The organism is Pedobacter sp. V48 (assembly GCF_000523515.1).
Classification (GTDB): Bacteria; Bacteroidota; Bacteroidia; order Sphingobacteriales; family Sphingobacteriaceae; genus Pedobacter.
In genome coordinates, this window is the sequence record NZ_AWRU01000001.1 from 1 (window position 1) to 115,343 (window position 115,343).

Annotated in this window: 76 protein-coding genes, 2 tRNA genes and 10 pseudogenes; 23 read left to right on the plus strand and 65 right to left on the minus strand. The window is 39.2% G+C overall.

Annotation, left to right across the window (positions count from 1 at the left end; translation table 11 throughout):
• Positions 1 to 266: 266 nt before the first annotated feature.
• The 4 genes from N824_RS00010 to N824_RS00025 form a co-directional block, all read right to left on the minus strand.
• On the minus strand, positions 267 to 1,106 hold the full coding sequence (locus N824_RS00010; RefSeq protein ID WP_048903105.1) for an SDR family NAD(P)-dependent oxidoreductase: 840 nt from the start codon (positions 1,104 to 1,106) through the stop codon (positions 267 to 269).
• An 81-nt stretch (positions 1,107 to 1,187) separates the two neighbouring features.
• Positions 1,188 to 2,090, minus strand: coding sequence for an AraC family transcriptional regulator (locus tag N824_RS00015; RefSeq protein ID WP_048903106.1), 903 nt, complete (start codon positions 2,088 to 2,090; stop codon positions 1,188 to 1,190).
• Positions 2,091 to 2,156: 66 nt separating this feature from the next.
• Positions 2,157 to 2,591 (minus strand): VOC family protein, encoded by a 435-nt coding sequence (locus N824_RS00020; RefSeq protein WP_048903107.1) that lies wholly within the window; start codon positions 2,589 to 2,591, stop codon positions 2,157 to 2,159.
• 147 nt (positions 2,592 to 2,738) lie between these two features.
• On the minus strand, positions 2,739 to 3,716 hold the full coding sequence (locus N824_RS00025; protein WP_200869776.1) for an NmrA/HSCARG family protein: 978 nt from the start codon (positions 3,714 to 3,716) through the stop codon (positions 2,739 to 2,741).
• Positions 3,717 to 3,888: 172 nt separating this feature from the next.
• On the opposite strand from N824_RS00025, the pseudogene N824_RS00030 reads away from it, so the two are divergent.
• Positions 3,889 to 4,200, plus strand: a pseudogene (locus N824_RS00030) (winged helix-turn-helix transcriptional regulator).
• A gap of 139 nt (positions 4,201 to 4,339) precedes the next feature.
• On the opposite strand, the gene N824_RS00035 reads toward N824_RS00030, so the two are convergent.
• The 4 genes from N824_RS00035 to N824_RS00055 all read right to left on the minus strand — a co-directional run bounded on the left by N824_RS00035 (position 4,340) and on the right by N824_RS00055 (position 8,440).
• Complete coding sequence (locus N824_RS00035) at positions 4,340 to 5,704, minus strand: LruC domain-containing protein (protein ID WP_048903108.1); 1,365 nt, start codon at positions 5,702 to 5,704, stop codon at positions 4,340 to 4,342.
• A 1,068-nt stretch (positions 5,705 to 6,772) separates the two neighbouring features.
• Positions 6,773 to 6,846: transfer RNA gene (locus tag N824_RS00045), tRNA-Pro, on the minus strand.
• Positions 6,847 to 6,900: 54 nt separating this feature from the next.
• Positions 6,901 to 6,974 (minus strand) — tRNA-Pro (locus N824_RS00050).
• A gap of 557 nt (positions 6,975 to 7,531) precedes the next feature.
• Positions 7,532 to 8,440 carry an aldo/keto reductase family oxidoreductase gene (locus N824_RS00055; protein WP_048903110.1) on the minus strand — a complete coding sequence of 303 codons (909 nt, stop codon included), beginning with the start codon at positions 8,438 to 8,440 and terminating at the stop codon, positions 7,532 to 7,534.
• A 311-nt stretch (positions 8,441 to 8,751) separates the two neighbouring features.
• Here N824_RS00055 and N824_RS00060 point away from each other — a divergent pair, with 311 nt between their 5' ends.
• The gene (locus N824_RS00060; RefSeq protein WP_255327384.1) at positions 8,752 to 8,949 is read left to right on the plus strand and encodes a DUF1622 domain-containing protein; all 198 of its coding nucleotides are present in this window, start codon (positions 8,752 to 8,754) and stop codon (positions 8,947 to 8,949) included.
• A gap of 8 nt (positions 8,950 to 8,957) precedes the next feature.
• Here the strand turns inward: N824_RS00060 and N824_RS00065 are convergent, their stop codons facing one another.
• The 4 genes and pseudogenes from N824_RS00065 to N824_RS00075 form a co-directional block, all read right to left on the minus strand.
• Positions 8,958 to 9,326 (minus strand): helix-turn-helix domain-containing protein, encoded by a 369-nt coding sequence (locus N824_RS00065; RefSeq protein ID WP_048903111.1) that lies wholly within the window; start codon positions 9,324 to 9,326, stop codon positions 8,958 to 8,960.
• A 197-nt stretch (positions 9,327 to 9,523) separates the two neighbouring features.
• The gene (locus N824_RS33930) at positions 9,524 to 9,829 is read right to left on the minus strand and encodes a hypothetical protein (RefSeq protein WP_235206941.1); all 306 of its coding nucleotides are present in this window, start codon (positions 9,827 to 9,829) and stop codon (positions 9,524 to 9,526) included.
• A 23-nt stretch (positions 9,830 to 9,852) separates the two neighbouring features.
• Positions 9,853 to 10,341: pseudogene (locus N824_RS38130) on the minus strand (SPFH domain-containing protein).
• A 28-nt stretch (positions 10,342 to 10,369) separates the two neighbouring features.
• A complete protein-coding gene (locus tag N824_RS00075; RefSeq protein WP_235206942.1) occupies positions 10,370 to 11,608 on the minus strand; it encodes a nodulation protein NfeD in 1,239 nt (412 codons plus the stop codon).
• 286 nt (positions 11,609 to 11,894) lie between these two features.
• Here N824_RS00075 and N824_RS38135 point away from each other — a divergent pair.
• Both N824_RS38135 and N824_RS00085 read left to right on the plus strand, forming a co-directional pair.
• Positions 11,895 to 12,245, plus strand: a pseudogene (locus tag N824_RS38135) (histidine kinase).
• A 170-nt stretch (positions 12,246 to 12,415) separates the two neighbouring features.
• Positions 12,416 to 12,760 carry a hypothetical protein gene (locus tag N824_RS00085; RefSeq protein ID WP_048903113.1) on the plus strand — a complete coding sequence of 115 codons (345 nt, stop codon included), beginning with the start codon at positions 12,416 to 12,418 and terminating at the stop codon, positions 12,758 to 12,760.
• 7 nt (positions 12,761 to 12,767) lie between these two features.
• On the opposite strand, the gene N824_RS00090 is transcribed toward N824_RS00085, so the two are convergent.
• Together N824_RS00090 and N824_RS00095 are read right to left on the minus strand one after the other, a co-directional pair.
• Positions 12,768 to 14,312: an ADP-ribosylglycohydrolase family protein gene (locus N824_RS00090; protein WP_048903114.1), complete on the minus strand. Its 1,545-nt coding sequence runs from the start codon at positions 14,310 to 14,312 to the stop codon at positions 12,768 to 12,770.
• Positions 14,313 to 14,321: 9 nt separating this feature from the next.
• The gene (locus tag N824_RS00095; RefSeq protein ID WP_048903115.1) at positions 14,322 to 15,128 is read right to left on the minus strand and encodes a glycerophosphodiester phosphodiesterase family protein; all 807 of its coding nucleotides are present in this window, start codon (positions 15,126 to 15,128) and stop codon (positions 14,322 to 14,324) included.
• Between the two features lie 886 nt (positions 15,129 to 16,014).
• On the opposite strand from N824_RS00095, the pseudogene N824_RS00105 reads away from it, so the two are divergent.
• Positions 16,015 to 16,452, plus strand: a pseudogene (locus N824_RS00105) (RBBP9/YdeN family alpha/beta hydrolase); the annotation flags it as partial.
• Between the two features lie 240 nt (positions 16,453 to 16,692).
• On the opposite strand, the gene N824_RS00110 reads toward N824_RS00105, so the two are convergent.
• Complete coding sequence (locus N824_RS00110; RefSeq protein ID WP_048903116.1) at positions 16,693 to 17,889, minus strand: GAF domain-containing sensor histidine kinase; 1,197 nt, start codon at positions 17,887 to 17,889, stop codon at positions 16,693 to 16,695.
• Between the two features lie 100 nt (positions 17,890 to 17,989).
• Here N824_RS00110 and N824_RS00115 point away from each other — a divergent pair, with 100 nt between their 5' ends.
• Together N824_RS00115 and N824_RS00120 are read left to right on the plus strand one after the other, a co-directional pair.
• Positions 17,990 to 18,811: a metallophosphoesterase gene (locus tag N824_RS00115; RefSeq protein ID WP_048903117.1), complete on the plus strand. Its 822-nt coding sequence runs from the start codon at positions 17,990 to 17,992 to the stop codon at positions 18,809 to 18,811.
• A 26-nt stretch (positions 18,812 to 18,837) separates the two neighbouring features.
• On the plus strand, positions 18,838 to 19,557 hold the full coding sequence (locus N824_RS00120) for a DUF1028 domain-containing protein (protein ID WP_048903118.1): 720 nt from the start codon (positions 18,838 to 18,840) through the stop codon (positions 19,555 to 19,557).
• A gap of 9 nt (positions 19,558 to 19,566) precedes the next feature.
• Here the strand turns inward: N824_RS00120 and N824_RS00125 are convergent, their stop codons facing one another.
• Positions 19,567 to 20,622 carry a sterol desaturase family protein gene (locus tag N824_RS00125; RefSeq protein ID WP_200869778.1) on the minus strand — a complete coding sequence of 352 codons (1,056 nt, stop codon included), beginning with the start codon at positions 20,620 to 20,622 and terminating at the stop codon, positions 19,567 to 19,569.
• A gap of 179 nt (positions 20,623 to 20,801) precedes the next feature.
• Between N824_RS00125 and N824_RS00130 the strand changes: the two genes are divergently transcribed.
• Entirely contained in the window at positions 20,802 to 22,106 is a 1,305-nt protein-coding gene (locus N824_RS00130) for a GH36-type glycosyl hydrolase domain-containing protein (protein WP_048903119.1), read from the plus strand.
• A gap of 6 nt (positions 22,107 to 22,112) precedes the next feature.
• Here N824_RS00130 and N824_RS00135 read toward each other — a convergent pair whose 3' ends face one another.
• The 18 genes and pseudogenes from N824_RS00135 to N824_RS00225 all read right to left on the minus strand — a co-directional run bounded on the left by N824_RS00135 (position 22,113) and on the right by N824_RS00225 (position 51,753).
• Positions 22,113 to 22,400 (minus strand): hypothetical protein, encoded by a 288-nt coding sequence (locus tag N824_RS00135; protein ID WP_048903120.1) that lies wholly within the window; start codon positions 22,398 to 22,400, stop codon positions 22,113 to 22,115.
• A 57-nt stretch (positions 22,401 to 22,457) separates the two neighbouring features.
• A complete protein-coding gene (locus tag N824_RS00140) occupies positions 22,458 to 23,189 on the minus strand; it encodes a ThuA domain-containing protein (protein WP_048903121.1) in 732 nt (243 codons plus the stop codon).
• Positions 23,190 to 23,193: 4 nt separating this feature from the next.
• A complete protein-coding gene (locus N824_RS00145; protein ID WP_052334020.1) occupies positions 23,194 to 25,482 on the minus strand; it encodes a glycoside hydrolase family 95-like protein in 2,289 nt (762 codons plus the stop codon).
• A 3-nt stretch (positions 25,483 to 25,485) separates the two neighbouring features.
• A complete protein-coding gene (locus N824_RS00150) occupies positions 25,486 to 26,952 on the minus strand; it encodes a RagB/SusD family nutrient uptake outer membrane protein (protein ID WP_048903122.1) in 1,467 nt (488 codons plus the stop codon).
• Between the two features lie 11 nt (positions 26,953 to 26,963).
• Positions 26,964 to 30,467, minus strand: coding sequence for a TonB-dependent receptor (locus N824_RS00155; protein ID WP_235206943.1), 3,504 nt, complete (start codon positions 30,465 to 30,467; stop codon positions 26,964 to 26,966).
• Between the two features lie 226 nt (positions 30,468 to 30,693).
• Positions 30,694 to 31,866: a FecR family protein gene (locus N824_RS00160; RefSeq protein ID WP_048903123.1), complete on the minus strand. Its 1,173-nt coding sequence runs from the start codon at positions 31,864 to 31,866 to the stop codon at positions 30,694 to 30,696.
• 63 nt (positions 31,867 to 31,929) lie between these two features.
• The gene (locus N824_RS00165; RefSeq protein WP_048903124.1) at positions 31,930 to 32,511 is read right to left on the minus strand and encodes an RNA polymerase sigma-70 factor; all 582 of its coding nucleotides are present in this window, start codon (positions 32,509 to 32,511) and stop codon (positions 31,930 to 31,932) included.
• 165 nt (positions 32,512 to 32,676) lie between these two features.
• Positions 32,677 to 34,362: a beta-xylosidase gene (locus N824_RS00170; protein ID WP_048903125.1), complete on the minus strand. Its 1,686-nt coding sequence runs from the start codon at positions 34,360 to 34,362 to the stop codon at positions 32,677 to 32,679.
• A gap of 230 nt (positions 34,363 to 34,592) precedes the next feature.
• A complete protein-coding gene (locus N824_RS00175; RefSeq protein ID WP_048903126.1) occupies positions 34,593 to 35,585 on the minus strand; it encodes a hypothetical protein in 993 nt (330 codons plus the stop codon).
• A complete protein-coding gene (locus tag N824_RS00180) occupies positions 35,582 to 36,604 on the minus strand; it encodes a LacI family DNA-binding transcriptional regulator (protein WP_048903127.1) in 1,023 nt (340 codons plus the stop codon). Before N824_RS00180 ends, N824_RS00175 begins: the two co-directional genes overlap by 4 nt.
• Positions 36,605 to 36,665: 61 nt before the next feature.
• Positions 36,666 to 39,401: a glycoside hydrolase family 2 gene (locus N824_RS00185; protein ID WP_048903128.1), complete on the minus strand. Its 2,736-nt coding sequence runs from the start codon at positions 39,399 to 39,401 to the stop codon at positions 36,666 to 36,668.
• A gap of 43 nt (positions 39,402 to 39,444) precedes the next feature.
• Positions 39,445 to 40,629: pseudogene (locus N824_RS00190) on the minus strand (sorbosone dehydrogenase family protein).
• A 126-nt stretch (positions 40,630 to 40,755) separates the two neighbouring features.
• Positions 40,756 to 43,053 (minus strand): GH92 family glycosyl hydrolase, encoded by a 2,298-nt coding sequence (locus N824_RS00195; RefSeq protein WP_052334022.1) that lies wholly within the window; start codon positions 43,051 to 43,053, stop codon positions 40,756 to 40,758.
• Positions 43,054 to 43,107: 54 nt separating this feature from the next.
• Positions 43,108 to 44,586, minus strand: coding sequence for a glycoside hydrolase family 28 protein (locus N824_RS00200; RefSeq protein WP_048903129.1), 1,479 nt, complete (start codon positions 44,584 to 44,586; stop codon positions 43,108 to 43,110).
• A 163-nt stretch (positions 44,587 to 44,749) separates the two neighbouring features.
• Positions 44,750 to 46,348, minus strand: a complete 1,599-nt coding sequence (locus tag N824_RS00205) for a RagB/SusD family nutrient uptake outer membrane protein (protein WP_048903130.1) — start codon at positions 46,346 to 46,348, stop codon at positions 44,750 to 44,752.
• A 12-nt stretch (positions 46,349 to 46,360) separates the two neighbouring features.
• Entirely contained in the window at positions 46,361 to 49,663 is a 3,303-nt protein-coding gene (locus N824_RS00210) for a TonB-dependent receptor (protein WP_084498129.1), read from the minus strand.
• 242 nt (positions 49,664 to 49,905) lie between these two features.
• Positions 49,906 to 50,925: a FecR family protein gene (locus N824_RS00215; RefSeq protein ID WP_048903131.1), complete on the minus strand. Its 1,020-nt coding sequence runs from the start codon at positions 50,923 to 50,925 to the stop codon at positions 49,906 to 49,908.
• Between the two features lie 231 nt (positions 50,926 to 51,156).
• A complete protein-coding gene (locus N824_RS00225; protein ID WP_161662233.1) occupies positions 51,157 to 51,753 on the minus strand; it encodes an RNA polymerase sigma-70 factor in 597 nt (198 codons plus the stop codon).
• 2,038 nt (positions 51,754 to 53,791) lie between these two features.
• Here N824_RS00225 and N824_RS00235 point away from each other — a divergent pair.
• The 5 genes from N824_RS00235 to N824_RS00255 are packed head-to-tail and all read left to right on the plus strand — an operon-like array spanning position 53,792 to position 56,981.
• A complete protein-coding gene (locus tag N824_RS00235) occupies positions 53,792 to 54,115 on the plus strand; it encodes an import component protein (RefSeq protein WP_048903323.1) in 324 nt (107 codons plus the stop codon).
• A 15-nt stretch (positions 54,116 to 54,130) separates the two neighbouring features.
• Positions 54,131 to 54,601, plus strand: a complete 471-nt coding sequence (locus N824_RS00240; RefSeq protein WP_048903134.1) for a hypothetical protein — start codon at positions 54,131 to 54,133, stop codon at positions 54,599 to 54,601.
• 16 nt (positions 54,602 to 54,617) lie between these two features.
• Entirely contained in the window at positions 54,618 to 55,616 is a 999-nt protein-coding gene (locus N824_RS00245; protein WP_048903135.1) for a hypothetical protein, read from the plus strand.
• Positions 55,613 to 56,470 carry a hypothetical protein gene (locus N824_RS00250; RefSeq protein ID WP_048903136.1) on the plus strand — a complete coding sequence of 286 codons (858 nt, stop codon included), beginning with the start codon at positions 55,613 to 55,615 and terminating at the stop codon, positions 56,468 to 56,470. The genes N824_RS00245 and N824_RS00250 overlap by 4 nt, the downstream gene beginning before the upstream one ends.
• A gap of 4 nt (positions 56,471 to 56,474) precedes the next feature.
• Positions 56,475 to 56,981 (plus strand): hypothetical protein, encoded by a 507-nt coding sequence (locus tag N824_RS00255; protein ID WP_048903137.1) that lies wholly within the window; start codon positions 56,475 to 56,477, stop codon positions 56,979 to 56,981.
• Here the strand turns inward: N824_RS00255 and N824_RS00260 are convergent.
• Positions 56,959 to 57,870: a bestrophin family protein gene (locus N824_RS00260; RefSeq protein ID WP_048903138.1), complete on the minus strand. Its 912-nt coding sequence runs from the start codon at positions 57,868 to 57,870 to the stop codon at positions 56,959 to 56,961. The two genes, N824_RS00255 and N824_RS00260, sit on opposite strands and share 23 nt — an antisense overlap.
• 38 nt (positions 57,871 to 57,908) lie before the next feature.
• A complete protein-coding gene (locus tag N824_RS00265) occupies positions 57,909 to 59,675 on the minus strand; it encodes an ABC transporter ATP-binding protein (protein ID WP_048903139.1) in 1,767 nt (588 codons plus the stop codon).
• A 48-nt stretch (positions 59,676 to 59,723) separates the two neighbouring features.
• Here N824_RS00265 and N824_RS00270 point away from each other — a divergent pair, with 48 nt between their 5' ends.
• Entirely contained in the window at positions 59,724 to 60,212 is a 489-nt protein-coding gene (locus N824_RS00270; protein WP_048903140.1) for a DinB family protein, read from the plus strand.
• Positions 60,213 to 60,275: 63 nt separating this feature from the next.
• Here the strand turns inward: N824_RS00270 and N824_RS00275 are convergent, their stop codons facing one another.
• The gene (locus N824_RS00275) at positions 60,276 to 60,887 is read right to left on the minus strand and encodes a DUF1801 domain-containing protein (protein ID WP_048903141.1); all 612 of its coding nucleotides are present in this window, start codon (positions 60,885 to 60,887) and stop codon (positions 60,276 to 60,278) included.
• A 467-nt stretch (positions 60,888 to 61,354) separates the two neighbouring features.
• Between N824_RS00275 and N824_RS00280 the strand changes: the two genes are divergently transcribed.
• On the plus strand, positions 61,355 to 62,452 hold the full coding sequence (locus N824_RS00280; protein ID WP_048903142.1) for a PAS domain S-box protein: 1,098 nt from the start codon (positions 61,355 to 61,357) through the stop codon (positions 62,450 to 62,452).
• Positions 62,453 to 62,454: 2 nt separating this feature from the next.
• On the opposite strand, the gene N824_RS00285 is transcribed toward N824_RS00280, so the two are convergent.
• The 3 genes from N824_RS00285 to N824_RS00295 all read right to left on the minus strand — a co-directional run bounded on the left by N824_RS00285 (position 62,455) and on the right by N824_RS00295 (position 64,701).
• Positions 62,455 to 62,784: an AraC family transcriptional regulator gene (locus N824_RS00285; protein ID WP_084498131.1), complete on the minus strand. Its 330-nt coding sequence runs from the start codon at positions 62,782 to 62,784 to the stop codon at positions 62,455 to 62,457.
• A 541-nt stretch (positions 62,785 to 63,325) separates the two neighbouring features.
• A complete protein-coding gene (locus N824_RS00290) occupies positions 63,326 to 64,354 on the minus strand; it encodes an SDR family NAD(P)-dependent oxidoreductase (protein ID WP_048903143.1) in 1,029 nt (342 codons plus the stop codon).
• A 167-nt stretch (positions 64,355 to 64,521) separates the two neighbouring features.
• Entirely contained in the window at positions 64,522 to 64,701 is a 180-nt protein-coding gene (locus tag N824_RS00295; protein WP_048903144.1) for a hypothetical protein, read from the minus strand.
• Positions 64,702 to 65,125: 424 nt separating this feature from the next.
• Here N824_RS00295 and N824_RS00300 point away from each other — a divergent pair, with 424 nt between their 5' ends.
• A complete protein-coding gene (locus tag N824_RS00300) occupies positions 65,126 to 65,716 on the plus strand; it encodes a DUF4142 domain-containing protein (RefSeq protein WP_048903145.1) in 591 nt (196 codons plus the stop codon).
• A gap of 84 nt (positions 65,717 to 65,800) precedes the next feature.
• Here N824_RS00300 and N824_RS00305 read toward each other — a convergent pair whose 3' ends face one another.
• From N824_RS00305 to N824_RS00330, 5 genes are all read right to left on the minus strand, one after another.
• Complete coding sequence (locus N824_RS00305) at positions 65,801 to 66,175, minus strand: hypothetical protein (protein ID WP_048903146.1); 375 nt, start codon at positions 66,173 to 66,175, stop codon at positions 65,801 to 65,803.
• Positions 66,176 to 66,363: 188 nt separating this feature from the next.
• Positions 66,364 to 68,943, minus strand: coding sequence for a TonB-dependent receptor (locus tag N824_RS00310; RefSeq protein ID WP_048903325.1), 2,580 nt, complete (start codon positions 68,941 to 68,943; stop codon positions 66,364 to 66,366).
• A 363-nt stretch (positions 68,944 to 69,306) separates the two neighbouring features.
• Positions 69,307 to 71,487, minus strand: coding sequence for a TonB-dependent receptor domain-containing protein (locus N824_RS00315; protein ID WP_048903147.1), 2,181 nt, complete (start codon positions 71,485 to 71,487; stop codon positions 69,307 to 69,309).
• A 491-nt stretch (positions 71,488 to 71,978) separates the two neighbouring features.
• A complete protein-coding gene (locus N824_RS00325) occupies positions 71,979 to 73,505 on the minus strand; it encodes a RagB/SusD family nutrient uptake outer membrane protein (protein ID WP_048903149.1) in 1,527 nt (508 codons plus the stop codon).
• Between the two features lie 11 nt (positions 73,506 to 73,516).
• The gene (locus tag N824_RS00330; protein WP_235206944.1) at positions 73,517 to 76,693 is read right to left on the minus strand and encodes a TonB-dependent receptor; all 3,177 of its coding nucleotides are present in this window, start codon (positions 76,691 to 76,693) and stop codon (positions 73,517 to 73,519) included.
• Positions 76,694 to 77,092: 399 nt separating this feature from the next.
• On the opposite strand from N824_RS00330, the gene N824_RS00335 reads away from it, so the two are divergent.
• The 4 genes and pseudogenes from N824_RS00335 (at position 77,093) to N824_RS00350 (ending at position 84,224) form a co-directional block, all read left to right on the plus strand.
• On the plus strand, positions 77,093 to 78,358 hold the full coding sequence (locus tag N824_RS00335; RefSeq protein ID WP_084498132.1) for a YdcF family protein: 1,266 nt from the start codon (positions 77,093 to 77,095) through the stop codon (positions 78,356 to 78,358).
• A gap of 3 nt (positions 78,359 to 78,361) precedes the next feature.
• A complete protein-coding gene (locus N824_RS00340) occupies positions 78,362 to 79,240 on the plus strand; it encodes a hypothetical protein (protein WP_048903151.1) in 879 nt (292 codons plus the stop codon).
• Between the two features lie 364 nt (positions 79,241 to 79,604).
• Positions 79,605 to 82,559 (plus strand): annotated as a pseudogene (locus N824_RS00345) (SusC/RagA family TonB-linked outer membrane protein).
• Between the two features lie 162 nt (positions 82,560 to 82,721).
• Positions 82,722 to 84,224: pseudogene (locus N824_RS00350) on the plus strand (RagB/SusD family nutrient uptake outer membrane protein).
• Positions 84,225 to 84,308: 84 nt separating this feature from the next.
• Here N824_RS00350 and N824_RS00355 read toward each other — a convergent pair.
• The 14 genes and pseudogenes from N824_RS00355 to N824_RS00415 all read right to left on the minus strand — a co-directional run bounded on the left by N824_RS00355 (position 84,309) and on the right by N824_RS00415 (position 105,991).
• A complete protein-coding gene (locus N824_RS00355; RefSeq protein ID WP_048903328.1) occupies positions 84,309 to 85,061 on the minus strand; it encodes an SDR family oxidoreductase in 753 nt (250 codons plus the stop codon).
• Between the two features lie 16 nt (positions 85,062 to 85,077).
• Positions 85,078 to 85,818, minus strand: a complete 741-nt coding sequence (locus tag N824_RS00360) for an SDR family oxidoreductase (RefSeq protein WP_048903152.1) — start codon at positions 85,816 to 85,818, stop codon at positions 85,078 to 85,080.
• A gap of 87 nt (positions 85,819 to 85,905) precedes the next feature.
• Positions 85,906 to 86,832, minus strand: a complete 927-nt coding sequence (locus tag N824_RS00365; protein WP_048903153.1) for an AraC family transcriptional regulator — start codon at positions 86,830 to 86,832, stop codon at positions 85,906 to 85,908.
• Between the two features lie 13 nt (positions 86,833 to 86,845).
• Positions 86,846 to 87,181, minus strand: coding sequence for a hypothetical protein (locus tag N824_RS00370; protein ID WP_048903154.1), 336 nt, complete (start codon positions 87,179 to 87,181; stop codon positions 86,846 to 86,848).
• A gap of 120 nt (positions 87,182 to 87,301) precedes the next feature.
• The gene (locus N824_RS00375) at positions 87,302 to 89,134 is read right to left on the minus strand and encodes a beta-galactosidase family protein (protein WP_048903155.1); all 1,833 of its coding nucleotides are present in this window, start codon (positions 89,132 to 89,134) and stop codon (positions 87,302 to 87,304) included.
• 76 nt (positions 89,135 to 89,210) lie between these two features.
• Positions 89,211 to 90,914 carry a RagB/SusD family nutrient uptake outer membrane protein gene (locus tag N824_RS00380; RefSeq protein WP_048903156.1) on the minus strand — a complete coding sequence of 568 codons (1,704 nt, stop codon included), beginning with the start codon at positions 90,912 to 90,914 and terminating at the stop codon, positions 89,211 to 89,213.
• Between the two features lie 11 nt (positions 90,915 to 90,925).
• Positions 90,926 to 94,111, minus strand: coding sequence for a TonB-dependent receptor (locus tag N824_RS00385; protein WP_235206945.1), 3,186 nt, complete (start codon positions 94,109 to 94,111; stop codon positions 90,926 to 90,928).
• A gap of 195 nt (positions 94,112 to 94,306) precedes the next feature.
• On the minus strand, positions 94,307 to 97,867 hold the full coding sequence (locus tag N824_RS00390) for a two-component regulator propeller domain-containing protein (RefSeq protein ID WP_161662234.1): 3,561 nt from the start codon (positions 97,865 to 97,867) through the stop codon (positions 94,307 to 94,309).
• Positions 97,868 to 97,939: 72 nt separating this feature from the next.
• Positions 97,940 to 97,993 (minus strand): annotated as a pseudogene (locus N824_RS38140) (two-component regulator propeller domain-containing protein); the annotation flags it as partial.
• A pseudogene (locus N824_RS38145) lies at positions 97,974 to 98,432 on the minus strand (two-component regulator propeller domain-containing protein). The pseudogenes N824_RS38140 and N824_RS38145, both read right to left, overlap by 20 nt.
• 127 nt (positions 98,433 to 98,559) lie before the next feature.
• Positions 98,560 to 100,251, minus strand: a complete 1,692-nt coding sequence (locus N824_RS00400) for a hypothetical protein (RefSeq protein ID WP_152541953.1) — start codon at positions 100,249 to 100,251, stop codon at positions 98,560 to 98,562.
• Positions 100,252 to 100,262: 11 nt separating this feature from the next.
• Entirely contained in the window at positions 100,263 to 101,597 is a 1,335-nt protein-coding gene (locus tag N824_RS00405; RefSeq protein WP_048903161.1) for a hypothetical protein, read from the minus strand.
• A gap of 12 nt (positions 101,598 to 101,609) precedes the next feature.
• Positions 101,610 to 102,980 carry a RagB/SusD family nutrient uptake outer membrane protein gene (locus N824_RS00410; protein ID WP_048903162.1) on the minus strand — a complete coding sequence of 457 codons (1,371 nt, stop codon included), beginning with the start codon at positions 102,978 to 102,980 and terminating at the stop codon, positions 101,610 to 101,612.
• 23 nt (positions 102,981 to 103,003) lie between these two features.
• A complete protein-coding gene (locus tag N824_RS00415; protein WP_235206946.1) occupies positions 103,004 to 105,991 on the minus strand; it encodes a TonB-dependent receptor in 2,988 nt (995 codons plus the stop codon).
• A gap of 452 nt (positions 105,992 to 106,443) precedes the next feature.
• Here N824_RS00415 and N824_RS00420 point away from each other — a divergent pair, with 452 nt between their 5' ends.
• Positions 106,444 to 107,007, plus strand: a complete 564-nt coding sequence (locus N824_RS00420) for a c-type cytochrome (protein ID WP_084498133.1) — start codon at positions 106,444 to 106,446, stop codon at positions 107,005 to 107,007.
• Between the two features lie 6 nt (positions 107,008 to 107,013).
• On the plus strand, positions 107,014 to 108,258 hold the full coding sequence (gene soxC / locus N824_RS00425; protein WP_048903164.1) for a sulfite dehydrogenase: 1,245 nt from the start codon (positions 107,014 to 107,016) through the stop codon (positions 108,256 to 108,258).
• Here soxC and N824_RS00430 read toward each other — a convergent pair.
• A complete protein-coding gene (locus N824_RS00430; RefSeq protein WP_048903165.1) occupies positions 108,245 to 108,874 on the minus strand; it encodes a hypothetical protein in 630 nt (209 codons plus the stop codon). The genes soxC and N824_RS00430 overlap by 14 nt on opposite strands.
• Before the next feature lie 71 nt (positions 108,875 to 108,945).
• Complete coding sequence (locus tag N824_RS00435) at positions 108,946 to 109,905, minus strand: Dyp-type peroxidase (RefSeq protein WP_200869779.1); 960 nt, start codon at positions 109,903 to 109,905, stop codon at positions 108,946 to 108,948.
• Positions 109,906 to 110,047: 142 nt separating this feature from the next.
• Between N824_RS00435 and N824_RS00440 the strand changes: the two are divergent.
• Positions 110,048 to 110,968, plus strand: a pseudogene (locus N824_RS00440) (bestrophin family protein).
• 6 nt (positions 110,969 to 110,974) lie between these two features.
• Here N824_RS00440 and N824_RS00445 read toward each other — a convergent pair.
• The 4 genes from N824_RS00445 to N824_RS00460 all read right to left on the minus strand — a co-directional run bounded on the left by N824_RS00445 (position 110,975) and on the right by N824_RS00460 (position 115,302).
• Entirely contained in the window at positions 110,975 to 113,314 is a 2,340-nt protein-coding gene (locus N824_RS00445; RefSeq protein ID WP_048903167.1) for an FdhF/YdeP family oxidoreductase, read from the minus strand.
• A 3-nt stretch (positions 113,315 to 113,317) separates the two neighbouring features.
• A complete protein-coding gene (locus N824_RS00450) occupies positions 113,318 to 113,668 on the minus strand; it encodes a hypothetical protein (RefSeq protein WP_048903168.1) in 351 nt (116 codons plus the stop codon).
• A 53-nt stretch (positions 113,669 to 113,721) separates the two neighbouring features.
• Positions 113,722 to 114,618, minus strand: a complete 897-nt coding sequence (gene fdhD, locus N824_RS00455; protein WP_048903169.1) for a formate dehydrogenase accessory sulfurtransferase FdhD — start codon at positions 114,616 to 114,618, stop codon at positions 113,722 to 113,724.
• A gap of 102 nt (positions 114,619 to 114,720) precedes the next feature.
• A complete protein-coding gene (locus N824_RS00460; protein ID WP_048903170.1) occupies positions 114,721 to 115,302 on the minus strand; it encodes a molybdenum cofactor guanylyltransferase in 582 nt (193 codons plus the stop codon).
• Between the last annotated feature and the right edge of the window lie 41 nt (positions 115,303 to 115,343).

Sequence of the window (115,343 nt, forward strand, 5' to 3'; positions counted from 1 at the left end):
TTCAAGGTAGATATTCAACATCTTACCTTCTTTTTCTACTTGTGTTAATTCAAAATAATCCAGAATGCCTTCTGGTAATAATAAACTGATAAGKGTTTCTGCAGCTSCGCTCAAAATGAAAATTGTCGTTTGATTTACAATGGCAAAAGAAAGAAATTATTTTCTTCCCCCCAAGAATTCCGCTTGATCCAAAAAAATTCCTGTAAGCTAATAGCTCACAGGAATTCTTCTAGACAATATCAAATAGCCATATAAATACTAGCTAGTTAGCCGTTGTAGGCCATAGCTTTGGACAGCTCTTCGTTGAGTAAATAATCTTTTTTCAGTCTGTCTAATTTGGTCATGGCACGACTGTAAGCGTCATCCCCAAGCAACAGATAAAGCGGAGGGTTTTCTGAATAAGCTATCTCAATGATGGCTGCTGCTGCTTTTGCCGGATCGCCAATTTGCTTGCCGTCTTTTTGCAGAAGCATTTTCTGCGCATTGTGCATCTCAGTGTATTCAGGAATTGTATGCTGCGCGATATTGATTGAATCAGCATTTAGAAAATTAGTTCGAAATGCACCAGGCGCAACCACTGTTACTTTAACTCCAAATTCTGCAACATCCTGAGCAAGAACCTCAGACAATCCTACAACTGAAAACTTTGTAGCTGCATAAACAGACCAGCCGCTTGTGCCCGTTATACCGGCTATCGAAGATATATTAATAATATGTCCCGACATTTGACTACGCATGTAAGGCATTACCATTCGGATAACGTTCAACGTTCCAAAGACATTTATTTCAAAGCTATTGCGGGTTTCACGATCACTTAATTCTTCGATACTTCCTCCGATACCATAGCCTGCATTATTTATTACAACGTCGATCCTTTTAAAGGCTGCATTTGCCTGATGGATGGCGCAACCAACACTGTCTTCATTACTAAGTTCTACTTGCAGCGGTAGAAAGTTTGGTGCGGTAACACCAACGGCATCTACCAATGCCTTTAAATCGCGGGAAGTAGCTGCAACATTCTGACCCGCCTGAAGTAATTGTTTTACCAGGTTTAATCCAAATCCTTTGGAAGCTCCTGTAATAAACCAAGTTCTAATTTTCTCCATATTTCGTTTGTTTTTACAATACAAAGATAATAGGAAACAACAGCTGACCGTATACGCTGATCAAACCGATCATTACGAAATTCAAACAAGACGAAATGCAGAAGGAGTAGTACTGGTTTGCTTTTTGAAAAAATTATTGAAATGTGTGGGTGCTTCGAAACCAAGACAGTAGCTTATTTCGGAAACATTCCAGTTCGTATGACGCAGAAGTGCCCTGGCCTCGCTGGTCAGTCGCTCCATGATATGATCCGTAGTTGTTTTTCCAGTCGTCTGACGAACAGCGCGGTTAAGATGGTTAACATGTACCGATAGTTGATCCGCAAAATCTTTAGCAGAGCGCAGACTAAATCTCTGCGATGGGGACTCGATGGGAAACTGCCGCTCAAGAAGCTCCGTAAATATAGATGTGATACGTGAATTGGCATCTGGATGCTGATAGAGGCGATTAGAAGGCTGTATCTTCAAAGCGTAGTGAATCAACTCAGTAACATAATTGCGCAGTAGATCATATTTAAAAATGTAGTCGGAATTAAGCTCTGCCAGCATCTTATCAAATAAAGCCAATACAATTGTTTCTTGTTCAGCGTTAAGCACATAAACCGGATTTGCTCCAGGAGAAAACATCGGTAATTGGTGAATATTGCTGCGCAGCATCTCTGTAAAAAAAGACTCCTTATAAATACAAAATCTACCTGAATGCTTGTCATTTAGATTTTCAAAAGTGTAAGGAACAACCGGGTTAAAGAAAACCAACGCGGTCCCATCCATTTCTATGCTTTTATCCGCATAGTGAATAACCCCTTTACCCCTGAAAAGACTGATCTTGTAGAAATCCCGCCGACTATACTGAACAGGCTTCGCGCCGGGAATGTAACAGTCCTCGGACCTAAATACATTAAAGTGTCCGATATCCTGACTGAGATTATCAGGTAACCAATTAAATTTTTTCTTGTAGAAATCCTCAAGTGTCTCCGTATGTGCCATAGAACAAAGTTACACAATTCAAACCAGACACCAAACAATAGCAGTAATTCCAATTCGCTTTAGCGATTATTTTTTGCCTTGCCCATTGTAGCTCATCATCCAGTTCACACCGAATTTATCAGTCAGCATTCCAAAATAATCACCCCAGAAAGTATTTGCCAATGGCATCGTTATTTTTCCTTCCACCGACAAACCGTTAAAAATGCGATCCGCTTCATCTTTGCTATTCGCAGATATGGAAACTGCAAAGTTATTCCCCTGCACAAATGAAGGTGCCCATTCTCCGCCACAGTCACTCCCCATCAGGATGGAGTTACCGATAGGTAATGAAACATGCATCACCTTGCTTTTATCGGCTTGCGGTACTTTGTATTCTTCAGTCTCAGGCATTTCACCAAAGCGTCCGATGTATGTAAATTCTCCTCCAAATACGGATTTATAAAAGTTAAATGCGGCTTGACAATCTCCATTGAAATTCAAGTACGTGTTTGTTGTTGCCATGTGTTTCTTGTTTTTTGTTACCAATTAGTATTCCTAATATAAGCATTGGCTTTATCTTCATATAAAATGAGGTGGCTTTGTGTCAAGATCAGAATCTCTAAAACATCTATGTCTGGTTGCGCTACTTTAATCCTGACCCGCAAACCATTAATAGGAAAGCTTTTGACCTTGCCAACCAGTGTTAAGCAGAAATTGTTCCCAATTAAGGCTATTTTGGTTCATTTGACGGCTCCACAGCAAATCACGGTCTTTGCCAAAATAACCATATTCAACTGCGTACTCTGCCATTCCCAAAATCTCACTTACCAAAAGCTCGTTTGAGCTAAAGTTTGGAAAATGGTGAAGCAAATGCTCGCGTGTAAATGCGGAACTATACACAGCTTTCTTGCCTGTAACCCGTACAAAAGTATCTATCATTTCCTGCGGGGAAATCATATCGCCGATCACCGGTAAGGATTTACCAGCATATTGACTCGGATTCGAGAAAATCTCGAAAACCGCTGGTCCTGTGGCAGTAAGGGGATCAACAAAGGGTGCACGGAAGTCCTTTGGTAAATAAATTGGAAAAACTAATGTATCTCCTTCAGTATAAGGAGGGTAAAACTCCATAAGATTGGTATAGAAAAAAGCCATATAAATAAATGAGCTTTTGACGGAGAGTGTACGGATATATTCCTCAATTTCGGCCTTGTCTGTAAAATGAGGAGCAAATTTTTTCCCATCTGTAATTTTCTCTACATTTTCTAAACTGCTAAAAACGATGTGTTGAACACCTGCTTCAACCGCCGCATCTGCCAACTGTTTGCCCAACTCCTTTTCGTGAGTTTGCGGAGGGGCAATGCTTGGGGTCATCATAAAAACACCGTCCGATCCTCGGAATGCTGCCACGAAATCTTTCTGACATCCTAGATCGAGTGGCAAACTAATGAGCTCCACGCCTCGTTCAGTCAAATTTAGTGCCTCGGGTGAATCTACCCGTCGGGTAATGCCACGTACACGATACTGTCCACTTTGTAAAAGCGTGTTCGCAGCACTCAGCCCCTGTTTACCCAAAACTCCTGTGATTGTGATTAGTGGTTTATCTTTTTGTCTCATTGCCTCATTTGCTTTAAAATCCAATATCATAATGAATTATTTTTTGACTATAAAAATTATAGTTGCAAAAGTATCTGTAGTGCTATAGATTTGCAATAACTATCCAAAACGATAGGTTAAAAATTGGAAGATGAAAACGGAATGTATTGGTGACTACGTAAAATTAAAAGGGAAAGTTTATCCCTGCACAGTGAGCCTTGCGATGGATCTGATAGGCGGAAAATGGAAAGCGGTAATTCTATATCATTTAAAAGATGCATCAAAACGCTACAGTGAGCTTCGGAAAGAAGTGCCAGATATCACCGAAATGACACTGAGTTTACAGTTAAAATAATTGGAGAAAGATGGTTTGGTATCCAGAAAAGTATATGGCAAAAAGCCTCCTATCAAGGTGGTTTACAGTCTCACGCATTTTGGTAAAACCTTTATACCTGTCTTAGATACAATTACTACCTGGGGAAACCAGATCGTATCCGAAAAGGGCGAATTCGTCAAGAATCCTCTACTTATATAACTTTATTCATTCAGTAACGCAGGAAACGGACAATGATTTAAGAATCACTTATCCGGGAATTGTAGAATACATTATTTTCAATACAAAAAAAGCCTGTCTCATGAAAATGATGACAGGCTTTCTGAATTATTTTATTATACTAATTGCCGGCAGCAACTGAAGGAAATAGCTTGGTAGCGTCTCTAAAATCAGTACCTGTATTGCTATACCAGTCAGCATAAAGTGATCCACCACTGGTTGCCCAACCGGAAAACTTCAAATAAGATTCTAAGATGCCGATTTTCTCGTATGGGTATCGGAACGTTGCAACGGGAATTTCAATACCCCAAGGCAGTCTGCCTTTAGTACTATAATAAACTCCTTTTAATGAATTGTCGACGTTTGTACCAAACAAAGATCTATCTGCAAGTTTCGTTGGATGCTTTCCAAATAAGTGGGTTTCATAACCTCTAATTGCATCCTTTGTGCCGTTAAATATAAAGGGGTTAAATGCGCTTACACCCAAGACTGGGAAACTTGGCCCATCGGTTAAGTCAAAGCTAAAAGTAAAGGTTTTGACCGGGGAAAGCGACTGATTAGGCATAGTATTCCATAATACTTGCTGATCCCTTGCATTGTTAAATAAAATTACAACTAAGCTATCATGACCATCTTCACGACTTACCCCATCCGATGACTTGAAGTTCTTTGCCATGTCTTTTGGCAAAGGAAACTGCACCGCTGCACCGTTTTTATAACTAGCCCCACTTGCAATTAAATTCCATTTTCCCTCAATCCGTACTGCAATGTTTTTTGCGTTGGTAACAACCAAATGCTTATAGGTTAAAACAACATCATTCAAATCATAATCTCCAAGCAATGGCCAGCTATCTTCGAATGCAATCGTTGATCCTCCATTATGATAATTAACGGAAAAATTATTAAATGCCTTCGTTTTGTCGTTCGGATAATCATCTTGCTCATCAATTATACCGTCCCCGTCTGTGTCAGGCTTGAGCTCTACGGGTGCAACGCCGTTACCAAGCGTATTGCAATCATCTTTGATGATATACGCACCACAACCCTTTATTGCACCATCACTGAAGTGCTTTTTGTTATTTTGATTTACTTCCAAATCCCTGGTACCGCAATATTGTAAGGCGCCTTTGAAATAACCACTATTATTTACAACATTATCACCAACCGTGCCTGTCGTTTTAAATAAGGATACTGCCGGGCCACGGCCATAAACCACACCATTCATATTAGACATGTTAAGCGTTTGATGCATTGCACCATCAATCAGGTTGATAGTGCCGCCGCTATTTACATAAGTGTCACCTTTAACTAGAACAAGCTTATAGTTATTGAGCGAACCAGTGTTAACTGTTAGAACGTTATTCACAGTAAAACTGCAATAATTATTAAGTGTACTGCCGCTATTAAATGTAGCATTATTGAAAGTCATGCTCCCAGAATTGGTCATTAGGCCATTAATACTCGGATTCTGGCTCTGAACAACCATACTTGAACGATTTGTAAGTTCTGAACCAGAGTTTAAGTTAAAGTTGCTMCYKNNGWAAAYRKYGRMTCTCCGTTGTTAATAAAGCTTCCAGCGTTGGAGAGATTCCCTGCAAGAAGCTTACCGCTGTTGGAGAAAATTTCACCACTTTTAATGTTTAAATCTCTATTGAATCTAACTGTAGTTCCTTCGGAAATAAATACTTTTATACCTGTGTGATTAAAGTTGTCACCAAAAGTTATCGTTTTTCCAGGTGCATTTATCTTTAGGGTACCTCCGTTATTAGCTTCAACATTAATCGTAAGATCAACCGTCGAAGTAAAACAGTAGACATCTGTACTGGTGTTGAGTTTGATGTTTGAAGCGGACGTTTTAGTTCCGCATTCAGGTTCAACTTCCGTACTCAAAGACTTGCCTGCCATAAGCAAACTTAATTTATTGTATTTGTTCACGGAACTTAGGGCAGTGGACACTTTTGTTGAGTTTAAAGTTAGCTTTTCCATAACAGAGGAGCCGTCTGGTGAAGTCTTCACAACATAGGCTTCATTAACCGTCGAAGGAATAGACAGGGTTGCAGTGAACGGATTAACCAATGTTGCAGATCCTTTTGCGATTGCAATAGGGTTAGTTGCCGGGTCGGCCAGGTAAATTGCGACCACGTGAATTTTGTTTTGAAACCGGGTGTCCGTAATACTAATACTGAAATTAACATCTCTGGCGCTCTGCCAGGTGAAACCAGCAGGTATCACCAAATCAGTTATTTTTTTAATGACAGGGTCTTTTTTAGTGTTGTCTTTTGAACATGATGCCGCTAAAATGGCCAATCCTAAGGTTAGAATAAGTAGTTTTTTATTCATAAAATTTATTAAATGGTGTAGCAAGAAATTTGACTTGGAGTTACTTAAGCACAAAAATAGGTTAAAATTGTGGTTATTTATTGAAATTGATAACAAATGAGATGCCCCCCATTTTAGTGCTGTTTTTATTGATATTGTTTGATACCCGCTTGAACAAAAAAAGGCCTCAAATCATGGATTTAAGGCCTTTTTGATAGAATTTGATTTCTATTCGTCGGGGTGGCAGGATTCGAACCTACGACCTCCTGCTCCCAAAGCAGGCGCGATACCGGGCTACGCTACACCCCGAACTGGTATCTGTTTTTACTGGTCAATATTAAACTACTCATCTAAGTAGTTGTGTCGGGGTGGCAGGATTCGAACCTACGACCTCCTGCTCCCAAAGCAGGCGCGATACCGGGCTACGCTACACCCCGAACTGGTATCTTCTTTTCCCTTTTTCGAAGGGATTGCAAAGTAACAACTTTATTTTTATAAAAGCTAACTTTACTTTTTTTATTTCTAGCTTCATCAGCTAAGGCTGCAAAGATAGAAATAATTCACTTGCGTGCAAATATTTAAACACTAATTAAAACCAAAAAACATCCTTTTACGACACATTAATCGCGTTTTAACTCTATATCAACCACTTAAAAAACATAAAATATTTAAGTTTTTTAAGTTGCATAAGCATATTTGGGTTTCGGCATCAGAATTCTCCCCTTCTCCCTTGTTCAGAACTTCCTATATTTTATCTCTTTTCATTATAATTCCCGGCTATATCAAGTAAAATCTCCTTGCGCCGTGAGTACTTAAATAGAATTAGAAAGGATTTAGCCTGGCCTTTTGGTAAGAAGAATGAGTAAAAAAAGAAAGCNGGGAATAAACCAGATTGGCCACTCCCGCTTAAATTAACGCTCTCATCACAAATATACGACTGTAAACTGGATTACCTACTAATTTTAAAAAAAATAATCTAAGCCTCTATTTTGTACTACAACCCTTTGCTCAGATTACTATTTTCAACAGATACGTTATACAATTCATACCAATCCTGATGATCAAGCTCTATGGTAAAAGCATTTACTGCGTTTCTAATTCTTTGTTCATTCGTTGTGCCAATCAGAGGCAATGCCCCCAATTTAACCAGCCATGCTACTGCTAATGATTCAATATGCACATTGTATTTAGCACTTAATTCCTCTAGCTTTTCGCGCACCTTAACAGCCTGATTATCTGTTCCGGCAGCAATTCTACCTTCTGCAAGAGGCGCATAAGCCAATGGACGCATGTAACGTTGTTTGATATAATCAATCTGTCCGTTATCCAATGCCTGCATATTTAGCAGGTTTAGTTCAATATGATTGGTTACTATTGGCTTAGTTAAATAAGAAGCCAATAACTGGTGCTGAAAAACGGAGAAATTTGCTACACCAATGTTTTTAATCTTACCCGATTCTTTTAGTCGCTCAAGGGTTAATGCTGTTTCTTCAAGATTAGATATTGGATCGAGTTTGTCTAATAAAAAGATATCGATATAATCAGTTCTCAAATTCTTTAACGACTGCTCTACACTGGCAATAATATGAGCTGCTGAGGTATTATAATGTTTAACTCTAATATCAGGGCGCTGTGCATTTGGAAGCCTTAGTCCGCATTTACTAAACAAAACAACTTCTTCTCTTTTAAAAGCACCTTCTTTTAGCAACTCTCCAAACAATTGTTCACATTTCTCCGAACCGTAACTATCGCCATGCTCAAAGGTGTTAATACCCAGCTCCATGCACAAATAAAAAATCTTTTTTAAAGTAGCATCAGCATCCTTAACATCATCCCATCTGTAAAAACCATAAACTGCGGGTGACACTTTAGGCCCCGCATCTCCCATATAAATCTTTTGCATATTCTCTTTCTATAATTCAAATCTAAGCATTACTTCAATCTATATAAATTTTAGTAAAAAAATACTTACATTTTTTAAATAATTGTCTTTACACAATATTGGTGAATTTTATAATTGCATCCTAAATCGTATATTTAATTCAAACCCTATTGAGCAACAACCATGTCGCAGCTACTCCAAACTATATCCAATATCATTAGCTACGTCAGTATCGCAATCATCTGTTACGGCGCTGTAATAGGCCTATTTAAATTCATCAATAATGAATTTGCTAGATTCAACCGATCTTTTTCACTAGAAAAACCGTTCGGATCAAAATCGAGGTGGGGTATTACCTATTACTTGGTCTGGAATTTTTAATCGCCTCTGATATCATTGACACCATACTCAACCCTTCATTTGAAGATTTAGGAATATTGGCTGGTACTGTGCTTATCAGAACTGGCCTATCATTTTTCCTGAATAAGGAAATTGAGAATATCGCTAAAAACGACCCCTTAAAGGATTAACTTCCTTTCTATGCTTTTATCTTTTCTCGGTGATTAAGCCCCCATATCACTAAACTCTCTGTTACCGGTAACACACTACTACCGTATTCAGTAATTGCATATTTTACAGTAATGGGTCGGGTATCCAGCACAGTTCTGGAAACAAGCAGATTAATTTCAAGATCATGTAACTCCTTTGATAACATTTTAGCAGAAATACCTTCTATTTCACGTTGGATTTTTTTGAAAGTATTCTGGCCTTCCTTTCTATTGTTCAGGTACCGCATGATCCTCAGTTTCCATTTTCCACCAAGTATTTCAAGGCTATCACGAATTGCTGATAGTTCCTGCTCACAGGTTGCCTCCTTTATATTTCCGTTGATATTTATTGTTGCCATACTCAAATGGGTTAACTAAAGGTAACCGGTTACCTTTAGTTAACCCATAACAAAAATAAACTATTGCCTCCTAATTTTGAAATACAATTTATATACTAATCCAAAAAGTATGCAGATCAGAAAAATATTTCGCTGGATTTTTAGATTAAAAAGTCGTTACAGCAAGCTCTCTAGTTACTATCCTATCAGAAACATTATTAAGTGAGCGCATCAGCATCCGCATCTTTAGCCGGCTTATCTTCCTTTGGATGCAGTTCTACCGACGGTTGCATAAAAGGTTTCAACAAATCAATTGGTACCGGGAAAATTGTTGTTGAGTTGTTTTCTGTCGCAATTTCACGAAGGGTTTGCAAATAGCGTAAGGTAAGTGCGCTTGGCTGTTCGCTTAAGATCTTTGCGGCATCCGACAAACGTTGCGAGGCCTGGTATTCTCCTTCGGCAGAAATCACTTTTGAACGCCTTTCACGTTCTGCCTCGGCCTGTTTAGCCATTGCCCTTTGCATTTCCTGAGGAAGGTCTATTTGTTTTACTTCAACMRCMRTTWYCYYKRTACCMMWKGRTTYNNTTTTMANGATMMRKSRYCYRYYGNAGRTSYAMAYTNTWTCYYWWCRCGWYGCKMKWSCNGRTCKTMRMGTTCCGACTGTCCCAGTACACTACGCAGTGTTGTTTGCGAAAACTGAGAAGTAGCCGTTAAAAAGTTCTCTACCTCCACTACCGCTTTTTGAGGGTCTATTACCCTAAAATAGATTACGGCATTAACCTTTATAGATACATTGTCTCTAGTAATCACATCCTGAGGTGGCACGTCCATAACTATAATACGCAGCGATATTCTTACCATTTTATCTATAAAAGGAATCAAAAGAATCAACCCGGGCCCCTTTGCACCTTTGTCTAGCACCCTACCTAAACGAAAAACAACTCCACGTTCATATTCACGAAGGATACGGATCGCGCTGGAAAGTACGATGACAGCAAAAAAAATGAGCACTATAATAAACACATTGTAATACATAAAAACCTCCTTTTAGTTAAAAATAGAATTATATGGTACGCCCCAATGGCTCCACAAATAAAGTAAGCCCTTTAACCTTAATTACTTTTACCAGCTCACCCTTGTTAATTTTTCCTTTAATTGATTCTGCCGTCCACACTTCTCCATTTACCAGTAGCTGCCCCTGTGGATCAAGCTGACTCAGCGTTTCTCCAGTCTGCCCCAGTAAGTTATTGATCCCTGTAACTGTTTTGAGTCGCTGTGCCCTCAAGCCTAAAACTATTACACAGAGAAAGAAAGCGGCACTTAAAACAGTAACTGAAATAACCACTCCCGTAGATATTTTAATCATATCTAAGGAAGAACTTGATTTGAACAGCATTACCGAACCGAGAAACAACGAAACCACACCTCCAATTGCCAACACCCCATGGCTAACCACCTTAATTTCGAGCAGAAAAAGCACCAGAGAAAAAACGATCAACATTAATCCGGCGTAATTAACAGGTAAGGTATTCATGGCATAGAAGGCCAGAATCAGGCTAATCACACCAACTACCCCAGGCAGCACTGCCCCGGGATTAAACAATTCAAAATATATTCCTGCCATACCCAGCATGAGTAGAACATAAGCGACATCGGGGTTGCTGATAAAGTCCAGCAGCTTCTCCGAAGCGCTCATCTCTACATATTGAATTTTAGCTCCTTTTGTATGTAGTGTAACATTACCGGAGCTTAATTCTATATTTCGTCCGTCTATTTGATTAAGTAGTTCATTTTCATTCGCAGCGATATAATCGATTACTTTCTTACTGAGTGCCTCATTCTCGGTAATAGACAAACTGTTTCCGACTGCATCTTGGGACCATTCGAGATTGCGTTTTCGTTTTTCTGCAATACTTCTTATAAATGCGACAGCATCATTTGTGGCCTTTACATTCATCACTGAATCTGCCTTGCCTACCAGGTTCACAGGGTGAGCAGCTCCAATATTGGTCCCGGGTGCCATGGCGGCAACATGGGCTGCAAGAGTAATGAAAACTCCGGCAGAACCAGCATGTGAACCAGATGGGGAAACGTAAACTACCACTGGAACCGGTGAGGTCAGAATATCGCTCACAATCCTACGTGTAGATTGTAATAAACCTCCTGGTGTATTCAGCTGAATTACCAGGCATGCTGCCTTTTCCGTTGTTGCCTTTTCAATTCCGTTATGTATAAAAGACGCCGAAACCGGATTAATTACACCATCAATCTTTATCACCACAACCCTTTGTGCGTTTGACATCAACGGAAAACAAGTTAGAAAAATCAAGAACAAAATCTTATTTTTCATACGATTAGATTTATTACTCGTGCAACCTATAAATATACTGAAAATCAACCCCTTATTATTCTTTTTTTAGCAATATTAAAGGTAACTTTAATATGACCAACCTATTGATATATTACCGCCCAAATCTGCTACAGAAAGGAGTTCAATTATGGGAAAAGTTCGAAACATCTTACAAGAAAAAACCAGGTCTACAATTTTTGTAAGCCCAAACACCACTGTCTTTGAAGCACTGGAATTAATGTTTAAAAAAAACATCGGATCGCTTCTGATTATGGATCATGAAAAATTCATTGGAATTTTCACGGAAAGAGATTACGCCAGAAAAGTAATCCTAAAGGGCAAATCTTCAAAAGAAATGAAGATCAGCGAAATCATGACGGAGAATCCCCTTACAGTATCTTCCGATGATACAATTKAARAGWRNATGWRGMTNARYGAMAWNATRAYKKWNNATCMNNCMWWTASMSRYGATRSNAYKWAGSTWASCTWMNNGKCNATCRYSKSTAWWKGKKWKRTRRWRWWATTTATCATTGAAGAGCAAAAGTTTATCATTGGAAATCTGGATCATTACATTACCAGCACCAGATAGCACGATCATTCAGGTAACAAAAAGAGCTATATGTTAATAATATTTCTTTACCAGAAGATCGGTGCGATAAGCACATACCTTTGGTCATTTTTTGAAAAAGGATTTACAAAAATGGAAGAAAGACAGATAACTTTTTTTATTTTCGGCCCACATCTGCTTTTTAGAAATACATGAAACCTCCTTTTACCTGCCTATATTACCTGGAAAATGATTCCGATTGCTTATTGGAAGTGAAACGTAATGACCTGCCTGCAAATGCAGACATTGCTGACATATTCAGATGGCTGTATATAAACAAACAGACATTTGAAATTTCACCCCTTGTCTTCCGTTCAATGGATTCATCAGGTGAGGTACAGGAACGTTTCTTTGACCAGGGTTATTTAAAATTTAATGACCAAACGGGAACTTATATTGAGAAATTTAATTCTGCACAGCATCAGCTTGAAAATAAAACAGGATTACCCCTTTCTGATGAAATACACCATACGATAGCAAGCTATCTTAATCTGTAAGCTGATCCTAGTTATGAGCCATCATCCCCTCAATGGCTTTATCACTATAGATTATGTAATCCCACGCCCTTAAATAGTACCCCTTTTTAGGATTCAAAACCTCAACTTTTATATGATGCTTGCCATTGGGTAACTGATAGCGCCAGCAAATTTCGTGTCTCCTGGTTCTGTAAGCGGTCGGTAAATAAGCAGTTTCGATGATCTGACCGTCAACATGTACTTTGGCTTTAAGTTCATAATCATCCAAATTCTGATCATTTTTTCCGGCATTGCCACGCAAAACAAATCCCGTTCCTTCAAAGTCAAACTCATAAGCACCATCAATATTGCGGTTAAGTGGCTCTTTTGCTACAGGATAAATTCCCTCAAAACCTTTCTCTAAACTTACTACCGCTGGTTTTTGCACCTTAATAATTACCTCCGCATCACCTACTTTACCGTTGTTGGCAACAATTGCTTTCAGTGCATGCTGATAACTTGTTTCATACACTTTATTTAAAGACATATTTGTGTATTTAAAGTTCAGATCCTCACTACCATTCAATCCTTTTTTCCAGTAATCAGGAATTTTACTGTAACCTAGTATTGTTCCCAAAATCCCTCCAACGGTAGATGGATTACAGTCAGAATCCTGTCCGGAACGCGTAGCTATTTCTAAAGTCCTTGTATAGTCTCCTTTTCCGTAAAGCAGCCCCATTACCACATAGGCAGAATTAACTTTTGCATCAATGTCAAACGGACTGAATATACCCTCAGGACATCCTGATTCTTCTGACCATTTCTTCTGAACCTCATACCAGGTCTGCTTCCAGTCATTTGGGTATTTTTTATGCCATTTGATTACATCGGCAATACACTTATAAAAATCACTTTCTTTTGGTATGGTCTTCAGGGCTTCATTCACTACGTAGTTCACATCATCAGATAAAAAGGCTAAACTGTACATTGCACCGACATAAACCCCGCCATACCATCCATCACCATAATTCATAATATGGCCAACTTTATCACTTAAATTGCTTGCAGAATTTGGCATTCCCGGATGCATTAATCCCGCAAAATCTGCCTCTATCTGATAGTCAATATCGTCAGCATGTGGGTTATTTAGCCAATGTCCGCTTTGTGGTGCTTTTATTCCATTAAGAATATTATAACGGGCGGCCTGGTTTGCATGCCATAAATTATATGAAGCATTGGCAAAGGCATTTGCAAATGAATCAACAGGAGCATCAAAACCCGCTCTTTCCAATACTTCTACAAAAGTAAGGTCCATATAAATATCATCATATAAATCCGGCCATTCCAACATCAGTTTTTTAACATATCCTTCTCCCCATGGGATTACCTGATAATCTTGTATAAAAGTACCATTGTGTCTGAACTCTGTATAACTTCCAAAGCTCACCCCAATAGTTTGGCCTGCCCAGCCCCCTTTTATTTTATCACGTAATTTCTCTTTTGTGAATGTTACTGTTTCTTTTCTGTCCTGCTTAATCGTATATGCAGACACCAAGAGGGCCATTATAAGTCCAGGAATTAGTAATTTTTTCATCTTATTTTTTTAAAAGCTAAATAAATGATCGAATACGGAATCAATTTGAAAATAGAGCAGCCCTGTTGATTTTAATTTATCAGCCTGTTCTTTGGCCTTGCCCATAACGTCAGACGATTTTAGCGCCCAGGAGTTAATTACACCTACGGCTAAAACATTGTGCTTACCAGCCCATTCAACATCTGATTTTGAAATACTATCAGAGAAAAGAAAATAGTTAGATGAAAGGTAATTGGCTTTAAGCATGTTTTCTTCAAGCTGTTTTCGGGTACAGCTGAGCTTTATCTTTCCAGTAAAAAAATCAGTGGATTCATCTGTACCAATCATTAAAACATTCTCATATAAATGGTGCTTTTTAAGCATATCTATCACTTTTGCAAATAGTACGGTATCGTTTCCATCTATCTTATTATCAATCATAACCTGCAGTTTATCTTCGCAGTAATTAAGCACCTCCTCAAATTTTAATATTTTGTTGCCTTTGGTATCCCTAAGTTTACTGATCTGTTCCCAGGTCATGGACGAAACATCCGCATCTACACCAAAAGATCGTTTTAAATTCTTATCGTGATTTGTGATTAATACTCCATCCCTGGTTAACCTTAAGTCTACTTCTACCATCCAGTAACCTCTCTTTACTGCCTTTTCTAACGCTAAAAGACTATTCTCTGCAGAAAGGCTATCCACTACACCACCACGATGGGCTATCAGTTTATAATTGGCGGCGAATGAATGCTGTTTAGAATTCTGGCATATGCCCACAGATTGGATCAAAGACAGTAATGAACAGATTACTATTCCTATGGTAAATTTCATATTCTTTTTATACTATAAATGAAGGAAGGAATCCGGCTCTAAAAGCCTTGACCACAGACTTTGGAGTTAATACAGACAACTTTTCTTTCGACAACAACTTTGCTGCCCCATACCCTTCTACCGACCATAGATACATCATTCCATTCCATATTAAATAAGGTTCATCTTTAAAGATAATAAWTGTGNNCCKTMKKGWAKNTGSAWYSGRATRWTSYAKMWAWGKWMSSTWKWWGKNTATSKKGMWSAATMYKWTCYNTSGYKWWKAWTRNTGWTYTAKCGYTWWWAYYRNTRTTYWRGMKTTMMWNNACCMWAWWCNNGWTTTSMWWKYAMYSRMMWCNGYTYTSMWANCAMTSRMMKCAKCTCTCCTACACTCAAAGCATGGTCTGTGACCAGCAGCAAATGAGGTGGCTTCATCCAGAAAAAACAATTCAGTATATTGGCCCGGAGCCATCACCGGCCGCTTTCTACCTTTAAATTCCAGTACGCAGGTTATCCACGCTGTGAGTTTAAAAGAACGTCGAATTTCCTGCTTTTCATTGTGCAGTAATCCTCTATTTCCCATTAATATACCCCTTGCAGGAGATTTAATAATGTTGCCAAATGGATCAACTCTGTTTTGTAACATGCCCGACAATTATTAATACCCTTGTAATTTAGCAAATATCATTTTTAAAATGACTGAATAAAGTTCATTACAGTTTATTAAATTGTGCGCAATATTAGGCGCTAAAATCTATTGCGATGCCCTACTAGAATAAAACAATTGCATTTAGAAAAATGGAAGCAAAAATTGTGATTATACCTGGACTAGGCGGWWCMKKAKWRRAYCWYYKGCAARGSNTNTNTTRRTSGRRRAKMSWKGAYNAMKGCNAYAAKGMWWNAGCAGGAAAACTGGGATGAACCTGAATTAGACAAATGGTTAGAAAAACTAAATGAGGCTGTAGAAAAATTAGATTATCCGGTTATTTTAGTTGCCCACAGTCTTGCAGTTTCACTAGTGCTTCATTGGGCGGCCAGATATGATAATTCTAGGATTAAAGGAGCATTGCTTGTAGCTCCTGCTGATGTTGATTCTCCCGAACACACGCCCGATGTTGTAAGAGGTTTTGCACCAATGCCAACAACAAACCTCGCATTTCCATCAATAGTAGTGGCAAGCCTTAATGATCCTTACCTAAGTTTAAACAGAGCCCAATATTTTGCAGAAAAGTGGGGCAGTGAATTCATAAACATCGGTGAGAAAGGCCATATTAATTCCGACTCGAAGCTAGGATTTTGGGAGGAAGGCCAATTGATTTTACAGAAATTGCTAAACGCGAAATAACAGTCGCGCGATCGTCGACAGCTATGTGGCCGTTATCTCGAAAGAAGAGAGAGATCTCTTGCCCCATGCTATTCAAGTGATCTCTTCCAGAGGACGACCGTTTTGGTTATTAAATTTTACAGATTGATTAAAGTTTTTACATGAAAAAACCTTCTGTTTTTTCACTCATACATAATTTGGATGTTTAAGCGTAAATATCACAATAACCCATAAACGCCAATTAAGACAGGAATGATTGGATCACTTAGGCAAGTAAAGGAAAAAGGTAGACCCTACACCCATTGTAGATTCTACCTCAATACTTCCATGTAATCTTTCTACCTGCGATTTCACCGTACCAAGCCCAATACCATTTCCGATATTACTGAAGCGATCGAAAACGCCGGAACAATAGCCGTGTTCAAAAATATTGTTAAGAACCTCTGCCGACATACCAATGCCATTGTCGCGTACTACGAAATTATATCCTTCTGCAGTTTGTTCAAACTGTATTTTAATCTCAGGAAGAATTTTATCGTTATATCTTATGGCATTACTTAATAGATTCAGCAATATCTGCTCCAACGCAATCCTGGAAGAACAAATTTCGGCGTCCAACGGAAGTTGGAGTTTACAATTTTCCGGTATAGTAAGCATACTGGTTACTTCTTCCAGTAAATGGGTAAGGGAAAAAACTTTCTTCACTTCTCCTACCCCTGTAGAATTTTTTGTGTCCCTGAGCAATTCATTAACATAGTCCACTAATTTCTTTGCTGAATTTAGCGAGATGTCAATAAAACGATAATAACCATCATGCCCCGCCTTCTCTGCTTTACTTCTTAAAGCTTGCGCCGTAAGCATGATATTACCCAATGGATTTTTGATATCATGGGCTACGCGCTCAGCAAATTTTCGAACCAAACGATTGGACTCCTCCAGCGCTTTATTCACTTCTTCATATTCGTATACTTTCTTACGCAGCTCGATCAATTGAAGCGCCTGTCGCCCCAGAATTTTTAATGCCCTTATCTGGCTGTCATTGAGCTGTTTCTTTTCATTACCGATAACACAGATACTCCCAAGTGCATACCCATCAGGATTTACCAGAGGAACACCTGCGTAGAAAACCACTTTATGCTGGGTTACCATCGGGTTATCAAAAAAACGAGAATCTTCAGTAGCATCGCTGACGATCATGATTTCCTGATCATCTATTATTGCATGACTACAAAAAGTATAATCGCGGTGATTTTCTGTTAATTCAGTACCATATCTGGATTTAAACCATTGACGCTGCGCTCCAATTAAGGTAATCAAAGCAACCGGTGTCTGACAAATCTCTGCGGCCAGCATAGCAAGGTCATCGTATTCCTGCTCCTGTTCACTATCCATAAGCTGGTAGGAAGCAAGGGCCGATAGCCTGGCAGATTCATTTTCAGGTAGTGAAGCGACTTTCATGAATACATATACGTTGATGATAAAGATAGTATAATCCCATCGTGTAAAAGCCGAAAAAATCTTTTCTTTGAATACAGGCCCTTTATACTTAAAATTGACAATGAAACTAACCAGACGAAAATTTATAAGGGCAGGCCTCCTAACTACATTCGGAGCCGTTCTGGCAGATATGTTTTGGATCGAGAAGTTTTTTATTGAAACTAATGAATTTTACATTGGTAATGCAACTAAAGAAACAACCAATATCAAAGTTGTTCAAATCTCAGATTTACACCTTCAATCTGTAAATTATCAGTTAAAGTATCTGGCAAATGAGCTTAACAAGTTACAACCTGAGCTGATCTTAATTACTGGCGATGCGATCGATAAATCGAAAAACACTCCTCTACTCAATGAGTTTTTAAAACTAATTGACAAGCAAATAAAAAAGGTTGCCATTTTAGGTAATTGGGAATATTGGGGTAATATTGATTTAGATGAATTAAATAGAATTTACGCAGACAATAATTGCATCCTGCTAATTAATCAAACAATACAGTATTCATTCAAGAATAAGTCCATTTCAATAACAGGTGTAGATGACTTTATTGGAGGCAAGGCTGATTATAACACTGCAATAAAAGACTATAAAAAAAGCGACCACCATATTGTTCTGAATCATTGCCCTCAGTACAGCGACTATATTTCAACTCAAACGGATAAAGACAGGAATATTGATTTTATCCTTTCCGGGCATACCCATGGAGGACAGATAAATTTATTTGGTTATGCTCCATTTTTGCCCCCTGGGAGCGGAAAATATGTTAAAGGATGGTATAATCATAATGTTCCTAAAATGTATGTTTCCAAAGGCATTGGAACAAGTATTTTATCAGCAAGATTTGGAGCAAGGGCTGAAATTGCTATTTTTAATTTAATATAAACTCATTTAATTCCAAAACAGCTTCAATGAAAAAACTACCGCAGTTCCTGCTAACACTCGCTCTAATGGTTATATTAACCAGTAGTGCTAAAGCAACCTGGTCAATAATCGTAATAGACCCAAAAACAAAAGAAGTAGGTATTGCAGGCGCCTCCTGTACTTACAGTGTATATGGGATTGGCGGAATTATCCCCGGCAAAGGTGCGGTAGTAGTTCAGGCAATGAGCAATAAAGCCGCCCGCGATAAAGGACTTCAGATGGTTCTGGCAGATGCATCACCCGAAGAGATCCTCAAGGCGATTAAAGATCCCGAATTCGATCCTGAAAATCAGCAATACGCAGTTGTGTGCTTAAGTAACTTAGAAAAGCCTCAAACTTATACCGGATTGGAAACAACACCCGACAAAGGAACTTTAACTTCAAAAGGAGTATCTATACAAGGGAACACATTAGCCAATAAAGAGATGCTGAACAAAATATTACGAGCTGTGATCAATGCTCAGAAAAAATCGCTCAACATCCAGGATGTCCTAATGCTTGCTCTCGAAGCAGGTGCAGAATATGGAGGTGATAAGCGCTGTGGAGACAGAAAAGCATTGAGCGCATTTCTAACCGTAGCTAAACCAGATAAAGATCTTAAGCACCCATATATTAATCTTATTGTAAATCAGTCAGACGATACAACAAATGCAGTAAAGGCCCTGAGAAAAAGATTCGACAACTGGAAAAACAAACAAAAGAGCTAAGCTATTTTCTTATTCCTGAATCACTATTTGCCTTGAATCCGTGCTAAAGTCAGACGCTAATTCATCCTGTATAGGTTGGCGCTGGATTTCTTTAAACTCATTTCTGGCTTTACTTGCCGTCTTATGATCGCCTGTATGGCTCCATCCCGGGGGCATAAAAATGTATAGGAATTTATTTTTAATGCCTGGCGCCCTGTAAACATCCTTTATCAAACAGGCGAACTCCCCAAAATAGCTATCCAAAAAACTATTAGGCTTCATCTCTCTGGTGATCCCATATTCGATTGAAAGATTCTTTTCCTCAGGCTGATAAGTACCAAAAACACGATCCCAGATATTCAGCAGGTTACAAAAATTTGTATCCATATATAGGGGATTTTTAGCATGGTGCACCCTATGGTGCGAAGGAGTCAAAATGTACTTATACAAAAAGCCTAGTTTACCATCCTTCATCAGTTGTTCACCTATATGTATAAAACCACCGTAAAACCCATCAATAAACATAATTACGAACAGCATCGGCGGGTTAACGCCCAACAAAATACATACTGTGGTTCTGATCACGTCCGCATAGGGACCTTCCAGGAAAAAGTGTGCATAGGATACAGAAAGATTCATAGCCTGTGGTGCATGATGAGTAGAATGCAGGCACCAGAACAAGCGAACTTTATGGCCAAAATAATGATAAATAAAATGCCCGAATTCCCAGACTATATAGCCATAAATAAACCAATACCAGGTAAAACTTGTTTTAAAGATGGCGTACTTCTCAAAAAGACCTATACAAAAAACAATTGCAGCTATGGAAATAAATCGACCCACAAAAGCATTAAAAACGTATGAGAAGAAAGATATCTTATAATCAATGGCTTTGAACTTCCTTAATATTAAAGCAGTTAATATCTCTATTACCAAAACTATCGGAAAAAGAGGACCTATAATAGAGGTAAACCCGTCATAAGTCAAAAAAGAGCTGTAATCGCCAGAATTAACGATCTTGATAAAATTTCCGATACCAAAGAAACCGATAACCCAATCATAAATTGCTTGAAAAAAATCCATCATAATACTTTACACTATTTGGTTTAAGGTCATTTATATTGTATATACATATATACAGATATTTTTCAAAACCTTCACGTAAAAATACAAAAAAACTATTGAAACTCAAATAATCGACCGAATCAAATGAATCATTACTTTTTTACTATCTTCGTATGTACATACATTAAAACCACAAACTCATGAAGATTTATTCGGCATATCTATTGGTCCTTGCCTTTCTTATTTGCTCCTGCTCATCCACTAAGCAAAGCGAAGAGCATCAACTTGCAAAAGCTATCCTGGCAGATACTTCCATGCAATTAGTAGACAGCATGGCCAGAACTGCCATAAAAGAAGGATTTAACGCAGGCAGCGGTTACTCGCAGATCTGGGCACGCGATATGAATACCTTTATTGAAACGGCTCTGGAAGAGACATCCAAAGAAGAGGTTAAAGGAGCCATTCTAGTCTTCTTTGCGCTTCAGCAAAAAAATGACGAGATGGTAGATGGTTATGTTTTGAAAAAAGATTTCACCTGGAATGATGACACTCCTTACTATTCTGATAATGATCCTAAGCATGTGGGCTTCAAAAACACCGTCGAAACAGATCAGGAAACCTCATTGATTCAGCTTGTAGGCAAATACGTTAAGAAAACCGGAGACACCAGTATTTTAAGCGAACAAATAGCCGGCGTAACCGTATTAACCAGAATGGAACGCATGATCAAGTATTTACTTAAGGAAAAATACAACAAGAGCTATGGCTTGCTTTATGGAGCAATGACCGCTGATTGGGGCGATGTACAGCCTAACGATGATTTTGGCTGCGACTGGAACAATCTATCTAATGAAGCAATAGATGTGTACGACAATGCAATGCTAATTATTGCCCTCAACTATCTTCAGGAAATGACCACTGATAAAAACCAGATCGCCCAATGGAAAAATTTACAGAAATCAGTTAAAGCAAACGTGATAAAATACCTGTGGGATGAAAAAAGGAAGAAATTCATTCCTCATGTTTATCCTGGAAAATCTCCTATCCCTGCTGGTTTTGACGAAAATGATATTCACTATCACGGAGGAACTGCTGTTGCTATTGAGGCAGGGTTGCTATCAAAAGATGAAATTGCAATCGTTAATAAACAAATGGTTGAAAACGTAAAGCTTTCGGGTATGCCAAGTATTGGCCTCACCATATACCCTACTTATCCCGACGGCCTGTTCCGTGGAGGCATGTCAAGACCATACATTTATCAAAATGGAGGAGACTGGACCTGGTTTGGAGGAAGAATGATCCAGCAACTGATTGCTAACGGATTTGTAAAAGAAGCTTATGAAGAAGTTCGCCCTATGATTGACCTTGTTATCAAAAACCATGGTTTCTATGAGTGGTATGGCAAAGGTGGCGTACCCAGCGGTTCTGGTAAATTTAAAGGCTCCGCTGGCGTACTGAGCAAATCAATTACTCAATTTAAAGATTGGGCAAATGAACAGAAATAACGGTTGTTAACTGAGCCCCTCAATATCGCTGATCTGCTGGCCAATATCTTGCACTACCTGTTCGTCAAGCAGCAGATCAGCATGCCCGGATGTTTCATCGTATTCATAAATGGGGTAGCCACCGAAATCCAGATCGTCGGCCGAAACAGCCTCCCAGCTCCCCGATTTACCCATAAATATTTCTCCTACCAGTCCGCCATGGCAAACCACCTTATAACTGCCTGCTTCCTGGGGGTGTATGTTTAAATCAACCTTTTCCCCATGGCTGGTGATAATAATATTAAACGGGTCCATAATTTGCTATCCTCTAATGTAATTTATAAACCATTAATAGGCTAAATAGTTTTCACTTCAGGATTTTTTTCTATGCCGCAATACCGACCATTCAATACCTTGCAGTAACAACTTTCTGTAATTGGGATTTCCGAAGGCTTCTGGCCCATGTCCTAACTGGATGAACAATACATCTGTTCGCCCATAGGTATTAGTCCATGCGATGTAATGAGAACTCCCGGGGTGGGTAGTACTAAGCAATGGTCTGATGCTTGGCTGAGTACCAAAATTTCCATATACTTCATCGTAAATCTCAAAATCTTTAAGTCCTCTGGTAACAGGATGCTTATGGTCTTCAATTTTCACCGGGATAATAACATCATGCTGATAGCTTGATGTTATGGTATTCCCTTTTACAACTGCTGCCTGTTCATAATATTTACCTCCAATGATCTTCTGAAACTCATCCCAATCCTGGTAAGACACCAAAGAATGATGCAAAAATATCATTGCCTTTCCCTTCTTCAACAATTGGATATAAGCCTGTTTCTGTACTGGAGTAATGGAATTGTACATATCGTAAAAAACGAGGGCATCATACTTATCAACAGCCGGCGAGGAGATCAGCTCATTGGCTGCAGGTTGTTCCAGTTTATCATAACTAATATTACCTAATGAATCAAACATATGATAAAACGGTCCTTGCTTAAAACCATGTCCTCCGGTAATGACCAAGATTTGTATCTTCTTCTGCGCAAAACAAGCTATACTAATGATACATAGTAGGATGGCCATTCTTATTGATTTCATGATTTCATATTATTGTTAGCTCTAGTTGCTCGCCTCTTTTTGTATCAAACGTAAATGTTTTACCAGCTAGCACTTCTGCCTTCTGCCCGTTCCTGGTTAACTGCACCTTTTTTCCTGACCACGGGTTATCTATCGTGCATGGTCTGCCTGCTTCGCTTAGTAGTTTAACATATTCAATTTTGCCATTTTTCAAGTGGCTGCTGACTAAGAAAGCACCATAGGCCCGCAATTGCTCAAAACTTGCATCTTTAGCCTTGTTCCAGCTTGGAAATATTCTGATCACCTGTTCATAGCTCTGCATCATCATTTCATTTATGGTCAGCGGAACTGCGGCAAGGGTTTCTGTTCCTCCACCTTCGGCGGTAATCCACAGATTTGGAAGCGACTGCCGTGCTATCCGGTCTTTCAGTTGTTTAATGATTTCATCAGAATCATATCCAACCCTTACCGCAGCAGGAAAGCAGGTTTCAATTCCATTGCCCAATGTGTTTGCCCATTCTCCGGGAGCTTGCATTCTTTCCTTCCAGCGGCCTACATCACTAAGCAGGATCTGGTTAAAAGCGGAATCTGTTTTAGGTCCGCATACTCCACCTGGCAGTATAAGCCCATGTATAGAAACCCTTGCCAAACCAGTAATACGACTATGCCTGATCGAAGGGCTCTTTTCAACTTCTTTTAAACTTAGCTTACCATTTACCTCACCCACAGTAAAATCACTTATATTTTTTACAATGTGCTGCCATTTGCCCACCCTTTTGGTGTCAACTTTTAAAAAACGACTCACATCAATTATTCCTTTAAATAACATTTTCACGAGGCCAACAGAAAGTGTCGAATTAAAATCGCCCAATTGATCGCGCCATTTCCCTTTATTTTTAAGATTTGGCATCACCTCTCCATAATGATCCATATAAATCACATAGCGCCCATTCTCAAACTTCAAATAATCTTCCCAAAAATTAGCACACTCCAGCATGTAAGGATAGATTTTCCGGGCATAAGCCGTATCATAAGTGCTGTAAAAACGCATCAGCATATTACCTACACTAAAAACAGCATTGATCTTTTGGCCTAAAAACTTATATCCCCCATCAATAGTATTCTCCCTTGTCGCATATCTTTTTTCCATTTCATCCGGAGTAAGCGGCCAGCGGGTAGTAACCAATCCCTTAGGGCCTATTCCTACTGGATAATAAATTCCTTTAATGTGGAGTAATTCTTTGGCATGTTGTTTTCCCTTCTCCATATAATCCAATAAGGGCTGATCAAAATTAGCAGTCTGATCAATGTAATTGGACGAATATGCAGCCCAATAAGGGGCCTGGTAGTTATAATTTAAATGATAATCTCCTCCCCATGATGATGAATCCCTGGTTATAAATGGCCCCCAGATACCAGGAGCGAACTTATCGCCTCTCGAAGTAGACGCGAACAGATATTGCGAAGCATAATAATACTTCTCAATTATAGAGTCGCCAATTTGAACGTTTGAGCGGTTCCAAAAGTCCTTCCACCAACCCTCATGCTCCTTTTTCATTTCGGCCACAGTATTTGGTGTTGCAGACCGTGCCTCTTTGACGGTCCTTTCCTTCCAACCGTCTTTCTCATCATGATTGGTATACATTGTAACAGATAGAGTTAGTTTCTGATTAGGTTTCAAGTTAAGCGTCCCATCTTTCTCAACTTTTCCGCCTAGTACTTTTAGCGCGATAGCGACCTGCGAAGGCCATTCCAATAATGGGGTGCTTTCGAAAGAACGGGTTACCCAAATCACATCTCCATCAATACCTTTTGTGTTTACTGATGTATTTCCTTCAGTGGCTTTTAAGGCAAGGTTCATTGTACAGGCTTTATTTGCTGTAAATTCCACAATCACCGTGTTGGTTGTAGCCGATACCAAGGAATTAAGTATGACTGTAAGACTATCTTTTGTAAACTTACCCACTATTAAGGCCTTGTCCTGTATTTGTTCTGCATAATAATTAGCGCCCTTAAGGGCGCTAATATGAACTTCTAACCATCCTGGCAAAGCAATACCTCCTCCGGGATAAACCGGATATGCCCGCCAGAAATCATTTTTACCTAAGTAGAACAACAATTTATCAGGGCTGCCACCGATGGTAAGCCCAATATCTCCATTTCCTGCCAAAGGACCATCTGGGGTTTTTGACGTTGGCACCTTTTTAGGCGCGGTTGTAAAAACAGCTTTATACTGTCCTGCATATATTTCCTGTGCCTTACTTTTTTGAGTAAAACAGAACAGGATCAGAAATATGGCCCACAACTTACGCACAACCTAAAAGTTGGGATTCTGTGTCCACACACCTTTCATAATATCCATTTGACCCAAAGGGATAGGGAAAAGATAAGATTTAAACTTTCTTTTTGTTCCTTTAGCATCATAAGCCACCAGAGGGATAACCTGGTCTGCTATTTTCCATCTGATCAGGTCATTGTATCGTAAACCCTCAAAAGCAAGTTCTACTCTTCTCTCATTTCTAATGATCTCCCTTGTCAGTACAAGCTTTGCCGGCATATTAACTCCAGGTCTTGCCCTTACATCATTCAATGCCTTTAAAGCACGTGGGTCAGCACCTTGTCCATTTTCAAACATGGCTTCAGCATACATCAGCAACAGATCGGCATAGCGGATTTTAACCATATGCTGATCACTCAATGTAGCACCAGATGCATTATTGATAGCAGGATTTACCCATTTTTTAAAGGCCATGGTAGTATAAGGAATTTGTCCTTCGGCCGTACTCCCGGCTTGTTTAAAACCTCCCGGATTGTATGCCCAAGGATCACCGGCTTCAAAAATCGTCATCTTTCTGCGCGGATCATTTGGCTCATAAGCATTCTTCAGTTCTACAGTTGGAAATACCGACATACGCCCGCCAATAACCTGATCCAAAGAGTGATAGTCATCCGGGGCTTTAAATTGCACAGAGAACATGATCTCTTTATTATTGATTTGATTACCAAAAAATATGCCGGCATAATTATCAGAAAGCCGAAATGGATTACCAGCGTCGCCAATTAATGTCCAGGCTGCATCAGCTGCTTCACCATATCGTTCATTGTTTAACAGTACCCTGGTTTTAAGGGCTATTGCAGAACCTTTCACCGCACGGCCATCACCAAATGCGGTAGCTGGCAAGTAAGAAATGGCCAAATCAAGATCTTTGAGAATCTGCGCAACTATTTCTGCTTTAGGAGATCTCGGCGTTTTCATAAAATTACCATCCAATGTAGCTGGTTTCAAAATAAGTGGCAAATCTCCATAAAGCTGGGTAAGATCATTATAGTAAAAAGCCCTTAGAAACAAAGCCTCCCCTTTCATCTTGTTACGTACAGCATCTGTAATTACAGCAACACGATCTATATTGTCCAGAAAATAATTACAATAAGCAATTCCCTGGAAACCAAAAGTAAAGGATTTACTCACAATACCAGTTGTAGCAGAGTTATGCTCCCCCCTCATTACGATATCAAATGCTTCATAATTAGAGGTGTTGGAAGCATTGTCAGACAGCGCTTCCCAATAAAGGGAATTACCGCTTTGCCCTGCGCCATTGGAAATAATTGGTTCTTTAAGCTTATAATAGCAAGCTATAAGGGCCTTATTGGCCTCTCCTTCGGTTTTCCAAAAATTTTCAGAATTAGGATTAGAAAGCGGGTCTGTATCTAAAGTCTTCTTACATGAAAACACCATTGTGCTCAACATTATCAGAAGCATTGTTTTTATATATATAGTCTTCATAACATCAACGATTATAGTGTTACTTTCACACCGAATGAATAAATTTTAGCCTGAGGATAAATTGCTGCCCGGCCACTAGCCGCTGCCCGCTCAGGATCGCTCCCTTTAAAAAAGTCGCTAAATGTTAGCAGGTTGTCTCCAGACACATATAATCTTAGTGCCTGAATTTTAGCTCTGTTAATCAGCTTAGCCGGGAAGCTATAACCCAGCTGAAAATTCTTTAGCCTCAAATAAGAAGCATCCTGCAACCACCAGTCCGAAACCTGGGTATTAGGCGTATAATTTTCATTAAAAATATGAGGGATGGTATTTGATGTACCTTCTCCATCCCAGGCATTTCTCCAGAACGTAGGTGGCGGGCCCGCTTGTCTGAATGGCGCAATTCCCCATTCTTTAACATAAATCTTACGGCCCTGAACTCCCTGGAAGAAGAAACTAAGATCAAAGTTTTTATAGTCGGCATTAAAGCTTAACCCGTAATTAAATTTAGGAAAAGCACCTCCAACCACCATTCGGTCATCTGTAGTAATTTTGCCATCAGGAACACCATTTGGCCCACTTACATCTTTGTATTTCATGTCACCTGGTTTAGGTTTAACAAGTGGAGTGGGTCCATTGTCAATTTCAGCCTGATTTTGATAGATACCATCAAATACATACATAAAATATGAATTATAAGGTAGCCCTTCCTGATTGATCGTTCCATTGCCACCATTAATCTCACGCGCACCATATTTCACTACCTTATTTTTGTAGGTCTCAAAGTTTCCCTGCACTTTGTAATGAAAGTCGTTGATCTTGTTTTCATATCCCAGCGAGACCTCGAAACCAGTGTTATTCATTTCGCCAAGATTTACTGTTGGACCAGCAACGCCTATAAAATCAGGAACCTGAAGCGGCCTCAAAATATCCGTTGTATTTTTAGAATACCAGTCTACACTTCCAAATAAAGATGATTTAAACAAACTGAAATCAAGACCTACGTCGGTTACCGTAGTTGTTTCCCAGGTGATATTTTTATTAATCAGATCCGTTCGGGTTACACCTTGCTGTAAAGACCCACCTATGTTGTACAAAACAGGGTTTAGCACATCCTGATACGGATAAGGCATTGATTCGCCTCCGAGATTACGGTTAACATTTTGGTTCCCAACCTGTCCCCATGATACCCGGGCTTTAAGGTTATCTACCCAATCAATAGATTTCATGAAGTCTTCCTGCGAAATTCTCCATCCGGCAGAAGCAGATGGGAAAAACCCCCATTTGTTTCCTTTCGGAAAACGTGAAGAACCATCATAACGGAAGTTTCCTTCCAGCAAATACTTCTCCTTGTAATTGTAATTGACCCTTCCAAATAGTGATTGTAGTGCCCATTGGTATGCATAACCATCGGCCAGTTGTCCTCCCGGAGAATAAGACCCAAGTTCGATCAAATCATCAGAAGGGGCATTTCTTTTAAAGCCCTGTAAACGATCGTAGCGAAAAGTTTCCTGACTTCCTCCCAATAACGCAGAGAAGTTATGTACTTCATTAAAAGTTTTGGTATAATTTAATGTTCCGAATACAGTATACTGAACATCCTTTTCATTACGAACAGTCAGATTATTTTCACCTACGGTTCCGTTCCATTGCGTATTATACAGGTATTGTCCGCTTGCATCCGGCAGGAACATGTATCCTGGTATACCAACAACATGTACCTTAGTTTGCCTGTCATTATATTTTACTGCACCTTTAATCTCTCCTTTTAATCCAGGAAGAATATCTACATCAAGAAATGCAGATGCCAGTGTATAATAGTTCTTTATATACCTTCCTCCATTTTCTGCTGTAGCCACCGGATTCTTATTTCCACCTTCCTGAATAAAGGCTTTAGCAGCATATCTTCCACTTCCATCCGGAAGTTTTGGTGTAAATGTAGGGTGAGCAGCTAAAGCACTTAAAATCTGGTCTTCTGTCGAATTTCCATCAAAGTTATTATTCAGTGCTGTCTCGTTCCTGTCCCCTTTAGAAAAGGCAATGTTGGTTCCAAAAGTAACCTTGTTGTTCAGACTTGTTTTAAAGTTAAACTGGGCGTCATATCTTTTATAACCGGTTGCAATAAGGATACCATCCTGATCAAGATAGCCAGCCCCAAAGTTATATGTTGTTCCTTCTTTACCACCGTTAACACTCACATAATGCTGTTGCATTGGAGCTGTACGGAAAATCGCATCCATCCAGTCGTAACTTGGGTATTGTGCAGGATTTGTAATGGCACCCTGGCGATATTGTTCAATCTGGTCGGGCGTATAGATTTGGTTGGCACTGGTACCTGTATGTGCAATTGCCTTATTGAGTAACTCCATAAACTCAACAGAATTGGTAATCCTATCATAGATAGAAGTGGCGCGCTGACTGCCATAATTATAGCTATAGTCAACATTTAATCTTCCAGCTTTACCAGCTTTAGTAGTTACTAGAACCACCCCATTTGCCGCTCTGGAACCATAAATTGCTGCCGAAGCGGCATCTTTTAACACAGAGATACTTTCTATCTGATTTGGGTTTACATTATTTAAATTACCCTCTACGCCATCTATCAGGATAAGCGGATCGTTTCCGGCACCACTAAAAGTACCCTGACCACGGATTTGTATAGTTGCACTTTCTGCTCCCGGTTGGCCAGAATTCTGTGTTACCTGCACACCCGGCATTCTACCCTGTAATAAAGAGGTAGTGTTTGGCGCTTGCCTAGTGGTTAACTCGGTTCCCGTAACGTTACTTACGGCTCCGGTCAGGTTCACTTTCTTTTGTGTACCATAACCTACTACCACGATCTCAGAAAGCGCACTGCTTTCTTCTTTTAACACCACATTAACAGAGGTCCGGTTATTTACAGGAATTTCCTGTTGTGCAAAGCCAATAAAGCTAAACACAAGTGTTCCTGTTCCATCAGGTAAGGTCAGCGCATAATTACCATCACTATCCGTTATGGTACCAGTATTGCTTCCTTTAAGTTTTACATTAACACCAGGTAATGGCCCGCCCTTTTCGTCAGTAACCTTTCCTTTAAGTTCTAATTTTTGAACCGAAGTACTTTTGGAGGGTGTAACATTGGCCACATTATCTTTAATGATCACCGTTTTGTCCTTAAACATATAAGTAAAAGGCTGCCCCTCAAAACAGCGTTTCAATACTTCTTCAAGCGTTTCATTGTTAACTGAAATATCTACCCTTTTTGCTTTCTTTATATCTTCCAGATTGTAAAAGAAATCGTATCCGCTCTGTTTACGGATTTCCTTAAACAACTGTTGCAGACTCGCATTCTTTTTTGAAAAGGTAATACGTTGGGCCTTACTTGCCTGGGCAATCTGCAAAAAGAGGGTAACTAGTAAAATTGCAGTAATCTTAACTCTCATAATTAGTTTACTATGATCTGTCTCTTTAAATCTGCGCAATGCAGAATTCATAATCAGCAGAAATTTAGGTACAAAGCTCCGCGGCTTACATACAGATTGTTTGTAAAAGTTCATACATTTGTTTAGTTGGGGTTTAACGAAAAAATAACTATTGGAGGGTAATCCCAGCCTTTTTTGACCGGGAGTGGTTCGAAGCACTTCCGGTTTTTACGGCTCAGCCTGGTTGTTTCAGAATAATACTGGTTCCAGGCTTTATTACCTCAAATTAGGGTATAAGTTGTGTGGTCATTCTTCTTCTCATGCTGTTTATTTTTTTGGTTAGTTATAAATATTTGCTTGTTTATTCTTTATCACGCAATACAGTAATCCGATTGCCATCAATTACAAAATGTATTTTGCCAGTCGACTCCATAATCCCTAATACTGACGATATATTTTTTGAGCGCGAAATCAAGCCACCAAATTTCACATCCTCAAACTCGCCTTTATACATCACTTCTACATCGTACCATCTGGCTACTTTTCTCATAATGCTTTTCAGATCATCGCCATCGAATACAAAGTCTCCGTCTTTCCAGGCCAGAATACTTTCCGTATTTACTTCTTTTACATTTATCTTCTGATTACTTAGCTCGCTCTGCTCACCTGGTTTTAACAATACATTGTTATCAGCCGCCTTAATATTAGATCTTGAGCGAATTACACGAACACTACCTTCTATAAGGGTAGTTTTTATCGGGCCTTCGTCTTTATAGCTGTTGATGTTAAAATGTGTTCCCAGAACCTCTACTTCTTGTCCTTCGCTTTTAACAATAAATGGAATTTTACCGGGTAGTTTGGCAACTTCAAAATAGCCCTCTCCAGTTAATTCCACAACTCTTGTACTTCCAATAAATTTAGTTGGATAACGTAATAATGAAGCGGCATTTAACCAAACTCTGGTACCATCAGGCAGATTAATTTGATACTTTCCTCCATTAGGGGTTTCTATAGTATTGAATAACTGAGCTCCATTTTTGCCCTTGTTGTCAGAATCTGCTACTGTGTAAACCAGCTGACCATCTGCAGTTTTATTAATTACCAAACCCTGCTGTTTAACCAACTCACCATTAGCTGCATCGGTTAAAGAAATCCTTTTACCATCAGCAAGTGTTAAAAATGCTTTGTTTCCTCCCGGAGAGATATCTTGTTTTTTTGAGATCGTAGCGATTGAAGACCTTTTCTTCTGCTTATTTAAATAAACAAATCCTATGAAACCGATGATACTGATTATAGCTGCCCAACTGGCGACTTTACGTAAGAGCACTCTTATTTTAACAGGTTGAGATTCCTTATCCTTCTGGGCCGACAATGCCGCCCATACCTGGTCTTTAGTATTGCTAATCATTCGATGCGAAGGAGCCTCCTTTCCAGAATGTAATTCCAGATACCAGCTTTCAACAATTGCTCTTTCTTCTTCAGAACAATTACCTGCCTTGTATTTTTCTAACAGTTCTCCGGGATCCTTATGCATACAATATATTTGGTATTTATACTTTATGCTATTATGACAGGAAAGGTGGGGGGTATGGGGTACTTATTTTAATAAAAAAATAAAAAAAAGATAAGCAAACAAATCAAACTTGGGTCTAAGTATCCGCAAGGCTTTTTTTACATGCATGCGCACGGTCTGTTCAGATATCTGAAGTCTAACAGCAATCTGTTTATAAGAAAGGTAATCTCTCCTGCTCAATTCAAACACTTCTCTCATTTTAGATGGTAAGGCCGAAATTTCCCGTTCAATCATCTTTCTCATTTCAATTTCCCTAATTCTATGATCTGCAAAGTAAGTATCACGATCTATAAAGCCACGCAATGAACTGATGTATTTATTTTCTACTTCATTATGTGAAATACGGTTTAAAATACGGTTCCTGATGGCCGAGTATAAATAAGATGACAGACTATGATTAAATGAAATGGTTTCGCGACGCGTCCATAATATTTCAAACAGTTCCTGAACCACGTCCTTTGCTTCATCATGGTCATTTAGAAGCTTACAGGCATGCACAAATAATAAACCATAAAAACGGTCAAAGATGACAGTATATGCCAGGTGATCCCCTTTCTTCAAGAGATCAGCCAACTCCTCATCGTTTAATTGGTTATATAATAACATTGGTTAAAGTGCAATTGGACATTACGCCCATACCCGACACAATTTATTGAAACTAGAAAATTATATTTGATTAGTATCCAGATCAAATATAGTACATTCCTGCCCCTCTGCTTACGCTCATATTGGCATTTTATTCAACTATTTTACCATAAAAATTTGGTTTAATTACTTAAAAGACAAATACAGCAGGGAAACAGCTTGTCTTGGCAGCAGGATTTCTAAATTAGCAGTTCCATTTTTAGTTTTAAGTATCGAAGGTTTATCGAGCATTGATAGTTGACCCGCTTTTTCAAGTTGCTTGATTTGAACCGCTGTCGGACTTACAGGAGAGCCCATTTTTTTCCAGACTTCGTAAGAATTGCTATGCTGATCATCAATGCGATAATGTTTAAGTTCAATTATTTTAGAAGGTAATCCATTAAGCTGAATGATAACTTTTTCAGCGTTCCCCTTTTCGTCAGCATCGTGATAGTTCCAAACCATGACTGCAGCAAATTTGGCATTTTTTGATGCCAATGCGCCAATATCTGTGTGGGCACCACGAATACCTGAGGCTAAAATACTGTCTAAAGCATACATCCTGTTTGCATCAACCTTTACCAAATCCCCTCCCATCATTCCAAACATCCTGAACACATTCAATACCGGTTTATCCACTCCGTTAGTTGCCAGGTCTCTGAAACCATAGAACCACGGTTGGTTTTCAAATTCGAAAGCCCAGGTAACTGCTCCAATCAGGTTAGATTTTAGCAGATGAGCCAATTCATATTTACGGGCAAAAGATGCAGCAGTATAACTGGAATACATGGTTCCGTTACGATACGCATTTTGAGGATCTGTAGCCATACCACAAGCCGCACATCCTTCCGGATCCGACTCCCCAATCACTATTGGAAGATCTTTTAACTGCGGATACGCCGCAATAACCTTTAGATTATCTTTAATATTACGAAGCTGACTGCGGATTCCCATAACCACTCTTCCATTTTCCAATTTTGGCGATCCTTTGGCATGGAATAAGAGAATATCAAGTGGCGACCCTGTTTTTCCAGTTGCGTAATTGGTTTCGAACAAACAATGCTTTATAAAAGCATCCTGAAATTTCATCGCTCCCCCGGTAATATCAGTCCCTCCAATTCTTGCCGTTGGCAAAGCTCTTTTAACTGCATCGGCAGAATAATCATATAATTTAAAAAACTCCTGCTGTGTTCCTCTCCAATATTGCGAATCTGGTTCGTTCCAAAGTTCCCAATACCAGCTTTGCACTTCCTCTTTTCCGTAGCGCTCAACACTATGTTTTACCCATTGATAAATAAGCTCTGTCCATTTTTTGTAATCCTTAGGAGGATATGCCCAGCCCGTAAAAATATCACTGTATTTATCACCTGGTTTCCAGTTATGTTGATAAGGAACAGGGTTGCTCGATAGCGCCTCAGGCATAAAGCCAATCTGTGCCAAGGGTTTCATACCTCTTTTTATATAGGTATCAAAAATGCTGTCGATGATAGACCAGTTATAAACCGGATTTCCACTAGCATCTTCGGTATAGGCATTGGTTGAGCCCCATTTTAAAGCCGCAACACCATCACCGGTTACCAATAAACTATGCGCCCTAACGAACACCGGTACCGGACTTGCTGCCGCAATTTCGGTCAGTAATTTCTTACCATCCTTCATATAGGTATAATTTGGTTCATCATATCCAAACCAGGCCCACAATGGCTTCATTGGTTCTATTGATGCTGAAAAATCAACAGCAACTACTGGTTCATTTTTATTCGTTTGGGCATAGGCAAGGCTGCCTATACCTAGCGCTACGATAAAGAGTTTAATACATTTTTTTAATAGCATGTGCTTTTGTTTATGCGATATTATCTTTAAACAATTAATGGGACCGCCCAAATTAAATATAAAGCTTTTTTTTCTTTTTAGTACAATCTGTTAAGCCGTTTGAAAAATAAAGTACCCCCAAAATTACCTTGTAATACTAGGAACATTATAATTTGATTTCATCAATATTATAAACAGGAAGACAAAAGCCGCCAGTCATGCGAATGGGGGCATTTTCATTTTAAACATCTTTATCTTATTTCACCAAAATGAAACTTTTCTAGTGAACCGATATCGTTAAGTAACTGAATGGTAGTTGATGGACCCAGATTTACAGGTGCTGTCCATGAGCGGAGTGCCCACACAATTTTTTTAGCTGGCGTGACTTCGATAGCCTGGACTGGCGCATTTTCAGGGTCTAGCTTACTATCCCATTGGTTAAACCAGTTATTTATAAGTGTATTGCCATTTGGCAAACGTGTTGCAAGTTGCGGTGATGAAACCTTATAATCGGGTATTTCATCTAAAATGTATTCCCAGATGATCTTCCCACTACGTGTGATTTCCCGAACAAACCGATTATTACTGGTTACCAGTATATTACCGTTTTTTAACTGTACGGCCGACCAAACACTTGGAACCTCGAGTGATAAAAGTTCCTTACCATTGCTGTCATACTCGCAAACCTTACCCAAGTCCATATGAGCAACTAGAATGGTTCCTTCTTTCGTTAATCTGGCATGTCTGATTTGACCGTGAGTGCCACTTTTAAAAGGTAACTTAAACTCTTTTTCAATCTTGTTACTGCTGATATTCATCACCAAAACTTTAGCCGGATTACCATTTTGAACAAATACAACATGTGTTTTGCCAATTAGCTGAGCTGTATGCGTTTCGAACCCTTCTGGCGTATCATATTTCCAAAGCACTTTTTTATTATAGTTGATTAAAGTAATGCCATATTGGTGGGCAAACAATACATTCCCATTTTTCATTAATACTGCATCGCTAATTTCGCCTCTTCCCAGTGTATCTATATAAGACCATGTTATTTTACCACCACGCACAATATACATATTGCGGGATTTGGCTTCACCGGCATAAAAAAAATCGAATTGCTTAAGTCCCTTTCCCGGTAAAACTTTAGGTGCTAAAATATTGCTGGTTTGAGCCCTCGTCTGTTTGCCAATGCCAATCATCAATGCCAATATTAGCATGAACTTTAACTGAAGTTTGTTTTTCATACACTTAGATGCTCTACCCAGAATATATCAGCATCAATGACTTTGGTATCAAAGTCATTGATGGGATATTTAGCCTCAATTATTTTTAAAAGCATAGTCATAGATATTTGCCCCATTTCAAAAGCTCGTTGTCTGATATGAGAAATTGGGGTTTCAAGTAAATCTATGATATCTACATTCGAAAAACCTATAATTGACAGTTCATCGCTTTTTATGTCCAAATTTTTCACAGCCCTTAGGCAAGCCATGCTCAGCCTGTCTCCGGCCACAAATATTGCATCGGGGCGCTCATCTAATGCCATCAATTGTTTTATTGCCAATTCAACTTCCTCATAGTCGCTGCCTCCAGAAGGACAGAACTTGATCATCTCAGCATGACATGAAATAATTTGATCTGTCATTGCGGCTTTATATCCACCTATCCGCTCCTTAGTGATTGACAATTGTGGTGCATTAGCTAGAAAAGCAATATTTTTTTTACCATTTTCTATTAATTGCATGGTAGCCTTATAGCAGCTTTCAAAATTATTGCAGACTACCTTATAAGTATTTATTTCATCTACAATTCTGTCGAAGAAAACAATAGGCAAACCGCTTTTATGCATTTGCTGTAGATGTGTATATTCAGTTGTTTCGGAAGACATGGTGATGATCAGGCCATCAACATAGCGGTTAGCCATATGGTTAATCACTTCGATTTCCTTATGATATGAATCTTTTGTTTGCGAGATTATAGTATGATAACCTTCCTTTTCAGCTATTGATTCAATTCCTGATATTGCCTGTGAAAAGAAACTATTTGCTAAATCAGGAACAACTATGCCAATAGATTTACTTTTTTTACTCCTTAGTCCAGCGGCCATTGGGTTGGATTGATAATTTACAAGCGTAGCATAGTCATTTACCAGTTTTTTGGTCTTTTTACTAATGTCGTAGGTATCCCTTAGCGCCCTTGAAACCGTTGAAGGTGAAAGGTCCAGTGCTATTGCGATATCTTTTAAAGTTATAGGTTTATACATAAAGCACGTAAGCTAAAACATGATGAATGTACTAAAAAACTCCTACACTTACCTAAACGACCTAATTGAAGTCGAACCAAAGCTTTCCTGATGCCTTTGAACCCACCGCTATGTTTTTTTGACTTTGAGGTCCCATTGAATCTGCCTGCTTAAATTTATTCCCAATAGGAGCTATTGCATTTAAAAATCCAAGGTTTCCTTCTGGAAACGGAGGGTTTACATGTGGTATAAACGAAGTACGTTGCTTGTCCGGTTTCAGCATCTGCAAAAACAAATCTGATTTATCTGTATATACCTTAAATGAAGAATTCCCTGCTTGTATTTCTGCCCAATACAGATTAGCATGATAGCCCTTAAATTCCGGGTAAATAAAAGTCTCACCGGTTATGGTATTATTGTAACTCTTTTCCCAAACGCTTGTACTCACTCCTTTTAATCTGTTTTTCCAGGTTCTGTAAGGTCCGTCACCCAACCATCGCATCCCTTTTATTTTAGATTCGTCGATGTTAAAAGTGATTCCATAAAAGTTTGCGGTTCCTGTTTGTGTATAATCGTACTCCAGACTTACAGGCTTTCCTGCAGCAAATAACCATTTGGCATTCATGGTTGATTCGCCGACATAAGAACTTTCTACTATGATTCCACCATCTGCCGTTTTTGTATGTTTAAAGCTCTGAAGTGTCTGATTTACACCTGCCAATATAGGACCATTACCAAGGGAAACTGCTCCTTTACTATTTTCGACAGTTTTTAAATATCCCGTCTTCGTATCAAAAGTATAAGTTACACCATTTTGTACCACGACATATGCATTCTCTTTTTCTGATTCGGTAATTTTACTTTTTTGTTTAACTATAGAAATCAAATTCTTGTTTGCAATTTGAGCAGTAGTTTTAATAGGCCAGATCCAGGTATAAATTTCTCGTCCCTGACTATTTGTAGCGGTAAACCGCAATGCATCTGCATCCTTCCAATTAGAAGAAAGGTTTAGTTTGAAACTATCTGTTTTACCTGGTGCCAATGCAACTGGTAATTTGCCCGAAGAAATTTGGGTAAATCCACTTTTTTTATCTGTTGCCAAAGGATATTTAATCAATTGCCAGCTAAACTTACAATCAGAAAGATTGGTATACAAGTAATTATTTTCTAGCTCAATAGCTATGTTTTGTGAAGTGAAATCCGGTTTTTTTGGCTGTACCGGACTCCAAACCTCTTTGATGGTATAAAAACTCCCCTCTTTTTCTCGGTGAGGACCAACAATGCCATCCGCCCCATGGTTTCCATCGGTATCCAGGCTGTCTTTTTTATCTTTTCTAACCACACCTTCATCGGTTAATGCCCACAGAAAGCCTCCTGCATGCCTCGGATTTTGGCGAATGAGCTTCCAGTTATCATCCAGACTTGCTCCATGTCCTCCGTCATAAAGACCATGGATCATTTCAGTATGAAGCAGTATATCTTGTTTTTTAGCGGCATTTTCGATGTAACTGTATTCAGGGTAGTGTTTAGTGTCTATGTTGTTAAAATTACTCCAGGGATGAATAACCACCCGTTTTTGAGGATCATAAAATGCATAGTCGTTATCCAATTCGAAATTAAATCCTCCTTCATTTCCATTGGCCCAAAACACAACACTTGGGTGGTTCACATCACGAACAATCAATTCTTTAACCAACTTTCGCCCAACCTGAGTACCATAATGTTGTTGCCAACCGGTTAGTTCATCAATAACAAATAACCCTATAGAATCACAAAGGTCTAAGAATTCTGCATCAGGCGGATAATGGGACATACGAACACCGTTCATATTCATATCTTTCATGAGCATGATGTCCTGAAGATGAATCTTTCTACTTAGTGTTCTGCCACTTTCCGGCCAGAAACTGTGACGATCTACCCCTTTTATTAAAATCTTAGTTCCGTTTACATAAATACCGTCCGACTTTCTCACCTCTACTGTTCTGAATCCAAAGCGTTGATTTAGTACATGAACAATGGCCCCATTTCTTACTATGCTCACATCAGCAGTATAAAGATTTGGGAATTCAGGGTTCCAGAGGCTAGGATTGCTAAACTTACCGGTAAGCCTTATAGAGTCAGCAGGATTAGATATGCTATATGTTAAGGGAGTTCCGAATGAAGCTCCTTTTAATGTTTTCAATTGTACTGATACTTTATCGCCTGACTTTATATTGCCAGTAAAAACGTCTATTCCAAAATTTCCATCAGCCTTTGCATCAATTGCAACACGGTTAATAAATGATTTAGGCATTACCTTAAGGTAAACAGGGCGAAAAATACCTCCAAATACCCAAAAATCGCCTTCTCTTTCCGCATCATTTACTGTAGGATCAGTACTTTGTTTACTTACGGTTACTTCCAGCACATTATCAGCATCAAATTTTAGCAGGTTATTTACATGGTAATTAAAACGGTAAAAACTACCCTGGTGTATGGCTCCTGCCAGTTGGCCATTAATTTTAACTTCAGCATCAGTCATCACTCCTTCAAAAACCAGCTGAATCTCTTTATCAGCCCAGGATTTGTCTGCTTTAAAATGATAGCGATACAGCCCCTGCTCATCCGATTTTTTCTTGTCATGGCCATAATTATAACCACCAAATCCCTGTAGTTCCCATTGAGATGGAACAGGTATTTCAGTCCATTTACCGCTATTCATTCCCTTGGTACAAAAGAATTCCCATTTAACAGTATGGTCTTTATCAGTTCCTGATAAATAAACAAGCTTGGTTTGCTGTGCAAAAGCTCCAACAGAGAATAAGCCAACAAGGCACAAGGCAAAGAAAAWTMKKMKKWKCAKGRKNTGWCAAATTGAAAGATTATGGAACCATTTTATACAACACACCCTTTTCGCTTTCCAGTAAAACGGTAAGCATATAGATATCACCTTTAAGGTCTTCGCCAAAACTGTAGATATGCCAGTATCCGGGATCTCTGGAAATTGACATCTTTGTTCTTACCCATTTGTTGTTTGAACCTTTGGAAAGGTTCCAAACCGGCCCCATGAAATCGCCAAAAACATATTTACCATTTAAAGATGGAATTGCCTTACCACGGTAAACATATCCACCTGTAATACTTATGCCTTCAGTATGAGGATATTCAGCAATTGGCAAAATATGTTCTTTAGGCTGTGGATCTGCTGGTCTGTAGGAATGAACACCTTCAAAAGCACGCCACCCGTAGTTTCCCCCTTTTGTAACCAGATCTACTTCCTCATATTTATCCTGACCTACCTCACCAGCAAAAAGCTCATTAGTTTTACGATCAAAGCTGAAACGCCATGGGTTTCTAAATCCATAAGCATAAATTTCAGGGCGTACATTAGCAGTATTTACAAATGGATTATCGGCAGGAATCCCGTATGGGATCTTATTTACACCAATCCGGCTAATTTTCCCAAGCAGGTTGGTTAAATTCTGTGCATTCCCATACTCACCATGCATGTCATTCTGGCCACCGCCGTCACCAAGAGAGATATAAAGAAATCCATCTGCTCCAAACTGCAAACACCCACCATTATGATTGGATTCTGGCTGATCAACAACCAGTACCTTACGCATTTTCGTCTTATCGGCAATCTTGTTATTATTTTTAGATACCGTATATTCTCTTATCTCAGACTGGTGATCTGTTCCTTTGCCTTTTTCTGAAGGAGCACTGCAGTATATATAGAATTTACCATTGATGGCATAATCAGGATGAAATGCCAGGCCAAGTAATCCACGTTCATCGTAGCCTTCATTTTTTATTACTTCCTTTGAGATGTCAAGAAAAGGGGTTTGAATTAGCTTTCCATTCTCTATAATACGTATACGCCCCTCCTGTTCACAAACAAAAAGCAAATTCGGTTCTTTTTTAGTAACAGCCATTGCTGTTGGATGTGAAAGCCCGTCTGTAATTAGTTTTAATTTGACATGATCAGTTTTAACAACTTTCTGCCCAAATGAAGCKWCAKNGRWWRSTWRAASAAWNNARGMMTTRKYRAARKKAYYTTRWYTRATRWWMYTWWYAWWRAGTGTACTTGGTTAAAAGGGCGTATTTCAATACGATATTAAGAAGTTTAATGCCCTTTTACCTAATGTAAGCAATAAAAATTTATGCAATCGTTGCCGAAATCATGCAATTATTTATTTCTTTACCAAGGGTTGATCAGTCAAACCTGTAGCCCACTTTTTATTAGGTTTATCTGTTAAAGTAACTTCAATAAGGCCTCCATTTTTCAACCTTTCATGACTGAGGTAATTTTTGGTATAAGCTTTCTTATCCCACCTTACGGCTGAAATATAAGCTGAGTTTTTAGATTGCTTGTGTGTTACAATGGTCAGTTTTTTTGCATCAGGGAGACTTATCGTAATGCGGTCAAATAAAGGAGTGGTAAGCAAATAATTGTTCGAAACGGGATCTACAGGGTAAAATCCCAGAGCAGCAAACACATACCAGGCAGACATTTGTCCGGCATCGTCGTTACCACTCAAACCTCCAGGTCCATCACTATACTCATTGGCCAGAATTTCTTTTACCCTGAGCTGCGTTTTCCATGGCGAACCAGTGTAATTATATAAAAAAGGAATCTGGTGCCCTGGTTCATTTCCATGCCAATACTCTCCGCCATTAAAAAGTGTATCTAATGATTGCTCCAGCTTGGCTCTGCCTCCCATCAATCCGGCCAGCCCCCGTACATCATGTGGTACATAAAAAGTATACTGTTGTGGCGTACCTTCTGTAATGTAAGGCTCTTTAGCATTTCCTTTAAAAGGCTCATACCAGCTTTTATTAATATACCTGCCACGCATCATGTTCACGTTTACATCAAAAACATTTCGATAATTTTTACTCCTGCTCATCAATGTGGTATAATCAGCAGTTTTATTTAAGCCCTTTGCCACCATGGCCAAAGCATAATCGTCATAGGCATATTCCAAAGTTCTGCTAACCTGTTCCTTTTTATGAAAAGCCTCAGGCACACTGTCTTCCATTGGAATGTAGCCATATTTCAAATAAGTATCCAATGCTCGTCTTCCTTTGCCGTTTATGTAGTCTGGTCGCGATGGACTGTCAAACGCATTTTGTCGCATCAATCGATAGGCCTCATTCACATCGTAGTTACGGATTCCCTTTGTGTAAGCAGAGGCAATAAAAGCTGTTCCGTGATCACCAATCATTGCTGCAGTATAACTGTTCCAGCATGGAAAAATAGGCAACCACCCCCCCTGACTCCCTTTCAGGATCATAGACTGAACCGCGTCATTGATCAAATCTGGCTTCAATAACTCAAATAAAGGTAATTGTGCCCGGTAAATGTCCCACATGGAAAAATCATCATAATAATTACCTTTTTTTAGTTTTTCTAACTGATAGTTACCTGAAAACATGGGATAAGTACCATCCACATCATTAAATAAGCGCGGGTGCTGCATACTGTGATAAAATGCAGTATAAAATATACGCTTGTCTTTAACCACTGATGTTTCTACTTCCACCTGGTTCAGGGCCTGTTGCCAAACTTGTTTGTTTTTTGTGGTTAGGGCTGAAAAGTCCCAATTGGGAACCTCTTGCTCCAGGTTTTTCCGTGCTCCTTCCAGGCTACTAAAAGAAGTGCCTACCCGAACCCTTAGTACCTCTCCTTTATTTACTTTAAATCCCAGATAGCCACCAATATCTTTTTGCTTACTAATAGAATCTATAGCAAATACACCTTTAGAACTAAACGTTCCATGGCTGGCTATTGCCTTTTCCACTTTCAGATAGAAGAAACCGTTGAACCCCGAAGGTTCGCCCCAACCCTGGTAAATGCGATGAACAGGATTATAACCCCACACCACTCCATTTTCTTTATCGATCTTAACAAATCCTTTTCCCTGATCGCTGTTAGGCATGATCAGCAAATATAGGCTATCTGCACGATGTGCTGTAAACTGCATCATCGACGAACGAAGCGTTGCTGTAAGCTCTACATCCAATTGATATTCAGGTAAGCTTACTTTATAGTAATTTGGACTGGTGATTTCCTGCTCATGAGAAAATGCTGCACCATATCGTTCTGGTTTGGTTTTTAAACTCCCCATCATCGGCATAATAGTAAAGCTTCCGTAATCCTGTGTACAGGAACCGCTAAGCCAATGTGTAGCCCTAATACCGGTAAGTACACTGTCTTTATAAAGATACGGGGGAAGACATTTGGTTTCTGACTTACGCGTTTCGGGACTGAACTGGGTCATCCCAAAAGGGAGGCCCACGGCTGGGATGGTATTGGCATTTAATTCGGTTCCGCTACCGTGCTTTAACGCTGCGCTGGTTGTGCTGGCAGCTGTACCAGCAAGAGGCTGCACATATTGTACCACATCTTGCGCTTTTAAGGATAAACCACGGCTAAACAGCAACAAACCACCCAAACCAAAAAGAAAAATAAAGGGGACACTTCTCATAATTAAACTACGTATTGTTTTTAAAGCTAATAAAAAACGATCTGATTATACTTTTCATTGTTTCTTGATTGCTTCAATTTTAGCAGGGAACGCAGACTCCCCTTCCAGATTAATCGTTTTTAATTCGACAACCCCGTTACTTTCTAATACATGCGCAAAATAGTCAGGCCTGTTTTTACCCCAGGTTACCGCGCAATTCCTTAAGGTAATCTGACTTGCCTTATCAAGGTAAAAAGCTGATGTTCTGGCTTTCAAAAGTCCCTCAATATTGCTCGGCCGACGATCGTAAACCCCTCCTGGTAATGTGGTGGTTTTATTGATGAATACATCAACCCCATCAAAAATAACTCCGGATACTTTATCAGGCGATTCAGCGCCCACATAAATGCCATTCTCGCTGACACACTTAATATTATTAAAATAGATGGCCGTTACCGCCCCCACTTTCCCTTCAGTCTGTCCCTTTGGGAAACGCCAGCCTGCATCTTTGTTATTGCCTTTTGCCCGTGGATAAGCAGTTACGTAGATTGGTTCGGCCTTGCCCCACCATACATCAGAAAACAAATGAGAATCAATAATTATATTTGAAAATATCACATTGGAAACTGTTCCTTCATCCCGGTTTTGAATACCAATTCCTCTATTGCTTTTGCTAATAACACAATTATTAATCACTACATTATTGATCTTATCCATGTTTTCAGAGCCTATTTTAATGGCACACGAACGGGAGCTCATGGTGCAATTGGTAACAGTGATATTTTCGCAAGCACCGAATTCTTCATACTCCCGCCGGTTTTTTAAACAGATACAATCATCACCAGATTCTATGTAACAATTACTGATCCTTACATTTTTACTGTGATCAAGATCTATCCCATCACTATTCCTTACTTTTAAACTGTTCAACAGTGTGATATTATCTATCACAACGTCGTCACAGCCAATTAAATGAACCGTCCAATACGCTGAATTTTGAATAGTAAGGTCACTTATCCTGATGTTCTTGCCTCCAATAATGGTAAGGATATGTGGCCTGGGATCAACAATATTAAAGGGTTTTAACACATAAGAATCTTCCAATTCAGCGCCCATAAAAGAGATACCATTGCCATCAATAGTACCAGCTCCATGGATGGTAACATTAACCAGTTTCTCGTCACCAATCCATATGGTTCCTTCGCCTTTATTTTCACGAAATGCACTTTCGGTATATACTTTCTCATCAGGATTTGCCAATATTTTAGCATTGGTTTCTATATAAAAATCTACAAAAGACTTAAGCTTAAATGGCCCCGACAAATAGGTTTTTCCTGATGGTATAACTACCCTACCGCCACCTGCAGCGGAACAGGCATCAATAGCCTTTTGAATAGCCAAAGCATCATCGGTGTGGCCATCTCCTTTTGCACCGTAGGAAACAATATTATATTCTTTAACTATACCTTTTAAGTTTTTGCCCTTAGAAATCAAGGGCAAAAAGCAGGTTAAAAGGATGTTTAAAACAAGTGTATATTTTTTTAGTTCATTCATAGTTTGTCGTCATCTTTAAAACTATCGTCATCTCGACGCTAGGAGAGATCTCTTGAACTGGCATAACCAAGAGATCTCTCCTAGCGTCGAGATGACGAAGCTTCTTTGTATTTTTAATGCTTAGGTCTCAGTATAACCAAGTAGTGATTGTATAAAAACCGCTTTAATTGTATCCCGGATTTTGTACAAGTTTGGGATTGAGTACCCTGGCACTAGCGGGTATAGGCATCAAACGTCTTCGTACATCATTGTTTGTTTTAAAACCCCATGTCCCTTCATACTTTCCAAAACGGATCATATCATTACGGTGCCAGCACTCCCAGGCAAATTCCCTGCAACGCTCTTTATAGAGGTCTTCAAGAGTAACGGAGCCCCAGGCTGCCGAGGTCGTACGTACTGCTCGCACCTGATTCACCAGTGATAAAGCCGTTTGGCCCTGTGTAGGAGTTGCTCCACGCAATATGGCTTCTGCTTTCATCAATAAAATATCGGAATACCTAAACATTGGAAAATCATTATTTTGATTCCTGTTGGACGAAGTACTGTCGCAATAGAATTTATTATTGCGATAGCCCATGTTCCAGGCGATTTCATCATTACCCGCATCGAAAGGTCTAGAAGCATCACGTAAAGTAACGTTTGGAGTAATGTCTACCTGATAAGTGATCGGAGTAGCACCATCAGATCCGGTATAGAACTGATCGTATCCTTTCTTTGTGGTGGATACATTAACAGGCGCTCCCGAGAACAAGGATTGCAATCCTTTTATCCATTGCGTATTTCGCTTATCATTAGGATCATCGAAATTTGCATAGTATTCAGGTAGCGTACTCATAGGTGCACTTGGCGTATGCTTCAAGCTAAACTTTGCTTGTAACGAGCGAGGTAAGGAATATCTTGCGAAGAAGAGATAACCATTTGAGAACCCTGGATCAAAGGGTAAAGCGAAAATAAACTCTTTAATTTGAGGTCCATTATCTATAAAGAACATCTTTTTATAGTCTGATTCTAAAGCGAATGGATTTCCAGTTGCGGTAATAATGGCATCACACTGAGCTACGGCATCGTTATAGCGCTGTGTTCCGGTATATACCTCTGCATTCAAGTACATCTTAGCCAATATTGCATTAGCGGTGTATTTGGTAGGACGGCCATAAGTAGCAGCTCCTACAACTGAACTCAGGTTTGGTAAAACTTCTTTGAGCTCAGTCTCGATGAAGTTAAAAACCTCTGTTCTGGATTTTGTCTCAGGAGATGTAGTCTCACCAAAGGTTGTAACGATAGGGATGTTGCCCCATAGATCCATCATCATGAAAAAGGCCAATGCACGTGTGGCTCTAACTTCCGCTAAAGCTGTAGTTTTAGCGGCAGATTCCGGTGCATCCTTAAGTAAGAACAAGCTTTGATTGGCCTTGCTGATTACACTTGACAGCCACCCCCAGCCACTGCTCACATGTCCATTGTCAGGATCCCAGGTATGTTTATGATGTTGTTCATACCTGCCACCATCATACCAGTTACCTCCTCTTGCAGGCATTATGGATTCATCAGTACTTAGCGATTGCATGAAAAAATAATCGGTGGTGATGCCCTGACGCAACTGGACGTATACCTGTCCGGTTAATTGTATAAAATGTTGATCTGTTTGGGGGAAGGTTTCAGGAGTTAACTGGGTTTTTACCTCCAGATCCAGTTTATGGCAGGACGTAAGTATTGTTAGTGATAAAATTACTCCGGTTGCTATGTTTATAAGATTTTTCATCTTCTTAAGATTTTAATTAAATGATACATTTAAACCAAAAAGAAAGGTTCTGGTCTTTGGATAAAAGTTATTGGTATCTACACCTGGTGCCAAACCGCCCTGATTGATCTCGGGGTCGATACCTTTATATCCGGTAATCACAAATAGATTGTTGGCAGTAGTGTAAAGACGCAACGAACCAACCCCGGGAATAATGTTTTTCTTAAAGGTGTAGCCCAAAGTTGCATTGTCCAATCTCAGATAGCTGCCATTCTCCAGAAAGCGCGAAGAATACCTGTAAGAGTTAAAATCTGCTGTAGACTCATTTTCTACTTCAACAGGTATGTTGGTAAATTGAGCAGTGTTAGGACGGAATAGATCAGCTCTGGTTACATTCATGATCTTATTGCCCAATACTGCCCTTACGAAAACACTCAGATCAAAGTTCTTATACCTTACATTGTTGGTCCAACCAATCAAAGCCTTAGGTTGTGCATTACCAATTACGTAATAATCAGTTTTATTCAGTAAGCCCTGTGTTTTGATATTTCCTGCTGCATCGTAATATTGAGAAACTCCATTGGCATCTTTACCTGCATATTTGAAGGTAAAGAACGTTCCTATTGGCTGTCCGGGAGATAGAATCTGTAATGTTGCCCCGCTTTGTCCTCCACCGTCAGGTTGAAAGATAAGCCTATCGTCGATTTTAAATTGGCTATCAGAAAGTGTAAGTACTTTGTTGACGTTGTGAGCAAGGTTGATTCCTGTAGTCCAACTGAAATTGTCATTACTTACCGGTGTACCATTCAGAACAATCTCAACCCCTTTATTGCTTAATTTACCTACGTTGGCTGTTAGCTGACCTGATGGGTAGAGGTTCTGATCTACATCAAAACCAATGATCAGGTCCGTAGTCCTTTTATCATAAAAATCTACCGAACCGCCTAATCTTCCTTTAAAGATGCTGAAGTCCATACCAATATTTGCAGTAGCTGTTTTTTCCCAACGCAGATTTGGATTCTCATTTTGAATAGCACCATAGGCCCCTTCTCTAGGAGATCCGTTGTAATAAAACTGTCCCACCGCACCATAGATCAATTTTGTAGTCAGTGGGGCAAAACCTAGCGAATTACCAGCAATACCATAACTTCCACGTAATTTCAATGTGCTGATCAGACTTTGATTTTTTAAGAAATTTTCCTGATCGATGTTCCAACCGGCACCTACAGAAGGAAAGTAACCCCATTTTTCGTTTTTGCCAAATACGTTCGATCCATCCCTACGAATAGATCCTTGCAGTAAATACTTATTTTTGTAATTGTAGTTTACTCTCGCAAAGTCAGAAATTAATAGAATTTCCTGATAAAGGTATTCCGGGCCATAATTAACACGGAAATCTGTGATTGCATAAGGGTTACCCAAGCTCAGATTGTAATAGCTAACCTGATTAATCGGAAAATTTGTTGAGGAAGTCTGTAAACCATCGTTGTTCAATGATTGCTGATAAGAATAGCCCACTACTGCATTGATGTCATGATCACCAAACTTTTTGTTCCAGGTCAGGTAAGTTTCAACGATCTTATTGGTATTCTGATAAGCGTTTCTCAAGGCTAAACCATCTTTACCTACCAGTGAAACAAAGGAAGGATTTGCCGGAGGGTCGGGCGTGTTCCTTACGTTATTGTATCTCGACGTGTAAATACTGTTGTAAAAAGCACCATATACAGTTTGGGTATTCTGATAAGAAGCCGCAACATCATAGGTGAAACCAAAAGGCAATTTGAGATTTACAGTAAAGGTCCCTAATATATTTTTAGTTTTCAGGTTCTCAGTTGCATTCTCCAGCATGGAAACCGGATTGTAATAACTGGTTTGGATCAGGTTATCGAAATAAGTGCCATCAGGATTTTTAACCGGTGAGGTAGGTAAATAGGTAAGCATCTGAGAAAGAACTGTATTACGATAAGGAACCAGGTCGGCGTCGCTAATTGAATTACTCAGATTTAGCCCGATCTTTAATTTATCATTCAGGGCTTTTTGTTCAAGACCTATACGGCCAATGAAACGGCCCAGATCACTTGTCCTTACAATACCTTGTTGTTTGAAATAGTTAATGCTGGCATTGTATGTAGTTTTTTCTGTTCCACCACTTAAAGAAAGGTTATGATTATAAGAAATCGCATCCTTGCGTTGTACTTCATTTTGCCAGCTGGTGTTGGCACCCTGATCATTGGCAGGTGTTAGCGCAGAATTATTTCTGGCCAGGAAAGCCTTCAATTGCTCAGCATCCATCATCTCGTACTGGTTAGATACATTCTCAACACCAAAATAAGTGCTGTAGGCCAATTGGGTTTGACCTGCGGTGCCCCGCTTTGTAGTTACCATAATCACCCCGTTTGCAGCCCTGTTACCATAAATGGCAGCAGCGGCAGCATCTTTCAAAACGTCGATCGAGGCAATGTCATCCGGTGCAAGTAATGAAATATCCGCACCTGGTACACCATCTATCACAAATAGTGGCGATTGCGCACCCTCACGCAACGTAGAAGCTCCACGCATAACAATAGCTGCATTGCGGTTTGGATCGCCACTGCGGCTAATGTTCAGTCCCGGTACCTTACCTTGCAGCATCTGGCCCACATCACTGATGGCTCCTTTATTCAGTTCATCACCTTTAACGGAAGATATTGAGCTGATCAGTGCTTTTCTGGAGCTCTTACCATAACCCACTACAACGACTTCACTTAATGATTTATCTTCCGGTTTTAGCTGAATAGTTATAGGCTGTGTTCCATTAACAGGAGTTTCGTAAGTAATGTATCCAATATATTTAAAAACTAAAATATCATTTGCATTATCAGCCGAGATCTTAAACTTTCCGTCTATATCTGTAATTGTTCCAATTTTTGTTCCTTTAATGGTAACACTAACACCAATCAATGGTAAATTGGTCTCGTCAACAACTTTACCGGTAACAGTAATGGCTTTGCTGCCTTGAACTTTGGTATCCAACCGCTCACCATCAATCAGAATGATCTTGTTTTTATATACCTGATAGTGTATAGAATACTTGCTCAGCAAGTTATCAAGTACAGTTTTGAGTTCAATGTTATCAAACTTCAGTGATATTTTATTACTGGAATGAATAACATCCTGGTTATAAATAAACTGAACTTTATTAGCTGCAGCCAGGGTCTTCAAAACTTCTGTCAGCGTTTTATCCACCACGGTTAAACTTATTTTTTTATTCAAAGCCTCCTGTGCCAGAGTAGACTTAGAATAGGTGATGCTGGTAAACAGTATCAATACCAATATTTGACTTAGTGTTATTCTCATGATTTTGCACCAGAAAAGCTTATGATGTAAATAAAATTTCATAATTTTAGTAAGTTGTATTTGAAAAAATATAATTAATTGAGGTCCCTTCACCAATTTTATTGATGTCACAAAAGGGGCTTTAAAAGCCAGGTACAGGAGTGTTCGAGCACTCTTGTACTTACTAAAGAAGCTTATGGAATTATGTTTGTAAAATCTGTTTCATATGGTTTGGTTTGAAGGTTTATTTATTGGTTATTTGGTTAATTCTTTTTTGTAACAACAATTGTATCATTGTCAATATGGTATTCCAGATTTAATGAAGCTTTAAGTACTTCCAATACATCTGGCAAATTCAGGTCGGTTAAATCTGCATTCATCACTACTTTATTAAGCTCTTCATCCTGAACTTTTATAGTAGTATTAAATTCCTTGCTAAGTACCTGTACTATTTCCGAGAGGTTTTTATCATTAAATGACAAATCAACGTGGTTCCAGATTGTTAGAGACGACATATCTGTCTGTTTGTTTTTATAAAGAACATCCTTTTTGTTCCCTTTAAAAACAATACTTTCCTTAGGTAATAAAAACACCTCATCAGCTGATTTAGCATCAGTGATGCCAGTGCTTTTTTTACTTACAGAAACTTTACCGGTTACTACTATTACACTAGCCGATGCACTATTTTTATGATCAGAAACCCTAAAACTGGTGCCCCATACCTTAGTGACAATATGGTCGCTATTGATTATAAAAGGCTGATCCGGGTTTTTAGTGATCTCAAAGAAGCAATCTCCTTCCATAACCACATCTCTGGAGTTCTTTTTAAATGCTAAAGGATAAGTTAAACTGGCCCCCGGACTTAAATAAACAACACTTTGATCAGGTAATATTCTTTTGATAATAAAGTCGGTTTTGTTTACAAGGTGAACTTGCTGACTGGCTGCCTGATTTTCTTTATTTCCCAATTTCTGGTTATTCAAGATAAGGAGTGTAACAGAAAGTACCAGAATTATTGCCGCGGCATATTTTAACCATCGCATACCAATTTTTGGCGTTGATTTTAGTGGTACAATTGTGCTATCTGTTTCATCAGCAGATGCTATAATGTTTAAAAAAATCTTGTTTTTTAACAGCCTTTGGTTTTCTTCTGATAAATCCTGAACAAAATTAGGACTATCCTGATATTGATCATACCAATGATTTACCATTGAAACCTCTTCGGGCGTGCAATTGCCATTGATATAATTTTCCAATAATTTGGAAAGCTGTAAATTGTCCATACTTCGTTAAACTCTATTGGTTATTTAATAGCATGTCGTATAAGAACAGCATAACCCTTGCAGGAAATCTAAATTTATTTTCTCCGTTATTTTCTTCGCCCATCATTCTCTTCCATGCCGTCATCTCGACAATAGGAGAGATCTCTTGGTTCTGTGAATTTGCATCGTGGCTACTTCATGGTCAAGAGATCTCTCCTATTGTCGAGATGACGAATGTATTAAAGGAGATGACTAAAGATAAAATTTGAATAGCTGAGATAATCCAACCAGTAAAACCGGCATAAGTTCTGTAATTGTAACCCGTAAACTCTGGAGTGCTTTTGTGAGATGCCCCTCAACCGTCTTTTCTGAAATATTAAGCTCAGATGCGATTTCTTTATTCGTTTTAAACTCAATTCTACTTAGCTGATATACGGAGCGGCATTTAACAGGCAGTCTGGCAATCATTGTATCGATATGTTTTTTCAGGTCATTAAGAAAAACATACTCTTCAGTAGAGTTGTCAAGTTTTACATAAGCTTGTTCCGAACTAATAAAACTTTCTCTTACAGCATGTTTCCGGTAATGATCTATCACATTGTATCTAACTGCAGTAAACAGGTAATTACCAATACCGGCTGTAAATACCAACGAGCTTCTGTTTGCCCAAAGTTTTGTAAAAACATCCTGAACAATTTCTTCGCAAATTTCGGTATTTCTAACTCTTTTATGAGCTGCGTTAAGGAGCCTATCCCAGTACCTGTCATAAATCTCTTTAAAAATCTCGGGGCCGGCTTGTTTCAACAACAAAGCCAGTTCTTCATCAGTATGTTTTGAATAATTCCCCATTATTAAAGTCAGCTTCCAGGGCATTAAATATCTGGCACAGCCGCTAAAAGTAACTAAAAAAATACAATTATTTTGAAGGAAAATTATCCTAGTTTCTGTAAAAAAACATTGAGGTCATCGTCTTTTCCCAGCCCTAGTTTTTGCTTAATCCGATAGCGGCTCATGCGCACACTCTTAGGTTCTATATGCATGATACTGGCAATTTTTTTTGTGTCCATCTGCAAATGAAGGTAAGCGCAAAGCTTCAGATCCAATGACGTAAGTTTTTGCTGCGCTTTTTCGTTCAGCAGATTAAAAAAATCTGGATGCACCTGTTGAATATGGAGCTTTGCTTCATTAAAATCATTGTCCAACAACAACTCTTCATTCCATATTCTGTTAATATTCAGTTCATGGTTATCACTTAACTTTTCTTTGATCTGCGAAAACACTTCTCTTTTATGCTCCAATTGCAGCACATTGGCCATCATTTCTTTTTGTAGTTGCTGCTGCTGGGTTTCCAGCAATTGCTGTTCTGCCTTTAACCGCAACTGTTCCTCCTTATCCAACTTTGTTTGCAGTTCTGCCTCCTGTTTTTCCAAATGCAATTGCCTTTCGCGTTGCAAAGAATAACGCAAGCGGAAGTGATAAGAACGAAACATAAAAATGAGGCCCAGTAAAGAAGCAGCGATAATACCCATATATAGATATCGTTGCATGTCATTGTACCTTTCTTTTTGCCTTAGCAAGATCACTTCATTGTTTTTTTTTTCNGCTTCGTACTGTATTTCCAGCTTTTGCGCGTTTAGCGCCTGTTTTTGGTCAAAGAGTTTACCGTTGTATTCTGTTACTTTCTTTTGAAATTTTAATGCAATAGCATCATTACCCATCTGTTCATATAATAATGAAAGTGATCGTACAACATTTACCAGGGTATAATAATAGGGGATTTCCTGGGCTTGCATCATGCTGTAAGCCTGCATCAGATAAGTCTCGGCCATCGGATAGTTTTTCTCACGTCTGGCAAACTCACTCAGGATTCCCAGTCCACTTGCTATAATTTCTTCGCCATTGGGTGCATCTTTCATTACCTCCTGAGCTTTATTTGCATATTGAATAGCACTTGCTTTTGCCTCATTATCAGCTTCTGAAAAATTCTTCAAATAATAATCGGCAATATTAATACAGGCAATACCATAGGTTTTTGGAGCTATTTCTTTTGGATGCTGCTGGTATAATTCCTCAACCCTTTTTAAAAAATAGAGGATACTATCCTGTTGTGCGGTACTTTTTGAAGCATTGTAATTGTAATCTGCAGATATGGATAAAGCAGTATAACAGTTCCCAAGGAGGTTATAATCTTTAGTGAGCAGGGCATTTTCTGTAGCCAGCCTGGCATAACGATTTATATTGGGCACATTGTCCCAACGGGTATTTAAAGCATATAACAGGTAATATATTTTGGCCTTAATATAGTGGTCGGTAGTTTTTCCCAATTCCTTAAGGGCCATCTGTCCATATTTCATAGACAATTCAGCATTGTCAATAGTCTTGTATAAAAAGGCCTGAGCATAATAACCATAGGCCTTTGCTATAGGGTTACGAACCTGTTGTGCGGTAAGCATGGCCGAATCACTTGCTTTTTTTAGCAATGAAAACTCCTGCATATTGGCGTAAATATTGGCAAGTACAACATAGGCTTTTGTTGCCTCAGTAAAATCCTTAAGCTTTAAGGCAGCACTTACGGCATGCCTCCCCTCAGCAATCCCCGCCTGATAATTTTCATTGATTCGATGAGATTCTGCCAAACGTGTAAATAGCGCAGGCTGGGCCTTGGTAGTATAGGAGAACGAACATGCAAATGCAAAAAACAATACTTGCCTTAAATAATTCATAAAGTAAAATTAATATAAATCAATTATGTATTTTTTTATGTAGACATATTGTAGACGTTCATCCCAGTTGAGTGTAGGCGTTTTGTAGTATAGCAGAATTTGGATAAAGCATGGTTAAGGCTGCAATTTTACATCTAACAATTTTACACCAAAATTCTATCAAGATGAACAATAAAACACTATCTATTGTATCCTACATCACCATTATTGGTTGGCTTGWAGCCTATCTAAAGGGAAAAGACAATGCAGATTCTATGCTTAAATATCATTTACGACAAGCATTAGGCCTGGCCCTTGTGAACATTATTTTTAGCCTCGCTTTAAACATAGTAGCCATGGTAATACCTGCATTATCTTTTATAGGTGTATTTGGCTTTGTTTTTTTGGTATTGTGGATTATTGGGATTATCAATGCGGCTAATGGTGCCCTAAAGCCTTTGCCTCTGATTGGTAAATTATTTGAAAACAAATTTGCCTTTGTTGGTTGATATTAAATCTAAAAAATGATGATGCAAACATTTAAATATTTCGAAAAAGAAGGCAGCACTTATCATCTAAAAGTGCAAAAAGGCTTTTTTTATGCCATGGCAGCTATAATTTTTGCCATAATGATACTTAACCTCATATACGCTACCACCAAAGGTGCTGCAGTATTCGCTGTGTTTCTGGCTGTTATTGGGATATTGGGCATATTGCGAAGCACTGCCGAAATAAGCTTTGATATGGTAGACCGTAAGATTTATCATAAAGCATTCTTCTTTAGCGCCCCTACCACCTACAGTTTCGATGATTTCGACCATTTTTTGGTCTCCAAACTTAAAAGTCTTTTTATCACTGTGGGCGTATCGGGCATTTTGGTTATGCAAAAAAACAGGAAAACAAAAAACATTTTTCTGCGCCAGTGTTTTTTCTCGGCAAAACCATTACAAAAATTAAATGATGAACTGTATATCATAATGGGTTTACCTGATTAATAAAACTGAAAGTATTATGGGCAAGGGCTTCTTTATATTTTGGAAACTGTTTGCATTATTTTATGCGATACCTTTTCCCATGATTCTATACTACAACATCAAAAGCGACAGTTATCCACCAGACTTAGCAGCAAGAAATCCCTGGGTAGCTATAGGCCTGGTAGTTTTATCCATTATTATCTGGATTATTGTTTTGGCGGGTTATTACCACAAGTGGGTATTGCAAACCCTCTTTATAAAACGAAAAATAGAGCAGCTTAAAAATAATGGCGTAAAGCGAGAGGCCAAAATCCTTACAAGTGTCGACAAATCAAATCCAAAGGTCAGCTACAGCACTTATGAGCTCAACCTATCTTTTAAAAATCTGGTTGGCGCTCAAATAGAAGAAAAACTAACGGTAAATGACCTCAGATCTTATGAACGCAGGTTTCAGGAAGGGAAAAGCGTTGAATTAGTGATAGATCAAAACCCTAGTGATTATCCGTACATCGTTCTCTCTAGTTTCGAGGTAAGCATTAAAATGAAGTTATTTATAATGCTTCATATTGCCTGGATTATTGTTGCAGCATTGATAACAGGTTATTATTGTTTTACTTATCAAACAGAAAGTGAGGGCATGGGCTGGCGGTTTATGGCTTTTTATCATCCACTGTTGGTTTGCGCCCTACTGCTTTTGTTTGGCAATATCAGTATCCTTGGACGATTGATGTCCAAATTTGCCAATCAAAATCCTAAAAAGGACTTTTTAATAAAATACAAAGGGCTGCCTGCAACAGCAAGATTACTCAAAGCCACCCAAACAGGAACGTACATAAATGAGCAGCCCATGGTTGAGTTTGTCCTTGAATTTACAGACCATCAAAATCAACGTCATGGCGTTAGCATAAAAAAAATAGTAGACCTGTTAGATCTGGATAGCACCAGGCAAAAGGAAGTGGCTATTTTTTATCTTAAAGAAGATCCAAAACAGGTTGCCTTTGCTAGTGATATAAATGAATTAAGTATAGCGATATGAAAACCTTAAATGTCATTCTGCGTTTATTAGTTCTCGGTATGTTGCTGCAAACAGGCTGTAAACAAATTACTAAAAGTGTAAGCGATACTTTTAAACCCAGTGATACCGCCTTAAAACGCCAGGCACAGAAACACCCGACAGCCGGCACTACTACTAGCACTCAGCATATCCAAAAATCTGAAGTAATTGTAAATGGCGATACTTTGAATACTGAGGATGTGCATGAAAAAACCAAAACGTTATTTAAGGATCTGGAAAAACTGCAAAAAAACAAAACAGGAAACAACAGTAAGGAGATTCAGGAAAAAGTGAATGAGTTTTTGAAAAGCATTAACATGCCGCAAAAGGTCAATACTTACCCTATACCCCAACCTAAAACAAAAAGCAAGAAAGCTTTTTTTACTGAAGCAGAACTGGAAGAGGCAGAAAGGGAACTTGTAAACCTACCTCAGTATTCCGGCAAAGAAATACAGATCTATCAGTCTGTTCACTTTGATGGCAATGGACGAATCAGGTTAATGTTGCTACATCCCGAAAATCCAAAATATGTAGATGCTTATGAATACGAAAATGGTAAATGGTCGGCCCCAAAGCCTATACAAACAACTTCCAGCAATATAGAACGTCGGTTGGTGCCAATAAACCAAATCAACTTTTCCTCTGCCCTAACAGTATTGCAAACGTACAATCAAAAGGTATCACAGGTAGAAGGAGCTAAACCAACAACATATATATACCTGTCTGTATGGGATGGGCGCATACGCTGGTTCCCCGGAACAATAAATGGAACCCGAGAACGCTATTCGATTGATTTCGAACCTAATGGAACATTAAAAAACCTTAAACAAGATTAAACATATGTCAGATTATAACCTAAAAACAGAAGGTGGTCGATTAAGTTTTCAACCCAAACGAGATTATAAATGGAAAGTTATCCTTTTTACCGTTGTTGCTTTGATAATATTTATTGTAATACCCACACTTAATTTGAATTATGAAACCAAATGGGGAATATTTGCAATAGGCTTGTTATGTGGATTTACTGCATTGTACGATTTTTTATTTCACTTTAACTTGACCTACATATTTGATCAGACTACAAGAAATATCTACTGCAAAATCCCTGGCTTGTATACGCGCCAGATCATAACTTTTGATGAGGCTTTCATACTACGTGTAGAAGAAGATTGCTTGTTGCATTATGCGCTATCAAAAAAACAGAATAAATATGGCAATAGCTACACCATAAGCCAATCATTTGGTAGTAACAAGAAAAGCAGAAGAAGACAAGAAACATTTGAAACAGAAGTCCTGTCGGCTATAGAAAGTTTTATTCAGCATCTTAAAGTACATACTCATTATTAATCGGCTTTACAGGTTCAGGTATATTTGTTTCTCCAAGCATTTCCAGTAGATTGATCTCTATAGTACGTGTAATTTGATTTAATGGAACAGCTGCAGAATTGTTATCAAAAGGATTCATCAGGCTCATTCCATTGATCTGAGTAGATACATAAACAAAACCCACCAACCATCCTAAAAATATAGACCATACTCCTGCAAAAGGACTTATAACCAAGGTAAGCGACACCACAAAAAGCCATATAAATGCTTTGGTGAAATAAATATAAGCCGTAGGATATATGGTATTCTTAATGCGTTCACTCATACCCATCTCGTCAGAAAATTTGACCAGCAACTGGTTCATCTCAATAAAACGGAAGCCATTTATCATACCGTCTTTTTCCAATTCTTGTAATGCTCTGGATTGCTGCATCAGAATAGCATTGGCAACATTACTATGCAACTTTACTTCCTCCATATCATGCGGCTCAAGGTACTGCTTATAGGTCTCATCTACAGCATCTCTAAGCTTGGCTTTCAACGCATATAAAAATGCAATTTGCCTGTATACCAATTTCTTTTTTAGTGCCGCATATTGTTGATCGTCGACTTTACCCTGTGAAATATAGCAAATTATACTTCTTGCCCATGACCGGGAATCGTTTACCAAACCTCCCCATATTTTTCGGGCTTCCCACCATCTGTCATATGCCTGATTGTTATTAAAACCCACAAAAAAAGCAATTGCTGTACCTAAAACAGCAGGAATGATAGAGGGAATTTCAAAATGATGTCTGATTAAAACTGTCCTCACCAGGTAGGCTGCTGTGCAGGAGATAATCATAATAATGTCTACCTGCCATGTATTTCTAAGAATCCGGCTTAACCGTATATTTGGTTCAATCAGCATTTTTATCTTCTTTTAATTTTCTGTGATACTTTTAATTATTATACGTTTGCTGAGCTCGGATTTTCCCGTCGCTCACCAACTTGTTGCCGCCACATGGAATAATAAAGTCCTCTTTGCTCTAATAGTTCGTCATGAGTACCGGCTTCCGAAATAATTCCCTTTTCAAGTACATATATAACGTCTGCGTGCATGATGGTAGAAAGACGGTGCGCAATCAATATGGTCATTTGCTGTCTGCTATCTGATATTTCCCTAATCGTGGTCGTGATTTCTTCCTCAGTCAGCGAATCTAATGCTGAAGTGGCTTCATCAAAAATCAGTAATTGAGGTTGGCGCAACAAGGCCCTGGCAATCGATAGTCTTTGCTTTTCACCACCTGATAGCTTCATACCACTTTCTCCGAGGATCGTATTTAACCCATGAGAAGCTCTGGCAACCAACCCAGATGCAGAGGCTTTTTCCAATGCATCATTAATATCTGCATCCGTAGCTGTAGGATTAACAAATAGCAGGTTATCTTTAATAGAACCTGCATACAGCTGTGTATCCTGTGTTACAAAGCCTATTTGCCTTCTAAGCGGATTATATTGTACCTGGGTTGATGGTACATCATTAAAACAAATGCTCCCGGCAACAGGAACATACAATCCAACAAGTAACTTAACCAGGGTCGACTTACCTGACCCCGATGGGCCCACAAAGGCTATGGTCTCCCCCCTTTTAATCTTAAAAGAGATGCCGTCGATGGCATTATAGCCCGCTGTTTTATGGCGGAATACAACATTATCAAACTGCAGATTTTCGAGTTTACCAATCTCAATTGAATTTTCTGGCCGTTGCTCTACGGGTTTATTCATCAGCCTGTCGAAACTCTTTAAAGATGCATCTGCCTCTCTATAAAGCACAATCATATTGCCCAGATCCTGCAATGGCGTAAATATAGCTGTAGAAATAAATTGCATGGCAATAAGCTCTCCAGTGGTCAGTACTTTCCTAAAGATAAGCCACAAAAGGATGAAGAGAATAGATTGCTTTAATAGGTTTAACATATTCCCCTGCAAAAAAGACAAGAAACTTACCTTGCGGGCTTTTTGCATTTCCAGCTCAAATATTTTTAATGTTTGTTCATTAAGACGCCTGATCTCAGGAAATGTTAGCCCAAGACTTTTAACCAGTTCAATATTGCGCAAACTTTCGGTTATAACTCCTGCCTGACTATCTGTTTGCCTGTTTATGGATCTTTGAATTCCTTTTATCCGTTTAGATACTAACCCTGTAAGCGAGCCAAGCAACACAATTCCTACAAAGAAAACCGGAACCAAAAGCCAGTTCTTGTTGATGCTATACCATATTAAAAAGCCAACCCCTACAAGTGATGAAAACAAAACATTGATAAATGAGTTGATAAAACGCTCTGCATCAGTTTTCACCTTTTGCAGAACAGAGAGTGTAGTTCCGCTTCTACTCTCTTCAAATTCCTGAAATGAGAGACGTAAGGTTTGCTTTAGCCCATCATTGAATATATTCATGCCAAAGCGTGCCACAGCTTTACGCGTGATGTAATCCTGCGCAGCTTTGCATAGTTTAGCCACCACAGCAATGCCAAGTGCTATTAATAACCAATATAAAATGCCATTTATCAGTTCATTTTCGGGTAAGTGGTTCTTATTGGTAGCGTACTCATCTATGATCTTTCCAAATATCACTGGATCAACCAAGCTCAGTAGCTGAGCTACAGCAGCTAGTACTAAAGAAAGAAAAACAAGCGTACGATGCGGCTTAAGGTATTTCCAAAGTATCTTCATATATGCCCGAAAGTATCTAAATTACTAAAAAATCGTAATTTTATTTCCATGACATCAATTTTGGCTAAAGAATTACTAAAACAACAATATGTCCTGGTAAAAAGTTCCAGGGCGGTTGTACTTGATTTTTTAGAAACCCAACTAAAGGAGGAAGTATTTAGCCCATTGAACCAATTTAATGGCTTCTCTCCAGACAAAATGTTACTGCATATTGCAGGAGTATATTACCATTGGATCGGTAATTTCTCCCTAAAACTTAACATTGACACTTATCAAGATCAACCCAATTCTTCAATACAGGTTCTCAGAACCCTATTTGAAAAAGTGGACCAACTCATTTCAACTTATATTGAGGAATTTGGCGATGACCCAAACCAATTGATCATCGGAATAATTTCAGGCAAAAAGATTGAGGCTACTTCTCTGCAGATCTTTACCCATGTATTAACGCATGAGTTTCATCACAAAGGGCAAATTATGACGATGTGCCGCTTACTCGGACATATGCCTCCGGATACAGATATCATTAGATTTTAGATTAATTTACATATTATGGACTAAGGCAAAAAAGGTAGAACCAGACAATACATAGGACTTGGATTATTTATTATATTTCCAAAACCTGCCTTTGCCTTCAGCTATCCATTCTAAGGCTTGTTCTATTCTGGTTTGACGAGTTGCGTCTGTTTTTGCATCGATTATCCAAACTAAATAGTCTTTCCGAAATGAAGGAGATTTGCTTTCAAAAATTGCTTTAACCAATGGTGCTCCTTCTAGGATTTCACTAAAATAATCTGGTACTTGAATTACTTTGGGCTTCTCAGCTTTCGGTTTTACTATTTTTATTCCGTTTTCATTTAAAGCCATCGCCTCTGTTACATAAGCTATCAATGTTTCTTTGTCCGGCAAATCTGACAGGGATTTGATTTTATCCATATTTCCCATTGTTTGCTCAGGCTTGATGTTTTCTTTCAGTTTTGGGTTAGTTATTAATGCTGCTTTCCAAATGCTGAATGAGCAGTGATTTTTGTAGGCAGCAAAGATGCACATCATATCGCCATGGTAATCGAAATGTGGAATGCCCCATTTAATTATTTCCTCAACATCCGGGCATGTTTCATGGATTATTTGGCGTAAATATTCCATAATAGGCTTTGCAAAATCTGCTGATTTTGCATTATACTCATCGAATTTTGGATTGAACTGTGACATTTTTAAAGTAAGGTGTAAGTAGTTTGCTAAATAAAGATGATGAAATTACCCCTAAAGTCAAATTTTATATACTTCTAAATTATAATCTAACTTTTGTTTCAATCAGACTAAGCAAGGAGTGACTTCGTTCATAGATTGATAAGACCAACTTTAACACTGGTTCAACACTGGTTCGAGACTACCTCGGAAAAAGATACCTGTTTTCCGAAGAAAATCCGAATTAAACTTGATTCTGCTTTAATTCTGCCCAACATGAGATTTCAAGGAGCAGATACTTAACCCAAATAAATTATTTTTTGTCACCCACTTTAGCAGAATCTGATAATTATCAGACAAATAACCATATCCCCGTATACGGAGCAAAAAAAAGAAAATTTATTACTGAATAAAATGAACAAACAGCTAAACTTTAGTAGATTTAGTATAACTAACAGCTACTAACCTCAGAAAAAGCGACCCTTGGCCATATGATACCTAAAGCAAATAACGAGCGCCGACTTTCTGTAGACAGTTTTGATAGCGAACCTTTTTTTGAAGTTTCTCAGGATTTAATGTGTATCGCCGGATTTGATGGCTACTTTAAAAGAATCAATCCTGCGGTGTCTAAACTACTAGGATATACTGATGAAGAACTATTTTCAAGACCCATTAATGATTTTGTTTGCGAGGAAGACCAGAATATTACAGAAGAACTTAGAAACAACCTCAGGAAAAATATTCCACTCTTAAATTTCGAAAACCGCTATATCACCAAAAAAGGCGAAATTGTGTGGTTATCATGGACTTCAATTCCCGTTCCTGAGTCTAAACTGGTTTATGCGGTTGCTAAAAATGTAACACACAAAAAGAAACTTGAAGAGGAGCGGAATAAGCTTTTGATCAGCCTATCAAAGATTAATGAAGAGCTGCAACATTTAACTCATATGGCCTCGCATGATCTGAGGGCACCTGTAAATAATTTACTTGCGATATTTAGTCTTTTGGATACTTCGACAATTCAGGATAAGGAGACTGAAAGCCTGATTAATATATTGCAATCAACAACCGAGGAATTAAAGGTTACCTTAAATTATTATTTGGATGCCGCCAGTCAGAAAAAAAGCGTGCATGTGCCAACAGAGAATTTGAATCTTCATCAGTCTCTGAATGGGGTGTTTCATTCTATAAATTCATTGATACTAGGCTCCAGAGCCATTATTAGAATTGATTTTTCTGAATTTGATACAATCAATTTTAACAAAGTTTATATGGATAGTATATTTCTTAACCTAATCACTAATTCCATTAAGTATGCAAAACCAGATTCACACCCTGATATTTATATTGCCACCAGAAAAACAAATGGCGTTCGGCAATTGATTTTTTCGGATAAAGGTTTGGGCTTTGATATGGAAAAATGTAAAAACAAGATATTTGGGCTATACCAAACATTCCACAATCATACAGACAGCAAAGGTATTGGTCTTTATTTGGTATATAACCATATTAATAGTTTAGGAGGCCATATTGATGTAGAAAGCAAGGTAAACGAAGGAGTTAGATTTGTGTTAACGTTCAGGGATTAGCCCTATTCCCTAAATCCTTCGGTAGGTGCATAGCCGAAAAGCTTCTTAAATGCATAACCGAAATGGGAAAGATTTTCAAAACCCGTTTCCAGATAGACTTCTGAAGGCCTCCTGTTTTTCTCTCTGATTTGATAATGTGCCAGCTCCAGTCGTTTTTGAGTAAGCCATTTTTGTGGTGTGGTTTGAAAAGTTTTTTTGAAATCTCGCTTAAATGTTGTGAGGCTACGTCCGGTCAGGTAACCGAATTTTTCCATCGGCATATTGAACATATAATTTTTCTCCATGAAGTTCCCGATATCAATCTTTCCGGGTTCTGCAAAGTTGGCTAGCATATGATCAATACCGGGCTCTATAGCCCTTAGAATATGGATAGCCTCGTCTATTTTCAGCGAAGCGATGGCTTMMKSMARWWYKMCTKNGAGCTSRMASWWTRKSANNTYAGWGAGRANARACAGSWKKYYNATAWKNGATGYWGWWMGNAAGGTRNNCGAARNASTTRGRTKYGWRWTMAMNTYCWGSKNTKAGCMMKWNNTTCMTTTTTATGATAATAGTCTTTGAGCCGTTCTAGTTTAAGGTGCATAGCTACCGATTTGTGAGGCAAAYCWTRYKKRSKSTAATNGANAWCYNGTARCNCAAYAWMYSMCKRKGSAACMKCMARNTAKCTSMNTGNYAYCKAWNAAWTMSKNTCYSNTCTGCCTGTACGATCCTGGTCTCTCCCGAGATGATCCATACCAGCAAATGGTCTTCAAACAGCACATCGGCTTTGAAGAACTGGTCTTCAAAGCACGAACGCTTAATATCATCGTGTATATATTCTATCTGGTGTGCCATTGTTTACAATCTAAAATTAGGGAATTAATTGCAGAGCAATGTTCAATCTGCTGTAAATATCACTTTGGTCAGTTCTTCACTTAATTGCCAAAGCCGCTTTGCGTTTTCTGGGTCTACCGAATAGGGTTTTACCCCACAAAGTGTTAAAGGATCGTCGTACTGGTGATTAATGTTTCCGGAATCAAGCTGTGCAATGTCTCCATTTTCACAATACACGCCGCCTTTACCTTCTAGACTGCTGCTGGTTGCGCACCACAATGTAGTTGCAGCACCTTGTGGTATTGTTTTGAGTTTTTTAGCTACCTCTGGGTAAATCTCACCATTTTCATCGTGTGTTCCTATCTGCCGGAACAGCGCCGTTGGAGCTACCCTTCCCAGATCTGTGCCATTTACGGAACCGGGATGCAGTGAGAAGGCACGTACATCAAAGTGTTTGCCTCTATGATCCAGCTCTACTGTAAACAGGTTATTGGCCGTTTTGGATTGACCATAGCCTTGCAGTGTTTCATACTGGCGATGTTCAAAGTTGGGATCTTCAAAATCAAACGGAGCCATTTGATGTCCAAAGGAAGACACATTGATTACTCTGGCGCCATTTGCTTGTTTTAATGCAGGCCATAGCTTAGCGGTAAGTTGAAAGTGCCCTAAATGGTTGGTGGACAGCTGCGACTCGTAGCCACGCAAATCGCGCTGAAGCGGTACCCACATAATGCCCGCATTGTTAATTAAAAGATGCAGCGGGTTATTGGTTTCGAGAAAATTCTTAGCAAAGGCATCAATGGATTCGGGATTCATCAGATCCAGATGTTCAACAACAATGTTTTTTACTCCATCAAGATTTTTTTTGGCTTTAGCTACATCACGGGCGGGTACAATTACTTTAGCCCCTGCTGTAGTCAATGACTTAACTGTTTCTAAACCAATACCTGCATAGCCACCTGTTACAATGGCAATTTTCCCGGTGAGGTCAATCCCTTTAATTACATCATTACTTGTTGATGTGGAGTTAAACCCTGAACCAATGGGTTGTTGTAAAGTTCTATTGTACTTGTTTGTTTCTTTTTGTTCCATCTTATTTGTTATTTAATAAGAACAAAATTAGATGGATATGGGCGGGCACGTTTTGTTTAAAAGGCCTAAATCTTTTGTTTTAAAGACCAATTGATCTGGATAGCGCAGAACACTTTCCTGATCAATTGGATTGGAATGTAAATTGTATAATTTAAGGTTGCAACAATTTATTTCCCTTGATTTTTCTTTTCAGTAATCTCTGTTCTGATCTCCTGGGCAAGCCCTTTAATCTCTTGTAAAGCTTTACGCACCCTGGTGCCGGCAGCACTGTTTCCAGCGTTATAAAATTTTTCTACGTCTGTCTCTGCCGAGGCTACAACCTCTTTTAATTTTGCGAACTTGCTCATAATGTTTTTAAGTTAATTATTAATATTTATTAGTTTTCTGGTGTTGGATAGCTACCATTACCCTTCCAACAATGTAAACATAGAAGAATAAAAATAAAGTCACAAATAAATACTACTAAATTAGTATACTTTTTTTATATTTGTTTATCAACAGCATTAATCGTTAAGATTATTCATGTTTTTACTTAAGGTTGAACCGTATGCTCAGTACGGTAAAAAGCAGGTTGTTTACTCATTGCAACCTGCTTTTTAAAGTTCCATGCTGTGAAGCACGAACGTTAATACTCGTTTTAATTTATATTTGGTTTTTAAAGGCTATCTGGAAAGATAGCCTTTACTTCAATTAACTAGTAAACAGACACTTTCTTAAACTTTTCAGAAAATTGGTTGTTGTTAAATATACATCTACATTTATCCAACAGCTATGAAGAATCCGATTAAACTAGCAATATTAATAGCTTCATGTTATGCAATTTTTATTGTGCCCAGTTCAGCATCCGCACAGCAAAACGATTCCATTACTGCTGATCAATTTTTGCAACAAGCTACCATCAGTGGTACTAATGAAGTTTCCATGGGAAATCTGGGATTAAAAAGAGCGCAAGACTCCAAAATTAAAGATTACGCTCAAATCATTTTGAACGACCATATGGTTATTAATGCTGAGATAAAGGCTCTGGCAAAAAGAAAAAATATAAAACTACCAGATTCGATGAGCGTACCAATTAATAGCATGCAAACCAGGATCGACACCGCCCTGAGTAGTCCATCCGTAAAACAGGCAGACACGTCTAAAAATAAAGCTATAGCGGCAGACTCAGTTGAGGCGAATTTTGATTCCGGTTATATGCAAATGATGATTAAAGATCATCAGAAAGCCATTGATTTGTTTACGAAAGGAAGTCAAAACAAGGATCCTGACATACAAACATTCTGCTTAAAATATTTACCTGTTTTGAAAAGGCATCTGGATGACGCGGCGAGTATTTCTAAAGAAATGCCGCTTAAGAAATAATATATAACACATCGTCAAAAAAAAKCCCGCCACTAATGGCYAMKAWYGGCGGGCTTTCTAATAAGCTTAATTTATTGTTGTTTATTACCTGGTGCAATCAGCTGTCCAGGTAGCTCCATTATTAGAAACTAACACTTTTAAGGTACTGGCATTAATTGAAATACCAGTTACTCCACTTCCAACACTGACATAGTTATTGTCGCCAGATTTTTCAAACTTCACTCCTTTTATATCAGGAATATTATTGCCAAAGAAAAAATTGTAAGTCTCTCCGACTTTACTCACTGTAACCTTCCCCTCTGAACTGGTTATTGTGTTGTCATCTTTTTGGTAAGAAATAGATCCTCTATAAGTCCCCACAAAGAAGTCTTTATCTGCTGGATCTGTGTCTTTCTTACAGGCGATCATAACCGTCGTAGCAATTAAAAGTAGACTGAAAATTCTCATTGTCTTTTTCATAATATGTTGTTTTGATGTAACAGACGTATTACAAAGGCCATGCCAACAGTGGCTTTATAGCTTAAGAAACAGGTGAAGAACAATCAGAAAATGACAAAAATTTAAATAAAAAATAAGGGTTTTATGCAAAGAAAAAGGGCTATTCCAATGAGAATAGCCCTTTTTCTTTTGCGTTTTAAATCACACTCTTAAAATGCGTAGCGCACAGTAGCCCCATAAGTTCTGGGATCACCAAGTACACCTGCATATAGGCCAGAATTACCAGCTGCAGCCTGCAATTGTTCGAAGTAATTGGTATTTCCAATATTCCTTACCCATCCAAAAATGGAGATTTTATCTGATTTGAATCCAATTCTTCCGTTCACTAATGTATAGCCATCAACATTTAACACTTTTGAGGGTGTTGGGTTTGAAGAGTATTCTGAACGATAACTTAGATCACCAGCGATAAAGAACCGACCATCTCTGGTGCCTACTTTACCAGGAGCACTAAATTCAGCACCACCGGAAGCATTCCATTTAGAGATACCTGGCAACCTTCCGCCTGAAGCATCTTTAAACGCTACCTGAGTTGCAGTGCCATTAACAAGTTCTGTATGACCTGTTTCTTCTAAGGGAAGTGGCGCATTTGTGAACTTTTTATATTTACCATCAAGGTAAGCAACAGCAGCATTTATAGATAAGAAACGCTCTAACTGATAACTACCATCTATTTCGAGACCTTTTACATTCACTTTTTCAGCATTTGCAAGATATCCCCTGTTTACACCCAGTTGTGGAGATTGCACGTTTGTTTGGTAATCTTTAATATCTGTATTAAAAGCTGTTACGTTTACAATAGCCCCTTTAAGAGGTTTTGTTTTTAAACCAAACTCATAGTGCTGAACATATTCCGGTTTTACTACAGCAAGTGACAAGTCTGCTTCGCCAGTGCTTGTAGTTGGCAAGCCTCCTACGTTCACACCAACTGGTTTATAAGCGGTAGAGTAAGTTCCATAAACGTTCAACTTAGTTGTTGGGCGGTATGACAAGGTGATGTTACCAGACAGATTATTGTTATCTGTGTTGATATTGAATTTTTGATTGGCATAAACAGCAGCTTTAAGCGCAAGCAAAGCCGGATCGGTAGTTTGAAGACCTCCATAAGTTGTTCTGTCATAATCAACATCTTTCTTGTCGTAAGTAAACCTTAAACCAGGTAAAACGTGCAAGTGTTCTACAAATTCCCAGTCGGCCTGTGCAAAAATAGCAGCGCTTAAAGATTTAATGGTTGAATTGGTTTTGATACCAAAGCCATCTAACAAACCAGGTGTTGTATATCCAGCCTGAGCACCAGTTGCGGATGTTTGTACGAATCTCCATTGATCTTTACCCACCTCTTCAGTCTGCGACAGACCTTTCAAATTCTGTGCAAGTGCAAATACACCGATCACTCCACTTACTTTCTCTGTGATATTACCAGCATATCTAACCTCTTGCGAATATTGGTCATGACGAGAGTTTCCTTGAGATTTGGTCAAGGCAGACAATTCAGAGAAATCTCTGTCATTTGTAGGATCCCAGTTCCAGAACCTCCAGGCAGTAGTGGATGTAAGTGTTCCATTTCCTATTTTATAATCTACGTTTAAAGATATACCACCAATTGATTGGTCTTGTTTCCAAGGCGTATTGGTATTGATCTTCCTTGAAAAAGGATCTATTTTAGGTTGCTCATATCCTAAATCAGAAACAATTTTTGCATACTGACGGTAAGCACTTCTTTCTGTAGCAGTTACACCAGCAATTACCAATGGGTAACCTGCCGGATGCTGAATGCTTACATCACTGCTTAACAAAATTTGTAATTTATCTGAAGGGGTATAGTATAACTGACCTTTAAAACCAAGGTTATTTTGGCCACTGTATCTGCGTTCTTCGCTGGTATTAAAAATTGTACCATCTCTTTGAGTACCTGATATGGCCAACTTTGCTGCCAGATTTTTTGCTACTGCACCTGAAACCGATGTCTTAGCTTGAATAAAATTGTAGTTCCCCACATTCAATTCAACTTTTGCAGTTGGAACAAGTGTTGGTTTCGTAGTTGTAATGTTGAAAGCACCTGCAGTTGTATTTTTACCAAACAAGGTACCCTGAGGACCCCTAAGAATTTCTATCTGCTCAATATCAAGAAAATCTGTAGAAGTAGCTGCCGGACGAGCCTGATAAACTCCATCAACATAAAACCCTACTCCAGGATCAATACCGTCGTTGGTTAAACCAAATGTTGACCCCAATCCTCTGATGTTAAGTGTAGTGTTTCTTGCATTTGAAGCATACAGCTGTACGGAAGGAACCAGCTCTTTTAAGCGGTTAACATTAAAAGCTCCTGCGTTTTCGGCTGCCTGACCACCAATAACAGTAATTGCGATAGGCACATCCTGTAAAACCTCCGAACGTCTTCTTGAAGTTACAACGATTTCGTCTAGCTGTGCATTTTCAACCAAGGTTAACTCTAAAGGAGTATCCTGAAATTTCAGGATTTGAAAATCCTGGGCTTTATAGCCGACTGAACTAATTTGAAGATAGAATGGAGGCTCTTGCTTTGTACTGATGCTGAATTCTCCATTTTCATTAGCAGATGAAGTTATTTTTGTACCTCTGATGAGCACAGTTGCATTTGGTACCGGAACGCCATTGGCACCCTTTATAACACCCGTTATTGTGCTTTGGGCAAAAGTAATGCTTGCCGTGAGTATAAGTGAAAAGAGAATAAGTAAACTTTTTTTCATGATTTTAAGATTGATTGTTTGGTTATACGCTTTGATTTTGTTTTGTTTAAAATGGTATTGCTCAGGATAAAATTGCAAAGCAAAGCCCTGTGGATGTTTTTCGACATCCCTTATATTATATTAATGGAATTTGTGGGTGTTAGTTTACGCTGAGATTACAGCGCGCTGAATCAACAACAACAACATTCTAAAAGGAAATGCATTCCTTTTTTAGATGTTTTTCTTTTCATTTTTATAAAATGTAAATCTGTTTTCATTTGATTACAGCTTGTAAACAGTTATTTAATTATGCAAATATAATACTTTTTTTAAACCAAGCAATAAAATCTATAGAAATAGTAGTTTATTATTTAAGGGTCTACATTAAAGCCTTAGTTTAATCCCTCCATTAATTACAAAACCATCAACAGGAGCGTAAATATCCCTAAAAACGGGATCAGTAATTGTACCGGTATAAATGGTATCAAACTTTGTTTGGCGGGTATTGGTGAAATTCTCAAAATTCACAAAAATGGAAAAGCGATCCCATAATTTTTCGGCCATCAAACCGGCTGTCCAATAGCTTTTACCTGTAGTCCCATCATTTAATCTTTGTTTGCTGAAGTAATAAGCTTCGGCACCAATTTTCCATTCATCTTCTATCTCGTACATGAGTACATTGTTGAGCCTGTGTTTTGAAACCAGAGGATAAACCGTATTGACACTCCCGGTATGCTGATTCACATCGGCATAGGTGTAGCCAATAAATAATTTGAAATCACTATAGGTGATCTTGGCATTGGTCTCCATCCCTTTAGTATCCAGATTTCCTTTAGGCTGCACATATGCAAGATTACCTCCCGTCACTGCTGTAAGTAAAATCGGATTGTTGATACGGGTGTAAAAGAACATTTGGTTAATGCTGAATCCAACTTTATCTTCAAACAATGTGGTCTTATAGTTAACATCATAATTGGCCCCATAAGAACGTTCTGCCTTAGTAGCAGCCACATCAATTGGCAATACATTGCGGAACTGAATTCTTTCTGCATCTTCTGTAAACACCGTTGACGCTTTGTAACCTAGTCCCCCACCTAAGCGGGTTGAGAAATGTTCATTGATTTTCCATAGCCCTGAAATTCTGGGTAAAAAGAAAAATCCATATTCGTTATGATAATCACCACGAATGCCAGATTCAACACTAAAACGTTCTGACAAGTTCCAGGTATTTTGTACAAATGCACCAATGGTGTTGTAGTTGTAACCCCTTAGTGCGGTACTGCTATTCTGGTCTTCTTTGAAGTGATCAGTCAGAAAGTTTACACCCACTACCCAGTCTGCCTTTTCCCTGCTGCGGCTATAATTCGCTTCACTGTAAGTAGAGATCTGTATGCCCGAAAACAAGTAGTTCGGCAGGCCAATGCTCCGGTCATAATAGCTCACGGAGTTACGGACAACAAATTTTTCCTGATTATTAAGTTTATGATCCAATTCAAGCTGCGAACTGTAACGTCCGGTTTTGTTCTCTTCAAAATAAGAATGCGTAACACTGCCATTTCCTTTTACATATTCCAGGTCACCTCCTATCCTTTTCTCAGTAGTAGCATTGATCCCTGCAGAAAGTGTAGTTGCGTCATTAAAATAAAAGAACAGTTTCGGATTTAAAGTAAAGCGGTCGAACTTAGGAATAGCGGTTAAACCTACATCCGAAGGATCATAAGCAGTTCCTTTGTTATAGGCTGCATAAACAGTAACACCGATTTTTTCAAACTTTTGTGCATAAAAACCACTCGCATCCAATCCCAATGCAGATGTTCCGTTCAACAGAAAATTCAACTGGCGCTCTTCGGTTGGTTTTTTCGACACCAAATTAACCAACCCGGCAATGGCGCCACCACCATATAAGGTAGATGACGAGCCTTTAATCACCTCTACTTGCTGTAAGTCAAGTGGTGCAATTTGCAGTAAGCCGAGCCCAGCTGAAAAACCCGAATACAGCGGAAAGCCATCTCTAATGATCTGGGTGTATTTTCCATCCAATCCTTGTATACGGATGCTGGAACTACCACTGGTAGCAGAAGTCTGCTGAGTTTGGATCCCGGTACTTTCTGCAAGCATCATGCGAATATCCCCGGGTTTCATATTTCCTTTCTCATCAAGTTCTTCGCCAGCAATTACCTCTACCCGCGTTGGGATGTTGTCTATTGTACGGCTGCTCCGGGTAGCAGAAATCATTACTTCGTCAAGTTCCTCCTCTTCGGCTGCCACTTCAAGTAAAACCACTATGTCAACAGGTTGGACAAGCGGAAAAGTGAGGGTATCTGTCTTTGTTTTAAAACCTATGTAACTGAACTGGATGATCTGCGGGCCTGATGGGACATTGCTTAAAACCACCTGTCCATTAGTGTCAGATACTGAACCAATAGCTGATCCTAGCAATTTCACACTTGCTCCAACTAACGGTTTATTTGTTTTTGCGTTTTTAACAATCGCTTTATATGTATTTTGAGCATAGGCTGAAACTGTAAACAGCAATACAGCCAAAAGCACAATCAATTTTTTCATGATGTAATTTGTAAATAAGATAATCAATAATACTGGTCTGAAAGACCTCGGACAAGAAACTAGCTTAATTTAGGCGGTTGCCAGATCGGAGTAGATATGAGCGGAAGTTCAACAGGAAGATAAAACATATTGTGCTGCACTGCTTTAAACGGCACCACAAAAGCAAAGGCAGAAAAACCAGTAAATGTAAACCCGATACATGTACCACAAACATAGAAGGGTGAACAGTCTTTACAGCAGTTATCATCCTTTTCCGCACATTGATGATCAACTTCTTTTTGAACAGTTTGATGTGCATGTAACTCATTTTCCTCCAACGCACAACACGGCACTAAAGTAAGTGTTAGCACTATGATCGATAAAAACAAGGCAATAAGCTTCACGCGATAAAAGTAGAAAATTTCGAGTGATATTGATCATATGGGTTACAAAAAATGGCGACTGAAATTCAGCCGCCATAATAATAAACAGAAATAAAAAGATTTTAAATATTAATAACCCGGGTTTTGGTACATTTTAACCGGATCTAATTTCACTTCATCAAAAGGAATCGGATAGTAACGATCTTTTGTAGTTACGTTAGCTAGTTTCGCTATTCCATAAGATGATTGTGGTTTAGCCTTTAAATAAGTCACCAACTCTGCAGCTGTGAAATTTCTGATTAAATCAAACCATCTCTGGTGTTCAAAAGCAAGCTCCACACGCCTTTCGTGTAAGATGGCCAACTTCATAGTTGGGAATTTTGCAGCATAAACAGGATCTGTTTTAGCAATAGCATAAAGTGGTCTGCCAGCTCTTGTTCTTACCATATCTAAATATTGTATCGCTAAGGCATCATTTCCCTGAAGGTTTGCCACTTCCGCCAGCATCAAAATTACATCAGCGTAACGCATCATTATACAGTCGTTACCACCATAACCATTAACAGATGCCGCAGCACTAGCATCACGGAATTTAGTGATAAACCAATCTTTTACGTTTGCATCGTTAGCATACTTCACTGAAAAATCCTTACGCAGATCTCCAGTTTCGTATTCGTCAATTAAATCTAGTTTAACGTTGCCCCCAATACCGGTAGAAACTTTTAAAGAGTTAATTGTTTCTCCCCTTGCCTGATTGTTGGCCGCGATACTTGAACTGTAATTAAGATCTCCTTGTTTATACGAAATCTGGAAAATTAATTCTTTACAGGTTGTTTTTTTAGCCACATCGAAAACATCTGCATAAGGGATTTCCGATAAGTTTCCAAAACCACGCATATTGTACGCAGCCATTAGATAAGTATTTGCACTGACTAAATTCTCTGTTTTATTTGCAGGAAGTGTTGCTGCCATAGTTAAATAAACCTTACCCAAGTATGCATTTATAGCCGCTTTCGAAGTACGACCAATACCGGAAACAGGTTGAAAGTTTGGTAAGTCGCTATTTAAAGCATCTTTTAAATCGGCAACAATTTGCGCATAAACATCAGCCTCAGGCACACGAAATGTGCTTGCTGCAATTTCATCAGTAGTTAAAAGGTGTTTGGTTACCAACGGAACCGGCCCCCATTTTCTAACTAACTCAAAATACATAATTGCCCTGATGAATTTAGCTTCGCCACTGTAAATATTTTTGTTTGCGGCAGTAATGAATGTAACTTTATCTATATTAGACAGGATAACATTACTTCTGGTTATCGATTGATACAGTGCCAGCCAATGTGCCTTTAAATATGAGTTACTTGGTAACAAAGAGAAATCATTAAACTGGAATGGCTCACCTGCATTACTCTGGTTATCGTTACGACCTGCATCATCAGAACGTTCATCAGTAAATAATCCGCTATTTTCTCCCATCGTATTACTGCTTCTTAATGACTGATAAGCACCATTTACTGCAAGCAATACATCGTTTTCTGTTTTAAAATAATTTTCGACCGTAATTGCATTCGGATTGTTTTGTTGCAAAAATTCTTTTTTACATGAGCTTAGAGCAATAACGAAGCTTAAAGCAGGAATTAAAATATGTTTTTTCATTTTTGTAAGTTCTAGAAGGTAAGTTTAACACCAAGATTATATGCTCTTGCCAAAGGATAGTTTCCGTAATCAACACCTGGTGTTAAATTAGAACCTCCGCTATAGTCCACCTCTGGATTATAACCTTTATAATCAGTAATGGTAAAAGCGTTATCCACACTCGCATAAACACGAACGTTACTTACCTTAAGCGTATTAGCCAATGATTTAGGGAAAGTATAACCTAAGGTAATGTTGGTACACCTGAAATAAGAGCCATCCTGGATATAGAATGATGATAAACGTGTACTGTTACTTTGTGTACCTGCACGAGATGCACGATAGTTTAAGCCACTTCCCGGATTCGCTTCATTTCTATAGCGATTTGCAACTTCTGCATATTGGTTACCTGAACCTTCGAAGTTATACAGATAATAATCCTGACCATCTAAAACCTGATTACCATATGAGCCGTTGAATGAAGCTCTTAAATCAATTGTTTTATAAGAGGTATTTAAAGCAAAACCGTAAGTGAATTTAGGATATGGCGTACCAATAACTGTTTTATCGGCATCGTTAACAATTCCGTTTCCATCAGTATCCTGAAAATACAAGTCGCCGATTTTTGCGGGATTGGTTGCAGATGCAGAAGGCGCAACCTTACCAACATTTTCTGCTGTTAAACGGCCTAAAACTTTGAATCCGTAGAACATACCTACAGGTTGTCCTTCTTGAGTAATGTGTGTTAAATATGAACGTTCTGCACCGTTTGTTAAAATGGTACTTGCACCTCCCATATTTAATACTTTATTACGATTTATGGCGATATTACCACTTAAACCGAATGTAAAGTCTTCTTTCTGAATGATTCTTCCATCAACCTGAATATCAAAACCTTTATTGCGGATTTTACTGTCGGCAAGGTTCGTTAAAATTGAGGACGTACCTGAGATTGCAGAAATTGATTGGTTAAACAATAGATTATATGAATAACTCAAATAATAGTTGGCGATAACAGATAGGCGGTTTCTGAATAAACTGATATCAGTACCAAAGTTATATTGAGAGGTAGATTCCCAACCTAGGTGGCCATCCTGAATAGAGCTAGGCCAGATTGCTGTTGAGATTGTGTTTCCAAAAACTACTCCTCCAGGCGAATTCATTTCCTGTTGAGTTCTGTAGTTAGGAATATTGTTGTTACCACTTAAGCCCCAGCTCGCTCTGATCTTAACGGTTGATTGCTCACCAAGAAAGTTATTGTAAAAATCCTCTTCCGACAAGCTCCATCCTGCTGCAACAGAAGGGAAATTACCATATTTATTTAATGGACCGAACCTTGAAGAACCATCACGACGGAACGAACCTGTCAGGAAATATTTTCCTGCATAGTTATAGTTGAAACGACCAAAATAAGAAAGTAAGGTATTGGTGGATTTGGCTGCATTATCTAAAGCAAAGAAACTTGCATCTGCACCTTTATCTGTAATCTCACCAATATTATCATTCTGGAATCCTTTTGCAGAAACACGAATCAGATCGCTCGTTGTTTTTTGAGCAGAATAACCTGCTAAAACATCAATTTTATGCTTACCAAAAGTTTTGTTGTAGTTTAAAGTAAACTCAGCCAATTGGTCAATTTGCTTTAAATTTTGTGCAATTGCTGTTGCTGCCGCCAATGATGCCGTCGAATAAGGCGGGTTATTTCCATTACTTAAACTTGTAGGCAAATAAAAATCATATTTCTCACTATAAGTCTGCATACCCAAATTGGCTTTAAAGCTTAGGCCTTCGATTATTTTATAGGAAGCATTTGCATTGTAAGTGCTTCTATCACCATTTCTTGCAACTTTAACTTGTTTAACGGTTGCTAAAGGGTTTTCGGGATTTTGGATACCATACACAGAGGATAGTGAAGCCATACCAAACTGTATAGGGTTACCGTTGTCGTCTTTTGCCGGAAGAAAAGGCAAATACAATAAAGCCGACATCATTGGGCTTAAATCATAACGACCTTCGCGAACCTCACGGTTTTTGTTTTGCGTGTAAGACATATTTGCACCAACATGCAAACGTTCACTTACGTTCCCATCTATATTTGCTCTGAAATTGATTACCTTCTGATTGGTGTTGGTTACAATACCATCATTATCCTGATAACCACCACTCATAAAATATTTGATGTCTTTATTACCGCCTGAAAAGGAAAGGTTATGACGTTGAAAAGCAGCATTTCTGTACAATTCGTCTTGCCAGTCGGTATTGTATTTTGCAGGAATTGGCTGTTGGGTTGAGAAATTATATAAGTCAGTCGGAATACTTACACTACTTCCGTTGCCAACATTTGCAATACGGGTTGCATTATTATCACCAAACATAGCATCGTTCCAGGTTTTACCTGCATTTACCCATAAATCTTTGTAAGCATTATTTCTGCCATCAATAAGGAGTTGAATAAACTGATTGGCATCTAATAAATCAATCTTTTTTGCCAGTTGAGAAATACCGCCCTGAACATCGTATTCAAAACGTCCTTTTCCATCCTGTCCTCTTTTGGTTGTAATTAAAACCACACCGCCTGACGCTCTAGAACCATAAATAGCTGCAGATGCTGCATCTTTTAAGATATCTATGCTTTCGATATCCTCAGGATTTATGGAAACGTTATTCCCGGCAGGGTAACCATCAATTACATATAAAGGATCTGAACTGGCGTTAATGGAACCAATACCCCTTACTCTTATTTTTGTGCCAGCATAAGGTGCACCACTTGTTTGGGATACCTGTACACCGGCAACTTTACCTACAAGGGACTGCCCAACAGTTGGCGAAGTTAAGTTAAGTTCGCTTGCCTTAACACTGCTAATAGCACCTGTTACATCAGATTTTCTGATCTTTTGGTAACCAATGGCCACTACCTCATCCAGTGTATTAGTACTTTCCTTTAATGAAATATTTAAAGTTCTTGCTGCAGTTACTGGCACTTCCTGTGATTCGTAACCGATGAATGAAAAAACTAAAGTTGATCCTTCCTCAAGCGAAATTGAATATTTACCATTAACATCTGTTGAAGTAGATTTTTTGGTCTTTTTATCATAAACACCTACACCCGGAAGTGGTAACTGGTTATTATCAGTTACAATACCGCTTATGGTGAAAGCTGCTTTATTTTTGAGAACAGATGTATCAATACTATATCTGTTTGAAGCCATTACCGGCGAATTGAAAATTGCGAATAGTCCTACCGGAAAAAGCAATTTTCTGCAAGTGTTTTTAATACCTGCANTAAAAAAAAATGATGTCATCTTTAGTTTAGTAATAATTTTGAATAATTCCTAGTTTTAATGTTTAAAGAGCATGTAGAATTGAATTCACATAGGCAAATAACTTTAGTTGAAAAACAAACTTATTTGAGTGCTTTAATTCAGCCAAAAGTATGTGTGTATTTTTAACACTATGTATCCCCAGTATTAAGTCTATGAGAAGGTTTTCAGGTAAAAAACCTTAAAAATTATCATTAGAAATAGATTACACTGAAATCAGCCCAACAGAATTAATACAGCCATAATGTTATATTAACGGCATTTATTTAGCTTGCAAAAATTTATTTCATGAGAATACTCGTTACCTTTTTGCTACTTTGGTTATTTATATTTCAGACGAAAGCACAGCAAAATTCTGCGGATCAATCCTATCAGCTGGTTGTTGGAAAAAGCCAATCATATAACCCTTACATTCAATACAAAAGTTATTACTTGCTTACACTTATGCAAGAACTTCCTGATTTGAGAAAAGCAATAACTGAAGATCAGGTACTTCAAAAATTACTAAAAGACAAAAGCGACAATGCGGCGGCCGCATTAAAAACCTGCGGACAGGGCGTTAGCTGTTATGCCAATGCAATGAAGTTTAGCGAAGCAGAAATTTTATTGGTTAATGAAAGACTTAATACCTTGTATAAAAAGGAGAATGCATTTGGTGAGGTTGTTAAAAACCATCTGTTGCCATCAGGCTGCTATGGTTTGTTTCAGGACTTAACCGCACAACAATTACTCGTAAAAGCATGGGGACAGGATGTCAAAGCCATTAATTATGCTATTGAGGTGTATGTTGAAGGTAAAAAGCCCAATTATCCGAAAATAGATTCCATTGCTTTCAGTTCAAAGGACAAGGAATTTCCAACTTTTATATCTTCAATAATTGCGCTCAATGCGGGGTCTGATAAAAAACTATTTTTTGAACCCTCAATGAATTTTGCATTAGGTGCACTTGAATTAAACAACCGTTCAGAAGCAGCCGATTATGAGCCAATGAACACAGGTGTTAACCAATCTGCAATCGCAAAAATAAAAAAAACGAATTTCAAAAATTATAAATACAGCGTGATCTTAGTGCCCGGCGCCGGACCAGAAGATAGAGAAACTGAGTTAAGTGCTGGTGGTATGATACGCTGTAGAATTGCAGCAATTCAGTACCATAAAGGTGCTGCGCCCTTTATAGTAGTATCAGGCGGAAGGGTTCATCCTTATAAAACCAAATATAGCGAGGCTTATGAGATGAAGAAGTTTATGGTCAATACCTTACATATTCCTGAGAATTCAATCATTATGGAGCCTCATGCCCGACATACCACAACAAATCTTCGTAATTGTGTACGTTTGATGTTTCGTTATGGGATGCCGATGGAAAAATTGGGATTGATTAGTACAATCAAATCAACGATCCCTTATATTGCGGGAATACTTTCAGAACGCTGTAAAAAAGAATTGGGTTATTTTCCATATAAAATCGGACAAACGCTGAGCGATACGGAAGTTGAATTTTCTCCGAACAGCATGTCTTTACAAATTGATTTCGACGAACCCCTAGACCCTTAGCAAATGAAACTTTTTAGTGCGACATTGATTACCGGACTGGTTATCTCTGCATTTAGTTACAAACCACTTTCGGGCACCATTACAAAATCTTTTTCACTGGATTCCCTAGGTGCCTGCCAGGGAATATCTAAACAGGACGGAAAGTATTTTCTGTACGGCGACCGTGAGGTTGGTGTAATGAGCCAATACTATTTAAAAAACGATTCACTGATTTACCAGCCTGATGAGTATCGTTTTACCATTAAAGGCGAGAATATAATTAAACACCCTACGGGTATTGCCTATAGAAAAGGTATGCCCACTTTTATTGGGAACTCGGTGCGTCAAAATGCGGAAGGAACTGTTTGGAAGGCAATGATATATTCAATTGACTGGCAAGGATTTCTAAAAAGCAAAACATTAGATGGTAATTTATTAAAAACCGTAGAGGATGATGCCTGTATACAAGGTACCAGACCAGAATATGTGAAACATAAAGGAAAATGGTTCATGGCAACCGCTGATTACGGCAATAAAGCAAATGAAGTTCGCCTTTATGATGCCGGTAAGCTTTCTAAAGCTGACAAAACAAGTGAAAAAGGATTACTATATCGGAAATTCATATGTTCTCCCTGGGTACAAAATCTTCATTTCATAGAAAATAAAGACATACTGGTTCTTATTCAAAATCAAATTGAGGGTCGTAAATGGAGGTTAACTTTTGTAGACTTAAATAAATCCATCTCGAGCGGTCATGAGGAAGTTATTAAAGTCATTGATACAGATAAAACTGATGAACTTGAGGGATTCACATTGACCGACGATCAAAACAAAGGAATTGCAGTTAGTTCTTCAAGGAAAAATAACGTTAGCCTAATTGATATTAATTGGAGCAAAAGTTAAAGACACACAAGTAATTAAGAATTCAATAATCTGATTTTTCCGATTATAAAAAAGTTGGTGAAAGGCTAAAAAGTGCCCTCACTTCTCTGATTTTACATTTTCCTGACCAACAAATAAAAAGACTACCAAATTAGTCGTATTTTTATTTATCTTTGCAGCCAATTAATTTATTATTCAACCCAATTGATGAAAGACATGCAAATATTTGTACGCTACCCACATTCCATTCCTATTTAAACTGTCAAGCTGATCCTGTAAATACAGTTTGGCCGACACATCTAATTCAATTTAAATTTTAACCATTCATAAGATAGGCCATAAATGGCTATGGAAATCTTATGTCCAAAAACTCCCATTTATTCAAATGAAAACAAAATTAACTATTCTATGTTTTTTGTTCTTCTTTCAATTCGTAAACGCACAGCAGGACTATAAAGTGACCGGCCGCGTTGTTGAAAAAGGAACCAACCTTCCCTTACCCGGAGTAAACGTGCTCATCAAAGGCTCTAAGGCAGGAACAAGTACCGATCAGTCAGGAAATTTCAGCATTACGCTAAACAAAGAACAGGAAGTACTAAGTTTCTCTTTTCTTGGCTTTACCAGTCAGGAAGTTGTTGCAAAGGCTGGAAGTACTATTAACATCGTTTTAAGTGATGTCACAAATAGCCTCGACGAGGTAGTTGTAGTGGCCTATGGTACTTCTAAAAAAAGAGATATCACCGGAGCTGTTTCACAGATCAATGCCGATCAGCTTCAAAACAGGCAGGTATCTAACATCACCAAAGCACTTCAGGGTCTTGCTCCAGGAATACAGGCAGTATCATCGAGTGGGCAGCCAGGTACTTCTGCAACCCTGCGTATCCGTGGTGTTGGATCGATCAATGCATCAGCTGCTCCACTATATGTGGTAGATGGCAACCCATTTTCGGGCGACCTCAGCTCAATCAATTCCAGCGATATTGAATCGGTAAGTATCCTTAAGGATGCTGCTTCAAGCGCATTATATGGTTCAAGAGGTGCAAACGGAGTGATCATCATTACCACTAAATCCGGAAAGCGCAACGACCAGACAGAGATCACAGCTAATTTTAGTCAGGGTGTTTCAAAGCGTGCCGTAAAAGATTATGAACAGGTAACTACTGATGAATATTTCCAAAACTACTGGCTTGCGGTTAAAAACAAACAAAAAGCCTCTAATCCAACTTATACGGATTTGCAGGCTGGTCAGGCTGCAAGCGAGCAGATCATCACTGATCTTGGCATCAACCCTTATGGTTCAAAATATCCTCTTCCGGTAGGACCAGATGGAAAGCTTGTTGCAGGAGCAACTCCATTATGGGACGATAACTGGGGTGATGCAATGGAACAAACTGCAATACGTACCCAGGCCGACCTTAGCTTTAGCGGTGGCAACGAAAAAAGTCAGTATTTCATTTCTGGAGGATACCTTAATGATAAGGGTATTGCATTAGGTTCAGGATACAAAAGATATAGCGCAAGGGTTAATTTAACCACCAAAGCTAAAAAATGGCTAACTGCCGGGCTGAATATTTCAGCAGCAAATACCCTTCAGGATTACCCTATCTCTGAAGATAGCAACACTGGAAATGTAGTGAACTATTCGCGCCTGGTACCGAGTTTTTATCCAGTTTACGAACGCAATGCTGACGGCTCTTACAAAACTGATGCTAATGGCAACAGGGTTTACGACTTTGGTGCTTATCGCCCAAGTTCAGCCATTCCAAGAAGTAACCTCGCCGCAACTGTTGATCTGGACAAGTCTGAGATTTTAAAAGATAACGTTTCGGCACGTACCTTCCTTGAGGCTACCATAATCCCCGAATTGAAATTCAAAACCACTTACAGTGCTGATTTTGCTAACATCAACAACCATAATTATACGAATCCGGTACTTGGCGATGGCGCTGAGACTAAAGGTTCGGTAAGTAAAAGCAATAGCAGAACTTATTCATGGACTTGGAACAATATCTTAACCTACGAAAAAACCTTTAATGAAGACCATCATTTAAATCTGCTTGCTGGTCAGGAGATTTATAAATACAATTACAGGATCATTTCTGGTAGCAGGGAACGTTTTGTACTCCCTGGCTTATATGAACCGGATGCTGCTTCACAATTGAACGATTTCGGCGGTTCGGCATTGGATTACACCCTACTAAGTTTTCTTGGACGTGCAGAGTATGATTATAAAAAGAAATACCTGCTTTCTGCATCATTAAGAACAGATGGATCTTCAAGATTCTCTCCGGCAACACGCTGGGGAACATTCTGGTCGTTAGGTGCTTCATGGAAACTCTCAGAAGAAAATTTCCTGAAAGACAATTCATGGTTAAGTACCTTAACACTTAGAACCAGTTATGGTGCTCAGGGAAATGATAACATTGGTACCTACTATGCTTACGAAGGTCTGTATGTTATCCAGAATAACCTTGGCGAAAATGGTTTGGTGACTTCGAGACTTCCAACACCGGATCTTAAATGGGAAACCAACTTAAACTTTAACCTGGGGCTTGATTTCGGAATCCTGAACGATAGGATCAGTGGTACGGTAGAGTTTTTCGACAGAAGATCGAGAGATTTGTTATTTAGCAGACCAAAAGCCCCATCAACTGGTTTTGGCTCTATTGACGCCAACATCGGTGCTTTAAAAAACACGGGTATAGAGGTTCAGATCAATGCAACTCCGGTTCGTACTGCAGATTTCAGATGGAACATCAGCCTGAATGCTACGCATTACAAAAACGAAATTACTGCCCTGCCACAAGCAGAGATTAAAACAACCACCAAGATCATGCGCGAAGGTGGTTCTGTATACGATTTTTACCTGAAGGAATGGGCCGGCGTTGATCCGGAGACCGGAAATCCGTTGTGGTATAAGCAAGATGCTAATGGAAATAAAGTGACAACCAATATTTATGCAGATGCAATACAATATGTTCAGGATAGTGCTCTTCCTGATCTTACAGGTGGTGTAAGCAATACATTCAGTTATAAGGAATTTGAATTATCGGCATTGTTTGCATATAGCATCGGTGGTAAGATCCTTGACAATGATTATATATCGCTAATGCACAATGGCAGCAGCACCGGACGTACCTGGTCAAAAGAAATATTAAACCACTGGACTCCTGAAAACAAATATACTGATGTACCGAGATTAACTACCGATAATCTTGGATGGACTCAGGCTTCAACCCGTTTTCTTTACAGCGCAACTTATGCCCGTTTAAAGAATTTAACTCTAGGGTACAGTCTACCTAAAACTTTAGCTAGTAAATGGGGTNKYWAASAWCSKTAAACTAACCTTAACCGGCGAGAATCTGCTTACTTTTTACGGACATGATGGTATGGACCCTGAACAAACTGTTGATGGCACTACTTATTACCGTTACCCGGCTATGCGTACTTTTTCTGCCGGACTTAGCCTTACTTTCTAATGCATCTACTAAAAATTACAAAAATGAAAATTAAACAGATCACCTATATAATTGGGATATCCGCTTTGCCCTTTCTTGGATGCAAAAAGGAACTTACCACTACACCAACTACTTCCGTTCCCGAATCATTGATTTATGGGACAGCAGATAACATTGAAACCGTGCTGAATGGAACCTGGTCGTACATGAACGACACTTATTTTACCTATGCAAATCCTGGTTACTCCTCTATCTTAAGAACCAGCGATGTAATGGGTGACGATATTGCCATTATCACCAACAAATACGGATACCGTGATGCGTATGAATATACATTGGCTAATAACCAAACCAGACTGGGTGCTTTTYRSACSANNCKYTMTYSYGWKMTWAATAACACCAATAACATCATCAGTAAAATTGACGCTTCCACTGGAACGGCAGAGAAAAAAGCGCAGATTAAAGGCCAGGCTTATGCATTAAGGGCTAATAGTTATTTGAACCTGGTTACATATTACCAGTTCAATTACCAGGTAAATCCTCAGGCCAAAGCTGTTCCTGTTTATACAGAACCAACAGGCCCTACAACTGAAGGAAAATCAAGGTCAACTGTTGAGCAGGTTTATCAGCTGATCATCTCAGACCTTACTGAGGCAGAAAAACTACTTCCAGCTTACCAGCGCCCAGGTACTACCAAATACAAGATCAACATTGATGTAGTAAATGGCTTGCTGGCAAGAACTTACCTGAACATGGGTAAGTGGGATTTGGCGGCACAGTATGCACTTGAAGCAAAAAAGAGCTATCCTTATATGTCAGAAGCTGATTACAGCAATGGCTTTAACGACCTTAAGAACAGCGAATGGATCTGGGGACATGGCCAGCAGCCTGATCAAAGTACAGCGAGTTATAGCTTTCATTTTCTGGATACCAGCAGTCCTTCGGCTTATTACTATAGTTTTATGGCAGATCCTAACTTTCAAAAGTTATTTGATAGTCATGACATCAGAACAAAACTATTCCTATGGGATGGTTTGCCAAGCAGAGAAGGTTACTTGCGCTATCAGAAGTTTAAGTTCAGGGCTGATCAGACAGGTGATATCGTATTCATGCGTGCATCAGAAATGACTTTGATTGCAGCAGAGGGCTATGCCAGAAATTCTGACTTACCAAAAGCAGTTGAGCAGCTGAACTCGCTTCGTGCTGCCAGAAAAGCAGATCTGTTTGTACTGGGATCTCAAACCAAAGATCAGGTGATTGCTGAAATTCTTATAGAAAGAAGAAAGGAATTATGGGGTGAAGGTTTTGCGATCTCTGACATTTTAAGAACCCAGACCGCTGTAGTGAGAAACCCAGCACTTGGTACAGATGGTAAACCACTGCAAGTTACAGTGATTACTCCTGACGGAAGCAGCAAGGTGGTTTCTGCAAAGCAGCACACGACTTTAAAATTCCCTGATGGTTCAGCCTTTAAGCCAAACAGTAGTTACTACCTGTTCTCTGTACCGCAAACTGAACTAAACAACAACCCCAACATCAACAAATAATAGTTTTTGACTAATAAACAAAAACAGTATCTATAATAAAACCGGGTCTGAAAATGACCCGGTTTTATACTTTAAATGATTTCATTAGTTGGTAGCTCCCCCGTTTACCAACAAATGCTGGCCATTAACAAATGACGAAAGGTCGCTGGCGAAGAATTCGGCTGCATTAGCCACATCTTCCACCTCGGCAAGTCTTCCCATTGGGCAGCTGTCCAGTAATTGCTTCCTTAATTCAGGATAGCTATCTGGCTCGGCAAAAATGCCCGAATGATCTACCGCAAAGGGAATGATTGTATTTACAGTTACGCCTCTATGGCCAATCTCTTTAGACAAAATATCAACCATATACCTTGGTGTAATTTTACTCCCGCCATATACAGCCATACCCTGAACCGGAAAGGCAGTAGTACTGGAAGCGATGTAAATGATACGTCCTTTGTCTTCTACATTTCTTGCTGCCTGTTGCATTGTAAAATATGCTCCTTTAGTGTTGATGGCAAATAACCTGTCAAACTGCTCCTCAGTAAAATCTACCACCGGTGTTTCTACCAGTTCGATTCCGGCGTTGGCTACTACGATATCAATTTTCCCAAATTCCTTTTTTGCAGTATCAAACAGGCGCTCCAGATCAGCAACTTTGCTTACATCTGCCTGCACCGCAATTACCCTTACCCCCATTGCCTTAATATTACTAAGTACTTCATCAGCCGATGCTTTATCTCTTGAATAATTGATTACCACGTCTGCGCCTAAGGCTGCGTAACGTTCAGCAATAGCTTTACCTAAACCTCTTGCTGATCCTGTGATTAATGCCACTTTATTTTTTAAACTGTTCATGATATTTTTGATTAAATTAAGCCATACCTCCATTAACACCGATGTTTTGTGCGGTGATCCATTTTGCTTCATCTCCTGCCAGGAATGCCACCACCTGAGCAATGTCCTCAGGCTCACCAATTCGGTTAAAAGCAGAAAGAGATGCCAAACGATCTATAACTTCCTGAGGTTTACCTTTAGTAAATAATTCAGTATTGGTTGGTCCAGGCGAAATCGAGTTCACATTGATACCTCTGCAACCGACTTCTTTAGAAAATACGCGGGTTAATTGTTCTACGGCTGCTTTTGTAGCCACATAAGTACTATAAGTAGGCAACATGATACGGTTCACAGAAGTAGAAAAATTGATGATGCTTCCGTTGTCAGATAATCGGGTAGCTGCTTCACGCATTGTATTGAAAGTTCCTTTAACGTTGATGTCAAATTGAAGCGCAAAATCTTCGTCAGTAGTATCTTTAAGTAATTTATTGATCATGATACCTGCGTTATTCACCAAAACATCAATCCGACCATAATGATTAATGGCAATATCAAACATAGTTTTAACAGCAGCCGTATTACTTACGTCTGCCTGAATGGCAATAGCATCGCCACCTTGTTTTATAATGTCACTTACGGTTTGTTCTGCAGCAGCTTTACCACCTGCATAGTTTACAATTACTTTTGCACCCGCTGATGCTAATTTATGAGCGATACTTGCTCCTATGCCTCTTGAGGCACCAGTAACCAGAATTACTTTTTCTTTTAGAGTTTTCATATTTTCTTTATCTTATTTTGATAACTCAAAGGTCAGATAAAGAACACATGTGAAAAGGACAGATATTAAAGGATTAAGGATAAAAATCTAAGATTGGCTTTGCAGCTTTCTGTAAGCTACCGGAGTAAGCTCTGTATATTTCTTAAAGTAATTGCTAAAATGGGTAGCCTCTGAAAACCCTAGTGTAAAAGAAATTTCCTTAATTGAAGCTTCTGAGTTATGCAATAGGGACTTTGCCTTCGCAACTGTTTTCTCTGCAATCCACATGCTAACAGGCTTACCTGTTTTTGTTCTGATTACACTACTTAGGTAATTCGGATGTAAATGCTGTAAATCTGCATAGTCCTGAACCCTGTATAAGATATTTTCCTGACCAAAAACGACAGCCCGGTAGTGATCTTCAAGATTCTTTTTAAACACTTTAACAATGAAGGAGCTCCTATTTCCCTCATATATAGGATTATAATTTTGCCAGAAGTATTCTTTTATTTTTAATAGCAGAACCACAAATAAGCTCCCAATGATTCTATTCTTATAGATTGAATTGCCCAGATGCTCTTTGTGAATCTGGTGATAAAGCTTTTCTATTTCATCAAACTGTTCAGGTGGCATCAACCTTGGCTGAACTGTTTCTGTAAGCAAAAAAGAAAAGTCCTGATAAACATCATGATGAACATGTTCTTTCAGGTAAGATTCATTAAATGTGATCAGATAGGCCTCTGTAATTTCAGACCATTCAAAACTCCTGTAATTTCCAGGATTAGTGAAATAGATTGTGCCCGGGGTAATATCAAATGTCATCTCATCTATGATATACTTTCCAAATGCATTTTTAACGAAAACAAAGCTGAAATAATCTGGCCGGTAAGCAATGGATTTAAAAGGAAGATTCTTAAATGTTTCTCTTAAGGAATGTACAGTAAACCCCGACTCTGCACTTACCAGGTCTACAGGCAAGCCCATCATCTCGTACAGATCAGCCAGGTTTTTTGATACTGATTCCTTCTGGTTCATGAGAAGTCCTTTTTTAATGTTTTTTGTATTTATCAATATCTTGCTTAGTTGCAGGATAGATTTCCGCTACCTCACTTCTATTGTCCTGAAATACTTTCACTTTTACCGGAACATCAGATTTATTAGCCTGGCGGATCATTTTCAGTTTTTGTTCACTTCCCTTAAGTCCAAGATCGATAATAAAAAAAGTGGCATAAGGATAAAGGGCCAGTTTTGCTGTATCATTTTTGATTTCCCTGATTTCTGGAAAAACAGTTCCAAGTTCGCTCGTTGGGGCATCTTTGATCTTTTTGTTATGATCTGGATTATTCTGTTTCGTACAAGCAGATGGAATAAGCATAGTTGCCATACAAAAAGAATAAACAATGGAGGAGATTTTGAAGATTGAAAGCATATAATCAATTAGTGGTCAATCAAATTTAGCTATTCTATAGTTCAATAGAATAGCTAAATTTGATTTAATTGATTATTACCTGGTAATAACCTGATCCAGAATTGGCTTATTAAGAGTAGGAAGAAACTGCTGATCAGTTTTAAGCAAATCAAGTACAACCACCTGGTTTTTACCTTTTTTCAGCCATTCAGCAGGCAGATAAATTGTTTGCTGGGGGCCAATACTCCAGTACTTTCCAAGATTATGACCATTTACCCAAACCACGCCCTTACCCCATTTCCGCATATCCAGATAGGTATCCTGTACGTTTTTCAATTCAAATTCTGCATACTTTAACATTGGTACATCCTGCTTAATTGCATTGCCAACCTCTTTTTTAAGTGGTTGCTTATCAAAAGGTAATGAAAACATATCCCAGGATTCTAAGATCGCACCAGCTAAGGTGACTTTGCCGGTAATCCCTTTTTTGTTTTGAAGTAAAAATGGTCCGAAATTAATCCTTCCCATATTTTCTACTAATATATCAAGGGTGACCTTACCCGATGGCAGATCTATCATAAGGCTATCCTGATTTAGTCTCCTATCCAAGATACCCTGTCGTTTACCGTTAACATAGACCAAACCGAAATCCTTCAATCCATCTATTTTTAGCATACCCTGCTTTCCTCCATTAATAATTGTGCGGTAAAGCACATATCCGTAAGCCTGGTTCAGGTCTTCGAAAGTCAGTGGCTGAATGCTATGCTTTGATTTTTCAAGGTAATCGTAAATACTAACTTCGGACGAAAAAGGAATAGCATCAAGAGCCACTGCTGGCTTTGGAGCAGGAACAGCCGGCAACTTGGCGCCAGCAGATAAATGCTTTTCGATAACCGCCCTGAATTTCATAAACTTTTCAGTTGGGTTACCTGCTTCATCAAGTGGCGCATCGTAATCATAACTGCTGATCTGAGGTTCGTAGGGTATAGTATCACGGTAATTAGCCCCGTTCATGAAAGCACGGGTACTACCACCGTGGAACATGTACATATTGATGGAAATACCTGCCGCAAGCACAGAATCAAGTTTTCCGGTATACTGTTCAGCCGGAACTTTATGATGTGGTGTACCCCACCAATCAAACCACGCCGGATACCATTCGGCTATAAAAAAAGGGCCTTTGCCACCATTTAATTCCCGGATTTCTTTTTTTACGATTTCCGGATTGTCTTGCCCATTAATTGCAGGAAGTGTTCCGGGAAGGAATCCTTTTTTGATATCTTTTTGAGGATCACATGTGTATAGTAATCCATCGAACCCGGCATCAATAAACATCTCGCGATTAATACGTAAATATTCCTTATCACAGCCATAAGAACCATATTCATTTTCAATCTGCACCATGAGCACATTCCCTCCATGATTGACCTGCAACGGAGCAAGTTGTTTACCCACTTCGTGAATGTATTTCCGGTACTCTTCCAGGTATTGTTTTTCCCGGCTTCTTACTTTCAGACCTTGTTCATTTTGAAGCCAATATGGATAACCTCCAAACTCCCATTCTGCACAGACATAAGGACTAGGTCGTAATATTACCCATAGCCCTTCTTGTTGTGCTATCTTTACAAATTCAGCAATATCATTGTTACCAGAGAAATCAAACACATCCTTTTCGGGTTCATGGGCATTCCAGAATACATATGTTCCAATAGTATTGAGTCCCATAGCCTTTGCCATTTTCATCCGGTCTCTCCATGCTTCTCTTGGTACGCGTGGATAATGTATTTCACCGGATACAATCTGGAAAGGTTTTCCGTCGAGCAGAAAATCATTATCCCCAAGTTCAAAAGTATGTTCTGCATTATTTTTACTGCATCCGCACAGTAGCAACAATACTGCTGACAAGCAAATTAAATTGAATATTTTCATTTAGGATGTTTTATAAATTGGAAAATTTACAAAATGCCGGAAAAACGTTTTGTTTCCCGGCATTCTATAAATTCTATTAGTAGTTCGGATTTTGCTGTAATTGGTTTCCTGAGGCAAGAATTTCAGTTCTTGGAATTGGTAACCAATAATGTTTGGTCTCGAACTTACGTCCATCAAGTGCTATCTTAGAGGTAAAAGTGAAAGTTCCATCATTGTTTTTGGTGATGACCACGCCCCTTGAGGGAAGATTTTCAGTTACATCTGCTATTTTCCATCTTCTAACATCATAGAAACGATGTTCTTCAAACGCAAGCTCTATCTGGCGTTCGTGTCTGATGGCAGTACGCATATCAGTCTGTGCCATTCCAGCTGCAAGATCCGGCATATTTACGCTGGCCCTTGACCTGATCATATTGATGGCCTGGCGGGCTGAAAAACTTGATCCGGCAGGTACCGCATCAGGACCATAGGCTTCATTTGCTGCTTCTGCAAAATTGAGCAGAACTTCAGCATACCTGATATAAATCCAGGGCTGGAAGCCGGCATTACCCCATGGATTTTGCAAAGGATAAGCATCATTCATGAATTTTTTAAGATAATAACCGGTTTTTGTAGTATTCCAGTTGTCATTTCCGTCTCTGCTATCTTTTCCACCAGGAATAAACGTTTCTATATTGCGTTCGCGATAAGCTGCACCATTATACAAAATGGTTGCTTTAAAACGCGGATCACGATTTTCATAAGGTTTAGCCGGATTATACAGTGGGTTACTGGTGTTTGCCGGAAGGCCATTGGTTAGGTCATAAACATCTACCAGGTTCTGTGTAGGCGTATTTCCGGCCCAGCCACCATAACCATTTGGTCCGTTTGCAATTTCCAGGTGAGTGTGATTCGCGTTCTTGGTATACACACGTTCAAATATGGCTTCATTACTTTCGTTTATCAGGAACATATTACCATAACCTCCCTGATAAATTCCATACTTGTTCAGGCTAATCACCTGCTGTGCCGCAGTTACGGCAGCTTGCCAGGTACCCGCTGCTTCATATAAAGGACTGGCAGCGTATAGTAATAACCTGGATTTTAGTGCCAATGCCGCACCTTTGGTAGCCCTACCCAATAGCCAATTATTGTCATTGTTCAATGGTAATTTAGCGGCAGCATCATCCAGCTGTGCTGCTACATAATCAATACCCTCTTTAATGGTTGAGCGTTTAAATAGCGCAGGATCCTGAAGGTTATCTGTTAAACCAAGTACCTGATCTCCCATAAGCACTACTTTTCCGTAGTTACGGATCAGATCCTGATAACGGAAGGCCCTTATGAACTTTAACTCGCCTTCTAGCCTTGTTTTACGGGCTGCACTCATTTGTATGGTAGTTAGAACCTTAAGGGCATAATTACACTCGCGAATGCCGCGGTAGCTTCTGCCCCACAATACACCAAGTGCTCCAAGGTTTTCCGGGGCCAATTGTCCTCGTTGTACCAGCCACGTATTATCATCATTATTGTAGATGGACTCATCAGTCAATGAGCTCCACATGCTATATTCGAAACCACGTCCAAATCCTGGATTGGTTCCATCTGCTTCTTTATCCTGCAGCCTTGTTCCAATGTAACTATTGGTTACAAAAGCCTCAAATACGGCAGTATCTGTTTCCAACGTATTCGTTGGGATCCGGTCTGTTGCTGTAACATCCAGAAAATCCTTTTTACATGAACTCAGTGCCAGTACACCGCTTAATAAAATAAAAACTGGTATGCTATATTTGTACTTCATTTTTACAAGATTTAAAATTTAACGTTTGCACCTAAATTGATGATCCTTTGTTGCGGATAAAACTGTCCGCTTTCACTGCTACCTTCAGGATCATAATCTTTTACTTTAGTGATCGTGAATAAGTTAAAAGCACTTGCAAATATCCTTACTCCGGAAACCTTGATCTTTGATAGAAAATCTCCTTTCAGATTGTAGGCAAGCTCTACGTTCTTAAGACGCAGGAATGAAGAATTATTCAGCCAGAAATTGTTTTTATAAGCACCTCCACTAATGGCGTTACCTGCACGTTCGGTCACTTTTGGAAAAGATCCGTTCGGATTAGAAGGACTGAACCTATTATCAGCCCAACTGCTATAAAAATTCCCTATACTACCTGATTCTGGTAATACATATTGGCTTACCCTTGCTTGTCCTGCGAACAATACTGACACATCGAAGTTTTTATAAGAGGCATTGAAGTTGAAGCCATAGGTAATCTGAGGAATGTTACCATACTTTGCCATGCTCATATCATCTGCATTAAGCACACCGTCACGATTATAATCTTCATAGATCAGGTCGCCGATTTTTGCTCCTGAAACATGAGGATTATTATCCAGATCAGCCTGCGTACGGAAGATACCTATGGCATTGTACAACAAGTAGCTGTTCAATGGCCTGCCAGTCTTTTTTTGGTAATCTAGCGTACCAGAGGCTTCATCGATGAAGATAACTTCACTTTTAGCATAGGTCATGTTACCAGACACACCCCAGTTGAACTCATTCCCGCGGTGCGTATAACCCAGTGTACCCTCAAAACCTTCACTGTTGACCTTACCAATATTTTCTGAAGGAACCAGTGGATTGTAATTTGAACTACCATCATTATAAGGATTCACAATACCAGAAGATCCAGGAAGAGAGGCATTACGTGTTGCAAGGATATCGGACCTTTTTTGTTTGAAATAGATCGCCTCGAACGTGAAGTTTTTCAGGAATGTAGCGTTAATCCCTATGTCCAGTTTTTTTGATACTTCCCAGGTAATATTCGGGTTAGCAAGTTTTGATAAGCCTACTCCTGGTTGAATGGTTGCTGCACCGCCTGGTGCTTGCGCCACAAAACCATTACCTACCAAAATGTAATTATCATAGTATTGAAATGCATTAACATTGTCATTACCCAACGAACCGTAAGAAGCTCTTAACTTCAGTTCGTCGAAGAACTTCACATTATCACCGAACCATTTTTCTTTATTGATGCGCCATCCCGCAGAAACCGAAGGGAAAGTACCCCATTGTTTGCCAGGGGCAAAGATGGATGAACCATCGCGACGCAGCTGACCTTCAAATAGATATTTATCGTCGTATGCATACGCCAGTCTGCTAATTATACTCTTACGGGTATAGTTTGAACTGTAACCAGAATTAAGAAAATCTGTTGCTGCTGTTCCTCCCTGAGAAAGCTCAGGCAATTGGTTTGACAGGTAATTGAAACGGTCGGCATCAAAGAACTCAAGGTTATTTTTGCTTTGCTCATACCCCACAAAGGCGTTTATATTATGTACGCCAAACTTGCGCTCAAAATTCAATTTAATGTTTGAAGTAAGTAATGATTCTCGTTTTTGAGATTCTTTAAGAGTGGCTTTATTATTATTTCCTCCATAAACGCCGGAAGTGTACGTATCGGTTGATGCTTGATACTCATACAATAGATAAGGCTTATTAAAGGTTTTGACAAATACATTAGACTTGTCTACAGAGAAAAATCCATCTGCCGACAGACCTTCGATACCCGGTATTTGATAACTGCCTTTCAAAATGGCGTTAAGCACCTGAGTAGGGTTATTGCTAGTACCCCCCAAATCCGTTACAAGTACTGCAGGGTTTGAGCCTTCTATCCCTCTTGTTGGCAATCCATTTGGATAAAATGCAGCTACAATAGGTTTAGAGCGGTAAAGTGATCTAAAAAGATCATTGGCGCCAGTTATTGGAAATTTACGGTTCTCTTCACGGCCGGCAAGTGATAATCCCACTTTCAGACGCTTGCTCACATTTGCATCAATATTTGAACGGAAATTGTATTGTTTATAGCTGGTGACCCCATTTTTATAGATTCCGTCCTGATCGATCATACCAAGCGACATGTAATACTTCACATCATCAGTCCCTCCGTTTACAGACAAGCTGTGCTGATTCTGTAGTGCTGATTTCTTGAGCACTGTCTCAGCCCAGTCTGTATTCGGGAACAAGATCGGATCAGAACCATCCTTGAATTTCTGAATTTGTTCTTCGGAATAAGATTGGTTCAAACCTCCGGATTCACTTGCGTAATAGTTTATCTCGTTCATGATCTGTGCATACGTTGCTGCATCCGCAAGTTTTGGCAAACGGGTAGGTGAACTAAAACCCTGGTTAAAGCTATAGCTTATGGTAGGTTTACCTGTGTTACCTTTTTTAGTAGTTACAAGGATTACTCCATTGGCCGCGCGGTTACCATAAATGGCTGCCGAAGCATCCTTCAGTACCGATACGCTTTCAATATCGTTCGGATCGAGGCGTTCCAAACCTCCGATTTGTCCGGGTACGCCATCTACCACTACAAGCACAGCATTGCTACCGGTTGTAGCTTGCCCGCGGATCGTGATGCTCGAACCATCGTATCCCGGTTCTCCTCCTCTATTATTGATTACCACACCCGAAAATCTTCCTGCCAATGCATTGGATAGGTTGGGTTGCGGACTTTTAACAAGCTCAGTTCCTTTTACCTGCGAGATAGATCCGGTTACCGTTTCTTTCTTTTGGGTACCGTATCCAACAACAATCAGTTCATTTAATGAAGTCTGATCGGGAGTCAGCTGGATATTTAATAAAGTCTTTCCACCAACAGGCAATTCTATTTTGGTATAGCCAATATAAGTGAAGACGAGGATGGCATTATCAGGAGCATTTATACTGTATTTACCTTGTGCATCAGTAATCGATCCGGTTGTTGTACCTTTCACAATTACACTTACACCTGGTAAAGGTTTACCTGTTTCATCGCTAACTGTACCTGTGATCACAGCTTGCCGAGCATTAAATGTTGAGGGTTTTATTATCAGCTCTGATGCTTGCGTCGACTGCACCGAAAGCAGTACCGCGTTTATTACCGTTGCAACAAACACCTTCTTTGTCATCGGCCAAAGCGGAGAATATACTTTTCGTATAGTTTTTCTCATATCGATTTATATTTGGTTTTGAAATTATCCTGTCAACTGCTCCCGTTCAAGCGGAGGATTTATATTGTGCGCACAACATAAATCACCGATCTTCGATTGAGTCGACAGGGCTAAATTCGATGGATTTACAGAGAATTAAAGGGGGTAAACAACCAATATTAGAGGGGTAAAATTTAGATTCCACCTCAAAAACGGCTATTTTTTTACCACATCCTTGTTTAGGGTAATATTTTTTGAAAAGTTCTTACGGTATTTCTTGATGTAGTCTGACGGATTCATCTCGAACAATTTATTAAACTGCTCTCTGAAATATTTAATGTCATTCATGCCCACTATAAACATGGTCTCTGAAATGGTGTTTTCTGTATTGATAAATATTTCAGCAGCTTTCCGTAAACGGATAAAGCGAATAAAACTGTTAGACGAGCGTCCGGAAATAGATTTGATTTTGTTAAACAGGTTAGAGCGTGACATACCAATCTCATCGGCCAGGATCTGAATGTTAAAATTTGGATCAGTAATGTGCTTTTCTACAATCCTGATGCAGTCCTGAAGGAAATCTCTGTATTCTGCCGAGATTCTAAAATTATTGGGGTTCAAAGTAACCTCATTATAGAAATATTGCTGAAGGCTGCTCTTGCTTTTCAAAATACCCGCAACTCTTGCTACTAACAAATCCTTATCAAAAGGTTTACTTATGTAATCATCAGCACCGATCTCTATCCCTTTCAATTTAATTTCAGGCGATGAACTGGCAGTTAACAACACTATTGGAATATGGGATAAAGAGGCATCCTCCTTGACCAGGCTACAAATCTCTATTCCGCTAATGCCTTGCATCATGACGTCACTGATGATGAAATCTGGCAGAAATTCTCTGATCATTTTCATCCCCTCCTCTCCACTTGCAGCAACATACAAGTTGTACTGGGCCTTAAAAACCTCAACCAGATAATCCCGGATCGATTTATTGTCATCTATAATAATGAGTGATTTTTTTTCCGAAGCAAAATCCCCGTCATATTGCTCAACAGTAGTACTTTCTTTCTGGTTAAGCGGACTTACCTCGTCCTCTGCCAATTCCATTAACAGTAAAGAACTCGTTTCGGAAACAGGGAGAATCTGGTCTATGTTAAGGTGCTCTCTACCTTTCAACAAGGTGATAAAAAAGGTAGTCCCCTGATTCTGGATACTTTTATAACTGATTGTACCGCCATGACTCTCAATGAAATTTTTAACCAAATATAATCCGATGCCAAAGCCGGTTCTTAAAGAATTATTGTGATCGGGTTCCTGATAAAACCTGCTGTAAATTTTCTGTCCCGCATTTTCAGGGATGCCAGATCCGCTATCCTTAACCTCAATCTTTACCGTATCAGATGTTTCAGATACCTCAAGGGAAACGCGTCCTTCATCTGGTGTAAACTTTATTGCATTTGAAAGCAGATTAAATATAGCAATCTCTAATTTTTCGCGGTCTGCATAAATCTGTATATGATCTTGTGAGGAGATAAATTCATAGCTTATCTTTCTTGAGCGGGCCTGATGAGAAAAACACAGGTATACTTCTTTACACAAATTGACGATATCCAGATCTGCAGCTTTCAACTTGTCTGCCTGGGTATCAGCCTTCCTAAAAAGCAGTAGTTGATCAACCAGGCTCAGTAGCCTTTTTGCATTCCGATAAACGATATTAAGGTTACTGGTATCTACATTTTTATCATCATGATAAAGCAATTCCTTAATTGGATTGATGATTAAGGTAAGAGGGGTTCTGAATTCATGAGAAATATTGGTAAAAAAAGAAAGTTTTTTCTCGTTCAGTTCCTTWKCTWWKWYACTTTCGATATTGGCTACCTTTATTTTGTACTTCAGGTCTTCCTGTTTATTTCTGTACAGGATATATGCGTAAATGGCCAAACAAACTGCTGCCGCATATAACAGATACGCCCACCAGGTCCAGTACCAAGGTGGACTGATATGGATAACCAGGATCCTTCCCTTATTGTTCCATACGCCATCATTATTAGATGCCCTTATCCAAAGTTTATACGTTCCCGGATTTAAGTTTGTATAAGTTGCCTTACGCTGTGAACCAACATAATTCCATTTCTTATCAAAGCCTATTAATATGTACGCGTATTTATTTTTTTCTGGATACCTATAATTTAGACCTACAAATTCAAAGGAGAAAACACTTTGCTCATAGTCAAGAGTCAGCTCCTTTACGATATTCAAATTTTCTTTTAAAGGCCCATTGGAAGTTGGGAGAACAGATTTATTGAACAATTGAAAATCAGTAAAGTACACTGGTGGAATGGTTTTATTCGAATGGATAGCTAAGGGATCAAATTTGATGATCCCCCTACTTCCGGCAAGATATATATATTCTCCATCGTTGAGCATAACAGAATTCACGTAAACCCCATCAGCTTCATCGAAATTCCTGACGGATATATGCTTAGGATCAAACGTTGATATTCCACTTTCCGTAGTTACCCACATATTTCCTTTAGCATCCTCAGTAATGCCTCTGAATACATTATTGGAAAAACCATCCTTTTTCGAATATGTAACAAAACGCTGCTCTTTAGCTACATATTTATTCAATCCATCGGGTGTAGAGATCCAGATGTTATCCTTTGAATCCTGATAAAGGTTTCTGATAATGTTACTGCTGATTCCAGTACCTGAGCGTTCTGATGACCTGATCACCTGAAAGCGTTCTGAGTTTCTGTCAAAACGGTTTAGTCCGCCTCCATATGTTCCAATCCAAATATCACCTCTTTTATCCTTTAATAAGGAATAAAGGTGGTTATTGCTTAAAGAATACTTGTCGTCCTTTTTATTGTAATAATGCTTGAAAGTATTGTTATTGCTATTGTAAACTTTAAGTCCCGCATCGGTTGCCAGGTAATAGATGCCCGGATCAACCTCAAGGATATCCCGAAAAACATCTTCGTTAAAAAGACTGCCCAAAGCGGAGTGATGATTGTGGTGAACAAATAGGTTGCGTTCCTGATCGTAACTATCAAACCCATTTTCGGTCAAAATCCATAAAACTCCCTTGCTGTCAAAATAAAGCTTACTAATGTCATTGCTCTTTAAGCTATTTGTTTGGGCATTTTTTTTAAAGCCAGACATCTTTCCAGATTTATAGTCCAGCGTAAACAGCCCCTTGCTGGTACCAATCCAGAGCATAGTACCTTTACTTGCCAGGCTATTCACTTCACAATTCTCCAGCTTAAGATCAGTCAAATCAAACTTATATTGCTGACGATCAATCTTCAAAATACCATTCTTTCCATTAATCCAAATGATGCCATTACGATCCATATAGGAATCGCCGAAAGCATAATTTACCACATTTTTAATAGGTTCCCATTTGTAATTCTGAGTATTCAACCAATAGAAACCATTATTCCCTCCAACAATGAGCATGTTTTTTTGGACGGGCAAGATGCTGTAGACACCGGTACTGGTCTTGTCTGGCAACTGAACTGACTTGAAATTGCTTTTTTCCGGATCGAACTTAAATAGACCACTCCAATAAGTGCCAATCCAAATTGTTCCGTTCTCATCATATGCAAGTGACCAGATATCGTTTGGGTTCTTAAGTCCAGGTAACTGTGTCTGCTGAAAATTTGTGAAACGCTTTATACGCTTATCAAACTTATTAAGTCCACCGCTCCAGTTTCCAAGCCATAGGCTTCCCTGTTTGTCTTCAACAATAGCGTTAACCGATTTCCCAACCATAGCACCTGGTGTACCCTGATTGGGCTGATAGGTGGTAAAGGACTTGGTTTGTTCATGAAATCTATTAAACCCATCATCTGTTCCAATCCATATAGTTCCCTCACGATCACAAAGTATAGACCATAKYKWMWCAWTNCYRWTKKMWGWASCTANCCWTWKSWTCATSATGMRWNNAYYYTRWWWYTTTWYWGTWWKWRKATSSAKKRAAKTTMAGYYWNTSCMNTGTCCCCACCCATAACCGACCTTGATGATCCTCCACTATTGTACTAACATAATTATTGCTGATAGTAGTATGATCTCCTTCTGCATGGTAAAATACTTTAAATGTATAGCCATCAAAGCGACACAATCCATTTTCAGTACCTATCCAAATAAAACCTCTTCGGTCCTTAAGAGTAGCTGTCGTATTTTTAGAAGGCAGCCCATCTGCAATAGTGTATGTTTTAAATGCATAGCTTCCATACAAAGATTGTTCATTGCTTCCTTCTGAACTTAGCTGTGCGTGAACAGGCAGAAACTGAACTTCCATCCATATTAAAACAATAAAAAAATAAAATAAACGCATGATGAACCTATGGATAGTAGGGTATAGTTGAGACGGAAATTATCCCCGAAGATAACATTTAGCCATCAATTTTAACAACCATCATGAATTTTTCGCTCATATGACCCATATGAGCGAAAAATTTTATTTAGTATTTTCCTGCGTTAAGTTTACTTTCAGGCAAAACGTATTTCCTGTTAACTTTATCCAATACGACATAAAGAGAATCATTATTCTCATTTAACCCTTCCAAGATAACTTTGTTTCCATCAGTGGTATGGTAATTCAATGTCAACCTGGCTCGATTTGAACTCCGCTCAGGACGAGCAAATTCACGGTCTCTTCTGGTAGACCAGGCACGTTTATCGATCATCCGGTTTTCATCACCTATATTCTTCCATGCCGCTTTACTGATCCAGTTATCTTTTTTTCCGCTTTCCTTCTCATCTGAGCCACTCCTTCTGCCTCTGCCACTTCTTGAAGCAAGGGCATTTTTATCCTGTAGATAAAGTACATGTTCTACTGTATCAGCGTAGTAATGAAAAGCACGCTGCCCGCCTGCGGTACCAGCAATTTCGAATGTACGTTGTATATCGCGCATCGGACTGCCACCGCCATTGGATGGATCTACTACTACTGGTTTATTAATCCTGAATGTCAGCGTAGTCCATTTTTCAAAGGTAGCTTCCTTCCAGCGTACACTATCTAATGGAGAATATGGAATCTCCTGTCCGTTTATTTTAAACACCGTAACATTATAATTGCCTCTTAATGTTTTCACCCCTGCTGTTGATGGCTGTTTATAAGGATCATACTTAAAATTGATCACTTCGGTATAAGTCAGAATTACAAAGAAGATAAGGATGGTAAGTCCCTTTAACGCAATCCTGGTATATTTGTATATAGGCTTACTGTAATCAGGATAGTAATATTGTGGTACGGTATAGCGTTCAAGAATCAGCAGGTTGTATAATCTTGGCAGGTCTGCAGCAATGACTAAAGTACCAAGCAAAACAAAATAGAAGGCATATACATGCACTCCACCATCATAAGCATAGTTCACAAAAGTGATATCGCCTAATGCGCCAATGAGCAATATAGCACCATAGGTAGCTGTCTTTCTGAAGAGCAATAAGGCTCCGGCAGCAAGTTCTACTATACCACCAAATACCTGATACCAGGGTACTATACCAACGGAAAGCCAGTAGATTTTTTGTGCGGTAAAGTCGCCAAAGTCTGTATTCAGGAGTCCCAGTGAAGGAAAGGGCATTTGAGTTGGAAATAATTTTGTAAAACCAAAACCAATAATCCCTATAGCTGCCCTAAAACGTACAACTACAGTTAGCCAGTAATATAATACATTATAAGATGGCCTTTTTCGGTCGAGCAAACTCCAGACCAGCCCTACCACTACTGCTATAGCCAATGCATTTCCCCATGAACTGTAGTCGCTAAGCCAGCTCCTTTTTCTCTGAACATTGCTTTCATTGTGCTGCGATCTCTCTTTATCTGAATCAATCTTTGATGATTGAGCTCCTTTTGCCCGCTTTAAAGAGTCTCTGCGACGCTGTTTTTGAGGACTGGCAGCTTCTTGTCCTTCGCCATCAGCAATGTTTGGGCGTCCCGAACTACCAAATAGCACCGGGGGTGCATTTGTACCAAAGCGTGCAATATCATAGATATCGCGATAATGCGGATTTAGCCAGTCGATGGCAATTAAATTTTTATACCACCCACTGCTTAGCGGAATGGATACCAGCAAGAAGAACACAAATGTAATGCGAAAAGCTATTTTCTTACCTATTGACCATTGAGTTGGTGTATTTTCTAAATTATTCATTTTCATGAGTATTAAAGTTTCAAACGATTACGACGGCCAAGTTTAATCGGATACTTCTTGTCGATTTTGTTCAGCAAAACGTAAACGGAATCTTTTGAATTGTTAACGCCCGAAAGGATTATTGTTGCGCTATCTGGCCTAATATACCTCAGTATCAGTTTATCGTTCTTGTAATTGCTGTTTTTGTTTTGCAGCAACAACAGATGGTTTACTGTATCTGCTTTATAGCTGTAATAATGTCTTCCACCGGAACCGGCCAACTCATAGTTTCTGTCTTTATCTTTATAGCTGATCTGTTCATAGTTGCTAGATTCAAGTATAACCGGCCTGTTTGAGCGGATACTGATTGTGGCCCATTTCTCAAATACTACATCCTTCCATCTTGTTGAATCTGTAGCAGAATAAGGGAATACCTTACCATTAAGTTTAAACTCACTAACATTATAGATCCCACTGGCCCCCTTTAACCCTTTTGCTTTTGGAAACTGATAAGGATCGTTCTTATAACCCTTATAGGTTTTAAACCCATAAACAAATACAAAAAAGAAGATCACTGCAGTTTTCAAAACAATCCTGCCATTTTTTAACCATCCGCTAAATATGGGCTTAAATAAATTCGGCACAGTTGGTTTGCCGAGTGAAATCAGGTTATAGATTCGCCTTGCATCGTAGGCTAATACAAATATAGCCAGCGAAATCAGGTAAAAGCTGTAAACATATTCACCGCCTTCGTACGCAAGGTTTGAGATGAATACATTACCTGTAAACACCAGTATAATAAACGCGCCTATTGAGGCTGTTCTTCTGAAGAATAAGAGGATGCCTGCAAGCAGTTCTACTCCGCCAAGAAAAGACTCGTAACCAGGCACTACGCCAAGGCTCAGAGAGAATATCTTCCAGTCGGTAAAGTAGCCATAACCGGTATTCAGATTGCTGATGGATGGAAAGGGTGCCTGTAGCGGAAAAAACTTAATAAACCCGTAACCGATAATCCCTATAGCTAGTCTGTACCTTAGTATAGTTCTTAACCAGTAGTACAAAATGCTATAATCTGTATCTGGTTTCTCTTTTTTAGCCCATATTACAGCTCCTATTGCTGCTATGATGGCAATAATGATCCAGTCGATAAAACTTCCCGTGGCTGAACCAAAGCTGGGGAAATACCTGGTAATGAAAAAAATATCTCCGTACTTGAGATTAAACCAGTTAATGGCAAAGATCCCTTTATAGTATTTCCAGTCAAGCGGAATGGTTTGAAGAATGAAATAAATGAAAAAGAAGCGCAAGGCAATCTTTTCATAACCTTTCCATTCAGGAGAAGATTGGTCTGATTTAATAGTCGTCATAATCTATAAATTTTAATATCCTGGATTATTTGGCCCTAGTGCCGGATCTATCAGCAGCTGATCATTGGGAATAGGCATCAGGTACTTCCTGACGTCAGTAATGTTCAGCACAGCAGATGCCCTTCCTGTTCTTACCAGATCAAACCAGCGGTGAGGCTCAAAAGCAAATTCAACTCTTCTTTCGTTTTCGATGGCCAGCAGTACCCCAGCTTTGGTAACTGCAGGCGTCCCCGCCAGTCCGGATCTGTCGCGCACAGCATTCAGGTCGGCAACACCACCGGCTAACTTATCATTGACAACAGTTGCACCTTCTGGAGCCTGGTTGCTTCGCGCTTCGGCACGGATCAAATAAAGTTCAGCTATGCGAATCAGATAAGAAGGATCTGTTGCAGGGCTCCTGTAATATAAATTGCCATACCATCGGTTCTGGTTGTCTTTTGCCACAAGAACACTTCTTGTACCCCCAATCAGGGGATCATTTACCAATGCTACAAATGCATCATTGGGTGCCCATTGGCGAGTTCCTCCATTTTGTTGAGGCTGCCATTGTCCACGATGTCCATTGGTTTCAGCAGCGCTGTAAAAGAGTTCGAAAACCGACTCCTGAGTGGCTCTGGCATCATTTTGAAAGAAACTTCCAAAAGGTTTCAACAATTTGTAATTCGCATTATCAACAATCAGCTTTGTTGCATACAATTCTGCATTTGCCCAGTCGCCTCTGTATAAATAATACCGCGACTTTAATGCCCATACTGTTTTTCGGGTAGCTCTATGCCTGTCTGTAGTTTCAGTCAACAAAGGTTCTGCCTTATCCAAATCGCTCAGTACTTGTGCATATACTTCATTTTGCGGACTGCGTGGAATTCCGCTATTATCAGTTGCCGTTTCAGTAGGCTTGGTGATTAACGGTACGCTACCCCAGGTCCGGGCCAGATCAAAATAGGCTAATGCACGAATAAAATAAGCCTGACCAACGATCTGGTCTTTTGTACTTTGGTTAAGGAGTGGATCTGTCACCCCGGGAACCTTTTGAATAACCTGGTTAGCCCGGCTTATGGTTAGGTAAATGGCAGACCAAGCACTGCTGATGGTAGAATTGTCCGCACTAACATTATGATTTATGAATTCCTGAACTTGCGATTGTGAACCTGTCCATTGTATGTTATCCCCATTGAGATATCCTATTGACTGAAATGTGGTCCCATAATAAGATCCGGATGCTAGTGCAGCATAAACCCCGGTTAGTGCAGTTTGCGATGATGCATTGTCGTAGATTGTCTGCTTATCTGACACTGATGCGCGAGGTTCTACATCCAGGTATTTCTCGCAAGAGGTAAAGGACAGAACGCTAAATAAGGACAAGATATGTATTGCTTTTTTCATGATTTCTAATTTCTTATCCCTGATTATAGGGAGACATTTATACCAAATTGAAAACTCCGTGGCTGTGGTGGTGTACCCAGATCAATCCCCTGCGCATTTTGTGAACTGCTGGCAGAAGACTCAGGATCAAGGCCTGTATAATTGGTGATCAGGAACAGGTTGTTAGCCGTCACTGACAATCTCACCCTATCCAGCTTAAACCGTTCTGTAATAGATTTAGGAAGTGTATAGCCAAGTACCAAAGAGCGCAAACGCAGGAAAGAAGCATCTTCCAGCCAGCGGCTGCCATCATCTTTATAGTTGTTGTTGTTAATTCCATCGGGCCTTGGTGTGTTTGTTACATCACCAGGTTTCTGCCACCTATCTACGTTACTCGCAAAAATGATACGATTCGCATCACGTGCTCCACCTGCTTCACCAAAAAACCTGTTGTGATTATACACCTTGTTTCCATAAGAGAAGGAAAAGAACACACCTAGGTCTAATCCTTTATAGGAAAAATTATTGCCCATACCCCCAAAGAACTTAGGCCATACGCTGCCATAGATCTGCCTATCTGCAGCAGTGATCTTACCATCCTTATTGTAATCATCATATACCACGTTACCCGTTTGTGGGTCTACATAAAGCTCCTTATATAGGTAGAAAGAATACAAAGGGTTTCCCTCTATATTCCAGATCAAATCCCTGCTTCCAAACTTTACAGGGGCAGACAATTTTTCTATTTTATTCTTATTTCCGGATATATTGAAACTGGTTGTCCAGTTAAAGTCCTTTCCTTTAATATTGGTAGAGCTAATTCCCAGCTCATAGCCCCTGTTACTGATCTCTATTTGATTTTTAGTATAACTGCTAAAGCCTGTTGTAGCTGCCAACGGGCTGGAAATTATGCCATCACTGGTGTATTTCCTGTAGTAGTCAAATGAAAATGCCAGTCTGCCCTCAAATAAAGAGAGATCAAATCCTGTGTTGAACTGGGTAGTTTGCTCCCAGCCAAGATCAGGATTGGCAATTTGCTGAGGCGCTGTACCAGGGTTTCCAAGGTATGATGACCCACCAGACCAAAGGCCAAGTGAAGAAAAATCATCGGCACCATTCTGGCTTCCTGTAATACCATAACTGGTTCTGATCTTCAGATCAGTGATGAAATCCACATTTTTCAAAAAGTTTTCTTCTTTAACCTGCCATGCTGCACCTACTCCAGGAAAATACCCCCATTGCTTGTCCTTTCCGAATGCAGATGATCCATCCGCACGCAAACTAAAATCAAGCAGGTATTTGCCATCGAAATTATAATCCAGCTTAGTAAAGAAGGCAGCCAGATTTCTTCTTGACCACCTTTCTGAGCCAGTAGTTACCGCAGCCGAGGAAATAAGCTTGTAAGAATTGTTGGCAAAGCCCCTGCCGGTAGCTGAAGTGGTACTGCTTACATCGCTTTGCAGTGTATTACCCACTAAAATGCCGAATGTATGTTTATCATTGACCTTAAAACTATAGGAAAGTGTTTGCTCATTAAGCAGCGAGGTACGCTGGCCGACAGATGAAGTAGCCAGACCATTCGGACTTCCCGAGATCAGGAAAGTATTCCAATATTCAGATTCAGGGTAATTGGTATAGTCCAAACCAAAACTGGAACGGAATTTCAGTCCCGGCAAAATTTCTGCCTCGCCATACAGGTTACCAATGTACCGCAAACTGGTAGAGTTGATGTCGTAATTTTCAAGCAAAAGCTGTACATTATCAAAGCCAGCCCGACCTACCAAAACTCCCTGTGCATTATAAGGTGACAGATATGTAGGCGTATGTAGTGCCGCCTGAAGTAAACCACCAGCTGGCCCATCTCCTGCACGGCCTTCATTGCGGTGAGTCCTACCCAGGGTATTGCTTATGCCGACTGTTATTTTATTGGTGATTTTCTGATCAAAATTTGCCTTGAAGCTGGCACGATCGAAAGATATAGGCGCCAGGATGGACTCCTGTTTATTGTATCCCGCCGAAATGTAATATTTGGTTCCGTTGTTTCCTCCGGCCAAAGAAACATCGTAATTCTGCAGCGCAGCAGTACGAAAAACCTGACTCAAGCGGTCGTAAGTTTGCTGCTCTTCAGGTAAACCTCTGCCTCCTTCGGAAACAGGGCGGAACGGACGGGTAGCAAAAGTTCCACCAGTATTGATGTAATTCTCATTAATCAACTCAGCGTGTTGCGGGCCGGTAGCCAGATCCCACAGTTTGATGGCTTTTGCAAAACCATTATTTACAGTCAGATCAAGCTTTGGCTTCTGGTTAAAATTGCCACGTTTGGTGGTAATGATAACCACTCCATTGGCTCCCCTAACCCCGTAAAGTACAGTTGCTTCAGCATCTTTCAACACAGAAATACTCGCAATATCGTTCGGATTAATATCAGCAATAGGCGATGTGGATTTACCACCTGTATCATAAGTCTGCAAGCTGGTATTACTTATAAATACCCCGTCTATCACATACAAAGGATTGTTGTTGCCATTAATACTATTAGCCCCGCGCAGTCGAATATTTACAGTCTCGCCCGGCACACCTGTATTATTGGTGATCTGTACACCGGCTACTTTTCCCTGAAGCTGCGATTCAAAGCTGCCGCCCGGAATGTTCTTTACATCATCAAGATTGGTTTTTACAACAGATCCGATTACGTTTCTACGTTCCTGCGAACCGTAGGCCACTACTACCACATCATTTAATTGATTGGTAACCTCCTTTAATTCTATTTCAATAGATTCAGTTCTGGCTATGACTTCCCTTTTCTCATACCCAATAAAGGTGATAACCAATGTGTAGGGCAGTTTCTGACCAGTTACAAAGTTGAACTTGCCATCTTTGTCGGTCTGTACAGAGTGCGTGGTACCGGTAATACTTACACTGGCACCTGGGATTCCTTTTCTGGTTACCTGATCTATGACCTGTCCTTTTAAAGTAGAATTGACAATTGTATGGGTCTGTGATTTGGAAATCAAAGGGATAAATAAAAACATTACTAGACTGCTAAATAGCAATAATGTCTTTTTAACAAAGGAGCTGGCGCTAAATAAAGGCCTCTCCCTTTTAAAATTTTGCATAACTTTAAAAAGTTTTAATTAATTAATTGTTGGTTGAAACTAGTGGCATTTCAGTAGGTGATTGGCGTTGCATACTGATGGCCAACGTAAAGGCAGGATTTTATCCTGTYWWKATKTTKKWRMKRRGRTMGSAARARYGYYRTKKMKSGAAACAGCAACAACAGTAAGCTGAGAATTTCAACTWYAGRTGTANMGWYYWGRTGKMWWMKKWYTTSYKGMGNRGYYRWWTWTMCWWRWRTCTAKTWAATCNAYAGNAATTRATTYKTTTTTSWMAAAWRTRMCGKYAYWTTTTACAAAAACAAATTAATTCTATCGATTTACTAGATTTTATTATATTTGGCAGTCATAAGGTCAATTGTCAATTAGAAATGAAAATAAAAATTGTTGTTGGAACGGCCCTGCTAGGTCTGATTTTATTTCATCAGGTATCTGCCCAGCAGACAAGTTATCCATCAAGATTCGGCTTTGGGAGGTTGGCAACAACAACAGAAATTGCCTTATGGGATATAGATGTACGTCCAGATGGAAAAGGACTTCCTGCGGGCCAAGGTGATGTATTAAAAGGTAAAGTAATATATACATCAAAATGCATGGCTTGCCATGGTAATAACGATACAGATCTTTCAAAAATCAAACTCCCTGCTCCCCTTCTGGTTAGCGATACTTTAGCGAAAAGCAGGCCTAAGGCCATCGGAAATTACTGGCCGTATGCAACTACCCTGTTTGACTATATCCGTAGAACAATGCCTTACAACCAACCCGGGTCATTGACTGATAATGAGGTATACAGCATTACTGCCTATCTGCTTTATGCCAATAAAATTATTAAACAAAATCAGTTCCTGAATGCAAAAACATTACCAGGTATCGTTATGCCTGCAAAAAAACTGTTCATTATGGATGATCGTAAAGGAGGGCCTGAAGTCAGGTAAGGAGCAATGAAAGTGCAAAAAAAAGACAAACAAGTTATAAAATCCAACAAAATAAGTCGCCGGACCTTGCTTGCCGGTATGGTTGCTGCCGCTGTTTTACCAGTGAATCCGATATTTGCAAAACATGTACAAACGGGACCGCATACTGTCCCTGAACCACCAGAAGACCCCACAAAAACAATAGGCCCCGGCCCAAGCGCACAAGGCAAGCGGTCAACTTTTGAACACCCTATACGTAAGTTTTCGGAGACCTCTTCACGTAGCCCCTTGCAAGATTTTCACAGCACCATCACTCCTTCTGATCTTCATTACGAAAGACATCATGCCGGCGTACCTATCATTGACCCACAAAAATATGAGTTGCTGATCCATGGAATGGTTGAACGTCCAATGAAATTTACACTTGCAGAGCTGAAGCGTTTTCCCGCTGTGAGCCGAATCTGTTTCCTGGAATGTGCAGGTAATTTTCGCGGAGGAAAGGAAGAATTAACTCCACAGGAAATACTAGGGCTAACCAGTCAGAGCGAATGGACCGGAGTTATGCTGTCAACTCTTTTTCGTGAAGTAGGTGCTGATCCAAAGGCTTTATGGTTCCTGGCAGAGGGCTCAGATGCTGCTGTCATGACCCGCAGCGTTCCTGTAAAAAAGGCCTGGGACGATGCCATGATCGTTTATGCACAAAATGGAGAGGCCATCAGACCAGAACAAGGATATCCGGTACGCCTGTTGCTCCCAGGATGGGAAGGCAACATGAATATCAAATGGCTAAGAAGAATAGAATTATCTGATGAGCCTTATATGACCAGAGAAGAAACATCAAAATATACATACCCGGTAAAAGACCGTATACGAATGTTCAGCTTTGAAATGGATGCCAGGTCAATCATAACCTTCCCTTCTTATCCTCAAAAGATAATGCCTGGCTGGGTTGAGATCAGGGGAATTGCATGGAGTGGAAGAGGAAAAATTGAAAAAGTTGAAGTGAGTACTGATGCGGGGAAAACGTGGCAAGATGCCAGATTGCAAGATCCGGTGCTGAGTAAGGCACATACTTATTTCAGGCATCTCTGGCAATGGAATGGTAATCCAACGGAAATACTAAGTCGCGCCGTTGATGAAACTGGATATGTACAGCCAACCCTTCAGCAATTGGCTGAAGCACGTGGCACGGCTATGGGCGGTTACCATATGAATCCTATTACCTCATGGCAGATCAAAACAGACGGCAGTACATTGTTTAAGCCCGAATAGTTAGCAACCCTTTTACAAGAGCTTTCCATTGAGGATAAGACAGCCCGATTTTAGCACCCCAGCCTACAAATACATTGCGGATATTATCAAGGGCCTTATCGGTACCGGTATTAGGCATCTCGTTCCTACCGTGTTCCTCCGCACTAACAATATTGCCAATACGCTTGACTTGAAAGGTAGAGGTCGCTTCCTCTGTGAGAAAGTGCGCTGTACCCTCTTTGTCGTTTAAAGGGTTAGCTGAAGGTCGTACCGTGATGCTCAATACTTCAGCATCATCCAATTCCTCGGTGATAATCTGTTCAATCCGAACCCAATCATAGCCCTTACCTGTAGTCGTTCCCGGACCAGGAATATCAATTTTGATATGATCGCCGTTTATTGCGGACCTGCTTACCTGATGACCACTGGAATCCGTAAGGTAAAAATTTGACATTTTAGTACCTGCTATCTTTGTCCATTGGTTTACGTCCAGTAATCTTTCCTTCACAATCTTAAAAAAATCTATCGCTTCGGCTATCGAGGCTAGTTCAACCTTTTCTACGGCATTCATTTCCGTTCCGTTCTGCTGCTCAGGGACATGACTTGCTCCCGGATCATTGTTATGATTTGTTTCCATGATATCATTAGCAACTGATACAATCCTAAAAAGTTTTGATTTTAAATAAAATTATAGCAGTCTTCTCTTAGTCAGGAAACACCATCGGCTGTATATTGCTTCAACATATTCACCGATGGGGCAAAAAACAAGCTGCCGGTGCATGCAGTGCTAAAATCAAGTATCCTGTCGTAATTTCCCGTCGGAAATCCAATAAACATTCTTTCCAGCATTTTATGAGTAGTGCTAAACGTACTTGCGTATGCAATAAAGTATGTGCCAACCTCATTTTTAGACGGGGATCCGAAGGGCATGTTGTCTCGCACAATCTTCAGCTCATTGCCATCTTCATCTTCTATAGCTGCCAAGGCACTGTGCGAGTTCTCAGGCTTTATGTCATCAGGCATCTCAATATCACTCATTTTATACCGTCCTATTACTTTTTCTTGTTCTTCGACCGGGAGTTTTGTCCAGCCTCGCATATCATGCAGGTACTTTTGCACAAAAAGGTAACTTCCTCCCGCATAAACCGGATCCTCGTCACCAACCGTAGCAAAGAACTCGCGCTGATCGCCTACCGGATTTTCTGTACCATCCACAAAACCGAGGATGGATCGGCCGTCCCAATACCTAAAACCATGTATTTCTTCCAAACAATCTGCAACTGGGTCTAATACTTCCGTTATAGCAGTGAGCATATCAAAACAAACGGACATATCGGTACCACGTAAATGAAAATGCAAATCCCCTGGAGTTGCTACAGCGGTATGTTTTAAACCGGTAACAGGTTCAAAATTCTTCAGCTCTTTGGGTAGTGGTGWGGGTAATGAAAGTTGAAGCCAGGCATCATGACCAATACCCAATACACAACTTACCCGCCCGCCCGGAACCCGTATAATATAAGAATGGTTAAGGTTAGCTATCAGACCGCAAAGTTTTTCGAATGCAGGTTTGATTTCTATATTGTGTTTAAACTTCCAAACAGTGAATATGGTATTATTATTCGGGTAGTCCGTTATATTTTGTGACTCCTGCGTTATGGGTCTTTTCATATCATTCTAATTTAAGATTTAAAATTAAAAACTTGAGATAAGATTCCAGCAGAAAAAAGATTCAACGGCTTTTTTTGTAATTTTGTTATGCTTTTGATGTATGAAATAAAATCTCCACTATAAGTAAATACTTAAATAAAAGATGATCACAAGACAGCGTACCAATTGGCTGAAAATGTTATTTATATGGAAAGGATCCGTAATAAATAAAATTATTGTCCAACTTATAGTTATTGCAGTATTATCATTGATCACCCTATACTTTAAGGGGAAAATATATGACTATAAGGTACACCTTAACCCCACCATTTTTACCTTAATTGGTCTGGCTTTAGCCATTTTTATGGGTTTTTGCAATACGGCGAGTTATGATCGATATTGGGAAGGAAGAAAACTTTGGGGCGCACTAGTTATAGAATCCAGGTCTTTGACAAGGCAGGTGCAGACGTTTATAAATGATCCTTCTCCTGAAGGGAAAAAAAGCAAAGAAGATTTCATAAAAATGATAGCAGCATTCTGCTGGTCTCTTAATTATCAGTTGAGAAATAAATCTGGAACAGAACATCTTTCCCGACTACTTTCTGCAGAGCAAGTGGAGTATTTAAGAGATAAAAGACATATTCCAGTTATCATTTTAGATTTCATAGGAGAGTGGGTCAGCAAACAAAACAAGAAAAATCATATTGACACCATTGTTTTAGCTTCTATAGATAACAGGCTTAATCAGTTTTCTCAAATCGTAGGAAGTTGTGAGCGAATTTCCAATACGCCTTTACCATTTGCATATAGTGTTTTGTTACATCGTACGGTTTATTTTTACTGTTTTTGGTTACCCTTTGGTTTGGTAGATAGCTTAGGGTGGATGATGCCTCTGATCGTGTTACTTATTAGCTATACTTTTATTGCTTTAGATGCGATCATACAGGAAATTGGCGAGCCGTTTGGAGAAGAAGAAAACGACCTAGCTCTTAATACCATTTGCAGGACTATTGAATATTCGATTTTTGAGCAGGCACAAATTCCAYAKGAAKNANWWAKAWAYCYASNAAWKCSKRWTTTGTAGATTAACTTATAATTGGTCTATCAATTCGTATATTTTAGTGTTATGTTTTTTGATCTTAATTTTAACAAATTTTGAGGCTGGCATATTACTTCCCCGAACAACATTATTAATGGAAACCAACACGTTGGTTTCAGGAAAATAAGTCATGGTGTTCCCTTCTGGTATCTGGTACGAAACGATAATAAACAAAGGTGCGATCCTTTCGATACCATTATCATAATTAAACAAATCTACCTTTTCGCCATCTACAAATCCCGCTTTCTGGATATCTTTTTGATTCATAAATATAACCCGACGCTCATTCTTAATCCCGCGGTACCGATCGTCAAGCCCATATATTGTGGTATTAAATTGGTCATGCGTACGCGTTGTCGCCATCATGTATTCATCCGGGGCAAGTACATTTTCAGGTATGGAGGTTAGGGTAAATGGAGCCCGATCGCCAAATTTCTTAGTAATAAAGTTCCCTTCTCGTGCAGCATTAGGCAAATAAAATCCTTCTTTATGCCGCACCCTTACGTTATAATTCTCAAAACCTGGGATGCACTTTTCAATGTCCTCCCTTACCGCATCGTAGCTATCGGCATAGCGTTGCCAGTCGATAACCGATCTGCTCCCTAAAGTTGCAATCGCCATCCGGCATACAATCTGTGTTTCGTTCACGAGCTTATCCGATATTGGCTTTAGCATGCCCTTAGATGATTGTACTACGCCCATTGAATTTTCCGTACTCACAAACTGTGGTTCACCATTAACCATGTCGATATCACTACGTGAAAAGGTTGGAAGAATTAATGCTTCCTGCCCATGCACGAGGTGGCTTCGGTTAAGTTTGGTAGAAACCGAAACACTTAAATTAAGCTTCCTTAATGCTTTAGCAGTAAAAGTAGTGTCGGGTGTTGCCGATAAAAAATTGCCCCCCATGCTGAAAAAGACTTTTACTTTACCCTCGTGTATCGCTTTAATTACCCCTACCACATCGTATCCGTGTTCGCGGGGAGGATCAAAGCCAAAGACTTTTTGAATGCGATCCAACTGTTCGTTGCTGGGTTTTTCGTTAATCATCATGGTACGATTACCCTGAACATTGCTATGTCCCCGAACCGGACAGACACCAGCACCAGGCTTACCAATACTTCCTTTAAGCAACAGTAAGTTTACGATCTCCTGAATCATCTCTACTCCGTTAGGTTGCTGTGTAAGCCCCATTCCCCAACAAAAAATAATCCGCTTTTTGAATGCAAGCATTTGAGCAGCCTCATAAATCGCAGCTAGTGATACCCCAGAGGCAGCTGCAAGATCTTCTAGTTTGTAATGGTCAAACTGTTTGATAAAGGCATCGTACCCAATAGTTTTATCTGCAATAAATTTTTGGTCAAATACCTCGCCCGGAGATTTTTTTTCAAAGTCAATCAGCAGGAGCCCGATAGCCTTTAAAAGCTCCATATCACCGTTTATTTTTACAGGCAGATAAAGATCCGCAAGCTTAGCACCACTTCCAATAATACCATTTATTTGCTGAGGGTTATGAAATCCCATCAATCCGGCTTCTGGTAAAGGATTAATCGCAATGATCTTTGCTCCGTTTTTTTTACCTTTTTCCAGGGCACTCATCATTCTGGGCGCATTGGTCCCAGGATTTTGCCCAATAATCACAATCACATCTGTATCGTAAAAATCATTTAGTTTTACAGTTCCCTTTCCAATACCAATGGTTGGAAACAAAGCAGTGCCTGATGTTTCATGACACATATTAGAGCAATCTGGCATATTGTTGGTGCCAAATTCTTTTGCGAAGAGCTGATATAAAAATGAAGCTTCGTTACTCGTTCTGCCAGAAGTATAAAAAGCAGCTTCATCTGGTGTTTCTAGTGCATTCAGGTGTTCCGCTATTTTTTTAAAAGCATCGTCCCAGCTGATAGGCTGATAATGAGTACCACCTTTTGGCAAATAAACAGGTTCGGCCAATCTCCCTTTACGGCCTATTTCAAAATCCGTTAATTTGGCCAGATCGAAGACGGAGTTTTTTTTAAAGAAATCTGCAGTGACTTTTTTGGTAGTTGCTTCCTCTGCCAGGGCCTTCGCGCCATTTTCACAATATTCGCCCAAAGGAGATCGATCATCATCTGGATCAGGCCAGGCACAGCTCGGACAATCAAATCCCCCAATTTGATTCATCCTAAATAAAGCTCTTGTACCACGAATGGGTACCCCCTCCTCAAAAAGATCACCAAATGCCGCCATCACTGCAGGCACTCCTGCTGCCCATTTTTCAACCTTTGTTAATTTCAGGTCTAATAATTTGTATGGATTTTCTGCAGCCGGTTCTTTTTTCTCTTTTTCCATGGCTCATTTGTTTAGAGATGGATTGGGAAAATTATCACTCTGATCTTCTTCAACATTATCAAGGCAAGTAAAGTCTTTTTCAATGAGTAAACTAACAGGACCGTTCAAGTCATTAAAACCAACTCTCTCTGTATTGTTGAGTTCATCAACCATTGTTTTTGGTATACTTAGGACTATCCGGTCGCCAATGTAATCAGCTGACAGGACATCACCATTTATAGTTTCAATGGCATACACCAGTGTTTTACCCACAAAACCAGAACGTTCCTCCAGAAAGCCTTCAGATCCCAGTTTTGCTACGTCAGATTTGGTAAGTCTATATCTCAGCGAGTTGCCTTTAATTCTAATTTTCATCTGTATATTATTTGTTTTTCAATTGTGATGAAGCTATCAGATTTTTCATACTACTATGTGGTTTGAGAAATCATGATGGTTTCATACGATGTTGGTATTAATATTCTACTACTTAAATTGTAAATATTGAACCTGTCCTCTTTCAGGAAACCAAAAAGTGTAATATCAAATTCTGCAGCAAGTTCCACCGCAAGACTCGATGGCGCGCCAATGGCTGCAACGATTGCAATGCCGGCCATGGCGGCTTTCTGAATTAATTCAAAACTTGCCCTTCCACTCAGCAATAAAATATGCCGATCCAATGGCAGGGTATCTTTCAGTAATGCCTTGCCAATTAACTTGTCAAGCGCATTGTGTCGCCCAACGTCTTCCCGCAACAGAACTAAATCACCCTTGACAGTAAAAAGGCCTGATGCATGAATACCTCCGGTAGCTGCAAATCCGCTTTGGGCTGCACTTAACTTTCCTGGCAATTCATATAAAATATCTGTTGATAAATTCAACTGAGGTTTATCCTGATTACTAAAGGGGCTAACTGTCCTAATAGATTCAATAGAGCCTTTTCCGCATACGCCGCAACTGGAGGTGGTATAAAAATTCCGGTCCGATTGCTGCAACTGAGGCATGAAATTTTCAGCGAGTTCCACCTGCACAATATTCTGCTTTTGTGATGAACATTTCATATCTACGTGGTAGACATCAGTCACATCCTGATAAGAAGAAATAATTCCTTCTGTAAACAAAAAGCCGATCGCAAGTTCCAGGTCATTACCTGGCGTGCGCATGGTTACAGATATATTCTTTTGTATCCGCTCTGACTTGGGACCATAAGCTATTCTTATTTCAAGGGGCTCTTCTACGGAAAGCAGATCCGATAACGGCACACTTGTTAAACCTTTAACCTTTCTGACAAGTATCTGCTTAATGGAAACTAATTCTAAATCCTCCATTTCCGTGCGGTTTTAATAAAATAATCATTCTTAAAATTAAGAAAAAATCAGTCTAAAAAGAATTGTATGAGAGATATTCAACCAAAGAATAATAGATTAGCCTTAGAGATTATTTAAATCACTTAGTGTGTTATAGTTATCGAAATAAGCCTTCCATTTTTCGGAAACAGGAAGATGACTGACCTCTAGTTGATCAAGCGCATATTTCATACTATGCTTACGTAACTCTTGATTCATATACAAGGCATATATCTTGTCCAATGCCTTTGCTGAATATATGCCGCATAGTGGTTCATATTGCTTTTCATTCATAAAGACCAACGCATCAGCTGGATTATCCTCATACTGTTGAACAAGGAAGCCTAAAAGATCAACTTCCATATTTATCATGTCACAGGCAAGTACAAGTAAATCTTCCTTCGGATAAATAAGGTGTACGGATAAGATGCCTCTAAGTGGGCCACCGATAGACAAGGCAGGATCGTCTATGATTAATGAAGAGGTAGAAAAGACAGTTTGGTATATTGGTAATTGTAGTGTATTTACGGATATGGTAACAGGATTTTGTAATGATGACAACTTAGCAAATGCTTGTTGTGCCCATGTTTGTTGCCCATTTTGCAACATACCTTTATCCTTTCCCATTCTTAGACTTTGACCACCTGAAAGAACTACTCCAATCATTTTTATTAGTTTATTGAAACAAATTTAGACATTCTATAAGT

Bases quoted from the DNA above. Each gene is read 5' to 3' on its own strand.
- N824_RS00010 (WP_048903105.1), bottom strand. From the start codon at position 1,106: ATGGAGAAAATTAGAACTTGGTTTATTACAGGAGCTTCCAAAGGATTT.
- N824_RS00015 (WP_048903106.1), bottom strand. From the start codon at position 2,090: ATGGCACATACGGAGACACTTGAGGATTTCTACAAGAAAAAATTTAAT.
- N824_RS00020 (WP_048903107.1), bottom strand. From the start codon at position 2,591: ATGGCAACAACAAACACGTACTTGAATTTCAATGGAGATTGTCAAGCC.
- N824_RS00025 (WP_200869776.1), bottom strand. From the start codon at position 3,716: ATGATATTGGATTTTAAAGCAAATGAGGCAATGAGACAAAAAGATAAA.
- N824_RS00035 (WP_048903108.1), bottom strand. From the start codon at position 5,704: ATGGTTGTTCAGAGCCAGAATCCGAGTATTAATGGCCTAATGACCAAT.
- N824_RS00055 (WP_048903110.1), bottom strand. From the start codon at position 8,440: ATGCAAAAGATTTATATGGGAGATGCGGGGCCTAAAGTGTCACCCGCA.
- N824_RS00065 (WP_048903111.1), bottom strand. From the start codon at position 9,326: ATGGCAACAATAAATATCAACGGAAATATAAAGGAGGCAACCTGTGAG.
- N824_RS33930 (WP_235206941.1), bottom strand. From the start codon at position 9,829: ATGCAAAGGGCAATGGCTAAACAGGCCGAGGCAGAACGTGAAAGGCGT.
- N824_RS00075 (WP_235206942.1), bottom strand. From the start codon at position 11,608: ATGTCAAACGCACAAAGGGTTGTGGTGATAAAGATTGATGGTGTAATT.
- N824_RS00085 (WP_048903113.1), top strand. From the start codon at position 12,416: ATGAAACCTCCTTTTACCTGCCTATATTACCTGGAAAATGATTCCGAT.
- N824_RS00090 (WP_048903114.1), bottom strand. From the start codon at position 14,312: ATGAAAAAATTACTAATTCCTGGACTTATAATGGCCCTCTTGGTGTCT.
- N824_RS00095 (WP_048903115.1), bottom strand. From the start codon at position 15,128: ATGAAATTTACCATAGGAATAGTAATCTGTTCATTACTGTCTTTGATC.
- N824_RS00110 (WP_048903116.1), bottom strand. From the start codon at position 17,889: ATGAAAGTCGCTTCACTACCTGAAAATGAATCTGCCAGGCTATCGGCC.
- N824_RS00115 (WP_048903117.1), top strand. From the start codon at position 17,990: ATGAAACTAACCAGACGAAAATTTATAAGGGCAGGCCTCCTAACTACA.
- N824_RS00120 (WP_048903118.1), top strand. From the start codon at position 18,838: ATGAAAAAACTACCGCAGTTCCTGCTAACACTCGCTCTAATGGTTATA.
- N824_RS00125 (WP_200869778.1), bottom strand. From the start codon at position 20,622: ATGATGGATTTTTTTCAAGCAATTTATGATTGGGTTATCGGTTTCTTT.
- N824_RS00130 (WP_048903119.1), top strand. From the start codon at position 20,802: ATGAAGATTTATTCGGCATATCTATTGGTCCTTGCCTTTCTTATTTGC.
- N824_RS00135 (WP_048903120.1), bottom strand. From the start codon at position 22,400: ATGGACCCGTTTAATATTATTATCACCAGCCATGGGGAAAAGGTTGAT.
- N824_RS00140 (WP_048903121.1), bottom strand. From the start codon at position 23,189: ATGAAATCAATAAGAATGGCCATCCTACTATGTATCATTAGTATAGCT.
- N824_RS00150 (WP_048903122.1), bottom strand. From the start codon at position 26,952: ATGAAGACTATATATATAAAAACAATGCTTCTGATAATGTTGAGCACA.
- N824_RS00155 (WP_235206943.1), bottom strand. From the start codon at position 30,467: ATGAACTTTTACAAACAATCTGTATGTAAGCCGCGGAGCTTTGTACCT.
- N824_RS00160 (WP_048903123.1), bottom strand. From the start codon at position 31,866: ATGCATAAGGATCCCGGAGAACTGTTAGAAAAATACAAGGCAGGTAAT.
- N824_RS00165 (WP_048903124.1), bottom strand. From the start codon at position 32,511: ATGTTATTATATAACCAATTAAACGATGAGGAGTTGGCTGATCTCTTG.
- N824_RS00170 (WP_048903125.1), bottom strand. From the start codon at position 34,362: ATGCTATTAAAAAAATGTATTAAACTCTTTATCGTAGCGCTAGGTATA.
- N824_RS00175 (WP_048903126.1), bottom strand. From the start codon at position 35,585: ATGAAAAACAAACTTCAGTTAAAGTTCATGCTAATATTGGCATTGATG.
- N824_RS00180 (WP_048903127.1), bottom strand. From the start codon at position 36,604: ATGTATAAACCTATAACTTTAAAAGATATCGCAATAGCACTGGACCTT.
- N824_RS00195 (WP_052334022.1), bottom strand. From the start codon at position 43,053: ATGAGAAGTGTCCCCTTTATTTTTCTTTTTGGTTTGGGTGGTTTGTTG.
- N824_RS00200 (WP_048903129.1), bottom strand. From the start codon at position 44,586: ATGAATGAACTAAAAAAATATACACTTGTTTTAAACATCCTTTTAACC.
- N824_RS00205 (WP_048903130.1), bottom strand. From the start codon at position 46,348: ATGAAAAATCTTATAAACATAGCAACCGGAGTAATTTTATCACTAACA.
- N824_RS00210 (WP_084498129.1), bottom strand. From the start codon at position 49,663: ATGAGAATAACACTAAGTCAAATATTGGTATTGATACTGTTTACCAGC.
- N824_RS00215 (WP_048903131.1), bottom strand. From the start codon at position 50,925: ATGGACAATTTACAGCTTTCCAAATTATTGGAAAATTATATCAATGGC.
- N824_RS00225 (WP_161662233.1), bottom strand. From the start codon at position 51,753: ATGGGGAATTATTCAAAACATACTGATGAAGAACTGGCTTTGTTGTTG.
- N824_RS00240 (WP_048903134.1), top strand. From the start codon at position 54,131: ATGATGATGCAAACATTTAAATATTTCGAAAAAGAAGGCAGCACTTAT.
- N824_RS00245 (WP_048903135.1), top strand. From the start codon at position 54,618: ATGGGCAAGGGCTTCTTTATATTTTGGAAACTGTTTGCATTATTTTAT.
- N824_RS00250 (WP_048903136.1), top strand. From the start codon at position 55,613: ATGAAAACCTTAAATGTCATTCTGCGTTTATTAGTTCTCGGTATGTTG.
- N824_RS00255 (WP_048903137.1), top strand. From the start codon at position 56,475: ATGTCAGATTATAACCTAAAAACAGAAGGTGGTCGATTAAGTTTTCAA.
- N824_RS00260 (WP_048903138.1), bottom strand. From the start codon at position 57,870: ATGCTGATTGAACCAAATATACGGTTAAGCCGGATTCTTAGAAATACA.
- N824_RS00265 (WP_048903139.1), bottom strand. From the start codon at position 59,675: ATGAAGATACTTTGGAAATACCTTAAGCCGCATCGTACGCTTGTTTTT.
- N824_RS00270 (WP_048903140.1), top strand. From the start codon at position 59,724: ATGACATCAATTTTGGCTAAAGAATTACTAAAACAACAATATGTCCTG.
- N824_RS00275 (WP_048903141.1), bottom strand. From the start codon at position 60,887: ATGTCACAGTTCAATCCAAAATTCGATGAGTATAATGCAAAATCAGCA.
- N824_RS00280 (WP_048903142.1), top strand. From the start codon at position 61,355: ATGATACCTAAAGCAAATAACGAGCGCCGACTTTCTGTAGACAGTTTT.
- N824_RS00285 (WP_084498131.1), bottom strand. From the start codon at position 62,784: ATGCTAGCCAACTTTGCAGAACCCGGAAAGATTGATATCGGGAACTTC.
- N824_RS00290 (WP_048903143.1), bottom strand. From the start codon at position 64,354: ATGGAACAAAAAGAAACAAACAAGTACAATAGAACTTTACAACAACCC.
- N824_RS00295 (WP_048903144.1), bottom strand. From the start codon at position 64,701: ATGAGCAAGTTCGCAAAATTAAAAGAGGTTGTAGCCTCGGCAGAGACA.
- N824_RS00300 (WP_048903145.1), top strand. From the start codon at position 65,126: ATGAAGAATCCGATTAAACTAGCAATATTAATAGCTTCATGTTATGCA.
- N824_RS00305 (WP_048903146.1), bottom strand. From the start codon at position 66,175: ATGAAAAAGACAATGAGAATTTTCAGTCTACTTTTAATTGCTACGACG.
- N824_RS00310 (WP_048903325.1), bottom strand. From the start codon at position 68,943: ATGAAAAAAAGTTTACTTATTCTCTTTTCACTTATACTCACGGCAAGC.
- N824_RS00315 (WP_048903147.1), bottom strand. From the start codon at position 71,487: ATGAAAAAATTGATTGTGCTTTTGGCTGTATTGCTGTTTACAGTTTCA.
- N824_RS00325 (WP_048903149.1), bottom strand. From the start codon at position 73,505: ATGAAAAAACATATTTTAATTCCTGCTTTAAGCTTCGTTATTGCTCTA.
- N824_RS00330 (WP_235206944.1), bottom strand. From the start codon at position 76,693: ATGGCTTCAAACAGATATAGTATTGATACATCTGTTCTCAAAAATAAA.
- N824_RS00335 (WP_084498132.1), top strand. From the start codon at position 77,093: ATGAGAATACTCGTTACCTTTTTGCTACTTTGGTTATTTATATTTCAG.
- N824_RS00340 (WP_048903151.1), top strand. From the start codon at position 78,362: ATGAAACTTTTTAGTGCGACATTGATTACCGGACTGGTTATCTCTGCA.
- N824_RS00355 (WP_048903328.1), bottom strand. From the start codon at position 85,061: ATGAACAGTTTAAAAAATAAAGTGGCATTAATCACAGGATCAGCAAGA.
- N824_RS00360 (WP_048903152.1), bottom strand. From the start codon at position 85,818: ATGAAAACTCTAAAAGAAAAAGTAATTCTGGTTACTGGTGCCTCAAGA.
- N824_RS00365 (WP_048903153.1), bottom strand. From the start codon at position 86,832: ATGAACCAGAAGGAATCAGTATCAAAAAACCTGGCTGATCTGTACGAG.
- N824_RS00370 (WP_048903154.1), bottom strand. From the start codon at position 87,181: ATGGCAACTATGCTTATTCCATCTGCTTGTACGAAACAGAATAATCCA.
- N824_RS00375 (WP_048903155.1), bottom strand. From the start codon at position 89,134: ATGAAAATATTCAATTTAATTTGCTTGTCAGCAGTATTGTTGCTACTG.
- N824_RS00380 (WP_048903156.1), bottom strand. From the start codon at position 90,914: ATGAAGTACAAATATAGCATACCAGTTTTTATTTTATTAAGCGGTGTA.
- N824_RS00385 (WP_235206945.1), bottom strand. From the start codon at position 94,111: ATGAGAAAAACTATACGAAAAGTATATTCTCCGCTTTGGCCGATGACA.
- N824_RS00400 (WP_152541953.1), bottom strand. From the start codon at position 100,251: ATGAATAATTTAGAAAATACACCAACTCAATGGTCAATAGGTAAGAAA.
- N824_RS00405 (WP_048903161.1), bottom strand. From the start codon at position 101,597: ATGACGACTATTAAATCAGACCAATCTTCTCCTGAATGGAAAGGTTAT.
- N824_RS00410 (WP_048903162.1), bottom strand. From the start codon at position 102,980: ATGAAAAAAGCAATACATATCTTGTCCTTATTTAGCGTTCTGTCCTTT.
- N824_RS00415 (WP_235206946.1), bottom strand. From the start codon at position 105,991: ATGTTTTTATTTATCCCTTTGATTTCCAAATCACAGACCCATACAATT.
- N824_RS00420 (WP_084498133.1), top strand. From the start codon at position 106,444: ATGAAAATAAAAATTGTTGTTGGAACGGCCCTGCTAGGTCTGATTTTA.
- soxC (WP_048903164.1), top strand. From the start codon at position 107,014: ATGAAAGTGCAAAAAAAAGACAAACAAGTTATAAAATCCAACAAAATA.
- N824_RS00430 (WP_048903165.1), bottom strand. From the start codon at position 108,874: ATGGAAACAAATCATAACAATGATCCGGGAGCAAGTCATGTCCCTGAG.
- N824_RS00445 (WP_048903167.1), bottom strand. From the start codon at position 113,314: ATGGAAAAAGAGAAAAAAGAACCGGCTGCAGAAAATCCATACAAATTA.
- N824_RS00450 (WP_048903168.1), bottom strand. From the start codon at position 113,668: ATGAAAATTAGAATTAAAGGCAACTCGCTGAGATATAGACTTACCAAA.
- fdhD (WP_048903169.1), bottom strand. From the start codon at position 114,618: ATGGAGGATTTAGAATTAGTTTCCATTAAGCAGATACTTGTCAGAAAG.
- N824_RS00460 (WP_048903170.1), bottom strand. From the start codon at position 115,302: ATGATTGGAGTAGTTCTTTCAGGTGGTCAAAGTCTAAGAATGGGAAAG.